General features: G+C 61.0%; 101 protein-coding genes, 2 tRNA genes, 2 pseudogenes and 1 riboswitch (2 of these 106 cut by a window edge). Of the genes and pseudogenes, 59 read left to right on the plus strand and 46 right to left on the minus strand.

All coding sequences use genetic code 11. The annotated features are described in order from the left end of the window. Positions 1-568, plus strand: the 3' end of a protein-coding gene (gene hldE, locus CKW25_RS05100; protein ID WP_095078107.1) for a bifunctional D-glycero-beta-D-manno-heptose-7-phosphate kinase/D-glycero-beta-D-manno-heptose 1-phosphate adenylyltransferase HldE. Its footprint begins 854 nt before the window's first position; 568 of the gene's 1,422 nt are visible here — the last part of the coding sequence; its start codon lies off the left edge, out of view; it ends in the stop codon at positions 566-568. A 156-nt stretch (positions 569-724) separates the two neighbouring features. Here hldE and CKW25_RS05105 read toward each other — a convergent pair whose 3' ends face one another. The 4 genes from CKW25_RS05105 to CKW25_RS05120 all read right to left on the minus strand — a co-directional run bounded on the left by CKW25_RS05105 (position 725) and on the right by CKW25_RS05120 (position 4,189). Continuing rightward, positions 725-1,690, minus strand: a complete 966-nt coding sequence (locus tag CKW25_RS05105; protein ID WP_095078108.1) for a metal ABC transporter ATPase — start codon at positions 1,688-1,690, stop codon at positions 725-727. Between the two features lie 43 nt (positions 1,691-1,733). Next, positions 1,734-2,546 (minus strand): aldo/keto reductase, encoded by an 813-nt coding sequence (locus tag CKW25_RS05110; protein WP_095078109.1) that lies wholly within the window; start codon positions 2,544-2,546, stop codon positions 1,734-1,736. Further along, entirely contained in the window at positions 2,543-3,718 is a 1,176-nt protein-coding gene (locus tag CKW25_RS05115; protein ID WP_095078110.1) for an FAD-binding oxidoreductase, read from the minus strand. The genes CKW25_RS05110 and CKW25_RS05115 overlap by 4 nt, the downstream gene beginning before the upstream one ends. A 138-nt stretch (positions 3,719-3,856) precedes the next feature. Further along, a complete protein-coding gene (locus CKW25_RS05120) occupies positions 3,857-4,189 on the minus strand; it encodes a multidrug efflux SMR transporter (RefSeq protein WP_095078111.1) in 333 nt (110 codons plus the stop codon). A gap of 103 nt (positions 4,190-4,292) precedes the next feature. On the opposite strand from CKW25_RS05120, the gene CKW25_RS05125 reads away from it, so the two are divergent. Together CKW25_RS05125 and waaA are read left to right on the plus strand one after the other, a co-directional pair. Then, positions 4,293-5,183, plus strand: a complete 891-nt coding sequence (locus CKW25_RS05125) for a LysR family transcriptional regulator (RefSeq protein WP_095078112.1) — start codon at positions 4,293-4,295, stop codon at positions 5,181-5,183. A 23-nt stretch (positions 5,184-5,206) separates the two neighbouring features. Further along, the gene (gene waaA, locus CKW25_RS05130; protein ID WP_095078113.1) at positions 5,207-6,487 is read left to right on the plus strand and encodes a lipid IV(A) 3-deoxy-D-manno-octulosonic acid transferase; all 1,281 of its coding nucleotides are present in this window, start codon (positions 5,207-5,209) and stop codon (positions 6,485-6,487) included. A gap of 121 nt (positions 6,488-6,608) precedes the next feature. Here the strand turns inward: waaA and CKW25_RS05135 are convergent, their stop codons facing one another. After that, a complete protein-coding gene (locus tag CKW25_RS05135; RefSeq protein ID WP_095078114.1) occupies positions 6,609-8,042 on the minus strand; it encodes a TolC family outer membrane protein in 1,434 nt (477 codons plus the stop codon). A 197-nt stretch (positions 8,043-8,239) separates the two neighbouring features. Then, positions 8,240-8,345, plus strand: a riboswitch (TPP riboswitch). A 151-nt stretch (positions 8,346-8,496) separates the two neighbouring features. Between CKW25_RS05135 and thiC the strand changes: the two genes are divergently transcribed. Both thiC and cytX read left to right on the plus strand, forming a co-directional pair. Then, on the plus strand, positions 8,497-10,386 hold the full coding sequence (gene thiC, locus CKW25_RS05140) for a phosphomethylpyrimidine synthase ThiC (protein WP_095078115.1): 1,890 nt from the start codon (positions 8,497-8,499) through the stop codon (positions 10,384-10,386). 217 nt (positions 10,387-10,603) lie between these two features. Continuing rightward, positions 10,604-11,896, plus strand: coding sequence for a putative hydroxymethylpyrimidine transporter CytX (cytX, locus tag CKW25_RS05145; protein ID WP_095078116.1), 1,293 nt, complete (start codon positions 10,604-10,606; stop codon positions 11,894-11,896). On the opposite strand, the gene CKW25_RS05150 is transcribed toward cytX, so the two are convergent. Next, complete coding sequence (locus CKW25_RS05150; RefSeq protein WP_095078117.1) at positions 11,865-12,611, minus strand: RsiV family protein; 747 nt, start codon at positions 12,609-12,611, stop codon at positions 11,865-11,867. The two genes, cytX and CKW25_RS05150, sit on opposite strands and share 32 nt — an antisense overlap. A gap of 224 nt (positions 12,612-12,835) precedes the next feature. Here CKW25_RS05150 and CKW25_RS05155 point away from each other — a divergent pair, with 224 nt between their 5' ends. From CKW25_RS05155 to CKW25_RS05200, 9 genes are all read left to right on the plus strand, one after another. Further along, positions 12,836-13,453, plus strand: coding sequence for an NUDIX domain-containing protein (locus CKW25_RS05155; RefSeq protein WP_095078118.1), 618 nt, complete (start codon positions 12,836-12,838; stop codon positions 13,451-13,453). Continuing rightward, the gene (locus CKW25_RS05160; RefSeq protein ID WP_095078119.1) at positions 13,444-13,896 is read left to right on the plus strand and encodes a DUF1249 domain-containing protein; all 453 of its coding nucleotides are present in this window, start codon (positions 13,444-13,446) and stop codon (positions 13,894-13,896) included. The genes CKW25_RS05155 and CKW25_RS05160 overlap by 10 nt, the downstream gene beginning before the upstream one ends. A gap of 104 nt (positions 13,897-14,000) precedes the next feature. Beyond that, positions 14,001-14,816, plus strand: coding sequence for a 3',5'-cyclic-AMP phosphodiesterase (cpdA, locus tag CKW25_RS05165; protein WP_095078120.1), 816 nt, complete (start codon positions 14,001-14,003; stop codon positions 14,814-14,816). Between the two features lie 755 nt (positions 14,817-15,571). Continuing rightward, positions 15,572-16,180, plus strand: coding sequence for a YqiA/YcfP family alpha/beta fold hydrolase (locus CKW25_RS05175; protein WP_095078121.1), 609 nt, complete (start codon positions 15,572-15,574; stop codon positions 16,178-16,180). A gap of 42 nt (positions 16,181-16,222) precedes the next feature. Beyond that, positions 16,223-18,127, plus strand: coding sequence for a DNA topoisomerase IV subunit B (gene parE, locus CKW25_RS05180; RefSeq protein ID WP_095078122.1), 1,905 nt, complete (start codon positions 16,223-16,225; stop codon positions 18,125-18,127). Continuing rightward, a complete protein-coding gene (locus tag CKW25_RS05185) occupies positions 18,127-19,110 on the plus strand; it encodes an esterase-like activity of phytase family protein (protein ID WP_095078123.1) in 984 nt (327 codons plus the stop codon). The genes parE and CKW25_RS05185 overlap by 1 nt, the downstream gene beginning before the upstream one ends. After that, entirely contained in the window at positions 19,107-19,628 is a 522-nt protein-coding gene (locus CKW25_RS05190) for a TIGR02281 family clan AA aspartic protease (protein ID WP_095078124.1), read from the plus strand. Before CKW25_RS05185 ends, CKW25_RS05190 begins: the two co-directional genes overlap by 4 nt. A gap of 10 nt (positions 19,629-19,638) precedes the next feature. Further along, positions 19,639-21,903: a DNA topoisomerase IV subunit A gene (gene parC, locus CKW25_RS05195; protein WP_095078125.1), complete on the plus strand. Its 2,265-nt coding sequence runs from the start codon at positions 19,639-19,641 to the stop codon at positions 21,901-21,903. A 177-nt stretch (positions 21,904-22,080) separates the two neighbouring features. After that, the gene (locus CKW25_RS05200) at positions 22,081-22,797 is read left to right on the plus strand and encodes a membrane integrity-associated transporter subunit PqiC (RefSeq protein ID WP_095078126.1); all 717 of its coding nucleotides are present in this window, start codon (positions 22,081-22,083) and stop codon (positions 22,795-22,797) included. 567 nt (positions 22,798-23,364) lie between these two features. Here CKW25_RS05200 and CKW25_RS05205 read toward each other — a convergent pair. Further along, positions 23,365-24,903: an AhpA/YtjB family protein gene (locus CKW25_RS05205; RefSeq protein ID WP_095078127.1), complete on the minus strand. Its 1,539-nt coding sequence runs from the start codon at positions 24,901-24,903 to the stop codon at positions 23,365-23,367. Between the two features lie 134 nt (positions 24,904-25,037). Here CKW25_RS05205 and serB point away from each other — a divergent pair, with 134 nt between their 5' ends. Then, positions 25,038-26,252 carry a phosphoserine phosphatase SerB gene (gene serB / locus CKW25_RS05210; RefSeq protein WP_095078128.1) on the plus strand — a complete coding sequence of 405 codons (1,215 nt, stop codon included), beginning with the start codon at positions 25,038-25,040 and terminating at the stop codon, positions 26,250-26,252. A gap of 224 nt (positions 26,253-26,476) precedes the next feature. Here the strand turns inward: serB and asd are convergent, their stop codons facing one another. Genes asd through CKW25_RS05225 form a run of 3 tightly spaced genes read right to left on the minus strand, consistent with a single transcriptional unit; the run spans position 26,477 to position 29,753 of the window. Then, complete coding sequence (gene asd, locus CKW25_RS05215) at positions 26,477-27,337, minus strand: archaetidylserine decarboxylase (protein WP_095078129.1); 861 nt, start codon at positions 27,335-27,337, stop codon at positions 26,477-26,479. Positions 27,338-27,346: 9 nt separating this feature from the next. After that, a complete protein-coding gene (locus CKW25_RS05220) occupies positions 27,347-28,171 on the minus strand; it encodes a rhodanese-like domain-containing protein (protein WP_095078130.1) in 825 nt (274 codons plus the stop codon). A gap of 43 nt (positions 28,172-28,214) precedes the next feature. Next, complete coding sequence (locus tag CKW25_RS05225) at positions 28,215-29,753, minus strand: HDOD domain-containing protein (protein WP_095078131.1); 1,539 nt, start codon at positions 29,751-29,753, stop codon at positions 28,215-28,217. 166 nt (positions 29,754-29,919) lie between these two features. Here CKW25_RS05225 and motA point away from each other — a divergent pair, with 166 nt between their 5' ends. Both motA and motB read left to right on the plus strand, forming a co-directional pair. Beyond that, on the plus strand, positions 29,920-30,771 hold the full coding sequence (gene motA, locus CKW25_RS05230) for a flagellar motor stator protein MotA (RefSeq protein ID WP_095078132.1): 852 nt from the start codon (positions 29,920-29,922) through the stop codon (positions 30,769-30,771). Between the two features lie 3 nt (positions 30,772-30,774). Beyond that, on the plus strand, positions 30,775-31,797 hold the full coding sequence (gene motB, locus CKW25_RS05235) for a flagellar motor protein MotB (protein WP_095078133.1): 1,023 nt from the start codon (positions 30,775-30,777) through the stop codon (positions 31,795-31,797). A gap of 51 nt (positions 31,798-31,848) precedes the next feature. On the opposite strand, the gene CKW25_RS05240 is transcribed toward motB, so the two are convergent. From CKW25_RS05240 to rsgA, 4 genes are all read right to left on the minus strand, one after another. Further along, positions 31,849-32,340, minus strand: a complete 492-nt coding sequence (locus tag CKW25_RS05240) for a toll/interleukin-1 receptor domain-containing protein (RefSeq protein WP_095078134.1) — start codon at positions 32,338-32,340, stop codon at positions 31,849-31,851. Continuing rightward, entirely contained in the window at positions 32,340-33,299 is a 960-nt protein-coding gene (locus CKW25_RS05245) for a caspase family protein (protein WP_095078285.1), read from the minus strand. The genes CKW25_RS05240 and CKW25_RS05245 overlap by 1 nt, the downstream gene beginning before the upstream one ends. 3 nt (positions 33,300-33,302) lie before the next feature. After that, on the minus strand, positions 33,303-33,710 hold the full coding sequence (locus CKW25_RS05250) for a TIR domain-containing protein (protein ID WP_095078135.1): 408 nt from the start codon (positions 33,708-33,710) through the stop codon (positions 33,303-33,305). A 244-nt stretch (positions 33,711-33,954) separates the two neighbouring features. Beyond that, on the minus strand, positions 33,955-34,986 hold the full coding sequence (gene rsgA, locus CKW25_RS05255; protein ID WP_095078136.1) for a small ribosomal subunit biogenesis GTPase RsgA: 1,032 nt from the start codon (positions 34,984-34,986) through the stop codon (positions 33,955-33,957). 107 nt (positions 34,987-35,093) lie between these two features. Between rsgA and orn the strand changes: the two genes are divergently transcribed. Both orn and CKW25_RS05265 read left to right on the plus strand, forming a co-directional pair. Next, a complete protein-coding gene (orn, locus tag CKW25_RS05260) occupies positions 35,094-35,636 on the plus strand; it encodes an oligoribonuclease (protein WP_095078137.1) in 543 nt (180 codons plus the stop codon). Positions 35,637-35,805: 169 nt separating this feature from the next. Continuing rightward, positions 35,806-36,417, plus strand: a complete 612-nt coding sequence (locus CKW25_RS05265) for a trimeric intracellular cation channel family protein (RefSeq protein ID WP_095078138.1) — start codon at positions 35,806-35,808, stop codon at positions 36,415-36,417. Here the strand turns inward: CKW25_RS05265 and queG are convergent. After that, a complete protein-coding gene (gene queG / locus CKW25_RS05270; protein ID WP_095078139.1) occupies positions 36,414-37,478 on the minus strand; it encodes a tRNA epoxyqueuosine(34) reductase QueG in 1,065 nt (354 codons plus the stop codon). The genes CKW25_RS05265 and queG overlap by 4 nt on opposite strands. A 63-nt stretch (positions 37,479-37,541) precedes the next feature. Here queG and CKW25_RS05275 point away from each other — a divergent pair, with 63 nt between their 5' ends. The 12 genes from CKW25_RS05275 to CKW25_RS05330 all read left to right on the plus strand — a co-directional run bounded on the left by CKW25_RS05275 (position 37,542) and on the right by CKW25_RS05330 (position 51,900). Next, positions 37,542-38,402: an NAD(P)H-hydrate dehydratase gene (locus CKW25_RS05275; protein WP_095078140.1), complete on the plus strand. Its 861-nt coding sequence runs from the start codon at positions 37,542-37,544 to the stop codon at positions 38,400-38,402. Then, a complete protein-coding gene (gene tsaE / locus CKW25_RS05280) occupies positions 38,390-38,860 on the plus strand; it encodes a tRNA (adenosine(37)-N6)-threonylcarbamoyltransferase complex ATPase subunit type 1 TsaE (RefSeq protein WP_095078141.1) in 471 nt (156 codons plus the stop codon). Before CKW25_RS05275 ends, tsaE begins: the two co-directional genes overlap by 13 nt. Positions 38,861-38,863: 3 nt before the next feature. Next, complete coding sequence (locus CKW25_RS05285; protein WP_218192547.1) at positions 38,864-40,297, plus strand: N-acetylmuramoyl-L-alanine amidase; 1,434 nt, start codon at positions 38,864-38,866, stop codon at positions 40,295-40,297. Continuing rightward, positions 40,294-42,207, plus strand: a complete 1,914-nt coding sequence (mutL, locus tag CKW25_RS05290; protein ID WP_095078143.1) for a DNA mismatch repair endonuclease MutL — start codon at positions 40,294-40,296, stop codon at positions 42,205-42,207. The genes CKW25_RS05285 and mutL overlap by 4 nt, the downstream gene beginning before the upstream one ends. Further along, on the plus strand, positions 42,207-43,178 hold the full coding sequence (gene miaA, locus CKW25_RS05295) for a tRNA (adenosine(37)-N6)-dimethylallyltransferase MiaA (RefSeq protein ID WP_095078144.1): 972 nt from the start codon (positions 42,207-42,209) through the stop codon (positions 43,176-43,178). Before mutL ends, miaA begins: the two co-directional genes overlap by 1 nt. 94 nt (positions 43,179-43,272) lie before the next feature. Beyond that, a complete protein-coding gene (gene hfq, locus CKW25_RS05300) occupies positions 43,273-43,533 on the plus strand; it encodes an RNA chaperone Hfq (RefSeq protein WP_010221594.1) in 261 nt (86 codons plus the stop codon). A gap of 12 nt (positions 43,534-43,545) precedes the next feature. Then, entirely contained in the window at positions 43,546-44,847 is a 1,302-nt protein-coding gene (gene hflX, locus CKW25_RS05305; RefSeq protein ID WP_095078145.1) for a ribosome rescue GTPase HflX, read from the plus strand. Positions 44,848-44,943: 96 nt separating this feature from the next. Further along, complete coding sequence (gene hflK / locus CKW25_RS05310; protein WP_095078146.1) at positions 44,944-46,110, plus strand: FtsH protease activity modulator HflK; 1,167 nt, start codon at positions 44,944-44,946, stop codon at positions 46,108-46,110. Next, positions 46,110-46,979, plus strand: a complete 870-nt coding sequence (gene hflC, locus CKW25_RS05315) for a protease modulator HflC (protein WP_095078147.1) — start codon at positions 46,110-46,112, stop codon at positions 46,977-46,979. The genes hflK and hflC overlap by 1 nt, the downstream gene beginning before the upstream one ends. Before the next feature lie 306 nt (positions 46,980-47,285). Beyond that, on the plus strand, positions 47,286-48,473 hold the full coding sequence (locus tag CKW25_RS05320; RefSeq protein WP_095078148.1) for an ATP phosphoribosyltransferase regulatory subunit: 1,188 nt from the start codon (positions 47,286-47,288) through the stop codon (positions 48,471-48,473). Between the two features lie 53 nt (positions 48,474-48,526). Next, positions 48,527-49,816 carry an adenylosuccinate synthase gene (locus CKW25_RS05325; RefSeq protein ID WP_095078149.1) on the plus strand — a complete coding sequence of 430 codons (1,290 nt, stop codon included), beginning with the start codon at positions 48,527-48,529 and terminating at the stop codon, positions 49,814-49,816. Positions 49,817-49,965: 149 nt separating this feature from the next. Then, positions 49,966-51,900: a methyl-accepting chemotaxis protein gene (locus CKW25_RS05330; protein ID WP_095078150.1), complete on the plus strand. Its 1,935-nt coding sequence runs from the start codon at positions 49,966-49,968 to the stop codon at positions 51,898-51,900. Positions 51,901-51,945: 45 nt separating this feature from the next. Here the strand turns inward: CKW25_RS05330 and CKW25_RS05335 are convergent, their stop codons facing one another. The 4 genes from CKW25_RS05335 to CKW25_RS05350 all read right to left on the minus strand — a co-directional run bounded on the left by CKW25_RS05335 (position 51,946) and on the right by CKW25_RS05350 (position 55,075). After that, on the minus strand, positions 51,946-53,511 hold the full coding sequence (locus tag CKW25_RS05335) for an iron ABC transporter permease (RefSeq protein WP_095078151.1): 1,566 nt from the start codon (positions 53,509-53,511) through the stop codon (positions 51,946-51,948). Next, the gene (locus tag CKW25_RS05340) at positions 53,511-54,521 is read right to left on the minus strand and encodes an extracellular solute-binding protein (protein ID WP_095078152.1); all 1,011 of its coding nucleotides are present in this window, start codon (positions 54,519-54,521) and stop codon (positions 53,511-53,513) included. The genes CKW25_RS05335 and CKW25_RS05340 overlap by 1 nt, the downstream gene beginning before the upstream one ends. 215 nt (positions 54,522-54,736) lie before the next feature. After that, a tRNA-Leu gene (locus CKW25_RS05345) sits at positions 54,737-54,823 on the minus strand. 165 nt (positions 54,824-54,988) lie between these two features. Then, a tRNA-Leu gene (locus CKW25_RS05350) sits at positions 54,989-55,075 on the minus strand. A 225-nt stretch (positions 55,076-55,300) separates the two neighbouring features. Between CKW25_RS05350 and rnr the strand changes: the two genes are divergently transcribed. The 8 genes from rnr (at position 55,301) to CKW25_RS05390 (ending at position 65,184) form a co-directional block, all read left to right on the plus strand. Further along, positions 55,301-57,928 carry a ribonuclease R gene (rnr, locus tag CKW25_RS05355; protein WP_095078153.1) on the plus strand — a complete coding sequence of 876 codons (2,628 nt, stop codon included), beginning with the start codon at positions 55,301-55,303 and terminating at the stop codon, positions 57,926-57,928. After that, positions 57,925-58,689 (plus strand): 23S rRNA (guanosine(2251)-2'-O)-methyltransferase RlmB, encoded by a 765-nt coding sequence (gene rlmB / locus CKW25_RS05360; protein WP_095078154.1) that lies wholly within the window; start codon positions 57,925-57,927, stop codon positions 58,687-58,689. The genes rnr and rlmB overlap by 4 nt, the downstream gene beginning before the upstream one ends. Before the next feature lie 317 nt (positions 58,690-59,006). Then, complete coding sequence (gene rpsF / locus CKW25_RS05365; RefSeq protein WP_095078155.1) at positions 59,007-59,429, plus strand: 30S ribosomal protein S6; 423 nt, start codon at positions 59,007-59,009, stop codon at positions 59,427-59,429. Between the two features lie 28 nt (positions 59,430-59,457). Continuing rightward, positions 59,458-59,688: a 30S ribosomal protein S18 gene (rpsR, locus tag CKW25_RS05370; protein ID WP_002551829.1), complete on the plus strand. Its 231-nt coding sequence runs from the start codon at positions 59,458-59,460 to the stop codon at positions 59,686-59,688. Positions 59,689-59,724: 36 nt separating this feature from the next. Then, complete coding sequence (locus CKW25_RS05375; protein ID WP_095078156.1) at positions 59,725-60,618, plus strand: hypothetical protein; 894 nt, start codon at positions 59,725-59,727, stop codon at positions 60,616-60,618. A gap of 19 nt (positions 60,619-60,637) precedes the next feature. After that, on the plus strand, positions 60,638-61,084 hold the full coding sequence (gene rplI / locus CKW25_RS05380) for a 50S ribosomal protein L9 (protein ID WP_095078157.1): 447 nt from the start codon (positions 60,638-60,640) through the stop codon (positions 61,082-61,084). Positions 61,085-61,206: 122 nt separating this feature from the next. Further along, positions 61,207-62,601: a replicative DNA helicase gene (gene dnaB, locus CKW25_RS05385; protein ID WP_095078158.1), complete on the plus strand. Its 1,395-nt coding sequence runs from the start codon at positions 61,207-61,209 to the stop codon at positions 62,599-62,601. Positions 62,602-62,880: 279 nt separating this feature from the next. Beyond that, positions 62,881-65,184, plus strand: coding sequence for a YgiQ family radical SAM protein (locus tag CKW25_RS05390; protein ID WP_095078159.1), 2,304 nt, complete (start codon positions 62,881-62,883; stop codon positions 65,182-65,184). Positions 65,185-65,532: 348 nt separating this feature from the next. Here the strand turns inward: CKW25_RS05390 and CKW25_RS05395 are convergent, their stop codons facing one another. Further along, on the minus strand, positions 65,533-65,712 hold the full coding sequence (locus CKW25_RS05395; RefSeq protein ID WP_095078160.1) for a hypothetical protein: 180 nt from the start codon (positions 65,710-65,712) through the stop codon (positions 65,533-65,535). 68 nt (positions 65,713-65,780) lie between these two features. Continuing rightward, a complete protein-coding gene (locus tag CKW25_RS05400; protein ID WP_095078161.1) occupies positions 65,781-66,368 on the minus strand; it encodes a TIGR00730 family Rossman fold protein in 588 nt (195 codons plus the stop codon). A gap of 343 nt (positions 66,369-66,711) precedes the next feature. Here CKW25_RS05400 and azu point away from each other — a divergent pair, with 343 nt between their 5' ends. After that, positions 66,712-67,161, plus strand: coding sequence for an azurin (gene azu / locus CKW25_RS05405; protein WP_095078162.1), 450 nt, complete (start codon positions 66,712-66,714; stop codon positions 67,159-67,161). A gap of 306 nt (positions 67,162-67,467) precedes the next feature. Here the strand turns inward: azu and nadE are convergent, their stop codons facing one another. The 3 genes from nadE to CKW25_RS05420 form a co-directional block, all read right to left on the minus strand. Next, positions 67,468-68,295, minus strand: a complete 828-nt coding sequence (gene nadE, locus CKW25_RS05410) for an ammonia-dependent NAD(+) synthetase (RefSeq protein WP_095078163.1) — start codon at positions 68,293-68,295, stop codon at positions 67,468-67,470. Positions 68,296-68,299: 4 nt separating this feature from the next. Then, entirely contained in the window at positions 68,300-69,526 is a 1,227-nt protein-coding gene (pncB, locus tag CKW25_RS05415) for a nicotinate phosphoribosyltransferase (protein WP_095078164.1), read from the minus strand. 301 nt (positions 69,527-69,827) lie between these two features. Further along, on the minus strand, positions 69,828-70,739 hold the full coding sequence (locus tag CKW25_RS05420) for a LysR family transcriptional regulator (RefSeq protein ID WP_095078165.1): 912 nt from the start codon (positions 70,737-70,739) through the stop codon (positions 69,828-69,830). Positions 70,740-70,903: 164 nt separating this feature from the next. On the opposite strand from CKW25_RS05420, the gene CKW25_RS05425 reads away from it, so the two are divergent. The 8 genes from CKW25_RS05425 to CKW25_RS05465 all read left to right on the plus strand — a co-directional run bounded on the left by CKW25_RS05425 (position 70,904) and on the right by CKW25_RS05465 (position 80,826). Then, entirely contained in the window at positions 70,904-72,394 is a 1,491-nt protein-coding gene (locus CKW25_RS05425; protein ID WP_095078166.1) for an aldehyde dehydrogenase family protein, read from the plus strand. 166 nt (positions 72,395-72,560) lie between these two features. Beyond that, positions 72,561-73,844 (plus strand): FAD-binding oxidoreductase, encoded by a 1,284-nt coding sequence (locus CKW25_RS05430; protein WP_095078167.1) that lies wholly within the window; start codon positions 72,561-72,563, stop codon positions 73,842-73,844. Positions 73,845-74,208: 364 nt separating this feature from the next. Next, positions 74,209-75,342 carry an ABC transporter substrate-binding protein gene (locus CKW25_RS05435; protein WP_095078168.1) on the plus strand — a complete coding sequence of 378 codons (1,134 nt, stop codon included), beginning with the start codon at positions 74,209-74,211 and terminating at the stop codon, positions 75,340-75,342. Between the two features lie 167 nt (positions 75,343-75,509). Beyond that, complete coding sequence (locus CKW25_RS05440; RefSeq protein WP_095078169.1) at positions 75,510-76,424, plus strand: branched-chain amino acid ABC transporter permease LivH; 915 nt, start codon at positions 75,510-75,512, stop codon at positions 76,422-76,424. A 3-nt stretch (positions 76,425-76,427) separates the two neighbouring features. Then, positions 76,428-77,729 carry a high-affinity branched-chain amino acid ABC transporter permease LivM gene (gene livM / locus CKW25_RS05445; protein WP_095078170.1) on the plus strand — a complete coding sequence of 434 codons (1,302 nt, stop codon included), beginning with the start codon at positions 76,428-76,430 and terminating at the stop codon, positions 77,727-77,729. Beyond that, on the plus strand, positions 77,726-78,598 hold the full coding sequence (locus CKW25_RS05450; RefSeq protein WP_095078171.1) for an ABC transporter ATP-binding protein: 873 nt from the start codon (positions 77,726-77,728) through the stop codon (positions 78,596-78,598). The genes livM and CKW25_RS05450 overlap by 4 nt, the downstream gene beginning before the upstream one ends. Then, a complete protein-coding gene (locus CKW25_RS05455) occupies positions 78,595-79,311 on the plus strand; it encodes an ABC transporter ATP-binding protein (protein ID WP_095078172.1) in 717 nt (238 codons plus the stop codon). The genes CKW25_RS05450 and CKW25_RS05455 overlap by 4 nt, the downstream gene beginning before the upstream one ends. A gap of 747 nt (positions 79,312-80,058) precedes the next feature. Next, a complete protein-coding gene (locus tag CKW25_RS05465; protein WP_095078174.1) occupies positions 80,059-80,826 on the plus strand; it encodes an SDR family oxidoreductase in 768 nt (255 codons plus the stop codon). A 37-nt stretch (positions 80,827-80,863) separates the two neighbouring features. Here the strand turns inward: CKW25_RS05465 and CKW25_RS05470 are convergent, their stop codons facing one another. From CKW25_RS05470 to CKW25_RS05500, 7 genes are all read right to left on the minus strand, one after another. Continuing rightward, positions 80,864-81,997 carry an AGE family epimerase/isomerase gene (locus CKW25_RS05470; RefSeq protein ID WP_095078175.1) on the minus strand — a complete coding sequence of 378 codons (1,134 nt, stop codon included), beginning with the start codon at positions 81,995-81,997 and terminating at the stop codon, positions 80,864-80,866. A gap of 128 nt (positions 81,998-82,125) precedes the next feature. Continuing rightward, entirely contained in the window at positions 82,126-82,698 is a 573-nt protein-coding gene (locus CKW25_RS05475) for a HupE/UreJ family protein (RefSeq protein WP_095078176.1), read from the minus strand. 37 nt (positions 82,699-82,735) lie between these two features. Then, positions 82,736-83,350 (minus strand): urease accessory protein UreG, encoded by a 615-nt coding sequence (ureG, locus tag CKW25_RS05480; RefSeq protein ID WP_095078177.1) that lies wholly within the window; start codon positions 83,348-83,350, stop codon positions 82,736-82,738. Between the two features lie 9 nt (positions 83,351-83,359). Then, positions 83,360-84,034, minus strand: a complete 675-nt coding sequence (locus CKW25_RS05485; protein WP_095078178.1) for an urease accessory protein UreF — start codon at positions 84,032-84,034, stop codon at positions 83,360-83,362. Further along, the gene (gene ureE / locus CKW25_RS05490; protein ID WP_095078179.1) at positions 84,031-84,531 is read right to left on the minus strand and encodes an urease accessory protein UreE; all 501 of its coding nucleotides are present in this window, start codon (positions 84,529-84,531) and stop codon (positions 84,031-84,033) included. Before ureE ends, CKW25_RS05485 begins: the two co-directional genes overlap by 4 nt. A gap of 196 nt (positions 84,532-84,727) precedes the next feature. Then, a complete protein-coding gene (locus tag CKW25_RS05495) occupies positions 84,728-85,360 on the minus strand; it encodes a TetR family transcriptional regulator (protein ID WP_095078180.1) in 633 nt (210 codons plus the stop codon). A gap of 167 nt (positions 85,361-85,527) precedes the next feature. After that, a complete protein-coding gene (locus tag CKW25_RS05500; protein WP_095078181.1) occupies positions 85,528-85,869 on the minus strand; it encodes a hypothetical protein in 342 nt (113 codons plus the stop codon). 390 nt (positions 85,870-86,259) lie between these two features. Here CKW25_RS05500 and CKW25_RS05505 point away from each other — a divergent pair, with 390 nt between their 5' ends. The 3 genes from CKW25_RS05505 to CKW25_RS05515 all read left to right on the plus strand — a co-directional run bounded on the left by CKW25_RS05505 (position 86,260) and on the right by CKW25_RS05515 (position 90,165). Continuing rightward, positions 86,260-88,329, plus strand: a complete 2,070-nt coding sequence (locus CKW25_RS05505) for an AsmA family protein (protein WP_095078182.1) — start codon at positions 86,260-86,262, stop codon at positions 88,327-88,329. A 278-nt stretch (positions 88,330-88,607) separates the two neighbouring features. Beyond that, positions 88,608-89,393: a hypothetical protein gene (locus CKW25_RS05510; protein WP_095078183.1), complete on the plus strand. Its 786-nt coding sequence runs from the start codon at positions 88,608-88,610 to the stop codon at positions 89,391-89,393. A gap of 73 nt (positions 89,394-89,466) precedes the next feature. After that, positions 89,467-90,165, plus strand: coding sequence for a hypothetical protein (locus CKW25_RS05515; RefSeq protein WP_095078184.1), 699 nt, complete (start codon positions 89,467-89,469; stop codon positions 90,163-90,165). A gap of 111 nt (positions 90,166-90,276) precedes the next feature. Here the strand turns inward: CKW25_RS05515 and CKW25_RS26935 are convergent. Continuing rightward, positions 90,277-90,437: pseudogene (locus CKW25_RS26935) on the minus strand (ferritin-like domain-containing protein); the annotation flags it as partial. 69 nt (positions 90,438-90,506) lie between these two features. Further along, on the minus strand, positions 90,507-91,424 hold the full coding sequence (locus CKW25_RS05525; protein ID WP_095078185.1) for a LysR substrate-binding domain-containing protein: 918 nt from the start codon (positions 91,422-91,424) through the stop codon (positions 90,507-90,509). Between the two features lie 115 nt (positions 91,425-91,539). On the opposite strand from CKW25_RS05525, the gene CKW25_RS05530 reads away from it, so the two are divergent. From CKW25_RS05530 to CKW25_RS05540, 3 genes are all read left to right on the plus strand, one after another. Then, a complete protein-coding gene (locus CKW25_RS05530) occupies positions 91,540-92,178 on the plus strand; it encodes an FMN-dependent NADH-azoreductase (protein WP_095078186.1) in 639 nt (212 codons plus the stop codon). A 1-nt stretch (position 92,179) separates the two neighbouring features. Beyond that, on the plus strand, positions 92,180-92,485 hold the full coding sequence (locus tag CKW25_RS05535; protein ID WP_095078187.1) for a multidrug efflux SMR transporter: 306 nt from the start codon (positions 92,180-92,182) through the stop codon (positions 92,483-92,485). A 112-nt stretch (positions 92,486-92,597) separates the two neighbouring features. Then, complete coding sequence (locus CKW25_RS05540; RefSeq protein ID WP_095078188.1) at positions 92,598-93,488, plus strand: triacylglycerol lipase; 891 nt, start codon at positions 92,598-92,600, stop codon at positions 93,486-93,488. A gap of 127 nt (positions 93,489-93,615) precedes the next feature. Here the strand turns inward: CKW25_RS05540 and CKW25_RS05545 are convergent, their stop codons facing one another. Beyond that, on the minus strand, positions 93,616-94,491 hold the full coding sequence (locus CKW25_RS05545) for a DMT family transporter (protein ID WP_095078189.1): 876 nt from the start codon (positions 94,489-94,491) through the stop codon (positions 93,616-93,618). 95 nt (positions 94,492-94,586) lie between these two features. On the opposite strand from CKW25_RS05545, the gene CKW25_RS05550 reads away from it, so the two are divergent. Beyond that, positions 94,587-95,372: a helix-turn-helix transcriptional regulator gene (locus CKW25_RS05550; RefSeq protein ID WP_095078190.1), complete on the plus strand. Its 786-nt coding sequence runs from the start codon at positions 94,587-94,589 to the stop codon at positions 95,370-95,372. A 120-nt stretch (positions 95,373-95,492) separates the two neighbouring features. Then, on the plus strand, positions 95,493-96,506 hold the full coding sequence (locus CKW25_RS05555; protein ID WP_095078191.1) for an AI-2E family transporter: 1,014 nt from the start codon (positions 95,493-95,495) through the stop codon (positions 96,504-96,506). A 49-nt stretch (positions 96,507-96,555) separates the two neighbouring features. On the opposite strand, the gene CKW25_RS05560 is transcribed toward CKW25_RS05555, so the two are convergent. Next, positions 96,556-97,830: an Hsp70 family protein gene (locus CKW25_RS05560; RefSeq protein ID WP_095078192.1), complete on the minus strand. Its 1,275-nt coding sequence runs from the start codon at positions 97,828-97,830 to the stop codon at positions 96,556-96,558. A 292-nt stretch (positions 97,831-98,122) separates the two neighbouring features. Here CKW25_RS05560 and CKW25_RS05565 point away from each other — a divergent pair, with 292 nt between their 5' ends. The 3 genes from CKW25_RS05565 (at position 98,123) to CKW25_RS05575 (ending at position 104,697) form a co-directional block, all read left to right on the plus strand. Next, the gene (locus tag CKW25_RS05565) at positions 98,123-99,064 is read left to right on the plus strand and encodes a DnaJ C-terminal domain-containing protein (protein ID WP_095078193.1); all 942 of its coding nucleotides are present in this window, start codon (positions 98,123-98,125) and stop codon (positions 99,062-99,064) included. Between the two features lie 41 nt (positions 99,065-99,105). Next, positions 99,106-99,411 carry a chaperone modulator CbpM gene (locus CKW25_RS05570; protein ID WP_095078194.1) on the plus strand — a complete coding sequence of 102 codons (306 nt, stop codon included), beginning with the start codon at positions 99,106-99,108 and terminating at the stop codon, positions 99,409-99,411. Between the two features lie 198 nt (positions 99,412-99,609). Then, entirely contained in the window at positions 99,610-104,697 is a 5,088-nt protein-coding gene (locus tag CKW25_RS05575; protein WP_095078195.1) for an NEL-type E3 ubiquitin ligase domain-containing protein, read from the plus strand. Between the two features lie 66 nt (positions 104,698-104,763). Here CKW25_RS05575 and ureC read toward each other — a convergent pair whose 3' ends face one another. From ureC to urtA, 11 genes and pseudogenes are all read right to left on the minus strand, one after another. Further along, entirely contained in the window at positions 104,764-106,464 is a 1,701-nt protein-coding gene (ureC, locus tag CKW25_RS05580) for an urease subunit alpha (protein ID WP_095078196.1), read from the minus strand. Between the two features lie 153 nt (positions 106,465-106,617). Continuing rightward, a complete protein-coding gene (locus CKW25_RS26805) occupies positions 106,618-106,926 on the minus strand; it encodes an urease subunit beta (protein WP_095078197.1) in 309 nt (102 codons plus the stop codon). Continuing rightward, complete coding sequence (locus CKW25_RS05590; RefSeq protein ID WP_095078198.1) at positions 106,923-107,456, minus strand: N-acetyltransferase; 534 nt, start codon at positions 107,454-107,456, stop codon at positions 106,923-106,925. Before CKW25_RS05590 ends, CKW25_RS26805 begins: the two co-directional genes overlap by 4 nt. A gap of 6 nt (positions 107,457-107,462) precedes the next feature. Then, positions 107,463-107,996 carry a GNAT family N-acetyltransferase gene (locus CKW25_RS05595; RefSeq protein WP_095078199.1) on the minus strand — a complete coding sequence of 178 codons (534 nt, stop codon included), beginning with the start codon at positions 107,994-107,996 and terminating at the stop codon, positions 107,463-107,465. Positions 107,997-108,005: 9 nt separating this feature from the next. Next, complete coding sequence (locus tag CKW25_RS05600; protein ID WP_095078200.1) at positions 108,006-108,308, minus strand: urease subunit gamma; 303 nt, start codon at positions 108,306-108,308, stop codon at positions 108,006-108,008. Positions 108,309-108,367: 59 nt separating this feature from the next. Next, positions 108,368-109,207 (minus strand): urease accessory protein UreD, encoded by an 840-nt coding sequence (locus tag CKW25_RS05605; RefSeq protein WP_095078201.1) that lies wholly within the window; start codon positions 109,205-109,207, stop codon positions 108,368-108,370. 30 nt (positions 109,208-109,237) lie between these two features. Continuing rightward, positions 109,238-109,936 carry an urea ABC transporter ATP-binding subunit UrtE gene (gene urtE, locus CKW25_RS05610; RefSeq protein ID WP_095078202.1) on the minus strand — a complete coding sequence of 233 codons (699 nt, stop codon included), beginning with the start codon at positions 109,934-109,936 and terminating at the stop codon, positions 109,238-109,240. Between the two features lie 131 nt (positions 109,937-110,067). Beyond that, positions 110,068-110,940, minus strand: a complete 873-nt coding sequence (urtD, locus tag CKW25_RS05615; protein WP_095078203.1) for an urea ABC transporter ATP-binding protein UrtD — start codon at positions 110,938-110,940, stop codon at positions 110,068-110,070. Further along, positions 110,937-111,994 (minus strand): annotated as a pseudogene (urtC, locus tag CKW25_RS05620) (urea ABC transporter permease subunit UrtC). Before urtC ends, urtD begins: the two are co-directional and overlap by 4 nt. Further along, positions 111,994-113,496 carry an urea ABC transporter permease subunit UrtB gene (gene urtB / locus CKW25_RS05625; RefSeq protein WP_095078204.1) on the minus strand — a complete coding sequence of 501 codons (1,503 nt, stop codon included), beginning with the start codon at positions 113,494-113,496 and terminating at the stop codon, positions 111,994-111,996. The pseudogene urtC and the gene urtB overlap by 1 nt, the downstream one beginning before the upstream one ends. Before the next feature lie 160 nt (positions 113,497-113,656). Further along, on the minus strand, positions 113,657-114,050 hold the 3' portion of the coding sequence (gene urtA / locus CKW25_RS05630; RefSeq protein ID WP_095078205.1) for an urea ABC transporter substrate-binding protein. The gene runs 872 nt beyond the window's last position; the window shows 394 of its 1,266 coding nt (coding positions 873-1,266); the start codon falls outside the window, past its right edge; its stop codon occupies positions 113,657-113,659.

Consider the following 114,050-nt stretch of genomic DNA (forward strand, 5'->3'; position numbering starts at 1 on the left):
GGCCAACCTGGCTGCGGGTATCGTGGTCGGTAAACTGGGTACGGCGGCCATCAGTGCCCCGGAACTGCGTCGTGCGATCCAGCGTGAAGAGGGTTCCGAGCGGGGTGTGCTGAGCCTCGACCAGTTGCTGCTGGCGATTGACGATGCGCGCGCGCATAACGAGTCGATCGTGTTCACCAACGGATGCTTCGACATCCTGCATGCCGGCCACGTGACCTACCTCGAGCAGGCGCGCGCGCAGGGCGACCGGTTGATCGTGGCGGTCAACGACGATGCCTCGGTCAGCCGCTTGAAAGGCCCGGGGCGGCCGATCAACAGTGTTGACCGACGCATGGCCGTGTTGGCGGGGCTGGGGGCGGTGGACTGGGTGATCAGCTTCCCTGAAGGGACACCGGAAAACCTGCTGTCGCAGGTCAAGCCGGACGTGCTGGTCAAGGGCGGCGATTACGGCATAGACCAAGTCGTCGGCGCCGATATCGTCAGCGCTTACGGCGGCACGGTGAAGGTGTTGGGGCTGGTGGAAAACAGCTCGACCACCGCCATTGTCGAGAAAATCCGCAAGAACTGACGCGATGGTGAGGGGTTTGTCGTGGCGAGGGCGCTTGCTCCCGCCAACCCCGAAGCCTCCACCGCATCGATCCAGGTACTCTCCCGGCACGGTCTACGACAGCTGCGTCCCGAACGTGGACTGGCCAAGGGGAGCAAGCTCCCTCGCCACTGGGGGTTAGCGTGCCGCCTTGTGCGGCACGATCTTCTTCAGCAGCTGTTTGGCCTTGCCGGTCAGGCGGCTCAAGCCCGAAGGCTTGTCCGGCTGACTCAAGCCCTGTTGCTTGAGCCAGTCCTTCCAGCGAATCCGCTCATCCCTGACCAGCCAGCCTTCCTGACGGGCAAAACTTTCCGCCAGGTACAGGCCGCGTGTGCTTGCGGGGTACAGCTGGTCTTTTTTCAGGGTGTAGAGCTCAGGCACCGGCTGGCCATCCTGAAGCGGCATCAGGTACAGGTCCGGGCGCTTGCGGTCCAGCCGTGCGACCAGTTGATCACCTTCCAGGCGCTCATCGACGTGGAACAGGCTCAAGGACTTGGCTTCCTTGGGGACCTCCAGGCGCAAATCGTAAATCAGTTGCAGCGATGCGGTAGGCAGGTGCACATAGGCGCGCGGGCGCTCGATCAATTGCAGGTTGGCGCAGCGTACGGGGCGGGCGGCACCGGATTCTGGCATCAGGCGAAACGGCATGGCTTCCCGGTAGTGCAGCGCAGTGGCATAGGGGGCCGGTAACCAAGTGTCATTGAAGCGTCCGCCGAGCCAGCCTTCCGGGGTTTCCAGCAGGCACTCCTCGGCAATCTCCTGAATGGCTGTGTGCAGCGGCAGATTGAGTTCGTGAGCGGGCACATAACCGGAAATCAGTTTCAGCACCACGTCGCCCCGATCCTGGCGGCGCTGGCGCACCAGCACCCAGTAATCGCGATTCTGCCAGCGCAGGGTCAGGCGTACCGACACGCCGAGGTTGGCCAGTTCCAGGGCAAAGTGCTCGGCATTGGCCACCGTCACCGGACGTCGGCGCTGCAGGGTCTGGGAGAAGTTGAGCGGCCTCCCGACACTCTGGTAGCTCAGGCCGTCGGGCGTCGCTTCGACATACAGTGGCAGTGTCTTGAAGTTACTAGGGTTCTTTCTGATCAGTGTGCGTGGCATGTCGGCTCCTTCTTGCGTCGGGGTCGGCCGCCTCGGTGGCTAGTCAACGGCGGGTCAGGACTTGAGCAACGGTCGCCACATTGTGGGCCAGGTGCAGCGGATTGATGGTCCCGACAATAGCACTGGCAACACCGGGTTGTGCAAACAACAACTCGAAGCTGGCACGCACCGGGTCTACGCCCGGGCTCAGGCAAACGTGACCGCTGGCCAGGGCCTTCTTGACCAGAATGGCTTTACCGTGGGCAGCAGCGTAGTCGATGACCGGCCGTTCGGCCTGTTCGTTGAGGTTGTAGGTGATCATGGCGCAATCACCCTGCTCCAGCGCCTTCAGGCCACCGTCGACGGTTTTGCCGGAAAAGCCGAAACCACGGATCTTGCCTTCGCGCTTGAGCTCGGCGAGGGTCTGGTAGACCTCGCTTTCATTGAGAATGGCCAGGTCATTGCCGTCCGAATGCACCAGCACCAGGTCGATAAAATCCGTTTCCAGGCGTTGCAGGCTGCGTTCGACTGAAAACCGCGTGTGGGCGGCACTGAAGTCATGGCGGGACTGACCGTCGACGAACTCTTCACCGACCTTGCTGACAATCACCCAGTCATGACGCTGGCCACGCAACAGCGGGCCGAGGCGCTCTTCACTGCGGCCATAGGCCGGGGCGGTGTCGATCAGGTTGATGCCCAGGTCGCGGGTCAGCTTGAGCAGGCCGCGCGCCTCGTCATCGTCCGGGATCTGGAAGCCGTTGGGGTATTTCACCCCCTGATCGCGGCCAAGTTTCACCGTCCCCAGGCCCAGCGGCGACACCATCAACCCTGTGCTACCCAGCGGGCGGTGCAGGTCGTGCAAAGTGGCATGGCTCATGGCAGCAGTTGCTCCCAGGCCGGTACACCCATGGGCGGTTTTGGCAGGTCAGGCAACGGCGCCGGGTGGCTCGGCTGGATGGCGTCGCGTTGCAGCGCGGTGATCACCCGGTCAGCGAAGTCGGGCGCCAGTGCGAGTTTGGTCGGCCAGCCTACCAGCAGGCGATCCTGCTCGGCGAGAAAGGCATTGTCCGGGCGGGTCAGGCCCGATTGCAACGGCTCGGCGCGATCGACCCGCAAGGTCGTCCACTGCGCCTGACTGAGGTCGACCCAGGGCAACAGGTTGCCGAGTTCCTTCTGTGCGGCGGCGATCTGCGCCGCCGGCTCCCGCGCCACACCCTCGGCTTCGGCGATATCGCCCCCCAGGTACCAGACCCATTGGCCGTCGGCTGCCGGATGAGTGGTGACAGTGATGCGCGGCTTCGGCCCGCCGCCCAGGCAGTGGGCGTACAGCGGTTTGAGGCTCGGGCCTTTGACCAGAACCATGTGCAGCGGTCGAATTTGCATGGCCGGCTGGCTCAGGCCGAGGGTCGCGAGCAATTCGGCATTACCAGCGCCGGCACTGAGGACAATGCGCTGCGCACGGATGTCCCGCTCGTCGACCCGCAGGCCGACCAGTTCGCCGTTTTCCAGCAAGGGTTCGATCTTTTGCCCGGCCAGCAGTCCGTCGCCGGCCAGTTCGGCCAGGCGTGCGATCAGGCTCGGTACATCGATGACCAGTTCGGCCAGGCGATAGACCTTGCCCTTGAAGCGCTTGTCTTGCAGGGCAGGGGGTAATTGTTCGCCCTTGACCTGGTCGACCCGGCCGCGCACGGCCTTGCTGGCGAAGAAGCTGGTGAGGTTGCCGGCCAGGGTGCCGGGCGACCAGAGGTAGTGGGCCTCGGAGAGCAGGCGCACTCCGGTCAGGTCCAGTTCGCCGTCGCCGGCCAGGGCGTCACGCCAGCGCCGTGGCATGTCGGCAATGGCTTCCGAGGCACCGGTCAGTGCGCCGTGCAGGGCGTACTTGGCACCACCGTGGATGATCCCCTGGGACTTGACGCTTTGCCCGCCGCCGAGGCTGGCGCTTTCCACCAGCACGGTCGAATAACCCTGGCGACGCAGGCGTGCATTCAGCCAGAGGCCGGCAACACCAGCGCCGACAATCAGCACGTCGGTGGAAATAACGGATGGCATGCGCAGACCTCAGTGTTCAAGACGAGAGGCGCAGTATACAGCCTCGATGAGGAGTGGATTTGTTGCTGATCAACTGGGGGGCAGGTAAACCTGTGGCCAAGGGGTGAGCACCCTCGCCACAAAGGCGGGTGGCGTCGGTTAGTGCCCAGCCGTTTTCGAGAACAGCTGGATCACCACCACGCCCAGCACGATCAGCGCCATGCCCAGTATCGCCGGTACATCCAGCTTCTGGTCGTAGATAAACAGTGCGGCGACGCTGACCATCACAATGCCCATGCCGGCCCAGACGGCATAAGCCACGCCCACGGGGACGCTGCGCACCACCAGTGTCAACATCCAGAAGGCGATGCCATAGCCGCAGATCACCAGCAGCAGGGGCAGGGGAGTGCTGAAACCTTTGACCGCTTTCATCGAAACAGTGGCGATCACTTCGGCGCAGATGGCGATGGCCAGGTAGTAGTAGGCGGTCATGGGTCAATCCTCGTGTGAAACGTTGCTTTCTGAGGTCGGCATTTTAGGGTTTCTTCAGATGGGGTAAAGTCATTACCTATCTGATTTGAAGATGGGTTGAGCCATGAGTATTCAATGGAATCTGGAGCAGATGCGCTTGTTCGTCAGCGTCGCCGAGCAACGTTCGTTTTCCGCCGTGGCCCGGGATCAGCGCAAGGCACAGTCGGCGGTCAGCAGTTCGATTGCCTTGCTTGAAGCCGACCTCGGCGTCAGCCTGTTTGATCGTAGCAGCGGGCGCCAGCCACGGCTGACCGAAGCCGGTAGCGCATTGCTGGAGGAGGCGCGGGAGGTGTTGCGCCAGTGCGAGCGCCTCAATGGTCGGGCACAGGCATTGATGCGCGGACAAGAGGCGCGCTTGCGCCTGGCTCAGGACGAGGCGATGCCCTATCAGCCAGTGCTCGACAGCCTCGAAGCCCTGGCCGAGCAATTTCCCAGCCTGGAAGTGCAACTGGCCAGCGCCGCGCAGGGTGATGTGGCGCGCAAACTGGAGCAGCGTCAGGCGGACCTGGGTCTGTTGTTCTATCACGAGCAGATCCCCGAAGCCTTGGAGCGTCGCGTACTGGGCAGTGTCGAGATGGTCACGGTGTGCGGCGTCGGCCACCCGCTGGCCGTAGGCGGGCAGGTCAATTGCCAGCAAATGGCCCAGCATCGGCAATTGCTGATGGCCACCCATTCGAGTGTCTACCCGGGCAGCGAGCAGGCCAGCCCGCAAGTCTGGCGCGCCGACAGCTTCTACGTGCTGGCCGAATGGGTGATGCGGGGGCTGGGCTGGGGCTGGCTGCCCCGGCATGTGGTGCAGTACCCCGCCTATCAAGGGCAGATGGTCGAACTGGTCAGCGAGTGGACCCCGCCGGCGTTGGTGGTGGAGTTGGTCTGGCGGCGTGATGAAACACTCGGGCCGGCGGCGCGCTGGCTGGCGGAACGATTTGCCGTGCACTTGCAGGCGATCGACTGAAAAAGCCGATAAACTCCGGCGCCATGAACAGAACCCTCTATACCGCGCTGTTTTACCTCGGGCTGCCACTGGTAGCGATTCGGCTGTGGCTGCGTTCGCGCAAGGCCCCGGCATACGCCAAGCGCATCGGTGAGCGCTTCTCCCTCGGCTTGCCGATGATGAAGCCGGGTGGCCTCTGGGTGCATGCGGTATCGGTGGGCGAGAGCATCGCCGCGGCGCCGATGATCCGTGCACTGCTGGAGCGTTATCCAGAGCTTCCGATCACCGTGACGTGCATGACCCCGACCGGTTCGGAACGGATTCACGCAATGTTCGCCAATGAACCGCGCATCCAGCACTGCTACCTGCCTTACGACTTGCCCTGTGCGGCCGCCAGGTTCCTCGACAGGGTCCAGCCCAGACTGGCGGTGATCATGGAAACCGAGTTATGGCCCAACCACATTCATCAGTGCGCCAAGCGCGGGATTCCCGTAGCGCTGGCCAATGCCCGGCTTTCAGAGCGCTCGGCCCGAGGCTACGGCCGCTTCAGTCGCCTGACTCAGCCGATGCTGGCTGAGATGAGCCTGTTTGCCGTGCAAACCGAGGCCGAAGCCGAGCGTTTCCGGCAGCTCGGCGCACGGCCAGAGACGGTGCAGGTCACCGGCTCGATCAAGTTTGACCTGAGTATCGACCCGCAATTGCTGCAGCGCGCCGCCCGGTTGCGCGAGCAATGGCAGGCGGTCGAGCGGCCGGTGTGGATCGCCGCGAGTACCCATGAAGGCGAAGACGAGGTGGTGCTGGCCGCCCACCGGCAATTGCTTGGCAGCCACCCGGATGCGCTGCTGATTCTGGTACCGCGCCACCCCGAGCGTTTCAATTCGGTGTTCGAGCTTTGCCAGCAACAGGGTTTCAGTACGGTCCGGCGCTCGACCGACATGGCGGTCAACGCTGATACGTCGGTGTTGCTCGGCGACACCATGGGTGAACTGCTGTTTCTCTATGCGCTGGCGGACAGTGCGTTTGTCGGCGGCAGCCTGGTGCCGAATGGCGGGCATAACCTGTTGGAGCCCGCGGCCCTGGCGAAACCGGTGCTCAGCGGCCCCCATCTGTTCAACTTCCTGGAGATCGCGGCGTTGATGCGCAGTGCCGATGCCTTGCAGGAAGTAGAGGATGCCCAAGGGTTGGCGGTCGCCGTGCAGCGGTTGTTCGAACTGCCAACGGATGCGCAGCGCATGGCGGAGGCAGGGTTGAACGTAATGCGCGCCAACCAGGGCGCCTTGCAGCGGTTGCTCGATGGGTTGGGGCGGTTGATCGACAAAGCCTGAGCGTTACAGCGGTGGCGAGGGAGCGGTTCCCGGTCGTCATCGGGGTGATTGCGGAGTACCTGCTACAGCGCGGTGCCAGGCTTCAGGGCTGCTTCGCAGCCCAGTGCGAGCAACAGGCGCTTCAAGGGCGGGCTTTCAGTTGTTCTGCCGCGGCTTTGGCCAGGTCCGGTGGCAGGAAGTCCTTGTCCGGGTTGTAGTCGGCCTTGAGGTAGCGCTTGAGGTCTTGCAGGTCGCCGGGGCTTAAGGTGCCAGCGGCCTGTTTCAGGCGCAGGTTGTCGAGGATATAGTCGTAGCGGCTGTTGTTATAGTTGCGCACCGAGGTGTACAGCTGACGCTGGGCGTCGAGCACGTCAACGATATTGCGCGTACCCACCTGATAACCGATTTCCGTGGCTTCCACCGCGCTCTGGTTGGAGATGATCGACTGGCGGCGCGCCTGCACCTGCTCGACGTCGCTATTGACGGCGCGGTGCAGGTCACGGGTGTTTTCCACCACTTGTCGACGCAGGGATTCGCGTTGCTGTTCGCTCTGTTCCAGCTGTGAATAGGATTGGCGCACCTGGGAACTGGTCAGCCCGCCGCTGTAGATCGGAATGTTCAACTGCAGGCCGACTGAGGTCTGCGAGACGTCGCCACTGTACGGCTGGCCAAAGGCGCTCGGGTTGCTGAAGCCCAGTGCGTCGTTGTCGCCTTTTTTGTACTGCGCCACCGCGTCGACTGTCGGCGCGTGACCGGCCTTGCGCTGCTTGAGGGTTTCTTCGGCTGCGTTCACCGCGTAGTTGCTGGCCAACAGGTTGAGGTTCTGTTGCGCGGCGGTGTCGACCCAGGCTTTGGCGTCGTTAGGCGCCGGCGGCAGGATCGGCAAGGTGTGGACGATGCCCTGAATCGAGTTGTACTCACGGTTGGTCAGGGTGACCAGCGCTTCGAACGCGTCATCCACCTGGAGCTGGGCCAGGATCCGGTTGGCGCGGGCGGTGTCATAACTGGCTTGCGATTGCAGCACGTCGGTCTTGTCCGACAGGCCCACATCGAAACGTTCGTTGGACTGGTCCAGTTGGCGTTTGAACGCGGCTTCTTCCGCTTTGGTCGACGCCAGGTTGTCCTGGGTGCGCAGTACGTTGAAGTAGTTCTCGGCGGTTTGCAGGATCAGGTTCTGCTCGGTGGCCGACAGTTGCAGTGCCGCCTGTTCATTGACGTCCTTGGCCGCCTGGAACTGGAACCAGCGGTCGGCGCGGAACAGTGGCTGGGCCAGTGTGGCCTGGTAGACGTGAGCATTACGGTTGGCGATGGCCGACGGTGCGTCGATGTCGGTGCGCACGTTGGCGATTTCTGCACCACCCGACAGGTTCGGCAGCAGGCCTGCGCGGGCCTGGGGCACGACTTCCTTTTGCGCGCCGTATTGAGCGCGGGCTGCGGCCAGGTCGGCGTTGTTGTTGACCGCCTCTTGATAGACGCTCACCAGGTCGGTGTTGGTCGCCAGGGATGCTTGCGCTGCCCAGACCATTCCATTGGACGCACATGACACGGCGAGCGCCAGTGAGAGTTTTCGCAGCATGAGGCGATCCCTAGCAGTGATATTACGACGAGAATTCAGGCGCCCAAACTTACGGCGCTAGCATTACAGCGTCAAGGTAACGTGCGGGGTTGTGAGTGCAGTAGTGCATGTTCTTGTTACAAATGCGGCAATTGCGCCATTCATCACGCTGTTTACACAGGGGTTGGCGTTCTTTGCCGGTTGTGTCTAGACTGGTCGGGTTCTTGTCGGGGTGCCTTGCTATGAGGCTGAGATCGAATAATTTCGGATCCCGTTGAACCTGATCAGGTTAGCGCCTGCGTAGGGAACAAGATTTCTCGTCACCCGGCGAGTCCTCTTGTGCTTCGTCCGGGATATTGTTCGACAATCGAACGTTCCTGTGCGTGACGAAGCACAGCACCAGTCCTGGTGCGTCCGTGCCTCTCAGGTTCTGCTCCGACAATCCACTGCCTGGATGCTGTCTGGAGAGCCCGTGATGACGACAAAACCAAAAAATGCGACCAACCTGAGTGACTCGGCCAAGGTCGATGAGCAGTCGGTTCAGCCCTTTACCCGCTCGCAAAAGATCTATGTCCAGGGTTCGCGCCCGGACATTCGCGTGCCCATGCGCGAAATTACCCTGGACGTGACCCCCACTGACTTCGGCGGCGAGATCAATGCGCCGGTTACCGTGTATGACACATCCGGCCCGTACACCGATCCCAATGTTGTGATCGACGTGCGCAAAGGTCTGGGCGATGTGCGTTCGGCGTGGATCGACGACCGTGGCGACACCGAGCGTCTGCCTGGCCTGAGCTCGAACTTCGGCCAGGAGCGTCTGGCGGATGCCGAGCTGACCAAGCTGCGCTTCGCCCATGTGAACAACCCGCGTCGGGCCAAGGCCGGTGCCAACGTCAGCCAGATGCACTATGCGCGTAAAGGCATCATCACCGCCGAGATGGAATACGTCGCCATCCGCGAGAACATGAAGCTGCAAGAGGCCCGTGCCGCGGGTCTGCTGAAGCAGCAACACGCCGGCCACAGCTTTGGCGCCAGCATCCCGAAAGAGATCACCGCCGAATTCGTGCGCGAGGAGATTGCTCGTGGTCGCGCGATCATCCCGGCCAACATCAACCACGTCGAACTGGAACCGATGATCATCGGCCGTAACTTCCTGGTGAAGATCAACGGCAACATCGGCAACAGCGCACTGGGTTCGTCCATCGAAGAAGAAGTGGCGAAACTGACCTGGGGCATTCGCTGGGGGTCGGATACGGTCATGGACCTGTCCACCGGCAAGCACATTCACGAAACCCGCGAGTGGATCATCCGCAACTCGCCGGTGCCGATCGGTACCGTGCCGATCTACCAGGCGCTGGAGAAGGTCAATGGCGTGGCCGAAGACCTGACCTGGGAGCTGTTCCGCGACACGCTGATCGAGCAGGCCGAGCAGGGCGTCGACTACTTCACCATCCACGCCGGTGTGTTGCTGCGTTACGTGCCGCTGACCGCCAAGCGCGTGACCGGCATCGTTTCCCGCGGCGGTTCGATCATGGCCAAGTGGTGCCTGGCGCACCACAAAGAAAACTTCCTCTACACCCACTTCGACGAAATCTGCGAAATCATGAAGGCCTACGACGTCAGCTTCTCGCTGGGCGATGGCCTGCGTCCGGGGTCGATTGCCGATGCCAACGACGAAGCGCAGTTCGGCGAGCTGGAAACCCTCGGCGAGCTGACCAAGATCGCCTGGAAGCACGACGTGCAGTGCATGATCGAAGGCCCTGGCCATGTGCCGATGCAGTTGATCAAGGAGAACATGGACAAGCAGCTGGAGTGCTGCGACGAGGCGCCGTTCTACACCCTCGGCCCGCTGACCACCGACATCGCTCCGGGTTACGACCACATCACCTCCGGTATCGGGGCGGCGATGATCGGCTGGTTCGGTTGCGCCATGCTCTGCTACGTCACGCCCAAGGAGCACTTGGGCCTGCCGAACAAGGATGACGTGAAGACCGGGATCATCACCTACAAGATTGCCGCGCACGCCGCCGACCTGGCCAAGGGGCATCCGGGGGCGCAGATTCGCGACAACGCCTTGAGCAAGGCGCGATTCGAATTCCGTTGGGAAGACCAGTTCAACCTGGGCCTGGACCCTGACACCGCGCGTTCGTATCACGACGAAACCCTGCCGAAGGACTCGGCCAAGGTCGCGCATTTCTGCTCCATGTGCGGGCCGAAATTCTGCTCGATGAAGATCACCCAGGAAGTTCGCGAGTACGCGGCCAACCAACGGATCGATGCCGTCGACGTGGACGTCGCCCGGGGCCTGGCGGAACAGGCCGAGCGCTTCAAGCAGGAAGGCAGTCAGCTGTACAAGAAGGTTTGATCTGACCTGATGGTTCCGGAACACCGGAGCCGTTGTGGCGAGGGAGCTTGCTCCCGTTCGGCTGCGCAGCAGTCGTAAATCCGTAAACCGCGAACTGACTGTCAGAATGCGGTGGCCGGGTTTGGGTCTGCTGCGCAGCCCAGCGGGAGCAAGCTCCCTCGCCACAGGAATGGTGCGTGATCGACACAACAACAAATGTCCCTCTGAGATAACACCCTTGAGCATTCAACCCAGCACGTACTCACCCGACATCGCGGTGCCCACTGACAAACGAGTCTTCGGCGGCCGCGATCTGTTCTCCCTGTGGTTTTCCCTTGGTATCGGCCTGATGGTGCTGCAGACCGGTGCCTTGCTCGCACCCGGCCTGGGCCTGTCCGGCTCATTGCTGGCGATTTTCCTTGGCACGCTGGTTGGCGTGTTGCTGCTGGCGGCGGTTGGCGTGATCGGCAGCGACACCGGCCTGTCGTCGATGGCCGCGCTCAAACTCAGCCTCGGTACTCGCGGTGCGAGCCTGCCGGCGCTGTTGAACCTGTTGCAACTGATCGGCTGGGGTTCGTTCGAGATCATCGTCATGCGCGACGCGGCCAGCCTGCTGGGCGCCCGGGCGTTCAGCGAAGGCAGCCTGTGGTCGAACCCGCTGCTGTGGACGCTGTTCTTCGGTGCTCTGGCCACGTTGCTGGCAGTCAGTGGCCCGTTGACCTTCGTGCGCAAAGTGCTGCGCAAGTGGGGGATCTGGCTGCTGCTGGCCGCGTGTATCTGGCTGACCTGGAACCTGTTCGCCAAAGCCGACCTGGCCGCGCTATGGGCACAGGCCGGTGACGGTTCGATGCCGTTCGCCGTGGGTTTTGACATCGCCATCGCCATGCCGCTGTCGTGGTTGCCGCTGATCGCCGACTACTCGCGCTTCGGCAAACGGGCCAAAAACGTCTTCGGCGGCACCGCGCTTGGTTTCTTTATCGGTAACTTCTGGCTGATGAGCCTGGGCGTGGCCTACACCCTGGCCTTCGCGCCGAGCGGCGAAGTCAACGCCTTGCTGCTGGCGCTGGCCGGTGCCGGCCTGGGGATTCCGCTGTTGTTGATCCTGCTCGACGAGTCCGAAAACGCCTTTGCCGACATTCACTCGGCGGCGGTTTCCAGCGGGATTCTGTTGCGCCTGAAGGTCGAACACCTGGCCCTGGCCATCGGGGTGATCTGCACCTTGATCGCCCTGCTGGCACCGCTGGCCCAGTACCAGAACTTCCTGCTGTTGATCGGTTCGGTGTTTGCGCCGCTGTTTGGCGTTGTGCTGGTGGATCACTTCATTCTGCGCAAGCGCAGGGCCCAGGCGGCGTTATCGGCTTTGCGCGGGACGAGCTTGCTGGCCTGGCTGGGGGGTGTAAGCACGTATCACCTGCTGGCCAATCTCTACCCTGAAATCGGCGCAACCCTGCCGGCGTTGATACTGGCAGGGCTGCTCCAGTTGCTGCTGGGGCGTGTCGTTACGGACGGGCGGGAACCAGCTCAGGCTTGAGGATGCCGCCCAGGCGCGAGTAAGGGATCTTCAGTTCGACGTGGCCCAGCGCGTAAGGCGCAATCGTGGTCACGTCGTACTTGAGCATCACCCCGGCAGTGGTCAAGGCCACATTCGGGGTTTTCTTGAACGGCCAGGCTTTCATGAATTCCGGCTCCTGATCGAGCCGGGTGCTGATCAGCCAGCTGTTATGCGCCACCTGGGCGGCTTTCCAGAATGCTTCTTCCTGCCCGGGCCGCAGCATGTCAGACAGATTCAGCACCTTGTGCTCCTGGCGCGAATAATTGATGAAGCCGCGACCCGGCGTGCCATGGGCGGTCCCGGTGTCCAGGTAGCTGGACAACTCAATGATCACCAAGCCGTCATGCTGCTCCCGTACCTTGGCTTGCAGGTAGCTGCTGTGGCGTGGGCCGGCGTCACGCAAAAACTGATCGCGATAGGCGTTGAGCGAGGCTGGCAACGGGGCGTCGGGTGAGGTGCGGGTCATTTGCAGCAAGCGTTTTTCGATGATGCCATCCAGTTGCGGCTCGCCCGGAAAGCGCACGGTATCGATGTTCACCAGCGGGCAGTCGGCGGCCGTGCAACCTGGCTTGATGGTTTCGGCGGTGTCGCGCAGGGTTTCCAGCGGCGCCTTGTAGCTTGGCTGGAACAGGCTTTGACAGGCGCCCAGGGTCAGGGCGATACAGGCCACGGAGGCGATTTTCAAAAGTGACATGGGCGTCCTTCATGAATCAGGGGTAGGCAAAAGTTACCGGCTTCGACTGTCAGCGGCGCAGTCAGTTCGCCACTAAGCTCAATAGTGCCAATTAGAGTTGGTTTGCCCCCCTGCCGTCTATCCCGGCGACCTCAAAGGGGCTGCATCAATCGTGACGGGCGCGTTAGGATGGCGCGAAGACTGGGGGCAGCCTCGGACGGATTTTGCAGTAGACGAGGATTGTTATGACTGATTTTGCCAAGGCCACCCCGACCACCGTAGACGTCGTGCGCACTGAAAGCTGCCATAAAGGCTTCTACCAGCTCGATCGTGTGCACCTGCGCCATGAGCTGTTCGCCGGCGGCATGAGCCGTGAAATCAATCGTGAATTGTTCGTTCGTCATGATGCCGTGTGCGTGCTGCCTTACGATCCGCAGCGGGATGAAGTGGTGCTGATCGAGCAGTTTCGCGTGGGGGCGCTGGGCAAGACTGACAATCCCTGGTTGATCGAACTGGTCGCCGGTCTGATCGACAAGGACGAACTGCCAGAAGAAGTTGCTCACCGCGAAGCGCAGGAGGAAGCTGGGCTTGAGTTCACTGCGCTGTGGCCGATGCTCAACTACTTTCCATCGCCGGGCGGCAGTACCGAATACGTGCATTTGTATCTGGGGCGTTGTGACAGCAGCGAGGCGGGCGGCCTGCACGGGCTGGTAGAGGAGGCAGAAGATATTCGCGTCACGGCCTGGGACTTTGAAGATGCCCTGCAGGCCGTACGTGATGGGCGGATTTCCAACGCGGCGAGCATTATTGCCTTGCAATGGCTGGCTTTGAACCGCGTTGAAGTGAGGGGGCTATGGTCGTAATCAAACAGCGCGACCGATATCGGGTCGACCTTGTGGGGCTGCAAAGCGCCTGCGAGGCCAACTATGCCCGGTTGTTGCGCCTGTTGCCGGATATGCGCAACCAGCCAGGGGCCCGGCGCATTGCCATGACCCAGGGCGACCAGATGCTGGGTGTGCTGACGCTGGAGGTGTTGCGGGCCTGTCCGTACACCACGACCTTGCGCGTGCGTCAGGAGCACAGCCTGCCGTGGTTGCCGGTGCCGCAGCTGGAAGTCCAGGTCTATCACGATGCGCGCATGGCCGAGGTCATCAGCGCCGAGCATGCGCGGCGCTTCCGGGGCATCTATCCTTACCCCAATGCGTTGATGCACCAGCCGGACGAAAAGGCCCAGCTCAACGTCTTCCTTGGCGAATGGCTGAGCCATTGCCTGGCGTGCGGGCACGAATACGAAGTGGTGCGTTAAACCGCAGATGTGAACTGTGTCCGGTTCACAGGTTTCCTCTTCACGATTGCCCCAGCATAATTGCCCCTCCATTCCAATCCCTGTCCACGCCCCGGGAGAACGCCTTGCCGAGCGTATCCACTCTGAATGCCAGCGACCCCGTGCTGTTGGTGCAGCTTTCTGACAGCCACCTGTTTGCCGAAGCTGACGGAACACTGTTGGGCATGAACACGCGCGACAGCCTGCAGCAGGTCATCGAACTGGCGTTGGCGCAGCAATCACGGATTGACCTGGTGATTGCCAGCGGTGACCTGTCCCAGGACGGCACCCTGGAGTCGTACCAGCAGTTTCGCCAGATGAGCGGGCAAATCGATGCCCCGGCGCGCTGGATTCCGGGTAATCACGACGAGCCACGCATCATGGCCCAGGCGGCGGTGCAGAGTGCTTTTCTGGAGCCGGTGGTGGACATTGGCAACTGGCGGATTACCTTGCTGGATTCCGCTGTACCGGGGTCGGTGCCCGGTTACTTGCAGGACGAGCAGTTGCAGTTGCTGGCCCGGGCCTTGAGCGAGGCGCCGCAGCGTCATCATCTGGTGTGTTTTCACCATCATCCGGTGTCCATTGGGTGTGCCTGGATGGAGCCGATCGGTTTGCGTAATCCGGAGGCGTTGTTTGCCGTGCTTGATCGTTTTACCCAGGTGCGTGCGGTGTTGTGGGGGCATGTGCATCAGGAAATCGATCAGTTACGCAACGGGGTGCGTTTGATTGCATCGCCTTCGACCTGCATTCAGTTCGAGCCTCGTAGTGAGGATTTCAAGGTCGATACGCTGGCGCCGGGTTATCGGTGGTTGCGGTTGTTGCCTGACGGGGGGCTTGAGACTGGGGTGGAGCGGGTGAGCGGGTTTGAGTTTCAGGTGGATTACGGGTCTAACGGTTACTGAGTGTTTCCTCGGGTCTGATAGTCGATTTGTCTCTTGCAGGTGTAGGCCTGTGGGAGCGGGCTTGCCCGAAGGCGGCCTGGAAGCCAACCCATCTCTTGCGTAGGTGCACCTGTGGGAGCGGGCTTGCCCGCGAAGGCGTCTTGGCAGCCAGCCATTCTCTTGCAGGTGCGGTGTACATATCCGTTGCTGCGGTCGTGGCGACTTATGGTTTCGCCCGACGGCGACTCACTTTTTTTACAAGCGCCTAAAAAAAGTAAGCAAAAAAACACTTCGCCCCGAGCGTCCGGCCCCTCGCCTAGGCTCGGGGTTCCTTCGCTCCGGCATCCATCCGGGGGCATTGCCCTCCGGTCTGCTGCGCGACGACCTCCATGCAATGAGTTCGACTGCGTCGAACGGCGCTGCGCGCCAATCCCCGGATGAATACCTGCGCTCAGCCTGCCGATGGGGCGGGTGGATCAAAAGCCAAAGCCAAAGCCAAAGCAAGATCAAGGGCGGCAGGCGAGCTAACGCTCGGCCTGTTGAGTGGTGGGAGGTGGCCGGTGGCGGGTGGCAGGTGGGAGAGAGCAGAGAGCAGAGAACGGGGTGGTTTTGTGGTGTGCTGGCTTGCCGGTGCTGACGCTCCGGCTGGCGGTCGTTTTCTCCTGGTGTTGGCGTGCTCGGCGGGAGCGGCTTTCATTTTGATCCATGCCAGCGCCCCAACCCCGCTCGACTCCCTGTAAACTGCGGCACTTCACCTCACTGTACAGGGTGCTTGCATGTCGGGTTCGATCCTTTATATCCACGGTTTCAATAGCGCTCCTTCGTCGAAAAAGGCCTGTCAGCTGGTGGGTGTGATGGAGCGGCTCGGGCTGGGGGATCGGTTGCGGGTTCCGGCTTTGCATCACCACCCGCGCGAGGCCATCGGTCAGCTGGAGCGGGCGATTGCCGAGCTGGGGCGGCCACTGCTGGTCGGCAGCTCACTCGGCGGCTACTATGCCACTCACCTGGCTGAGCGCCACGGCCTCAAGGCCTTGTTGATCAACCCGGCGGTCAGCCCGCACCGGATGTTCGACGGGTACCTGGGGACACAGAAAAACCTGTATACCGAAGAGACCTGGGAGTTGACCCACGATCATGTGACGGCCCTGGCCGAGCTTGAAGTGCCGGGCCTCCAGGATCCGCAGCGGTATCAGGTGTGGTTGCAGACCGGCGACGAAACGCTGGACTACCGCCTCGCCCAGCAGTATTACCGAGCCTGTGCCTTGCGCATCCAGGCCGGCGGCGACCATGGTTTCCAGGGGTTTGCCGGGCGATTGCCGGCGCTGTTGAGCTTTGCCGGCATTGGCGCAGATGTGTACCAGGCGATTGATTTCACGGCACTGTGAAGCCTTGCCCCTATTTTCATGAATGACTGACGACGAGACCCCATGGCCACTCCCAGCGCTAGCTCTTATAACGCAGACGCCATCGAAGTCCTCTCGGGCCTCGACCCGGTGCGTAAACGCCCCGGCATGTACACCGACACCAGTCGGCCGAACCACCTCGCCCAGGAAGTCATCGACAACAGTGTCGACGAAGCCTTGGCCGGGCACGCCAAATCGGTGCAGGTCATCCTCCACGCCGACCACTCCCTGGAAGTCAGCGATGACGGCCGTGGCATGCCGGTGGACATCCACCCGGAAGAAGGCGTTTCGGGCGTCGAGCTGATCCTCACCAAGCTCCATGCGGGCGGCAAGTTCTCCAACAAGAACTACCAGTTCTCCGGCGGTTTGCACGGGGTGGGTATTTCGGTGGTCAACGCCCTGTCGACCCAGGTGCGTGTGCGCGTCAAGCGTGACGGCAACGAATACCAGATGACCTTCGCCGATGGCTACAAAGCCACCGAGCTGGAAGTGATCGGCACCGTTGGCAAGCGCAACACTGGCACCAGCGTGTTTTTCGCGCCGGACCCGAAATACTTCGACTCGCCGAAGTTCTCCATCAGCCGCCTCAAGCATGTGCTCAAGGCCAAGGCCGTGTTGTGCCCGGGGTTGCTGGTCAGCTTTGAAGACAAAGGCACCGGCGAAAAGGTCGAGTGGCATTACGAAGACGGCCTGCGTTCCTACCTGGTCGATGCGGTCAGCGAGTTCGAGCGCCTGCCGGACGAGCCGTTCTGCGGCAGCCTGGCCGGTAACAAGGAAGCCGTCGACTGGGCGCTGTTGTGGTTGCCGGAAGGCGGCGACAGCGTGCAGGAAAGCTACGTCAACCTGATCCCGACAGCCCAGGGCGGCACCCATGTCAACGGCCTGCGCCAGGGCTTGCTCGATGCCATGCGCGAATTCTGTGAGTTCCGCAGCCTCCTGCCCCGTGGTGTGAAGCTGGCGCCGGAAGACGTCTGGGAACGCATTGCTTTCGTGCTGTCGATGAAGATGCAGGAACCGCAATTCTCCGGCCAGACCAAGGAGCGCCTGTCGTCCCGTGAAGCGGCAGCGTTTGTCTCGGGTGTGGTCAAGGACGCCTTCAGCCTGTGGCTCAATGCAAACCCTGAGACCGGCATGCTGCTGGCGGAACTGGCGATCAACAACGCCGGTCGTCGTCTGAAGGCGAGCAAGAAGGTCGAGCGCAAGCGCATTACCCAAGGGCCGGCGTTGCCGGGCAAGCTTGCCGATTGTGCCGGGCAGGACCCGATGCGCTCCGAGCTGTTCCTGGTGGAGGGTGACTCCGCCGGTGGATCGGCCAAACAGGCGCGGGACAAGGAGTTCCAGGCGATCCTGCCGTTGCGCGGCAAGATCCTCAACACCTGGGAAGTCGACGGCAGCGAAGTGCTGGCCAGCCAGGAAGTGCACAACATCGCCGTGGCCATCGGTGTCGATCCGGGCGCAGCGGACATGACCCAGCTGCGTTACGGCAAGATCTGCATCCTCGCCGACGCCGACTCCGACGGTCTGCACATTGCAACCCTGCTCTGCGCCTTGTTCCTCCAGCACTTCCGCCCGTTGGTGGATGCCGGTCACGTCTATGTGGCGATGCCGCCGCTGTACCGCATCGACCTGGGCAAAGAGATTTACTACGCCCTCGATGACGCCGAGCGTGACGGTATTCTCGACCGCCTGGTGGCCGAGAAGAAGCGCGGCAAGCCGCAGGTCACCCGATTCAAGGGCCTGGGCGAGATGAACCCGCCGCAGTTGCGTGAAACCACCATGGACCCGAATACGCGACGTCTGGTACAGCTGACACTGGATGATTTCGAGGCCACGTCGGAAATGATGGACATGCTGCTGGCGAAAAAACGTGCCGGCGATCGCAAGTCCTGGCTGGAATCCAAGGGCAACCTGGCCGAGGTTCTGGCTTGATGCGGAGCGGTTTCGCCCTTGCATTACTGTTCCTGGCCAGCGCGGTGTTCGCGCAGCCGGCGCCTGAACTGACACTGCTGTCCGAGCATGCCGTGCAAGGCATGCGCGGCGGCAACCTGTCGGGACTGGCGCAATGTGGTGGCAACCTGTGGACGGTGTCTGATCGCGACGACGAGCAGATCTATCGCCTCGATACCCGCCAGAACGTCTGGCAGGCTGAAGCCGTGTCCATCGATGTGCCGCCGGTACCTGAAAGCGGCTTGCCCTGGGGGCTGAGTTCGCGGGCCTGGGCGGCGTCGTTCATTCGTGGTGGTGATCTGGATTTTGAAGGGATCACCTGCGATCAGGCGGGCAATCGCTACATCGTCAGCGAGTCTCATGCGGCGGTGTTGCAAGTCCCTGTGACGGGGCCCGCCCAGTGGCTGAAAATCTCCCCGAGCATGATCCGCGAAGCGCGGGCCAGCGGGATGTTACTGCGATTCAATGGGTTGTTCGAAGGCATTGCCGTCGACCCGGAAGGCAGTCAGTTATGGCTGGCGGCCGAGCGGGAACGGCGCGGACTGTTACGGATCAAGCGCCAGCAATCGGTCTGGGATTGCGACGGAGGGTGCGTGCTGCTGAGTGAGGCGGGTATGCAAATGCAACCGGAGCAGTTCCCCAATGCAAAGCCGGTTCCCCGGGACTTTGCCGACCTGTCGTGGTTCGACGGTAAGCTATTCACGCTGGAGCGCAATGCGTTCGAAATTTGTCGTCGCGATGCAGTGAGTGCCAAGGTCGAGCAATGTTGGTCGTTTGCCGAGCAAGCCTTGCAGGCTCATCGCCGTTATCCACAGGCCTATGGCCTTACCGAGGCCCTGGTGGTCGACGCCGACGGTGCCTGGGTCGGCATTGACAACAACAACGGTGCTCGCGCCGATGGTGAATTCAGGCCGATTGTCTGGCGCTTTGCCGCGCCGCAAGGCGGCTGGAGCGCCCGGCCATGACCCAGCAGGCTCCCGGCAAACGCGCCGGTCGTGTGCTGCTGGTGCTGGCCTGGTGCGCCGGGCTGTTTCTGGCGACACGGTTCTTCGGGGCCTGGGAGCAGCGCCTGGAAAACCCCAACACCCAGGTCAGCTCGCAACAGGGTGACGGTTTTATTGAAGTGAAACTGGTCAGCAATGGCCAGGGGCATTTCGTTGCCGATGGCCAGATCAACGGTCAACCGGTGAATTTCATGCTCGATACCGGGGCGACCGATGTGTCGATCCCGTCCAGGCTGGCCGAGCGCCTGAATCTGGAAAAAGGGGCGCCGGTCACCCTGAGCACGGCCAACGGTCGCAGCCAGGGTTACCGGACCCGGCTTGAACAACTGAAACTGGGCGACATCGTCCTGCACGATGTACGTGCCCTGGTGGCGCCAGGCCTGGGCGGCGAGCAAGTGCTGCTGGGCATGAGCGCCCTGAAACAACTTGAATTTACCCAGCGCGGCGGCACCATGCTGCTGCGCCAGACAACGAATTGATGAGGCCCGCATGAGCGATATCCTTGCAGACAGCTTAGATGGCGTAGAACGCCGATCGCTGGCTGACTTCACCGAAAATGCCTACCTCAACTACTCCATGTACGTGATCATGGACCGGGCCTTGCCGCACATCGGCGACGGCCTGAAACCGGTACAGCGGCGCATCATCTATGCGATGAGCGAGTTGGGGCTGGACGCCGATTCCAAGCACAAGAAATCCGCGCGTACCGTCGGTGACGTGCTCGGCAAGTTTCACCCCCACGGCGACTCGGCCTGCTACGAAGCCATGGTGTTGATGGCCCAGCCATTCAGCTACCGCTACACCCTGGTGGACGGTCAGGGTAACTGGGGTGCGCCGGACGATCCGAAGTCCTTCGCCGCCATGCGTTACACCGAGGCGCGCCTGTCGCGTTATTCCGAAGTGCTGCTCAGCGAACTGGGCCAGGGCACCGCGGACTGGGGGCCGAACTTCGACGGTACGCTCGACGAGCCGCTGGTACTGCCGGCACGCTTGCCGAATATCCTGCTCAACGGCACCACCGGCATTGCCGTGGGCATGGCCACCGACGTTCCGCCGCACAACCTGCGGGAAGTCGCGACCGCCTGCGTGCGTTTGCTCGATGAGCCAAAAGCCACGGTCGAACAACTCTGTGAGCACATCCAGGGCCCGGACTATCCGACCGAAGCGGAAATCATCACGCCGCGCGCCGACCTGATGAAAATCTACGAAACCGGTCGTGGTTCGGTGCGCATGCGCGCCGTTTACCACGTCGAAGACGGCGACATCATCGTCACTGCGCTGCCTCATCAGGTCTCCGGCGCCAAGGTGCTCGAGCAGATTGCCGCCATGATGCAGGCCAAGCCGTCCAAGGCCCCGCAAATCGCCGACTTGCGCGACGAGTCCGATCATGAGAACCCATGCCGGATCGTGATCATCCCGGTCAACAGCCGGGTCGATCACGAAGCGTTGATGCAGCATCTGTTCGCCAGCACCGAGCTTGAGTCCACCTACCGGGTGAACATCAACATCATCGGCCTGGACGGCAAGCCGCAGCTGAAAAACCTGCGCGCGCTGTTGGTCGAGTGGCTGGAGTTCCGGGTTCAGACGGTCCGTCGTCGCCTGCAGTTCCGCCTGGACAAGGTCGAGCGTCGCCTGCACCTGTTGGACGGTTTGTTGATCGCCTACCTCAACCTGGATGAAGTGATCCACATCATCCGTACCGAGGAACACCCGAAAGCCAGGCTGATCGAGCGTTTTGCCCTGAGCGAAATCCAGGCCGACTACATCCTCGACACGCGCCTGCGTCAGTTGGCACGCCTGGAAGAGATGAAGCTGCGCGACGAGCAGGACGAGTTGCTCAAGGAGCAAGCCAAGCTGCAAGCGCTGCTGGGCAGTGAAGCCAAGCTCAAGAAGCTGGTGCGCAGTGAGCTGATCAAGGATGCCGAAACCTACGGCGACGACCGTCGTTCGCCGATTGTCGAGCGCGCCGAAGCCAAGGCGTTGACCGAGCACGATCTGCTGCCGAACGAAAAAGTGACAGTCGTTCTGTCGGAAAAAGGCTGGGTGCGTTCGGCCAAGGGGCACGACATCGACGCCACGGGCCTTTCCTACAAGGCTGGGGACGGTTTCAAGACGGCGGCTGCCGGTCGTTCCAACCAGTTCGCGGTGTTTATCGACTCCACCGGCCGTAGCTACTCGGTGCCGGCCCACACCTTGCCTTCGGCCCGTGGCCAGGGTGAACCGCTGACCGGTCGCCTGGCACCGCCGCCCGGGGCAACTTTCGAATGCGTGCTGATGCCTGAGGACGATGGCCTCTACGTCATTGCCTCCGACGCCGGTTACGGCTTCGTGGTCAAGGGTGAAGACCTGCAAGCCAAGAACAAGGCCGGCAAGGCGCTGGTGAGCCTGCCGAACAACGCCAAGGTGATCTTGCCGCGTCCGGTCGCTGATCGTGAGCAGAACTGGCTGGCCTCGGTGACCACCGAAGGCCGCCTGCTGATTTTCAAAATCAGCGACTTGCCACAGTTGGGCAAGGGCAAAGGCAATAAAATCATAGGTATCTCCGGCGAACGTGTAGCCAGTCGCGAGGAATACGTCACCGATATCGCGGTATTGCCGGACGGTGCGACGCTGGTGTTGCAGGCCGGTAAACGCACGCTGTCGCTGAAGGCCGATGACCTGGAGCACTACAAGGGTGAACGTGGACGTCGAGGCAATAAGCTGCCACGGGGCTTCCAGCGGGTGGATGCGTTGTTGGTAGAAGCTCTGGATTAAGTGCCTTAGGGCGCTCAATCTACGATTTAACGCGTAGATCGGTACTTTCGCGCTGGAGTCGAACGGCATATTCACGGATGATATGGCCTTTCAAGCGCCGGCGTGGTCGAGCGTTCGTTATATTGTTAGAGTATTTTTCACTGTGAGCGGCCGTGTGGCCGCCACCTGGATGGGATGATGACTGTTCTGCGCCTTCCTCTTTTTTTGTTGCTCGCAGGCTTTCTTGGCCTGGCGGGTTGCAGCGTTCACCAGCCGGTGTCGCTGTATCAACTGGACAGCGGCAGCCCTGCTCAGCCTGCGCAAAGCGCCGGCATGGCGGTGTTACTGGGTCCGGTTCTGATTGCTGATTACCTGCAACGTGAAACCCTGTTGCAGCGTCAACCCGACGGCAGCCTGCAAGCGTCCACCGATGGTCGTTGGGCGGGCAGCCTGTCTTCTGATATCAATCAGTTGCTGCTGCGGCAAGTGGCCGGTCGCCTGGACAGCCAGCGCGTAGTCCTGGCACCGGCAACGCAGGGCTTTGTCCCGGACGTGCAGGTGTTGCTGTCGATTACGCGCCTGGACTCGGGTGAGTCGCAACCGGCGATTCTCGACGCCCAGTGGCGCCTGATCGACCGTCGCGGCCAGGTGCGCGACAACCGTATCGTTCACCTGCAGGAACAGCACGCCGGTGGTACTGCGGCTCAGGTACAGGCTCAGGGCGTGTTGTTGCAGCGCCTGGCCGAGCAGTTGTCGGTGGCCCTCAAGCCGTTGGCCAACCAGCCGCCGATTGCCGATGCACCACGCAGCAAGCCATCGCGGGAAAAACCGACCGCACCGGCTGAGCCGGAGAAGCAACCGAAGATCCCGATGGCTTCGCCGATCCGCACCGACATGGAAGTGTTCCGCTTCTAAGCTCAATACTGCAGGCAAAGCCCGCCAAGTGCGCAATGCTGTTCAGTTAAGAAACGCTTGAAGCGAGTGAGAGACTCGTGGCGAGCGAGCTTGCTCGCGCTGGGGCGCGAAGCGCCCCCAACAAAGTGACTGCGGTCTTTCTGAACGAACTCGGCGATAGTTTTTGGGGCTGCTGCGCAGCCCAGCCCAGCGCGAGCAAGCTCGCTCGCCACGGGGGATGTATTGAGCAACCCTATCGTTAACTGAACAGCATTGCGCCAAGTGCGGGCTTTTTCGTGTCATCAAGCATGAGCGATCAGGTTCTGTGGCGACGGCGCTAGCAGCTGTTGCGGATCGAAGCGGTCCTGACAAGGCGATGGTGGTCTTTCAGAAAGTCCTTGGTGAGCTCGTTCGGGGGCTGCTGCGCCCGAACGCGGACCGACCAGCGGGAGTAAGCTCCCTCGCCACGGGATATGTACTCGCGACCCCCGGCAGGCGCGCCGCTTACCGGTGAGGGTATCGGGAGCAGGCAGCAAAAAGCCCGCGGATGATCACTCATCGGCGGGCTTTTGTTGTTACCGGTCAGGCTCAGCCTTTGGTGCTGGTCTCGTGCATGCGGGCCAGTTGGCGCTCAAGCATCGAGGGGTATGGCTCCATCAAGCGCTCGACGCAGCACGCACCTTCCGGGCTGGCGATCGGGCGGATCCGCGCGCGTTGGCGAATCAACACGTCGTCGCTGATCTTGCGCTCCACCAGCAGCAGGTTGCGGCTGTGCTGGGACAGGGCGAGGGCGTCCTGGGCGGTTTCGGTCAGCAGCAGGTCGATCTGGCTCAGGCCGAACAGCTCGTCACCCAGGGTCAGGCCCAGCTGCAATTGCAGGGTGATGCCGCTGTCAGCGACCTCGATCTGCAGTTGATGACCCAGGGCACGCAGCAGCTCACCGCAGCAGATGGCATTGGTCAGGTAGTCGTCGCCGCTGTCCTGAGTGTGGAACAGCATCAGCGTGCTGCCGTCGTTCAGGGTGTGCAGTTCGCTTTCATACAGCGAGGCAGCCTGATCCAGGCAGTCGCGGTAGCGATCCAGCAGTTCGGTCAGGCGAGTGCGCGGCAACCGGCGTAGCTGATCCTGAGCGCCCAGTTGCACGGCCAGTACGGCACTGTGCTGTGGAGCGGTTGGAACAGCAGGCTTGGGCTGCGGCTTGGCGGGTGCAGCGGTCGCATCGCTGTCGCGAAGGTCGGCGAACGGGTCTTCTTCGTCCGATTCGTCTTCTTCGGCGTTCACCCGATGCCGTGGTGCGGCCTTCACGCCTGTCACGGGTGCGCTCTCGTCGAAGCTCGGGTCGCGCAGGTTGCGTACTTCAAAACCGGATTCGGCTTCGTCGGTGTCGTCTTCATCGTCGACTTCAGGCTCGGGCACCGGTTCAGGCTCCGCCGGCTCTGGCGCGAAACTGCTGTGCAGCTGGCGGGCCAGGTCGCCGATTTCATCCTGGCGCTGAGTGGCCGGGGTGTGTTCGTCGATATCGCGCAGCCACACGCGCAGTTGCAGCAGTGGCGTGGAGATGTGCCGGCCCAGGCGCAGGCTCAGCGCCAGGGACAAGGCCAGCAGGATGGCGCTGAGAATGCCCATGCTTTGCAGGCTGATGGTCATCGGCTGTTCGAACTGATCCATGTCCAGGCTGATGCGCAATTGGCCGGCGGTCACGTCCTGGAAGGTGATCTTGCTCTCGTACATGCCTTGGGCTTCGCCCAGCAAGCCATGCTTGGGACGTTGCCCGGCCTCGGCGAGAATCCGGTTGTCCACGCTATAAATAGCGGCGTGGGCCACCAATGGGTTCTTGGTCAGGTTGTTCAGCAGCACATTGAGGCTGAGGATGTCGTTGGACACCAACAGCTCGGTGGCTGACGTCGCCGTCTGCGTGGTCAGGCTCTGGCCCAGGGCATCGGCCTGCTCGTGCATGGCCTGTTTGAACTGCAGACCCATCACGCAGGCGTAGATCACCAGGGCCAATGCGACCAGGATCACGTTATGGCTGGCAATGCGTAATGCAATCGGTACACGGCGATGGCGCAGTGCCCGGAAGATCAGCAGAAAGAAGTTGTCGGTTTTGACTGGCGTTGGCCGGTTCACTGAGCTCGGCTCTTTTGTCCGTGAAGTTGAGGCGCAGTATAGCGATAGCCCCCAGACCGGCAAAGCGCTGGCTGTGCCCGATGGTCACTGAATGTGGGTAGAATGCGGTTTTTTTCCACTTGCGGGGGTGCGCCTTGCGCGAAATCGTCCTGATAAACATCACGGGAGTCGACCGTCCGGGTCTGACTGCGGCCATTACCGGTGTACTGGCCCAGGGTGGTGTGAACATTCTCGACATCGGCCAGGCGGTGATCCACGACACCTTGTCGTTTGGCATCCTGGTCGAGATTCCCGATACCAAACAGGGTTCTTCGGTGCTCAAGGACATCCTGTTCAAGGCTTACGAGCTGGATCAGCAGGTGCGTTTCACGCCGGTTTCCGAAGAGGATTACCAGCAGTGGGTCGGCGCGCAGGGCAAAAAACGCCATATCGTGACCTTGCTGACACGCAAAGTGACCGCCGAGCAATTGCAGCGCGTGAGCTCGATCACGGCCAAGTATGGCTTGAACATCGACCATATCGATCGCTTGTCCGGGCGCATGCCTCTGGACACCCCGGCCGACAAGGGCAAGGGTTGCATCGAGTTCTCCGTTCGCGGTGAGGCCGCGGATCCGCAAGCCCTGCGTGCCGAATTCCTCAGCGTGGCTCAGGAGTTGAGCGTCGACATCGCCTTCCAGGAAGATTCGCTGTTTCGTCGCAACCGTCGTCTGGCGGTGTTCGACATGGACTCGACGCTGATCGAAGCCGAAGTCATCGACGAACTGGCCAAGGCGGCCGGTGTGGGCGACCAGGTGTCGGAAATCACCGAACGGGCCATGGCGGGCGAGCTGGATTTCCGTGCCAGCTTCAAGGAACGCCTGGCGTTGCTGCAAGGCCTGGATGTCAGCGTGCTGGACTCGATCGGTGCCTCCCTGCGCCTGACCGAGGGCGCAGAAACCCTGTTCGCCGAACTCAAGCGCCTGGGTTACAAAACCGCGATTCTGTCGGGTGGTTTCACCTACTTCGCCAAGCAACTGCAAGCCAAACTGGGCATCGACTACGTGTTCGCCAACGAACTGGAAGTGGTCGACGGTAAAGTGACGGGCGTGGCGGTCGAGCCGATTGTCGATGCCCAGCGCAAGGCCGATCTGCTGCGTGAACTGGCCCACAAGGAAGGTTTGCGCCTGGAGCAGACCATCGCGGTCGGTGACGGTGCCAACGACCTGCCGATGCTGGCGATCGCGGGCCTGGGCGTCGCCTTCCGCGCCAAACCGCTGGTCAAGCAGTCGGCCAAGCAGGCCATTTCAACCCTGGGGCTGGATGGGGTGCTGTATCTGCTGGGCTTGCGCGATCGCGACGGTCAACTGTAACAGCGCATGGCCTGAGTAAGTGCGGGTTCTGTGGGAGCAGGCCCGCATGCTAGAGGCCCCCCCCGTGGCGAGGGAGCTTGCTCCCGCTGGGGCGCGAAGCGGCCCAAGTAAGGCGATTACGGTCTTTCAGAAAGACCTCAATGACCTTTGTTGGGGCTGCTTCGCAGCCCAGCGGGAGCAAGCTCCCTCGCCACGGAGAACGCAATCATTACTTATGGGCAGGATCAGGCTTTCGGTGAGCCGAGACCCTGGCCCATTGTCACCGGCGAGCCAGCCGCCAGCTCTTCGGCCCACTGGATCTGGTCCGGACCAAACAAGACGACAGCTGTCGAACCCAGCTTGAAGCGACCCAGCTCGGCACCTTTTTCCAGGTGGATAGGCGCACGGGCGGCTTCGTCGTAGCGGAAGGTTTTCAGTTCGCGCTTGGGTGGCGTCACCAGGCCGGCCCAGACGGTCTCGATGGAGGCGACGATCATCGCACCCACCAATACCACGGCCATCGGGCCGCGTTCGGTGTCGAAAATGCAGGCAACACGCTCGTTGCGGGCGAACAGCTCTGGAACGTTTTCGGCGGTGGTCTGGTTGACCGAGAAGATCCGGCCCGGGATGTAGACCATTTCCCGCAGGGTGCCGGCCAGCGGCATGTGCACGCGGTGGTAGTCCTTGGGCGACAGGTAGATGGTCGCGAAATCGCCACCCATGAAGGGCGCGGCATTGGCGGCATCACCACCCAGCAGTTCCAGTACGCTGAAGCTGTGGCCCTTGGCCTGGAACACTCGACCGTGCTCGATCGGGCCAAGCTGGCTGACCGCGCCGTCGGCCGGGCTGAGGATCGCGCCCGGGGTCTGGTCCAGGGGGCGCGCACCGTCTTTCAAGGCGCGGGTGAAGAACGCGTTGAAGTGTTCGTAGGCGGTCAGGTCTTCGACCAGTGCCTGCGACATGTCCACCTGGTAGCGCTTGGCGAACCACGCGGTGAAGGCATTCTTGAACCAGCGCACGCGGCACTCGGCAATGCAGCCGGCCAGGCGCGACAGCAGGTGATGGGGCAGCAGGTACTGACTGAGGATAAACAAACGCTTTTTCATTGACTGTCCTTAAGAACCTTGAATCTCAACAGGCGTGTCGGGGTGGTTGCCCCATTCGCCCCATGAACCGGCGTAGCCCTTGACCCGCGGATAACCGAGCGCCTTGGCCACCAGATAGGTAAAGCCAGAGCGGTGGTGGGTCTGGCAGTGGGTGATCACTTCTTTGTCTTTGCTGATCCCGAGCTGTTCGAGGATTTGCGGCATGTCGGTACGGATGCGCAGGTTGCGCGCCTGATCCATGCCGGCAGTCCATTCGAAGTTGATCGCGCCGGGAATGTGCCCGCCCTTGGCCGCCAGCACTTTCTCGCCGGAGTACTCCAGGGGGCCACGGGCATCCCAGATGGCCAGGTCGGCGGCGCCGAGACGGCTTTGCAGGTATTCGCGGGTGGCGGTGGGTTCGTCGTGCAAGGTCAGTGGAACCGGGCCACCCACAGGTGGCGGGATCTGGATCGACATGGGCAGGCCTTCCGCCAGCCAGGCCGTCAGGCCGCCGTCGACATAGTGGTACTTGCCGTGGCCGATGACATCCAGCAGCCAGATGAAGCGTCCGGCCCAACCGCCGCCTTCATCGTCATACACCACGTAGACCGCATCGGGGTTGTGTCCCAGCTCACCAAACAGCGTTTCGAGTGCTGCCTGCGGGGGCATCAGCCCCGGGGCGGGGGCCTGGCCGAGTTGCGTGCGTTTCGGATCGACAAAGCGCGCGCCTGGAATGTGCCCTTCGGCGTAGCGGGCGGCACTGGTCAAGTCCACCAGTATCAGTTCGCGGGCATCGAGGCGGGTGAGCAGGTCGCCAGGTTCGATGACCAGCGCCAAGCCAGAGAAGTCAGACATGTGAGGTCTCCAGAGCACAAAGGGGAGGATTGTAGCGCAACGGCTATTGGCCGCGGTTGCTAAAGCTGTGCAGGGCCTTTTCGATGCACTGCACGGTTTTGCCGAACGCTTGTAGGCTGATGTCCGAAAAGGGCCCGCCGCCCTGATCCGCGACCACCAGCATGATGACCCGGCCATGGTTGGCCAGCGAGCGCAGCAGCAGGTGTTCGCCGCCGAACAGCGTGCGCAGGCTGCCCGGCAGCAGGGCCGAGAACTGGGTATGGTTGGCGGGTGTCAGGCGCAACTGTGCCGGCTGGGCCAGCAGTTTTTGCAGGACACTGCTCTGGCTGACTTGCAGGGTCAGCGTCGCGGTTTCCCCGGGCAGGCCAGCCATCTGGTGGACACGCAGGCTGGTCTGGCTGCGATCGACCATCAACAGCATCACCCGGCGCATGCCACAGGCCGCCAGTGCATCGCGGGCGCAAGTGGTCAGGTGCAAGGCGTTGGTGAAGCGGCTGGGTTCGTGGAGCAGCTCGGCACATTGCCGGCGCCATTTCACCAGGTCTTCGGCGGTCGGTGCGTCAGCCGCACGCAGCCCGCGGTGCACGCGGCGATCGCCCCAGGGCCAGAGCAGGGCCTCGGCAGGGTGCCAGAGATCCGGCATGGCGTGGTGGCGGGCACTTTGCGCGGCCTGTTGGTGCAGTTGCTGTTGCAACTGATCCATCGGCATCTGCAGGTAGAGGCTGGTCAGGAACTGCCAGCGCAAGCTATGGCGCCCGTCCCAGGCGTGTTGGGCCGACAGCGCCAGGCCGTTGGCCAGCAATACGGTATTGGCCGGTTGGTTGAGCCAGCGGCGCAGGGTCGGATCGTCGTCCAGGCGATTCTGTTGGCGCAACGGATGATCCGCGTCACGGGCGATGTGCAGCACCTTGGCCAGTTCCCGTTGTTCACTCAGCAACAGGCGATAGCCTTGTGCGACCCAGACAGGCAGGCGCCAGACATCGACCAGTGCCTGGCAGAGTTCGAGCAGGCGCACCCCGAACAGTTCTTTCTCGACGTCATGGGCCGGTTCGCCTTTGTGGATAACCCTCAGCTCCCAGTCTTCCAGCAGTTGTGGATAACTCAGTGCCAAAGGCCACAGGGGGGACAGGAACAATAAACTGCCCCAATGAATGTCCTGCCACAGTCGCGCCAGGCGACTGGCAAAAAAACCGTTGGCCTGCTGGGTGGCGTGCTGGCTGATCAGTTGCAATTGCCGCAGGGCCGGCGGGATGTCGTTCCCGGGCACTGCTGGCAGGCGGGCGAGCAGTGCTTCCGTGCGTTTGAGGCCCAGGCGAGTGATCGCCACCTCAAGGTTTTCGCAGGGTTCGGTCAGGCTGCCGTGGGTGTGGCGGTTGGCCTCGCGAATGACGCTCAAGGCCAGGGCCGGGCTGTCTTGCATCAGCTCGGCGATATCGCGCAATGAGCTGCGGTTGTTGCCGATGGCTGTGCAAACGCGGTCGTGACTGGCTTGCGGCACGGGCAAGGTCACGCTATCGAGCAGCTTGACCCAGCCTTGGAGTGTGGTCGGTTTCGCAGTTGGAACGTTCGTTTCGTTAGCCATGGTTGGGCGCGATCATCATTGACTTCAAACACGCCCGGAATGGGCCAAATTGGCTTTTCGCCATAACGGGCTACAGTCTGGCGCAGTTTTGCCGATAAGTAGAAGAAGAGATTTTTTGCCTTCCGAATATGACCTTGAACCCGACTTAAATAAGTACCTTCTATCTATGGCTAAAATTATCGGCATCATCGTCGTATTCGCGAGCGTGCTCGGCGGGTACGTGCTTTCCCACGGCAAGATTGCCGCCCTGATCCAGCCCTTCGAGGTGATGATCATCGGTGGTGCGGCCTTGGGGGCATTCCTTCAAGCCAACCCCGGCTACATGACCATGCACGTGTTCAAGAAGTCCTTGAGCATGTTCAGCACGCGCTTTACGCACGCCTTCTACCTGGAGGTGCTGGGCCTGATCTACGAGATCCTCAACAAGAGCCGCCGTGAAGGGATGATGGCGATCGAGGGCGATATCGAAGATGCCGCGGCCAGTCCGATTTTTGCCAAGTACCCGACGGTGCTCAAGGACGAGCGCATGACCGCGTTCATCTGCGATTACTTGCGCATCATGTCCTCCGGCAACATGGCTCCCCATGAGCTCGAAGGCCTGTTCGACATGGAGTTGTACAACCTCAAGGAAAGCCTGGAGCACCCTTCCCATGCGGTCAACGGCATCGCTGATGCCATGCCCGGCTTCGGTATTGTCGCGGCGGTCCTGGGGATTGTGGTGACCATGGCCTCCCTGGGCGAGGGCGACCAGAAGTCCATCGGTCTGCACGTGGGTGCGGCGCTGGTGGGGACCTTCTTCGGTATTCTCGCGGCCTACGGTTTCTTCGGCCCGCTGGCCCATTCCCTGGCCCATGATGCCAAGGAAGAACTGAATGTCTACGAAGCCATCAAGGCCTCGCTGGTGGCTTCGGCTTCCGGCATGCCGCCATCGCTGGCGGTGGAGTTCGGGCGCAAGGTGCTGTACCCGTCGCACCGTCCGAGCTTCGCCGAGCTGGAACAAGCGGTTCGCGGTCGCTAAGTCATGGAAAATAATCAGCCGATAATCATCAAGCGCGTCAAGCGCATTGCTGGCGGGCATCACGGGGGCGCCTGGAAAATCGCCTTCGCTGACTTCGCGACGGCGATGATGGCGTTCTTCCTGGTGCTGTGGCTGTTATCCACGGCCACGCCCGAGCAGAAGATCGCCATTGCCGGTTACTTCAAGGACCCGATCGGCTTCTCGGAAAGCGGCACGCCTTACATTATCGATCTGGGGGGCTCGCCGGAGCTGGCGCCGGACAAGACCCTCAGCCCGGAGGTCAAGTCCCAGCCGCAGCCGGACAAGGTGACCATCGATACCGAGCAGGTTGAAGGGATGGCCGAGCAGGTCGAGCACGAGCGGCTCGAGTTGTTGCTGCAAGAATTGCAGAACAAGGTCGAAGAGAACCCGCAACTGCAGAAGTTCAAGGACCAGATCCTGTTCGAAATCACCCCGGATGGCTTGCGGATCCAGATCATCGATTCGGAAAACCGGCCGATGTTCGACTCCGGCAGTGCGCGCTTGAAGCCGTACTTCGAAGACATTCTGCTGGCCATGGCCGACACCATCAAAGCGGTGCCGAACAAGATCAGCATCAGTGGCCACACCGATGCCAAGCCGTATGTGGGCACCGGTGATTTCGGCAACTGGGAACTGTCGGCCAACCGCGCCAACGCTGCACGCCGTGCCCTGGTGGCCGGCAGCTATCCCGAGCAGCAAGTGGCGCGAGTGGTGGGGTATGCCTCCTCGGCCCTGTTTGACCGCAAGAACCCGTTCAACCCGGTTAACCGGCGTATCGACATCGTGGTGCTGACCAAGAAGGCCCAGCGCGCCATCGAAGGCGAGCAAGGCGCCGAGCCTGCGCCGACTTCCGGGCAGGGCGCGCCGGGGGAAGTGCCAGCCACGCCGGTTGACCCCAACGCGTTGCCGGCGGACAAGCAACCGCTGCCGGCCCATGAGTTGCGCGAGCGTTTGAACCTGTTTGACGACCCGCCGCCGAAACCGACAGAAGCGCCCAAGCAGTGACCCATGAAAAAGCCGACAGCGATGTCGGCTTTTTCATGGCCGCCGTTTGCCTTAAAAACCGCGGCGGATCCTGGCCTTGAGTTCGGTATGGAAGCGATCTGCACTAGTCCGGTTGTTTGTGCGTATCGACTCGTTGCTGGAGATCGAGTCCAGCGTCATCACGCGTTTGAGTGTCTGCTCGTTGCGGTAGGCGTCGATAAAGAAGTCGAGGTCGGTGATCCTCGCCAGTTTTGGCCACTTGTCGAGGTACTCTGGCAGTTCGCCGACACCGGTCTTGAATGAGCAGATCCGCCGATCACTGATGGTCGCTTCGCCAATTTCGAAGGGCACCCACCAGGAATGCGCGGTTTTGTCCGACACCACCGCCAGCAAATGGCTGCACTCGGTAATGTTACGGGTGATCACCCCGGTGATGTCGTCGGTGGTTTGCGATTCGGGATCCAGTACATCCAGATAGGTTTTTATCCCGGCCTGGCTCAGGCGGTCGTTGATCTCCTTGGCTTTGGGGCGGTCGGTATGGCGGTAGCTGATAAAGACGGGCATCAGAAGTGTCCCTTGATCGCGAGCTCGCGGTAATAGGCGCCCAGGGCGGTGAGGCGACAGCCCGTGGATTCGATGGCGGCGTAATACATGTGTTCGGCATCGACCGGTTCGACCAGGCTGTGGCGATTGCACTTTTGCAATTGGGCGAAGATGTCGCCGTTCTCGGGGTTGTAGGTCGCCTCCGTGGGCTCAAAGCTGGGGTCCAGAGGGAAGACAAAACTTGCCTCGGGGAACCAGTCAGGCAGCTTGCGCAGTGTTTCCTCGGCGATCAGTGGCGCGACTTCGCGCAAGGCCACGAATTGCGACACGTTGGTCTTGAAGACTGGGCGCTGCTCCCAAGCGCCCAGCGCGTTGTCGACGAACGAGTACACGCTGCCGGGTGTGACTTTGCCCAGCACATTGGCTGCGCCGCCATGCAGCGCCTGCAAGAGCAGGCCGGTAAAAACGCCGTGGCCGGCCCTCTCCATGGCCGGCTGCTCTTTCTTGCACGCGGTGAGGATGGTCATACCCTCGCCGATCATGCTGCTGCCACCCCTTAAGCCGCGTACATCAGCGGCGGCGCCGGCTTCGCAGCAATCGAGAATGATGATTTTGTTTTTGATCTGGGGGGCATTGTTGGCCCAGACGAGAATGTCGCTGATGCGGATGCCGTCACCACCGCCTCCGAAGTCCTGGGGAATCAACAGCCCCTCATCAATGTGTGTGTCGAATTGCCCGTGGCCGGCGAAGTACAGCAGGGCGACATCGCAGTCGCCGGAGAACAGTTCCTGAATGCTCTGCTTCAACAGTCTGCATGTCAGCACTTCTTCGGCTGACGTCATGACCTTGTTGCTGAAATTGGGGCGGCCGCTGGCGTGGCGCTCCAATAGCGAGGCCATGGCCATGGCATCGTTGTTACAGCCGCTGAGATGGGCAACGTGGCTGTAGTGGTTAATGCCGATAAACAGTCCCTTGCGCATCATTCACCCCGCCGTCTGTTCGCGAATGGCGCTGACGATGCTCTGGGTGTTCCAGGCGCATTCGGCATGGGCGGCCTCGCGTACCACACTGGAAATGCGTTCGGCACCAAAGGGCTTGATCGCGATGATCACTTTGCCCATGCGCTTGGCGATTTCGATTTCCTTGTTGATCCACTGGCTGTAGGTCGCGTACATGCCGGCCATGATCAGCACGGCCGAGCAGGGGCGAATCTGGTTTTCGATGGCCGTTTCCAGTTCCTTGTCGGTTCGGGCGCCGATGATCGGGTCGTCCGACGGCACCGAGTAGTTCTTGAAGTCGAAGCGTGGCTGGGCTTTCAGCAGCCTGACCAGATTGTCGTGAGCGTCTGAGTAGGTCCACGAATGACTGATGAACAAATGATAGGTTTGCATGGGCTTTCCCTCGGTTCGCGTTCAGCGAACAACGGCTCGCGCAACCAGGCGGGTGGCACGAAGAGGGACTGAATGTAGGGGTATCAGACAGGGCGACAAGGCCTCCAAAGACAAAGAGACGAGTCCTTCGCCTGAAGGGAAAAAGTCTTACGGAAGGTTGTCGGGTTTAATGCGCGAGGTGTAGGTCGCAAGGCGAGCAGGGTAGTCCGCGCCCTTGCCGGGTGGCAGGGGCGGGACGGTCTGTTTAATAGCTGGTTTCGGGCAGGCTGGCGATGATCGAGCGGTAGCTGTTCATGCGCTGCTGCTGCACGCGGCCGTCTTCCAGTGCCTTGAGCAGGGCGCAGCCCGGTTCGCGGTCGTGCTTGCAGTCGCGGAAGCGGCAGGTACCGATCAGGTCGTTGAACTCGATGAAGCCGGCTTCGACGTCGGCGCGGCTAACGTGGCCCAGGCCAAACTCACGGATACCCGGGGAGTCGATCAGCTCGCCGCCACCGGGGAAGTGGAACAACCGCGCGGTGGTGGTGGTGTGGGTGCCCTGGCCGGACAGTTCGGACAGCGGGCCGACACGGGCTTCGACTTCCGGCAGCAGGCTGTTGACCAGCGACGACTTGCCGACGCCGGACTGGCCGACGAATACGCTGATGCGCCCGTCCAGCTGCTTTTGCAGGGTTTCCATGCCATTGCCATGGTGCGCCGAGACTTCCAGCACGGGGTAGCCCAGTGTGCGATAGACCGCCAGCAGTGCATTGAGCGCCGGGGCGTTCTGCTCGTCGATCAGGTCGAACTTGTTGAGCAGCAGCAACGGGCGAATGCCGGCGTGCTCGGCGGCCACCAGGTAACGGTCGATCAGGTTGGCGTGCGGCTCGGGCAGTGGCGCAAAGACGATCACGATCATGTCGACGTTGGCCGCTACCGGCTTCAGTTGGCCGCGGCTGTCCGGGCGACACAGCTCGGTGTTGCGCGGCAGTTGCGCGACGATCACCCCGATGCCCTGGTTGCCGGCACGCCAGACCACCTGGTCGCCGGTCACCAGCGCAGGCAGGTTGGCGCGCAAGTGGCAGCGGAACACCTGGCCGGCCAGTTCGCCCTCGCAGGCCTCGACCTCGACCTGGACGCCGAAGTGGGCGATGACCAGGCCCGTCTGCTCAGGGCCCAGGTCACCACCTTCCAGCGCTTGCACGGCGGAGGATTCGCGTTTGGCGGCGCGGGCAGCGCGCTCGCCTTGAATCTTTTCGATGCGCCAGTTTTGACGACGATTGAGTTGGCGTTTGGCCATGGGTGTTCCGTGTTGATAATGCAGCGATTAGGTAAAACGGCCGCGAGTTTAGCACGCCCGCGTACGTGCCTAGGCTAAACTGCGCAACACTGCTTAGGAGCCGACACATGCAAAACCCACAGAATCTGATCTGGATCGACCTGGAGATGACCGGCCTGAACCCGGACACCGACGTCATCATCGAAATGGCCACCATTGTCACTGACAGCAATCTCAATACCCTGGCCGAAGGCCCGGTGATTGCCATTCACCACAGCGACGAGATCCTCGCCGGCATGGACGAGTGGAACACCCGTCAACACGGGGGTTCCGGCCTGACCCAGCGGGTGCGCGACAGCCGTATCAGCATGGCCGAGGCCGAAGCCCAGACCCTGGTGTTCCTGGAACAATGGGTACCCAAGGGCAAGTCGCCGATCTGCGGCAACAGCATTTGCCAGGACCGTCGCTTCCTCTATACCCACATGAAGTCCCTGGAAAGCTACTTCCACTACCGCAACCTGGACGTCTCGACCCTCAAGGAGCTGGCCGCGCGCTGGGCGCCAGAGGTCCGTGACAGCTTCAAGAAGGGTAGCACCCACCTGGCGCTGGACGACATCCGCGAGTCGATCGCCGAGTTGCAACACTACCGCCAGCATTTCATCAAGGCCTGATGATCGGGCGCTCCCTCAGGCGCTGCAATCACCCTGTGGGAGCGGGCTTGCCCGCGAATGGCCCGGTCGGGCCATGAAGTTGTCTGGGTCTGAGAACATTCTTGAGTGCCCTCTTCTGGTGCCGACCCTAAATGGCTAGACTGCGCGCCTTCTTGCAAGGACCGCCGCCATGTTGCTGATGCTCTACCTGATTGCCATTACTGCTGAAGCCATGACCGGCGCGTTGTCTGCCGGTCGTCGTGGCATGGACTGGTTTGGTGTGGTGTTGATCGCCTGTGTCACGGCGCTGGGGGGCGGCTCGGTGCGTGATGTGCTGCTCGGGCATTACCCGCTGACGTGGGTCAAGCACCCGGAATACCTGGTGCTGACGACGGTCGCAGCGATGTTCACGGTGTTCGCGGCACGCTGGATGCGCCATCTGCGTTCAATGTTCCTGGTGCTCGATGCGGTGGGGCTGGTGGCCTTTACCCTGATCGGTTGCATGACAGCGCTGGAAATGGGCCACGGCATGTTGGTGGCCTCCGTCAGCGGCGTTATCACCGGGGTATTCGGCGGCATCCTGCGCGACATCTTCTGCAACGACATTCCGCTGATCTTCCGCCGCGAGCTCTACGCCAGCGTCTCGTTCGCGGCCGCCTGGTGCTACATGTTTTGCCTGTACCTGCAATTACCCGGGGAGCAGGCGATCCTGATCACCTTGTTCGGCGGTGTCCTGCTGCGACTGTTGGCGATCCGCTTTCATTGGGAAATGCCCAAGTTCGTCTACAACGACGAGCACTAACGACTGGCGTGTTGCCTGAGTGCCCAGGCCACGTGTTCGCGAACCAGTTCTGACGGATGCTCGGCCCGTGCTTTCAAGGCTTCCAGCACCACAATGCTCGATGGCGCGTTGCCCAGGCCCACCGCCAGGTTGCGCAGCCAGCGTTCATAACCGGCGCGACGCAGGGGGGAGCCTTCGGTGCTGCTCAGGAACTTGTCTTCGTCCCACATGAACAGTTCGGCCAGTTCGGCATTGTCCAGGTTGTGGCGGGGTTTGAAGTCGCTTTCGCCGGACGGGCGAGCGAAGCGGTTCCACGGGCAGACGATCTGGCAATCATCACAGCCGAACACCCGGTTGCCGATCAACGGTCGCAAGTCTTCGGGGATGGAGCCTTTGAATTCGATGGTCAGGTAGGAAATACAGCGCCGGGCATCCAGTACATAGGGGCCGACGAACGCGTTGGTCGGGCAGATGTCCAGGCACGCCGTGCAGCGCCCGCAATGCTCGGAGCTGTGGGGCGGGTCCACGGGCAAGGGCAGGTCGACGAACAGTTCGCTCAGGAAAAAGTAACTGCCGGCCTTGCGGTTCAGTACCAGGGTATTTTTGCCGATCCAGCCAAGGCCTGCCTGCTCGGCGATGGCTTTTTCCAGGACCGGGGCGCTGTCGACGAACGCCCGGTAGCCGAAGGGACCGATGACGTGCTGAATCTTCTCCGCCAGTTGCTGCACGCGCTTGCGGATCAGCTTGTGGTAGTCGCGGCCCAGGGCGTAGCGCGAGATGTAGGCTTTTTCCGGTTGGGCCAGCATCTGGGCCATCCGGGTGTCACCCGGCAGGTAGTCCATGCGCAGCGACACCACGCGTAGCGTGCCGGGTACCAGCTCGTCAGGGTGTGAGCGTTTGCTGCCGTGGGCGCCCATGTAGTCCATTTCACCGTGGTAGCCCGCTTCGAGCCAGCGCGCCAGGTGCTGTTCATGCTCGGTCAGGTCCAGACCGCTAATGCCGACTTGTTGAAAGCCCAGCTCGCGGCCCCAGTCCTTGATCGATTGGGCGAGAGCGGGCAGGTCTGTGGTAATTGCAGGCATGAGACAAGAGAAACCGGAGCTGAGGTGCGTATAATTCTGCCAGACATCGGAGCCCGAAGACGCATGCCGCAGACAAAACACGATTTACCCGACGTTCAGTCACTGGATCCAGCCCGTTTAACGACGCTTTCGGCACGTTCGCCGAGCGCCCATAAAGGCCGGTTCGGTCATGTGCTATTGATTGGCGGTGACCGGGGATTGGGCGGTGCGATCCTGCTCAGCGCCCAAAGCGCCTTGCGCTGCGGTGCCGGGCTGGTTTCGGTCGCCACCCGCAGCGAACATGTGCCGGCGGCGTTGGCTCGCTTGCCCGAGGTCATGGTTGTGGGGGCCTCATCGGCCAACCAGTTGATGGGGCTGTTGGGCCAGGCTTCGGTGTTGGTGGTCGGTCCGGGGCTGGGGCAGAACGCCTGGGGCCGCAGTTTGCTGTCGGCGGCGGCCAATTCGCCGTTGCCTCAAGTCTGGGATGCCGACGCACTGAACCTGTTGGCGCTGGGGGGCGTGAGCCTGCCCAAGGATTGCGTGATCACGCCGCATCCAGGGGAAGCTGCGCGTCTTTTGGGGATTTCGACAGCTGAGGTTCAGGCGGATCGCCTTACCGTGGCGCGCGCGCTGAGCACGCAGTTCAAGGCCGTCGTGGTTTTGAAAGGCGCGGGAAGCCTGATTGCCAGCCCCGATGGTCGGGTGTTTCGCTGCGATCGCGGGCATCCGGCCATGGCCAGTGCCGGCCTGGGTGATGTATTGGCTGGCGTGGTGGGTGCGTTGCTGGCCCAGGGAATGGACGCCTTCGAGGCTGCCGCGCTGGCCGTCTGGCTGCATGCCGTCGCGGGTGAGGGGCAAGGCAAAATGGGCCGGGGGCTGGCGGCCAGCGATTTGATTCCCGCCATTCGTCAGTTGCTGGAGGAGCAAGCACCGTGTCTGAAGTAACCCTGTACCTGGCCAATGAAGACGCGATGGTCGCGCTGGGCACCCGTCTCGCTGAAGTGACCCGAGGGCACGGCATCCTTTTTCTGGAGGGGGACCTTGGAGCAGGTAAAACCACCTTGTCGCGGGGCATTATCCGGGGGTTGGGGCATGCAGGCTCGGTGAAAAGCCCGACGTTCACCCTGGTCGAGCCTTACGAGATCGGTGATGTTCGCGCCTTCCACTTCGACCTGTATCGATTGGTCGACCCGGAAGAACTGGAGTACCTGGGGATCCGCGACTACCTCGAAGACGATGCGTTGTGCCTGATCGAATGGCCCTGCAAGGGTGCAGGCTTTTTGCCAAAGCCTGACCTGACCATTACCATTAGCCCGCATGGCAGCGGACGTTCGCTGAGATTATTGCCCCAAGGCGCGCGTGGCGAGTCGTGGTGTGCCGCTTTGGCATTGGAATTCAAATAAATGATGGGGTTAGGTATGCGCTTTCGCGCGTTGGTTGCTGTCGTAGGAATGCTGCTTACGGCACTGGCCGTCGACGCCGTAGCTGCGACAAAGGTGAACAGCGTTCGCCTGTGGCGGGCGCCGGACAACACGCGACTGGTGTTCGACCTGTCTGGCACGGTCCAGCACAGCGTCTTCACCCTGACGGCCCCTGATCGCCTGGTGATCGATATCAATGGCGCAACACTGGGTGCGCCGCTGAATGTCGCCACCGCCAATACGCCGATCACCGCCATGCGTTCGGCGCAGCGCACGCCGACCGACCTGCGGGTGGTCATCGACCTGAAAAAGGCCGTGACCCCGAAAAGTTTCGTGCTCCCGCCGAACGCGCAGTACGGCAACCGACTGGTGGTCGATCTCTTCGATAACCCGTCCGATGCCGCGCCTGCGCCCGTGTCGACGCCAGCTCCAAGCGTTGCCACAGCCCCTGCGGTGCCGGTGACGCCGACTGAGCCGGCGATCAAGCTGCCGCCGGCCCCGGCTGGCAAACGCGACATTATCGTGGTCATCGATGCCGGTCACGGCGGCGAAGACCCGGGGGCCTCCGGGTCCCGTGGCCAGCGTGAGAAGGACGTGGTGCTGGCGATCGCGCGCGAGTTGCAGCGCCAGGTCAACGGCATGAAAGGCTTCCGTGCCGAACTGACCCGGACCGGCGACTACTTCATCCCGCTGCGTGGCCGTACCGAGATCGCCCGCAAGAAGGGCGCCGACCTGTTCGTCTCCATTCACGCCGACGCCGCGCCTTCGAAGGCGGCCTTCGGTGCTTCGGTGTTTGCGCTGTCCGATCGGGGTGCTACCTCCGAGACTGCGCGGTGGCTGGCCGACAGCGAAAACCGTTCCGACCTGATCGGTGGTGCCGGCAACGTCAGCCTCGATGACAAGGACCGTATGCTCGCCGGGGTATTGCTCGACCTGTCGATGACCGCTTCGCTGACCTCCAGCCTGAACGTCGGGCAAAAGGTCCTGAGCAACATTGGCCGGGTCACGCCGTTGCACAAGCAGCGCGTCGAGCAAGCCGGGTTCATGGTGCTGAAATCGCCGGACATTCCATCGATCCTGGTGGAAACCGGGTTCATCTCCAACGCCAACGAAGCCTCGAAGCTGGCCGCGGCGAGCCATCAGCAAGCGCTCGCACGCTCCATCAGCAGCGGCGTGCGGCAGTTCTTCCAGCAAAACCCGCCACCGGGCACTTACATTGCCTGGCTGCGTGATTCCGGCAAAATCGCCCAAGGGCCTCGCGATCACACCGTGCGCCCGGGGGAAACCCTGGCCATGATTTCGGTGCGTTACCAGGTATCGGCAGCGTCGCTGCGCAGTGCTAACGGGCTGAAGTCCGATGAGCTTAAAATCGGCCAGCACCTGAATATTCCGGGTACCGACCTGGCGGCCAAGGAATGAACGACATCGTGAACAACTCGGCGCGTATCGAGCTGCTCAGCCCGCGCCTGGCGAACCAGATTGCCGCCGGTGAAGTGGTTGAGCGCCCGGCGTCGGTGATCAAGGAGTTGCTGGAAAACAGCCTCGACTCCGGCGCCCGGCGCATCGATGTCGATGTCGAGCAGGGCGGCGTCAAGTTGCTGCGGGTTCGCGACGATGGCAGTGGTATCCCGGCCGATGACCTGCCCTTGGCCCTGGCCCGTCACGCCACCAGCAAGATCCGCAACCTGGAAGACCTCGAGCAGGTCATGAGCCTGGGGTTTCGTGGTGAGGCCCTGGCCTCCATCAGCTCCGTGGCGCGCCTCACCCTGACCTCCCGTACCCGTGACGCCGATCAGGCCTGGCAGGTTGAAACCGAAGGCCGCGACATGGCGCCCCGGGTACAGCCGGCCGCGCACCCGGTGGGCACGTCGGTGGAAGTGCGCGACCTGTTTTTCAACACCCCGGCGCGCCGCAAGTTTCTCAAGACCGAAAAAACCGAATTCGATCACCTGCAAGAAGTGATCAAGCGCCTGGCGCTGGCGCGTTTTGATGTGGCCTTTCACCTGCGCCACAACGGCAAGACCATTCTCAGCTTGCACGAAGCCCATGATGACGCGGCGCGTGCACGGCGTGTGGCGGCGATCTGCGGCTCGGGATTCCTTGAGCAGGCGTTGCCGATCGAAATCGAACGCAATGGCCTGCATCTGTGGGGCTGGGTCGGGCTGCCGACGTTCAATCGCAGCCAGGCAGATCTCCAGTATTTCTTCGTTAACGGCCGTGCCGTGCGCGACAAGCTGGTGGCCCACGCGGTGCGCCAGGCTTATCGCGACGTACTGTTCAACGGTCGTCACCCGACCTTTGCGCTGTTTTTCGAGGTTGACCCGGCCGCGGTCGATGTCAACGTGCACCCGACCAAGCACGAAGTGCGCTTTCGCGACGGGCGCATGGTTCACGATTTCCTCTACGGCACCCTGCACCGCGCCTTGGGCGATGTGCGCCCGGAAGACCAGTTGGCCGGGCCGGCGGCAGTGGCCACCATGGTTCGTCCGACCGGTATCGAGGCGGGGGAGTTCGGCCCGCAAGGCGAAATGCGCCTGGCCGCCAATGCGCTGCTGGAGCAGCCGCAGGGGGCGCCGACGTTCAATGCGCCGGGTTCGGGCGCGGGTGCCGGTTATCAGTACCAGTACTCGCCACGTGCGCAATCATCGGGTGTGCCGGTGGCCGAAGCCCAGGCCGCCTATCGCGAATTCTTTGCGCCCTTGCCCGAAGCCAATGCGACGGCGCTGCCGGACGGTCAGGGTGATATCCCACCGTTGGGCTATGCGCTGGCGCAGCTCAAGGGTATCTACATTCTGTCGGAGAATGCCCAAGGGCTGGTGCTGGTGGACATGCATGCCGCCCATGAGCGGATCATGTACGAACGCCTGAAAGTGGCGATGGCCAGCGAAGGCCTGAGTGGCCAGCCGTTGCTGGTGCCGGAATCGCTTGCCGTCAGTCAGCGTGAGGCCGACTGCGCCGAAGAGCATGGCAGCTGGTTCCAGCGCCTGGGCTTCGAGTTGCAGCGCCTGGGCCCGGAAACCCTGGCTATCCGGCAGATTCCGGCCTTGCTCAAGCAGGCCGAGGCCAATCGCCTGGTTCAGGATGTACTGGCGGACCTGATGGAATACGGCACTAGCGACCGGATTCAGGCGCACCTGAACGAATTGTTGGGCACCATGGCCTGCCATGGCGCCATTCGCGCCAATCGGCGCCTGGCCTTGCCAGAAATGAACGGCCTGCTGCGGGACATGGAAAACACCGAACGCAGCGGTCAATGCAACCATGGCCGACCGACCTGGACCCAATTGGGCCTGGACGATCTGGACAAACTGTTCTTGCGCGGTCGTTGATGAACCAGCTTCCTCCAGCGATTTTCCTGATGGGCCCGACCGCTGCGGGCAAGACCGACCTGGCCATCGAGCTGACCAAGGTCCTGCCGTGCGAGCTGATCAGCGTCGATTCGGCGCTGGTGTATCGCGGCATGGACATCGGCACCGCCAAGCCTTCGAAAGCACTGTTGGCCGAGTTTCCCCATCGCCTGATCGATATCCTGGATCCGGTGGAGGCCTATTCGGCGGCTGATTTCCGTCGAGATGCCCTGGAGGCCATGGCGGATATCACCGCTCGCGGCAAGATCCCGCTGCTGGTCGGTGGCACCATGCTCTATTACAAGGCGCTGGTCGAAGGGTTGGCGGATATGCCGGCGGCTGATCCGCAGGTCCGCGCAGAGATCGAAGAAGAGGCTGCGCGTCTTGGCTGGCAAGCCCTGCACGATCAATTGGCGGTGATCGACCCGGTGTCGGCGGCGCGTATTCACCCCAATGATCCCCAGCGACTCAGCCGGGCGCTGGAAGTTTATCGGGTCAGCGGCCAGAGCATGACCGAGCTTCGTGCGCGACAATCTGCGCAAAGTACTGAAGCAGGCGCTTCGGGTCAGCCACAATTGCCCTATACTGTTGCAAATTTGGCGATTGCCCCGGCAAATCGTCAGGTACTGCACGCGCGTATTAAACAAAGATTCACACAAATGTTGGAACAGGGATTCATTGACGAGGTCGTAGCCCTGCGTAAAAGAAGTGACCTGCACTCGGGGTTGCCGTCTATACGCGCTGTGGGCTACCGACAAGTCTGGGATTACCTGGATGGCAAGCTGACGTCAGCCGAGATGCAGGAGCGTGGGATCATTGCCACGCGCCAATTGGCGAAGCGCCAGTTCACCTGGTTGCGCAGTTGGGCTGACCTGCACTGGCTGGACAGCCTGGATTGCGACAATCTGCCACGCGCCTTGAAATACCTGGGAACGGTCTCCATATTGAGCTGAGTCCTTGCAATTGCCGTCTATCCTTGGGGGTGTGACGGCTCAAGCCATCTGTTTACCTATTTTTTATTATTGAATCCTTAAAGGAGTGCGGCACATGTCAAAAGGGCATTCGCTACAAGACCCTTACTTGAATACTTTGCGTAAAGAGAAGGTGGGGGTTTCCATCTATCTGGTCAACGGTATCAAACTGCAAGGCACGATCGAGTCCTTCGACCAGTTCGTCATCCTGCTGAAAAACACCGTCAGCCAGATGGTTTACAAGCACGCTATCTCTACAGTGGTACCGGTTCGTCCAATTCGTCTGCCAAGCGCAACCGAATCCGAACAGGGTGACGCTGAGCCAGGTAACGCCTGATAGGAGTCTCCTTTGTTCTTTGAGCGCCACGGTGGTGGTGAACGGGCCATTCTCGTTCACTTGGATGGTCAGGACCCTGAGGCGCGCGAAGATCCGCAGGAGTTTCAGGAGTTGGCAATTTCGGCCGGCGCCGAGACCGTCGCGTTTGTTAACGTGCCGCGTCATCGGCCATCCGCCAAATACCTGATTGGCAGCGGCAAGGTCGAGGAGTTACGCGACCAGGTCAAAGCCGAGCAGGTCGATCTGGTGATTTTCAATCACACCCTCACGCCCAGTCAGGAACGTAACCTCGAACGTGTTTTCGAGTGTCGCGTGATTGACCGTACGGGGCTGATCCTCGATATCTTCGCCCAACGCGCCCGCACCCATGAGGGCAAGCTCCAGGTCGAACTGGCCCAGCTTGATCACTTGAGTACGCGGCTGGTTCGCGGCTGGACTCACCTTGAGCGGCAGAAGGGCGGTATCGGTCTGCGCGGTCCGGGTGAAACCCAGCTGGAAACCGACCGGCGTCTCCTGCGGGTTCGCGTGCGGCAGATCAAAGGCCGCCTGGAAAAGGTTCGCAGCCAGCGTGAGCAGGCTCGTCGCGGCCGCAAGCGTGCGGATATCCCGTCGGTGTCACTGGTTGGCTATACCAACGCCGGCAAATCGACGTTGTTCAACTCCGTGACCCAGTCCGACGTTTTCGCCGCCGACCAACTGTTCGCCACCCTCGACCCGACCTTGCGCCGGCTTGAGCTCAACGACCTTGGTCCAATCGTGCTGGCCGACACCGTGGGCTTCATTCGTCACTTGCCGCACAAGCTGGTTGAGGCATTTCGGGCTACGCTCGAAGAGTCGAGCAACTCGGACTTGCTGCTGCACGTGATCGACGCCCATGAACCTGAGCGCATGGCGCAGATTGAACAGGTGATGGTGGTGCTCGGTGAGATCGGTGCGCAAGACTTGCCGATCCTGGAGGTATACAACAAACTCGATCTGCTCGAGGGCGTAGAGCCGCAGATCCAGCGCGATGCCGATGGCAAACCGCAACGGGTCTGGTTGTCGGCGCGCGATGGCCAGGGCCTGGACCTGCTCAAGCAGGCAATCGCGGAACTGCTTGGCGATGATTTGTTCGTCGGCACCTTGCGCTTGCCACAGCGTTTTGCTCGACTGCGTGCACAGTTCTTCGAACTGGGCGCGGTACAGAAAGAAGAACACGACGAAGAAGGCATCAGTTTGCTGGCTGTTCGTTTACCACGGGTCGAGCTCAATCGACTGGTGAGTCGCGAAGGTTTGCAGCCGCTGGAATTCATCGAGCAACACACTTTGCAATAAAAGCCTGAAAAAGCGGTTGTGCCGCTGTGGCAGGCATTCTGTAGCATTGGTCGGCGCGCCGTGGGTGCGTCTTTGCTTTATCAGATGGAGAGCGCTATGGCTTGGAATGAGCCGGGTGGCAACTCGAATAATCAGGATCCTTGGGGTGGTAAGCGCCGCAATAATGGCGACCGCAAGGGGCCACCGGATCTCGACGAGGCCTTCCGAAAGCTGCAGGAAAGCCTGAACGGGTTGTTCGGTAGTGGTAAAAAACGCAGTGACGATGGCGGCGGTTCGAGCAAGGGCGGCGGTTACGGCCTGCTCGGCATCGGCCTCGTGGTGCTGGCGGCCGTCTGGCTGTACAGCGCGGTCTACGTCGTCGACGAGCAGGAGCAGGCCGTGGTGCTGCGCTTCGGCAAGTACTACGAGACTGTCGGCCCGGGCCTGAACATCTACTTCCCGCCGATCGATAAAAAGTACATGGAAAACGTCACGCGTGAGCGTGCGTACACCAAGCAGGGTCAAATGCTGACTGAAGACGAAAACATCGTCGAAGTGCCGCTGACCGTGCAGTACAAGATCAGCAACCTGCAGGATTTCGTGCTGAACGTCGATCAACCGGAAATCAGCCTGCAGCACGCGACCGAGAGTGCCTTGCGCCATGTGGTGGGTTCCACCGCGATGGACCAGGTGCTGACCGAAGGTCGTGAACTGATGGCCAGCGAGATCAAGGAGCGTCTGCAACGCTTCATGGATACCTATCGCACCGGTATCACCGTCACTCAGGTCAACGTTCAGAACGCAGCCGCACCGCGTGAAGTCCAGGAAGCCTTCGATGACGTGATCCGCGCTCGTGAAGATGAGCAGCGTTCGCGCAACCAGGCTGAAACCTACGCCAACGGCGTCGTGCCGGAAGCCCGTGGTCAGGCCCAGCGCCTCATTGAGGATGCCAACGGTTACCGTGACGAAACGGTCTCGCGCGCCAAGGGTGAGGCTGATCGCTTCACCAAGCTGGTCGCCGAGTACCGCAAGGCGCCGGAAGTCACGCGTCAGCGTCTGTACCTGGACACCATGCAGGAAGTCTTCAGCAACACCAGCAAGGTTCTCGTGACCGGCAACAAGGATGGCCAGAGCAATCTGCTGTACTTGCCGCTGGACAAGATGATCGACAGTGGTCGCGCCACCAGCACCGCGGTGCCTGGCATGCCGGCCACCAGCAATGAAGCGAATGCGCGTGCGGCAGCAGATCTGCAGCAACCGGCACGTACCAGGGAGAGTCGCTGATGAGCAATAAATCGCTGATCGCCCTTATTGTCGGCGTCGTCGTGGCGATCGCAGCCTGGAACTGCTTCTACATCGTGGCTCAGACCGAGCGTGCGGTGTTGCTGCAGTTTGGTCGCGTGGTTCAGACTGATGTTCAGCCGGGCCTGCATGTGAAAGTGCCTTACGTTAACCAGGTGCGTAAATTCGACGCACGTCTGATGACGCTGGATGCACCGACACAGCGCTTCCTGACGCTGGAAAAGAAAGCGGTCATGGTTGATGCCTACGCCAAATGGCGCGTGAAAGATGCCGAGCGCTTCTACACCGCGACCTCCGGCCTCAAGCAGATTGCTGACGAGCGCTTGTCGCGTCGTCTGGAATCGGGCCTGCGTGACCAGTTTGGCAAGCGCACCCTGCACGAGGTGGTTTCCGGTGAGCGTGACGCGCTGATGGCGGATATCACGGCTTCGCTGAACACGATGGCGGAAAAAGAGCTGGGCATCGAAGTCGTCGATGTTCGGGTCAAAACCATCGATCTACCGAAGGAAGTGAACCGCAGCGTGTTCGAGCGTATGAGCACCGAGCGTGAGCGTGAAGCTCGTGAGCACCGCGCCAAGGGTAATGAGCTGGCAGAAGGCATTCGTGCCGACGCCGATCGTCAGCGCCGCGTACTGCTGGCTGAAGCCTATCGTGAATCTGAAGAGGTTCGCGGTGACGGTGACGCCCAGGCCGCTGCGATCTACTCCAAGGCCTACGGCCAGGACCAGGAGTTCTACGGTTTCTATCGTAGCCTGCGTGCCTACCGTGAAAGCTTCGCGAACAAAACCGACGTCATGGTTCTGGACCCAAGCAGCGACTTCTTCCGTTACCTGGAAAAAGCCAAACCTTGATCCAACACTGATCCTGAAGGAACCCCGCCGGGCGGCTAAAGCCTCTCGCGGGGTGATCCTTTGGGAAAACGTGTGTATGATGCGGCAGCCGGGAAATTCCCGGCTTTTTTGCGTCTGCACGTTTGATTGCGTGCAATCGGGTTGAACAACTCGACAGGTTTTTCGAGGAAAGTGTTTGGCGAGGCCGGATTCAGGCCGATCGCCGCGTCGTTCATGGGCGCGACTTATGCGAATGGGCCAGACATTTTCTGCTTCACTCAAGGTCAGCCCGTGGGCTGGCCGCCCGGATCATAGGGGAATGGCGTAATGGCAACGGTAGACCGCTGGCTGCTGCCAGATGGCATCGAAGAAGTACTGCCACCAGAGGCCGCGCGCATTGAAGTGGCGCGTCGTCAGGTGTTGGATCTGTTCCAGAGCTGGGGTTACGAGTTTGTCGTGACTCCCCATATCGAGTACCTGGAATCCCTGCTGACCGGCGCAGGCCAGGACCTGGATCTGCGCACCTTCAAGGTCATCGACCCGCAGTCGGGCCGCCAGATGGGCTTTCGCGCAGACATCACGCCGCAAGTGGCGCGCATTGATGCGCACACCCTGCGTCATGAAGGCCCGAGCCGCCTGTGCTACGCCGGTAGCGTGCTGCATGCGCAGCCGCGTGCCTTGTCGTCCTCGCGCAGCCCTATCCAGCTGGGCGCCGAGTTGTACGGCGATGCGAGCCCGAGCAGTGATGTTGAAGTCATCAGCCTGATGCTGGCGATGCTGCAGTTGGCCGACGTCCCGGATGTGCACATGGACCTCGGTCATGTTGGCATCTACCGTGGTCTGGCGCGTGCGGCCGGTTTGTCCGGTGAAGTCGAGCAGCAGTTGTTCGATGCCTTGCAACGCAAGGCCGTCGATGAGGTCATTACCTTGACCGAAGGCCTGCCTGCCGAACTGTCGGGCATGCTGCGGGCGTTGGTCGACCTGTGTGGTGGCCGCGAAGTGCTGGCCGCTGCCCGCGAGCGCCTGGCCAATGCGCCGGCGCCAGTGCTGGCGGCGCTGGACGATTTGCTGGCGATTGCCGAGCGTCTGACCCTGCGTTTCCCGGAGCTGCCGCTGTACTTCGACCTGGGCGAGTTGCGCGGTTATCACTACCACACCGGTGTAGTGTTCGCGGTGTTCGTGCCGGGCATGGGGCAGTCTATCGCCCAGGGCGGTCGTTACGACGACATCGGCGCCGACTTCGGTCGTGCCCGTCCGGCAACCGGCTTCTCTACCGATTTGAAAACCCTGGTGACCCTGGGGCGTGCTGAAATCGAGCTACCGTCCGGCGGTATCTGGATGCCTGACAGTACGGATGCAGCACTCTGGCAGCAGGTTTGCCAGTTGCGCAGTGAGGGTCAGCGTGTCGTCCAGGCTTTGCCTGGGCAACCATTGGCCGCCGCCCGTGATGCGGACTGCGACCGGCAATTGATTCAGCAGAACGGGCTTTGGCAAGTATTGCCGCTGGCTTCTTGAGTTTTCCTGCCGGCGTTGCCGGCACCAAGTTTGCGCGAATGAGGACAAGTGTTATGGGTAAGAATGTCGTAGTCCTGGGCACCCAATGGGGTGATGAGGGCAAAGGCAAGATCGTTGATCTGCTGACCGAACATGCTGCCGCCGTAGTGCGCTACCAGGGTGGCCACAACGCTGGCCACACGCTGGTGATCGACGGTGAGAAAACCGTCTTGCACCTGATCCCGTCGGGCGTGCTGCGCGAAGGCGTGCAGTGCCTGATCGGCAACGGCGTGGTGGTTGCACCTGACGCCCTGCTGCGCGAGATCACCAAGCTGGAAGAGAAAGGCGTACCGGTGCGCGAGCGCCTGCGTATCAGCCCGTCCTGCCCGCTGATCCTGTCCTTCCACGTGGCGCTGGACCAGGCCCGTGAAAAGGCCCGTGGCGAGCTGAAGATCGGTACTACCGGTCGCGGCATCGGCCCAGCCTACGAAGACAAGGTTGCGCGTCGTGGCCTGCGTGTGGGCGACCTGCTCAACATGCCGCGCTTTGAAGACAAACTGCGTGAACTGGTGGATTACCACAACTTCATGCTGGTGGGTTACTACAAAGAGCCAGCCATCGAGTTCGACAAGACCCTGGCCGAGTGCAAGGAATACGCTGAGCTGCTCAAGCCGCTGATGCTGGACGTGACTGCCGAGCTGCACGAGCTGCGTCGCGCCGGCAAAGACATCATGTTCGAAGGCGCCCAGGGTTCGTTGCTGGACATCGACCATGGTACCTACCCGTACGTGACCAGCTCCAACACCACCGCTGGCGGCGTTGCTACCGGTTCGGGTGTTGGCCCGATGTTCCTGGACTACATCCTGGGCATCACCAAGGCTTACACCACACGTGTAGGTTCGGGTCCATTCCCGACTGAACTGTTCGACGAAGTCGGTGCGCACCTGGCCAAACAAGGTCACGAGTTCGGCGCGACTACCGGCCGTGCTCGTCGTTGTGGCTGGTTCGACGCGGTTATCCTGCGTCGCGCTATCGATGTGAACAGCATCTCGGGCATCTGCCTGACCAAGCTGGACGTACTCGACGGTCTGGAAACCATCAGCATCTGCGTCGGCTACAAAGATGCAGAAGGCAAGGACATTGCCCCGACTGACGCTGACAGCTACTTGGGCCTGCAGCCGGTGTACGAAGAAGTGCCGGGCTGGACCGAGTCGACCGTGGGTGCCAAAACCCTGGAAGAGCTGCCAGCTAACGCCCGTGCTTACATCAAGCGCGTTGAAGAGCTGATCGGCGCGCCGATCGACATTATTTCGACAGGTCCGGATCGCAACGAAACCATCGTTCTGCGTCACCCGTTCGCTTAATAAGCTGTTGATGTAAAACACAAAGGGCCCTTGATAGGGCCCTTTGTCGTTTCTGCCTGCCGGACGGCATGACCTTTGCTGTGAAGTCCATTAAGCGCATCGCTTTCAGCGTGCCATCATATTAATGGCGTCAAGCAGGGGGATTTTAAGTGTCGGCCGTTCTCTCACTGTTACAAAGCCGGTTGTTGCGGCCGGTGTTCGTTACCCTTGGTATCGCTCTTTTGGTGCAGGTCCTGGTGGCTGTTGCGCTGACCCGGAGCACCGTGACGGCATTGGAGGCGGATCTGGGGGCTCGCCTGGGTGCGGATAGTCAGAAGCTTTCTGGCGAACTCGAGCAGGCCGGACGCGAGGTCACCTCAAGTCTCGACAGCCTGTCCACCAGCACCCGCCAGCGCCTGACGAGTGGCTTGTCCTCGCGGCTCGAGGATGAGCAGGCGCAGTTGCGCACCACGCTGGAAAAGGACCTGAAGGATTCGGCCAATGACATGGCCCAACTCCTGGCTTCGGTTGCGCCTCGCGCCATGTGGGATAGCGACGTTCCAACCCTGTCGGAGTTCGCCCGGCGTGCCCAGCGCAATCCGAACGTGTTGTTCGTGGTCTACGACGATGCCACCGGCCAGCACCTGACGCGGTACCTGAACCGGGAAAACCCGATCAACAAGGCCCTTTTGGAAAAGGGCCAGGGTGAACGGGCGCTGGACAAAGTCCTGGACGCGGCGAAAAACGATCCTTCGGTTTACTACGTCGAAGCCTCGATCAATCCCAATGGCGTGGAAATCGGCAAGGTGCTGATGGGGGTCTCCACGGCTTCGGTGGAAAGTAACCTGGCCGCCCTCGACAAGCGCTTCTCGGCGTTGATCGCCAGCAGCGACCAGTTGGTCGGCGACAGCCTCAAGGGGGCGGCGGCCGACAGTGCCACGGCCATGCGTTCGCGCTTGCAGTCGGCGCAAGCCACCGCCGGCGAGATGAAGGCCAATACCACCAGTACCGTACAGGAAGCCGCTGCGACCTTGCGCTGGCGGATCGGCATGGCGCTGGCGCTGGTCGGTTGTGGTGTCTTGCTGCTGCTGGCAGTGGTGCTCGGGCGGCGCGTGGTCAATCGTTTGAAGCTGCTGATTGCCGCCATGGACGACCTGGCGGCGGGAGAGGGGGACCTGACCAAGCGAGTGAAGATCAGCAGCAAGGACGAAATCGGCGACATGGCGTCGGCGGTCAACCGCTTTGTGGATAAGTTGCAGCCCATCGTACGTGAGGCCGGTGATGTGGCTCAGCGCACGGGCATTGAAATCGGCGCCATGACACAGCGCAATGCCGGTGCGGACGCGGCGGCGGCCTCCCAGCGTGATGAGGTGGCGGAGAGCCTGCGGGCGTTGTCGCAAATGGCGGATGAGGCGCAGGCCGAAAGCCAGGCCATGCAGGCGGCCTTGCAGCAGGTGGTGGACATCCGCCAGGCGACGGACGAAAACACCCGGACCTCGGCGCAGGTCGGCAGCCTGATCGAGGCGTTGGCCGGGCAGGTCGACACCGGGGCCAAGGTCATCGAGCGGCTGGCGCAACAGAGCGAGCAGATTGAGGTGGTGCTGGAGGTGATCCACGGGATTGCCGAGCAGACCAACCTGTTGGCGCTGAACGCCGCCATCGAAGCGGCGCGTGCCGGTGAAACCGGGCGCGGATTCGCGGTGGTGGCGGACGAGGTGCGGGCCTTGGCCAGCAAGACGCAAAGCTCGACCGGCGACATCCAGGCGCACATTGGTGCCTTGCAGCAGGGCGCTCGTGAGGCCGTGGCGGCAATTGGGCAGGCCGGGCGTCAGGCCAGCGAGGGGCTGCTGGTATTGCGCGACAGTGCGCGTTTGCAGCAGTCGGTGCAGGTGTCCGTCGAGCAGGTCCATGCGGCCATTGGCCTGGCGACTCAGGCTGCGGCTCATCAGGCCCAGGGGGCGCAAGCGGTGCGGGGGCGGGTCGAGACCATTCATGCGCAGGCCGAGAAAGCGGCTCAGGCGGTGGTAGAGACCACGGTCAGCGGCAAGGTGCTGGACGGCCTGGCCGCCCAGTTGAAAGCGAGCCTGGGGCAGTTCAGGGCGTAATGGGTGCCATCGCGGGCGGCGCTCCGCTTGCCCGCGATGGCGGTCTCAGCGGCTCAAATACATCCGCGTCGTCAGTAGATATACGGGCAACCCCGACACCAGGATCAACAACGCCGCATAAGGTGCCGCAGCCGCAAACTCCACGTTAGCGGTATGCGCCCAGACCTCGGTCGCCAGTGTGTTGAGTCCGGTCGGGCTCAACAGCAAGGTCGCCGTCAGTTCCTTCATCGCATCCAGAAACACCAGGGCAAAGGCTGCGCCCAGCGCCGGAAAGATGATCGGCAGCGTCACCCGCACGAACGCGGTCAATGAGGAGGCGCCGAGGGTTCTTGCCGCTTCCTCCAGCTGAGGGGCTGCCTTGTTCAGTGCCGTGCGTATCGGCGCCTGGGCCAGGGGCAGGAACAGCAGCGCATAGGCAATCAGCAATAATCCCGAGGTCTGATACAGCGCCGGCACGTAGTGCAAGGCGAAGTACACCAGCGTCAGTGCGATCACCAGGCCTGGCAGTGCATGCAGCAGATACGGCAGGCGCTCGGCCCACAGCGCCAGGCGACCCTTGTAGCGAACCACCAGCAGGCCCACGGGCACCGCCAGCACCAGGCATAGCGCTGCGCCGCCCAGGGACAGTGCCAGCGACGACAGCAAGGCTTCGCCGATCGCGGCCACCGGGAACGCTGCGGATGAGCCGACGGCCAGCCAGTACGCCAGCATGCCCAAGGGGACCCCGCTGCCGATAACCGCCAGTAACAAGCAATAGAGCTGCCCGCCGACAGCCCAGCCGCCCAGCCGCACTTGCTCGGCATGCCGGGCCGCGCCCTGGCCGATGCGCACGTGCCGGCCTTTGCCGCGTACCCGCAACTCCAGCCACAACAACATCAGGCACAGCGCCAGTAGTACCGCCGACAGCATCGCCGCGTTGGCGTTACTGAACTCCAGTTCGAACTGTTGGTAGATCGCCGTGGTGAAGGTTTGCAGGCCGATGATCGACAAAGCGCCGAACTCCACCAGCATGTGCAGGGCAATCAGCAGCGAGCCGGCCAGCAGGGATGGCCAGAGCAGCGGCAGGGTGATCTTGACGAAGATGCTCCAGCGGTTCAGCCCCAAGGTGCGGGCCGACTCTTCCAGTGACGGGTCGAGATTGCGCAGTGTGGCCGCCACCGGCAGAAACACCAGCGGGTACTTGGACAGGGTCATCACCAGGATCGCCCCGCCCAGTCCCTCGAAGCTCGCGCTCAAGGAGACCCAGGTGAAGCTGCTGACAAATGCCGGAACCGCGAATGGCAGGCACAGGATCACCCCCCACACGCGCCGGCCGCGCAAGTTGCTGCGTTCCAGTAGCCAGGCCAGCGACAGGCCGATGAGGGCGCAGACCACCGTCACCCCGATCATCAACAGCAGCGTATTGCGCAGCAGGCCAAGCACGTAGGGGCGCCATAACAAATGCACCGCCTCTGCCCAGCCGGCCTGCCAGGCCTTGAGGCCGACATACAGCAAGGGCAGCAGGCTCAGGCAGACCAGCAGCAGAACCGGCAGCAGCAACCCGATCGATGGTCGTTTGCGTCGGGGTATGTAGCCTGCACGAGTCGCAGGGGCGGGCAGCGGCAGGCTCATCAGTTCAAGCCAACTTCGCGTTCCAGTTCCAGGGCTTCTTCGGCGTTACCCAGGTCGGCTGGCGTGACCTTTGGCGCTTGCAGTTCACTGAACGGCTTGAGCCCGCGATCCGATTGCATGCCAGTGTGCAGCGGGTACTCGGCGGTGGTCTGGGTGATCACGCGCTGGCCTTCTTCGCTGGCCATGAATGCCAGCAGTTGCTGGGCTTGTTCCGGATGTTTGCTGGACTTGAGTACCGCTGCGCTGGAGACGGTTATCAGGCCGCCGACATCGCCGTCAGTGAAGTAATACAGTTTTGAATCGAGCTGGCCTTTTTCCCGTTGCAGGGCAAACCAGTAGTAGTTGTTCACCAGTACGGTGGCGACTTCACCGTTTTCCACCGCCTTCAAGGCCACCATGTTGTTGCTGTAGGTCTTGCCGAACGCGCGCAGGCCGGTCAGCCATTCTTCGGCGGCGTCCATTCCGTGCATCTTGATGATCGCGACCGCTTGTTCCTGGAACGCACCGCTGGTGGGGACGAAGCCAACCTTACCTTGCCACTGCGGGTCGGAGAATTCCATGACCGATTTGGGCAGGTCTTTTTCGTCGATCAGTTTCGGGTTGTAGGCAACCACCCGGACCCGGGCCGTGACACCGATCCAGGTGCCATTGCTGGCAACGTATTCCTTGGGCAGAACGGCAAGGGTGGCGTCGTCGGCCTTGGCCAGCAGGCCTTGTTCGCCCAGTTTGTTCAGGGGTGGGGATTCTTCGGTGTAGATCACGTCGGCCGGCGAGCGATCGCCTTCTTCGACGATCTGGCTGGCGAGCTGGTTGCTGCTGCCTTTGCGTACGTTGACGTGAATGCCGGTCTTGGCTTCGAAGGCTTTGGCGACAGCGTCACCGACTTCCTTGTGCTGGCCGTTGTACAGCGTCAGGGAAACCGGGTCGGCGGCCTGGGTGAGCGGGGAGGTCAGGGTCAGCCCCAGCAGGGTGATGGTCAGGCCGCGGCGCAGGGTATTTCGAAACATCATTCGCAGGGTTCCTCACTGTCGCATTGCAAAGTCTTGCAACAATGATAAACGATATTGTTTCTCAAGTGCGTCTTGCGGCGAGGGTGAGGGTTTGCTATGGGGCTGGTGCTGAACGCTGTGGAGAGGAGGTGCCTGGAGTTTTCAGATGCCAGAAACGCAAAAACCCGCTTTCGCGGGTTTCTGTGAAATTCAAGATCGTGACCTTGAATTTGAATTGGTGCCCAGAAGAAGACTCGAACTTCCACGACCTTGCGGTCACCAGCACCTGAAGCTGGCGTGTCTACCAATTTCACCATCTGGGCAGTATCAGCAACGTTGCCGCTGTTGATGTGGCGCACTATACGGAGCGTCGTTTGATCTGTAAACCCCTGATTTAATAAAATTAAATAAAACGCCCAGAATGCAAAAACCCGCTTTCGCGGGTTTTTGTGTGAGCCTTGAAATTGAACTAATCTCAAGCTCTGAATTGGTGCCCAGAAGAAGACTCGAACTTCCACGACCTTGCGGTCACCAGCACCTGAAGCTGGCGTGTCTACCAATTTCACCATCTGGGCAGTATCGGCAACGTTGTGCGTCGTCGATGGCGCGCACTATACGGAGCGTCCATTTAACTGTAAACCCCTGGTTTTAAAAAAACCTGGAAAATTTCGCGAATGGTGCCCGGCGGTATTATTCCGGAGCCAGGAAGGGGCTTTTAGAGGCTTCTAGAGCCTGAAATTTCCCGTTTCAATACGCGTATGCCAAACTAACCCGCATATAGACAAGGTGAAAACTCTCTAATGGCCGATTGGCAGTCCCTCGATCCCGAGGCCGCTCGTGAAGCGGAAAAATATGAAAACCCTATTCCTAGCCGCGAACTGATCCTTCAGCACCTTGCTGATCGAGGTTCGCCTGCTAACCGCGAGCAACTGGTCGAAGAGTTTGGTCTGACCACAGAAGACCAGATCGAAGCCCTGCGTCGCCGCCTGCGCGCCATGGAGCGCGACGCTCAACTGATCTACACCCGTCGTGGCACTTACGCGCCGGTGGACAAGCTCGACCTGATCCTGGGCCGCATCAGCGGTCACCGTGACGGCTTCGGCTTCCTGGTCCCGGACGACGGCAGTGACGACCTGTTCATGAGCCCGGCGCAGATGCGCCTGGTGTTCGATGGCGACCGTGCCCTGGCGCGGGTTTCCGGCCTGGACCGTCGCGGTCGCCGCGAAGGCATGATCGTCGAAGTGGTGTCCCGTGCCCACGAGACGATCGTCGGCCGTTACTTCGAAGAGGGCGGTATCGGCTTCGTCGTTGCCGACAACCCGAAGATCCAGCAGGAAGTGCTGGTTACCCCGGGCCGTAACGCCAATGCCAAGATCGGCCAATTCGTTGAAGTGAAGATCACTCACTGGCCGACGCCACGCTTCCAGCCGCAGGGCGATGTGGTGGAAGTCGTCGGTAACTACATGGCGCCGGGCATGGAGATTGACGTCGCCCTGCGCACCTACGACATTCCTCACGTCTGGCCTGAAGCGGTGCTCAAGGAAGCGGCCAAGCTCAAGCCGGAAGTCGAAGAAAAAGACAAAGAGAAGCGCATCGACCTGCGCCATCTGCCGTTCGTCACCATCGACGGCGAAGATGCCCGCGACTTCGACGACGCGGTGTACTGCGAAGCCAAGCCGGGCAAGCTGCGCCTGTTCTCCGGTGGCTGGAAGCTGTACGTGGCGATCGCCGACGTCTCCAGCTACGTGAAGATCGGCTCGGCGCTGGATGCCGAGTCCCAGGTCCGTGGCAACTCGGTGTACTTCCCCGAGCGCGTGGTGCCGATGCTGCCTGAGCAGCTGTCCAACGGCCTGTGCTCGTTGAATCCGCATGTCGATCGTCTGGCCATGGTTTGCGAGATGACCATCTCCAAGTCTGGCGAAATGACCGACTACTGCTTCTACGAAGCGGTGATTCACTCTCACGCCCGCCTGACCTACAACAAGGTCAGCGCGATGCTGGAGCAGCCGAAATCCACCGAGGCCCGTCAGCTGCGTGGCGAATACACCGACGTCGTGCCGCACCTCAAGCAGCTCTACTCGCTGTACAAGGTATTGCTGGCCGCCCGTCACGTGCGCGGCGCGATCGATTTCGAGACCCAGGAAACCCGGATCATCTTCGGTACCGAGCGCAAGATCGCGGAAATCCGTCCGACGGTTCGCAACGATGCGCACAAGCTGATCGAGGAATGCATGCTGGCGGCCAACGTGGCCACCGCTGAGTTCCTGAAGAAGCACGAAATTCCTGCGCTGTATCGCGTTCACGATGGCCCGCCGCCGGAGCGCCTGGAAAAACTGCGCGCCTTCCTCGGTGAGCTCGGCCTGTCCCTGCACAAAGGCAAGGACGGCCCGTCGCCGAAGGACTATCAGGCATTGCTGGCCGGTATCAAGGATCGTCCGGATTTCCACCTGATCCAGACCGTCATGCTGCGCTCGTTGAGCCAGGCGGTGTACAGCGCGGATAACCAGGGCCACTTCGGCCTGAATTACGAAGCCTATACCCACTTCACCTCGCCGATTCGTCGTTACCCGGACCTGCTCACGCACCGGGCGATTCGCAGCGTTATCCATTCCAAAATGGATACCCCGCACGTCAAGCGTGCCGGTGCGATGAGCATCCCGAAAGCGCGTATCTATCCATACGATGAAGCGATTCTGGAGCAGTTGGGCGAGCAGTGCTCGATGAGCGAGCGCCGTGCCGATGAAGCCACTCGCGACGTGGTGAACTGGCTCAAGTGCGAGTTCATGAAGGATCGCGTGGGCGAGTCGTTCCCGGGTGTGATCACCGCCGTGACCGGTTTCGGCCTGTTCGTCGAGCTGACCGATATCTATGTCGAGGGCCTGGTCCACGTGACCGCCTTGCCGGGCGACTACTACCACTTCGACCCAGTCCATCACCGCCTGGCCGGTGAGCGTACCGGTCGCAGCTTCCGCCTCGGCGATACCGTCGAAGTGCGCGTGATGCGGGTTGACCTGGACGAGCGCAAGATCGACTTCGAGATGGCTGAAAAAACCATCAGCGCACCGATTGGTCGCAAGAAGCGTGGCGCAGAGACCGCGGCGCCGGCGGCCAAGACTGCTGCCGAGCCTGCTCCGGCAAAAACCGGCCGCCGTCCTGCGAAGGAAAAGGCGCCGGAAGCCTATCGCCCAAGCGATGCAGCGGCGAAAAACGCCGAAGTGCGCAAAAGTCGTGAAATGAAACAAGCATTGCTGGCCGAAGCGAAAAGCGGCGGTAAAGCGGCGTCTGGGGGAAAGACCGGACGGTCGGCGCCTGAAAAGGCCTCCGGCGGCAAGCCAGCCAAACCGAGTAAACACCGTAAAGGTCCGCCAAAAGCGGGCTCGGCCCCAGCCAAAAGTGGCGGGGCGCGTAAACCTAAGGCCAAGTCATGAGTCAGTTGGAAAAAATCTACGGCGTGCATGCTGTGGAAGCGTTGCTGCGTCATCACCCCAAGCGCGTCAAGCAGATCTGGCTGGCCGAAGGTCGCGGTGATCCGCGGGTGCAGACCCTGATCGAGCTGGCCAACGAAAACCGTGTCCAGGTCGGCCAGGCCGAGCGCCGCGAAATGGATGCCTGGGTCGAGGGCGTGCACCAGGGCGTGGTAGCGGAGGTGAGTCCGAGCCAGGTCTGGGGCGAAGCGATGCTCGATGAGCTGCTGGATCGCACTGAAGGCGCGCCACTGTTGCTGGTGCTCGATGGCGTGACTGACCCGCACAACCTTGGCGCCTGCCTGCGTTCGGCCGATGCGGCGGGTGCGCTGGCAGTGATCGTGCCAAAGGACAAGTCCGCCACCTTGACCCCGGTTGTACGAAAAGTCGCCTGCGGTGCCGCGGAAGTGATTCCGCTGGTCGCCGTGACCAACCTGGCGCGTACCCTGGAGAAGCTCCAGCAGCGTGGCCTGTGGGTTGTCGGTGCGGCGGGGGAGGCTGAGATCAGCCTGTATGACCAGGACCTGACTGGCCCGACCATCCTGATCATGGGTGCCGAGGGCAAGGGTATGCGCCGCCTGACGCGCGAACATTGCGACTACCTGGTGAATTTGCCGATGGCTGGCAGTGTCAGCAGTCTCAACGTGTCCGTGGCGACCGGTGTCTGCCTGTTCGAAGCGCAGCGTCAGCGTAGTGCCAAGGCCAAGGCTGCGGCCAAGAAGTAAGTCGAATACGATCGAGCGGTGGGGGCGGGCTTGCTCGCGAAAGCGGAGTGACATTCAGCAAAGATGTTGGATGTAGTGCCGCATTCGCGAGCAGGCCCGCTCCCACTGTGGTTTCTGCCATGGTAAATATGGGTGGTGTGAACGAACTGTTCAAATAATCGCCAATTGCCTTGCACCTCTCCTGTCCCTTCTCTACAATTGCGCCCCTTGCTGTGATGGCAGGCACCAACGTGTCTAGCGTCCGCAAGTCCATAAGTGTCATTCACTCCTTGTCTGACCGCTTTTGAGCGGCAGGCTACAACCCGTAAGGAGCATTCATGCGTCATTACGAAATCATCTTTCTGGTCCACCCTGACCAGAGCGAGCAAGTCGGCGGCATGGTTGAGCGTTACACCAAGCTGATCGAAGAAGACGGCGGCAAAATCCACCGTCTGGAAGATTGGGGCCGTCGTCAACTGGCCTACGCAATCAACAATGTTCACAAGGCTCACTACGTGATGCTGAACGTTGAGTGCACTGGCAAGGCCCTGGCCGAGCTGGAAGACAACTTCCGCTACAACGATGCAGTGATCCGTAACCTGGTCATCCGTCGCGAAGAAGCCGTTACCGGCCAATCCGAGATGCTCAAGGCTGAAGAAAACCGCAGTGAGCGCCGTGAGCGTCGCGACCGTCCTGAGCACTCCGACGCCGAAGGCGTTGAGGGTGATGACAGCGACGCCAGCGATAACGCTGACGAGTAATCCACGGACCTTTTGAGGAGCCAATTACATGGCACGTTTCTTCCGTCGTCGTAAATTCTGCCGCTTCACCGCTGAAGACGTGAAAGAGATCGATTACAAAGATCTCAACACTCTGAAAGCTTATGTATCCGAGACCGGCAAAATCGTTCCAAGCCGCATCACCGGTACCAAAGCTCGTTATCAGCGTCAGCTGGCCACCGCTATCAAGCGCGCCCGCTTCCTGGCCCTGCTGGCCTACACCGACAGCCACGGCCGCTGAGACCGGGCAGTCGACACGTAGCAAAGGATTGAATGCATGCGCGCCATAGCAGAGTTCATCATGCGCGGCCGTATGCAGGCCACTCTGGTAGTGGCTGGATGCGCGGCATTGCCGTTGTTGTACTGGTTGGGTGCTGCCGCCGGGAGCCTTGTGCTGCTGCGGCGCGGATTGAAGGACGCCCTGGGCGTTCTTGCTCTGGGGATACTGCCGGCCTTGATCTGGTGGCTGTATTCCGATGATCCACGCGCACTCATGGTGCTGCTGGGGTCTTCGGGCCTTGCGCTGGTTTTGCGCGCAAGTGGGTCCTGGAACCGCACGCTGCTGGTCAGCGTAGCGATAGGAGTGGTGTTTTCAGTGGTGCTGGGTGCGGTTTTCCGTCCTCACATCGAGTTGCTGTCGCAGGAACTGGTAAAGATCCTGCCGATGGCCCTTGGTGACCTCTACCAACAATTGTCGGAAGAGGAGCGAGCGCGTCTTGCCGCCCTGATTGCCCCGGTCCTGACCGGCCTGATAGCGGCCTTGCTGCAAATCGTCAGTGTGCTGAGCCTGATTGTCGGGCGCTACTGGCAGGCGTTGTTGTACAACCCCGGTGGTTTTGGTCGCGAGTTTCGCGCCATCCGGATCCCGCTGGGGCCGGCGATGTTGCTGCTGGCGTGCATGCTTCTGGGGCCGAACTTCGGTACCCAGATGGCCATGTTGACGCCGTTGTGCAGCGTACCGCTGGTGTTCGCCGGGCTGGCCCTGATTCATGGGCTGGTGGCTGAAAAGCGACTGGCCAAGTTTTGGCTGGTGGGGTTGTACGTAACGCTGTTGCTGTTTATGCAGCTGATCTATCCGTTGCTGGTGGTCCTGGCCATTGTCGACAGCCTGATTGATTTTCGCGGTCGTTCGGCGCCGAAAGACGCTGATAACGCGAACGGTGAAGGTTAAAAGTTAAGAGGATTTTCACATGCAACTGATCCTTCTGGAAAAAGTCGCCAACCTGGGCAACCTGGGCGACAAAGTGAACGTTAAGGCTGGTTACGGCCGTAACTACCTGCTGCCTTACGGCAAAGCTACCGCTGCGACCGCTGCCAACCTGGCTGCGTTCGAAGAGCGTCGCGCTGATCTGGAAAAAGCTGCAGCAGACAAGAAAGCTTCGGCTGAAAGCCGCGCTGCCCAACTGGCTGAGCTGGAAGTGACCATCACTGCCACTGCCGGTGACGAAGGCAAGCTGTTCGGTTCGATCGGTACTCACGACATCGCTGATGCACTGACCGCCTCTGGCGTTGAAGTTGCAAAAAGCGAAGTTCGTCTGCCGAACGGCACCATCCGCAACGTAGGTGAATTCGACGTAGCCGTGCACCTGCACGCTGAAGTTGAAGCCACCGTACGCGTTGTCGTGGTAGCAGCTTAAGCAGCACTTGTCGGCTGGCACCCTTGGGTGCTTGCCGGTAACATCGGGCACGATCCTGTTTACAGGTCGTGCCCTTTGTCATTCTGCGGTTCCTGATTTTCTACAACTAATTCCAAGTGGCCATGAACGATATCTCCGCTCCTGAGCAATACGATCTGCAAACCGCCGCGCTGAAAGTGCCGCCGCATTCCATCGAGGCCGAACAGGCCGTGCTCGGTGGTCTGATGCTGGACAACAACGCCTGGGAACGCGTGCTCGATCAGGTCTCGGATGGTGATTTCTATCGTCATGACCACCGTCTGATCTTCCGTGCGATTGCCAAGCTGGCCGATCAGAATTCGCCGATCGACGTCGTGACCCTGGCCGAGCAATTGGACAAGGAGGGTCAGACCTCGCAAGTCGGCGGCCTCGGTTACCTGGGCGAACTGGCGAAAAACACGCCGTCGGTCGCCAACATCAAGGCCTATGCGCAGATCGTTCGCGAGCGGGCGACCCTGCGTCAGTTGATCGGTATCAGTACCGAAATCGCCGACAGCGCGTTCAACCCGGAAGGTCGCTCCGCTGCCGAGATCCTCGACGAAGCCGAACGGCAGATCTTCCAGATTGCCGAGGCCCGTCCGAAAACCGGCGGCCCCGTGGGCGTGAATGAGCTGTTGACCAAGGCCATCGACCGCATCGACACCTTGTTCAACACCGACAACGCCATCACCGGCCTGTCCACCGGTTATACCGACCTCGACGCAATGACCAGTGGCCTGCAACCGTCGGACCTGATCATCGTCGCCGGTCGTCCGTCGATGGGTAAAACCACCTTCGCGATGAACCTGGTGGAAAACGCCGTACTGCGCAGCGACAAGTGCGTGCTGGTCTACTCGCTGGAGATGCCAGGCGAATCGCTGATCATGCGTATGCTCTCGTCCCTGGGCCGGATCGACCAGACCAAGGTCCGCGCCGGTCGCCTGGAAGATGACGATTGGCCACGCCTGACTTCGGCGGTCAACCTGCTCAATGATCGCAAGCTGTTCATCGATGACACCGCCGGCATCAGCCCGTCGGAGATGCGTGCGCGGACCCGACGCCTGGTGCGTGAGCATGGCGAGGTCGGCCTGATCATGATCGACTATCTGCAACTGATGCAGATTCCAGGCTCCGGTGGCGATAACCGGACCAACGAGATTTCCGAAATTTCCCGTTCCTTGAAAGCCCTGGCCAAGGAATTCAACTGCCCGGTCGTGGCGCTGTCGCAGCTCAATCGCTCCCTGGAGCAACGACCGAACAAGCGCCCGATCAACTCTGACCTGCGGGAATCCGGAGCGATCGAGCAGGACGCCGACGTCATCATGTTCGTGTACCGGGACGAGGTGTACCACCCGGAAACCGAGCACAAAGGCATCGCCGAAATCATCATCGGCAAGCAGCGGAACGGCCCGATCGGTACGTCACGACTGGCATTCATCGGTAAGTACACCCGCTTCGAAAACCTGGCGCCGGGCAGCTATAACTTCGACGACGAGTAACTGTGGCGAGGGCTTCTGTGGCGAGGGAGCTTGCTCCCGCTGGGCTGCGCAGCAGCCCCAAAACCTGTAACCACGCTGTCCAGATAGCTCGCGTTCGCTGACTCTACGACTGCTTCGCACTCGAGCGGGAGCAAGCTCCCTCGCCACAGGGGGTATGTGTCTGGATGCAGTTTGTCCTGGCAGTGGCCGCAACAATTTCCGACCATAGCCGTCGGAATTGGTCAAAATTTGTGCTATATTCCGCGCCCGCGATTTTTCATCTCAACACCGGTCACCGTCATGCAAACAGCCAAGCCGTTATTTGACTATCCCAAGTACTGGGCCGAATGCTTCGGTCCAGCGCCATTCCTGCCGATGAGCAGGGAGGAGATGGATCAGCTTGGCTGGGATTCCTGCGACATCATCATCGTCACCGGTGATGCGTACGTCGACCACCCGTCGTTCGGCATGGCAATCATTGGCCGGCTGCTGGAGTCCCAGGGCTTCCGCGTCGGGATCATTGCCCAGCCGAACTGGCAGTCCAAAGACGACTTCATGAAGCTCGGCGAGCCGAACCTGTTCTTCGGTGTCGCGGCCGGCAACATGGACTCGATGATCAACCGCTACACCGCTGACAAGAAAATCCGTTCCGATGACGCCTACACCCCTGGTGGCATGGCTGGCAAACGTCCGGATCGCGCGAGCCTGGTGTACAGCCAGCGCTGCAAGGAAGCCTACAAGCATGTGCCGATCGTCCTCGGCGGCATCGAAGCGTCCCTGCGCCGCATTGCCCACTACGATTACTGGCAGGACCGGGTACGCAACTCGATCCTGATCGACGCCAGCGCCGACATCCTGCTGTACGGCAACGCCGAGCGGGCCATTGTCGAAGTGGCCCAGCGCTTGTCCTACGGGCACAAGATCGAAGACATCACCGATGTGCGCGGCACCGCGTTCATTCGTCGCGACACGCCGCAAGGCTGGTACGAAGTGGACTCCACCCGTATCGACCGTCCGGGCAAGGTCGACAAGATCATCAACCCGTACGTCAACACCCAGGATACCCAGGCCTGCGCCATCGAGCAGGAGAAGGGGCCGGTTGAAGATCCGCAGGAAGCCAAGGTCGTGCAGATCCTGGCCAGCCCGCGCATGACCCGCGACAAGACCGTGATCCGCCTGCCTTCGGTGGAAAAAGTCCGTGGCGACTCGGTGCTTTATGCCCACGCCAACCGCGTGCTGCACCTGGAAACCAACCCGGGCAACGCTCGCGCATTGGTACAGAAGCACGGCGAAGTCGACGTCTGGTTCAACCCGCCACCGATTCCGATGACCACCGAAGAGATGGACTACGTATTCGGCATGCCTTACGCCCGTGTTCCGCACCCGGCGTATGGCAAGGAGAAGATCCCGGCCTACGACATGATCCGCTTCTCGGTGAACATCATGCGTGGCTGCTTCGGCGGCTGCACGTTCTGCTCGATTACCGAACACGAAGGCCGGATCATCCAGAACCGCTCCGAAGAGTCGATCATTCGCGAAATCGAAGAGATCCGCGACAAGGTGCCAGGTTTTACCGGGGTGATTTCCGACCTGGGTGGCCCGACCGCGAACATGTACCGCATTGCCTGCAAGAGCCCGGAAATCGAATCCGCGTGCCGCAAGCCGTCGTGCGTGTTCCCCGGCATCTGCCCGAACCTGAACACCGACCACTCGTCGCTGATTCAGCTGTACCGCAGCGCCCGTGCCTTGCCGGGGGTGAAGAAGATCCTGATTGCTTCCGGCCTGCGCTATGACCTGGCGGTCGAGTCGCCGGAGTACGTCAAGGAGCTGGTGACCCACCACGTCGGTGGTTACCTGAAGATCGCCCCGGAACACACCGAGGAAGGTCCGCTCAACCAGATGATGAAACCGGGCATCGGCAGCTATGACAAGTTCAAGCGCATGTTCGAGAAGTACACCAAGGAAGCGGGCAAGGAGCAGTACCTGATTCCGTACTTCATCGCCGCCCACCCGGGCACCACCGACGAAGACATGATGAACCTGGCCCTGTGGCTCAAGGGCAACGGTTTCCGCGCGGACCAGGTGCAGGCGTTCTACCCGTCGCCGATGGCCACCGCCACCGCGATGTACCACTCGGGCAAGAACCCGTTGCGCAAGGTCACCTACAAGAGCGACGGCGTGACCATCGTCAAGAGCGAAGAGCAGCGTCGTCTGCACAAGGCGTTCTTGCGTTATCACGATCCGAAAGGCTGGCCGATGCTGCGTGAGGCGCTGATCCGCATGGGTCGCGCCGACCTGATCGGGCCGGGCAAGAACCAGTTGATCCCGCTGCACCAGCCGGCCACCGACAGCTACCAGAGCGCCCGTCGCAAGAACTCGACGCCAGCCGGTAGCCATAAAGTGGCGAAAGAGCAAACCACCAAGATCCTCACCCAGCACACCGGCCTGCCGCCGCGTGCCAGCGATGGTGGCAATCCGTGGGACAAGCGTGAACAGGCCAAGGCCGCGGCATTTTCCCGCAACCAGCAGGCCGCCAAGGAGCGCAAGGACGCAGCCAAAGGCAAGGGCCCCAAGCCCGCCCGTAAGCCGGTCGTGCCGCGCTAAGCCGCGCGTGCTCCAAGCAAGACGCCAACCTTCGGGTTGGCGTTTTGCGTTCTGATCGTGCTTTTGTCGTGGCGAGGGGGCTTGCTCCCATCGGCCGGCCGGCGTTCGGATGCAGCGGGCGCAAAATCGATGAGCGCGCCGGGTCTGATGAAGTGCGGAAGCCGGTGTCAGGAGTGCGTCGTGCTACAGCGCGAGTCACCGCCCTTGTCACAGGTCCGTGATCGGCCATTGCCGAGTGCTTTACAGGTGGGTAGGCAGTGGGAGGGGGCTGCGAGGGTCGGCAATGTCACTGCCGACCCCGGACGCAGATCCTGGTGGGCCTGATCAGATCATCAGGCCCTGAGGGGCTCAGGCGTCGGGCGCCTGGTCTTTCGGTGCATCAACATCGTCTGTTGCTGTCACTTCACCCTCAGGGTTCAGTGCAGCGTCTTCAGAGGTTGCTTTCTTGCGCTGAAGCTTTTCCTCTTTCTTCTGCTCCTTGGCCAAGTCTCTCTGACGTTTGGCGAAGGAATAATTAGGTTTGGCCATGGGCGATCCTCTGGGGTCGAAGGTGAGGTTGAGCGGCGCGTATTCTGCCTTTAAACCGGGGCCATGGGTTAGCCGGGTTTTTGCCCGGCCCATTTTGGCGCGACTACCGGTTGCCAGGCATCCAGCGCGTCCAGCAGATTCGCCGGCGATTCGCTCGTTTGCAGCATGTCACGGTGCTGCTCGCGAACGAAGCCTTCGCCGACGACATGATCAAGAAAAGCGGTCAGTTTGCTGTAGAAACCGTTCACTTCCAGCAAACCCAGCGGTTTGCCGTGATAGCCGAGCTGGCCCCAGGTCCAGACTTCGAACAGCTCCTCGAACGTCCCCAGGCCACCTGGCAGGGCGATGAAGGCATCGCTCAGCTCGGCCATGCGCGCCTTGCGGGCGTGCATGCCGTCGACCACTTCCAGGCGTGTCAGGCCGTTGTGCCCGATTTCCTTGCTCTTCAGGCTTTCGGGAATGATCCCGATCACGTCGCCACCCGCCGCCAACGCCGCATCGGCAACGATGCCCATCAGGCCGACCGCGCCGCCACCGTACACCAGGGTCAGCTTGCGTCGGGCAAGCTCCTGGCCGAGCGCGATGGCCGCCTCCCGATAGGCGGGGTTGGTGCCAGTGCTGGCACCACAGAACACACAAACAGACGCTAAAGACATGCCTTACTCCATGATCAGTGACGAGCGCAGAGTAATGGCTGGGGCGTGTCGCTCCAAGGGCTAATCCTCGCGACGAGGTGCTTCACAGGTGCCACTGGCACCACAGGCGTAGGCGGCCAGCAGGCTGTACAACAGGCTATCGATGGACATGGCAGGTACTCCGCAGGAGGAACAATGAGGCGATCTTAGGCCCGGGCGCAGTGTCTGGCTGGTAGATTGTTTCGATGAGTGTCATAGCCTGAAACATGTATACAATTATTGACTCAAGACATATGAACTTTCAGTAAATTCAGGCAGTCTTTACGCCATACGGATTTTGATAACCCTGCCTTGGAGATTCACCATGTTTGCCAAACTTGTTGCGGTATCCCTGTTGACGCTGGCCAGCAGCCAATTGATGGCGGCTGAAAAGTGCTCGATCGACGTCGATTCTACTGATCAGATGTCCTTCAACACCAAGGACATCACCATCGACAAGAGCTGCAAGGAATTCACCATCAACCTGGGCCACTCCGGCAGCCTGCCGAAGAACGTCATGGGCCATAACATTGTGGTGAGCAAAGATGCGGACATGCAACCGATCGCCACTGATGGCCTGAGCGCCGGCATCGACAAGAACTACCTGAAAGAAGGTGATGCACGCATCATCGCCCACACCAAAATCATTGGTGCTGGCGAGAAGGACTCCGTGACCTTCGACGTGTCGAAACTCAACGCTGCCGAAAAATACGGTTTCTTCTGTTCGTTCCCGGGCCACATCTCGATGATGAAAGGCACGATTACCCTGAAGTAATCGATTCAGGCTCATGAAAAAGCGTCCACTCGGGATAATGCCGATCAGTTAAGCCAAAGACCAGCCGAACATAGTACCCGTGGCGAGGGAGCTTGCTCCCGCTGGGCTGCGTAGCAGCCCAAAAACAGGGCCGCTTTGCGCCCCAGCGGGAGCAAGCTCCCTCGCCACGGGTTTCGTGTTCGGCTTTATTTCTCTTAACTGACTGGCATTATCCACTCGGGACGCTTTTTTTGTGCCTGGCGTTTGACCTCCTGATCGTTTATCGCGAGCAAGCTCGCGATGGCGTCGGTTCAGGCACCCCACCGATCAAGGCGCGAACGGCATCACACGCTTGTGATGGGTCTTTCTGTACGTGTCACAAATGATCTTGAACGCTTCCTCGCGTACCGGTTCGCCATGCAGGAAGGCGTCGATCTCGGCGTAGGTCACACCGTGGGACGCTTCATCCGGCTTGCCGGGCGCCAGGTCTTCGAGGTCGGCAGTGGGGATTTTTTCCACCAGCGACTCCGGTGCGCCGAAGCTGCGGGCAATCGCCCGGACCTGGTTTTTCACCAGGCCGCTCAAGGGGGCCAGGTCGCAGGCGCCATCCCCGAACTTGGTGAAGAACCCCATGACCGCTTCGGCGGCGTGGTCGGTGCCAATCACCAGGCCATGGGCGGCACCGGCAATGGTGTACTGGGCAACCATGCGCATCCGCGCCTTGGTATTGCCCAGCACGAAATCCACGGACACCGCCTGCTTGCCTTCGAAGGCCGCGACTTCATTGGCCAGGGACTTGACCGCCGGGCCGATGTTGACCGTGTGGCGCTCATCCGGGGCGATGCAGTCCAGCGAGGCCTGGGCTTCGTGCTCGTCGAACTGGGTCTCGTACGGCAAGCGCACGGCGATGAATGTGTAGCTCGCATCACCGGTGCGATCACGCAACTCACGCATGGCACGCTGCGCCAGCAGGCCCGCGGTCAGCGAATCGACGCCGCCGCTGATACCGAGCACCAGGGTCTTGAGCCCGGAATTGAGCAGGCAGTCCTGGATGAAGCGGATCCGCCGCGCGATTTCAGCTTCCAGGGCGGCCTGGTCGGCGAATGGCGGTTGGACCTTGAGCTGTTCAGCAATCTCACGCTGTACGGCTTGCATGAATTCACTCCTTGCTTGAAATGCCAGATAGGGCGGCAGGTACTTGAAACACATGTCGCAAATAGGCGACGAAATTCGGGTCTTTGCACTGTGTCTTCCCAGGTTCGTCGGAGATCTTGGCGACGGGCTGGTCATTGCAGGCTGCCATTTTAAGCACGATGCTCATCGGGTCGACACCCGGAATGTCGCACGTCAGGTTGGTGCCAATGCCGAAGCTGACATTGATCCGACCGCGCAGCGCCCGGAATATCTCCAGCGACTTGGGCAGTGTCAGGCTGTCGGAGAATACCAGTGTCTTGCTCATCGGCTCGATACCCAGCTTATGGTAGTGGGCGATGGCTTTTTCGGCCCAGATGATCGGGTCGCCGGAGTCGTGGCGTAGGCCGTCGAACAGCTTGGCGAAGTACAGGTCGAAATCGTTGAGGAAGGCATCGGTGGTGATGCAGTCGGTCAGGGCGATGCCCAGTAACCCACGGTACTCGCGCACCCAGCAATCCAGCGCGGCGATCTGGCTATCGATCAGGCGCGGGCCCAGTTGCTGGTGGGCCATGATCCATTCGTGGGCCATGGTGCCCAGCGGCTTCATGTCGAGCTCGCGGGACAGATGCACATTGCTGGTGCCGACAAAGCGCCCGGGGAAATCGTGCTTGAGCACGTTCACCACTTCTTCCTGCACGCGGTAGGAGAAGCGTCGACGGGTGCCGAAATCGGCTACCTGCAGGTGCGCGAGTTCATCGGCGCTGGCGTTGGCGCTTAACCAGTCGAATTTGCGATACAGCTGTTCACGCACCTGCTCCATGACAACTTCACGGTAGCGATAGCGGTTGCGCACTTCGCTGACAATCGCCAGCAGTGGCACCTCGAACAGAATCACATGCAGCCATGGTCCGCGCAGGCGGATAAACAGTTCGCCGTTCTCGATACCGGTGTGGAGGTAGCGCAGGTTGAAGCGAAAGAGCCCGAGAAAACGCAGGAAGTCCGGCTTGAGGAAGCTGATACGCTCCAGGAAACCCAGCTGATCGGCACTCAGGCTCAACTCGGCCAGGCGTTCGACCTGAAAACGGATCTCCGCCAGATAAGGGCGCAGGTCCTCGCTATTGCGGCAGCGAAATTCCCATTCGACTTCCACGTTGGGGTAGTTGTGCAGCACCGCCTGCATCATGGTCAACTTGTAGAAGTCGGTGTCGAGCAGGTTCTGCACGATGCGATCGGCAAACACACTCTCGCTCATAACGGGTCTCTCCAGGCGGGTCGCGGCCTGTGGCAGCGACGTTGCAGCGGTATCAATGAAAGGGGCTAGTGGCGCATATCCGTGGCGGGTAGTGCCAGCGATTTTTTGGACGATAGCGATCTCTGTGGCGAGGGAGCTTGCTCCCGTTGGGGTGAAAAGCGGCCCCGACTACAGCCACTGCGTTCTATCGGGAAGAAGGCATTTACCGTTTTGCGGCGGCTTCGCCCGAACGCGGACTGGCCGACGGGAGCAAGCTCCCTCGCCACAAAGGTTGTGCTTGGCCGCAGGTTTTTGTGAATCCTCAAATCTGCGGCGCATCCGGGCTATCGATCTGCTCCAGCATCCACTTCACGAAGTCACGCACCTTGGGCACTTCCGCCGAGTGTTCGGGGTAGGCCAGGTAATAGGCATCGCTGCTGGGCATTGCATGCTGCCAGGGAATGACCAGTTTGCCGTCAGCCAGTTCCTCTTCCACCAGGAACCGGGGCAGCAGGGCGACACCGCAGCCGACTTGCGCTGCACGGATGCACATGTAGAAGGTTTCGAAGCGCGGGCCGTGGTAGCTGTGCTCGGTCTGGTAACCCTGGCTGTCGAACCAGTCGTGCCAGGCTTGTGGCCGCGAGGCATTTTGCAACAGCACCAGGTCGGTGAGCTGGGTCGGGTCGGTGAACGGCCGATCCGGCAGGCTGCCGGGTGCGCACACCGGCACCAGTTCTTCGCCAAACAGCTTCAGGCACTCGGTGCCGGGCCGTGAGCCCTGTCCGAAGTAGAACGCCAGGTCGCTGCGCCCTTGCAGCAGGTCGTCAGCCTCCTGCTCGTTGCACAGGTCCAGGTGAATCTGTGGATGACGCAGGCGCCAGCCTTTGAGGCGTGGCACCAGCCAGCGCGCGCCAAAGGTAGAAGGCGTGGATACCCGCAGGACTTCCGTCTCGCCGCCGTAGGAGCGCAGGTAATGCGTCGACATCTCGACTTGCGTGAGGATTTTTCGGACTTCAACCAGATACAAATCCCCCGCCGGGGTCATTTGCAGGCGCCGGCGCACCCGACGGAACAGCAGGTGCTGCAGCAGCTCTTCGAGTTGGGCGACCTGTTTGCTGACGGCGCTCTGGGTCAGGTTCAGCTCTTCGGCGGCGCGGGTGAAGCTCAGGTGACGGGTGACCGCCTCGAAGCACTGCAGGGCGGTGATCGAGGGCAGGTGGCGTTTATTCAGCATGGGAGGTCCCTTGTTCTTGTTGCAACGCTTTGCATGAATAAACGGAATGATATCTCGCCTAATCGTCGTTTGTTGGCAAGTCTCGGGCCGGCTACAACTAAAGGCCTGTAGCCGCGTGTCAGCGGGCTGTGAATTTTCTGCTTTTCACTTTGAAGGAGTGACCCATGGTTGCCGCATTGCTTGATCGTTTGGGGGTGAACCCGGCCCTGTACCAGAACGGCAAACAGCCCGTGCATTCACCGATCGACGGCAGCCAGATTGCCTCGGTGAACTGGGAAGGTGCCGCCGAAGTCGAGCAGCAGGTCAGTCGCGCCGAGCATGCGTTCGACCTGTGGCGCAAGGTCCCGGCCCCGCGTCGCGGTGAACTGGTGCGCCAGTTCGGCGAAGTACTGCGTGAGTACAAGGCCGACCTGGGCGAACTGGTGTCCTGGGAAGCCGGCAAGATCACTCAGGAAGGCCTGGGTGAAGTACAGGAAATGATCGACATCTGTGATTTCGCCGTCGGCCTGTCGCGCCAGTTGTACGGCTTGACCATCGCCTCCGAACGTCCGGGCCACCACATGCGCGAGTCCTGGCATCCACTGGGGGTGGTGGGGGTGATCAGCGCCTTCAACTTCCCGGTCGCGGTCTGGGCCTGGAATACCACCCTGGCGCTGGTCTGCGGTAACTCGGTGATCTGGAAACCGTCGGAGAAGACCCCGCTCACCGCCCTGGCCTGCCAGGCGCTGTTCGAGCGCGTAGTGAAAAACTTCAGTGATGCCCCGCCGTACCTGAGCCAGGTGATTATCGGCGGCCGCGATGCCGGCGAAGCGTTGGTGGACGACCCGCGTGTGGCCCTGGTCAGCGCCACCGGCAGTACCCGCATGGGACGTGAAGTGGCGCCGAAGATCGCTGCGCGATTCGCCCGCAGCATTCTGGAACTGGGGGGCAACAACGCGATGATCCTCGGCCCAAGCGCTGACCTGGACATGGCGGTGCGAGCCATCCTGTTCAGTGCGGTCGGCACCGCCGGCCAGCGTTGCACCACCCTGCGTCGCTTGATCGCCCACGAGTCGGTCAAGGAAGAGATTGTCACCCGCCTCAAGGCGGCTTACTCCAAAGTGCGTATCGGCCACCCGCTGGAAGGCAACCTGGTGGGGCCGCTGATCGACAAGCAGAGTTTCGAGAGCATGCAGGACGCGCTGGAACAGGCCTTGAGTGAAGGCGGCCGGGTGTTTGGCGGCAAGCGTCAGCTCGAGGGCCAGTTCCCGAATGCGTACTACGTCTCGCCGGCCATCGTGGAAATGCCGGAGCAGAGCGACGTGGTGTGCAGCGAGACCTTTGCTCCGATTCTGTATGTGGTCGGCTACAGCGACTTCGCCGAAGCGCTGCGCCTGAACAACGCGGTACCGCAAGGCTTGTCGTCGTGCATCTTCACCACGGACGTGCGTGAAGCCGAACAATTCATGTCGGCGGTGGGCAGTGACTGCGGCATTGCCAACGTCAACATTGGTCCGAGCGGGGCAGAAATCGGCGGCGCGTTTGGCGGTGAAAAAGAAACCGGCGGCGGTCGCGAATCGGGCTCCGATGCCTGGCGTGGCTACATGCGCCGGCAGACCAATACGGTCAACTACTCGCTGGAGCTGCCGTTGGCACAGGGCATCACGTTCGACTAGTTCTCGAGTCGAACCGTGACCCCCTTGTAGGAGCGAGCGTGCTCGCGATGAACTCAAAGGTAGCGCGTTTAATCAGAAAGCACGCGTTATCGTTAACGTCCATCGCGAGCAAGCTCGCTCCTACAGGTGAACTGTGTGTTGGTTAGGTTTCTGTTGGAGTCTGGCAATGCCGTTACGCGAAGAGTGCTTATGGGAAAAACTGACGCCGCAACGGCCTGACCGTGCGGCGCTCAAGGGCGAAGTGACGGCGGATGTCTGCGTCATTGGCGCCGGCTTCACCGGTTTGTCGGCGGCGGTGCATTTGCTGGAACAGGGCAAAAGCGTCTGCGTACTGGAGGCCCAACGTTGCGGCCAGGGTGGTTCCGGGCGCAATGTCGGCCTGGTGAACGCGGGCATGTGGATCCCCCCGGACGAGATCGAGGCCGGGTTCGGCGAGGCGGTGGGCAGCCAGCTCAACCGGATGCTCGGTGCGGCACCTGCCTTGGTGTTCAGCCTGATCGACAAGTACAACATCGATTGCCAGCTACGCCGCGAAGGCACCCTGCACATGGCGCATAACGCCCGTGGCGAAGCCGATCTGCGCAGTCGCGAGGAGCAATGGAAACGCCGTGGCGCCCCCGTCGAGCTGCTCACTGGCACTGCCTGCGAACAGGCCGCCGGGACTAAAAAGATCGCGGCCGCGTTGCTCGATCGCCGTGCAGGCACCCTCAACCCGATGGCCTACACCAGTGGTCTGGCCAAGGCGGCGGCGGACCTCGGCGGCCAGTTGTTCGACCACTCGGCGGTCACCCGGCTGGAGCGCCAGGGCCAGCGCTGGTCGGTGCAAACCGCCCAGGGTTCGGTCATGGCCGAGCAGGTGGTGATTGCCTCCAACGCCTACACCGAAGGCGACTGGACCGAGCTGCGCCGTAACTTTTTCCCGGGTTATTACTACCAGGTGGCTTCCGCGCCGCTGACCGAGGAGGCGGCACGGCAGATTTTGCCGGGGGGGCAGGGGTCCTGGGACACCCGTCAGGTGCTCAGCAGCATTCGTCGTGACCAAGACGGCCGGCTGTTGCTCGGCAGCCTGGGCAACGGCAGCCAGAAACCGGCGTGGTTTCTCAAGGCCTGGGCCGACCGGGTTCAGCAGCACTATTTTCCGTACCTTGAACCGGTGGATTGGGAGTGCACCTGGACCGGCTGCATTGCCTTCACGCCCGATCACTTGATGCGATTGTTCGAGCCGGCGCCCGGCTTGGTGGCTGTCACCGGTTACAACGGTCGCGGCGTCACCACGGGCACGGTGGTCGGCAAAGCCTTCGCCGATTACCTGTGTAACGGAAATCCTCAAGCCTTGCCGATTCCTTTCGCCCCCATGCAGCCATTGGCCGGGGTGGGCTTGCGCAGTTGTTTGTACGAGGCGGGTTTTTCCCTCTATCACGCGGGCCAGTGCCTGCGGATTGTCATTTGATCCGGTGAATTTGCTCTTTGGAAGCGGCGCTTTTTGGCGCAGCGACTAGCCTGTAGTGGTGCGCGTTGTAGCAGTGGCGCACCCGCAGTGTGCAGTTCGGTGACGCAGGCTGTTACAAGCTGGTTGCACGTCGTTTCTGCTGATGGTTGCAATGGTGGCACGCTGAGGTTGCGCCTTTAAAAAATATTGGTTTCACCTTCTGCGGTTTAGACGGTTGCACGCCCAATGAAAAAGGGCCCGATTCAGTCGAAATAACAATCAGGCAACGACTTTTCTAAGAATAAAAAACCGATGGCACGCCCCTTGCTCTGAGCATTCAGGAAGTCGCAGTGCCAACTATAAAAAAACCTTGGAGCACCACCTCATGTCCCAGACGTTTTACAAGAAAGGTTTTCTGACCCTTGCAGTGGCAGCTGCGTTGGGTGTTTCTGCGTTTGCCCAGGCCGATGTAAAAATTGGCGTGGCGGGTCCGATGACAGGCGCTAACGCGGCATTTGGCGAGCAGTACATGAAGGGTGCACAGGCAGCGGCTGACGCCGTGAATGCGGCAGGTGGCGTCAACGGGGAGAAAGTCGTCCTGGTCAAAGGCGATGACGCCTGCGAGCCAAAACAGGCCGTGACGGTCGCCAAGGACCTCACCAACCAGAAAGTCGCAGGCGTGGTCGGGCACTTCTGCTCTTCTTCGACCATTCCAGCATCCGAGATCTACGACGAGGCCGGGATCATTACGATTACTCCGGGCTCCACCAACCCGAAGGTGACCGAGCGCGGTCTGAGCGCCATGTTCCGTATGTGCGGTCGTGACGACCAGCAGGGCATCGTTGCCGGCGACTACATCGTCGATGTGCTCAAGGGCAAGAAAGTCGTCGTATTGCATGACAAGGATACCTACGGTCAGGGCCTGGCGGACGCCACCAAGGCTCAACTGGTCAAGCGCGGTGTGGAACCTGTCCTATATGAAGGCCTGACCCGCGGCGAGAAAGACTTCAGCGCTGTGGTGACCAAGATCCGTGGCGCGGGTGCCGATGTGGTGTATTTCGGTGGCCTGCATCCGGAAGCCGGCCCGCTGGTTCGCCAGATTCGTGAACAAGGCCTCAAGGACGTCAAGTTCATGTCCGATGACGGCATCGTCACCGACGAGCTGGTCACCACTGCCGGCGGTGCGCAATACGTCGATGGCGTGCTGATGACCTTCGGCGCCGACCCCCGCATGCTGCCAGAGAGCAAGGCCGTGGTGGATGCGTTCCGCAAGGCCGGCACCGAGCCTGAGGGCTACACCCTGTACGCCTACGCTTCGGTCCAGACACTGGCCGCCGGTTTTAACGGTGCCAAGTCCAACAAGGGCGAAGACGCTGCCAAATGGCTGAAAGCCAACCCGGTCAAAACCGTGATGGGCGAGAAGACCTGGGATGGCAAGGGCGACCTGAAAATCTCCGACTATGTGGTTTACCAGTGGGACAAGGACGGCAAATACCACCAGCTCGAAAAACAGAAGTGACCTGAGCGTTTGAGCCGGTCGCCCCGATGGAGCGGCCGGCTGCAACGTGTCCGTGCAGTACCTGTCTTTTCTCGGAGAGCTGCACACGCCTCTGTATTTCGGTTGGCTGAACCCCAGGCCGTGGCAGCGGGTGCTTGTGCAGTCTCTCAAATGCGTGAGATTGCGTTATGGATGGTATTTTCCTGCAGCAACTGGTCAATGGCCTGACCCTCGGGTCGGTCTATGGCCTGATCGCCATCGGCTACACAATGGTCTATGGCATCATTGGCATGATCAACTTCGCCCACGGCGAGGTTTACATGATTTCCGCTTACCTCGCGGCAATCAGTCTGGCACTGCTGGCTTACTTCGGTATTGAATCCTTCCCGCTGTTGATGCTCGGTACACTGGTCTTCACCATCATCGTTACGGCGGTGTATGGCTGGGTCATCGAGCGTGTCGCCTACAAACCGCTGCGCAACTCCACACGACTGGCACCGCTGATCAGCGCCATCGGTATTTCCCTGATCCTGCAAAACTATGCACAGATCAGCCAGGGCGCCCGCCAGCAAGGGGTCCCGACGCTGCTCAGCGGTGCATGGCGGGTTGATATCGGCACTGGCTTCGTCCAGCTCACCTACACCAAGATCTTCATTCTGGTCGCGGCATTCGCCGGCATGGCGCTGCTGACCTACGTCATCAAGTACACCAAGCTCGGCCGCATGTGCCGTGCCACCCAGCAAGACCGCAAGATGGCCTCGATCCTGGGGATCAACACCGACCGGGTGATTTCCTACGTGTTCATCATCGGCGCCGCCATGGCGGCGCTGGCCGGTGTACTGATCACCATGAACTACGGCACCTTCGACTTCTACGCAGGCTTCGTTATCGGCATCAAGGCGTTCACCGCAGCGGTACTCGGCGGCATCGGTTCGCTGCCGGGTGCGATGCTCGGCGGGATCATTCTGGGGATCTCCGAGTCGCTGTTTTCCGGTCTTGTCAACTCGGACTACAAAGACGTTTTCAGCTTCTCGCTGCTCGTTCTGGTTCTGGTCTTTCGGCCTCAAGGCCTGCTCGGCCGCCCTCTTGTGTCGAAGGTGTAAGCGATGTCTTCAACCCATAAAAAATCGATCGATATCAAACAAAGCCTGGTCGACGCGATTCTTGCCGGCCTCATTGCCCTGATTGTGTTCGGCCCGATTGTCGGGGTCGTGCTGGATGGTTACAGCTTTATTCTGGAGCCCACGCGTGTTGCCTGGATCGTTGCCGTGGTAATGGCCGGTCGCTTCGCTCTGAGCCTGTTTCTGCAAACCACCAAGGGCCTGCAGATTCTCGAAGGCTTCGAGAGCACCGGCTCTGGCGTGCATGTGCTGGCGCCGGACTACAAATCGCAGCTGCGCTGGATCATCCCGCTGCTGATTGTGATCGCCGTGGTCTTCCCGTTCTTCTCCAACTCGTACCTGCTGGGGGTGGTGATCCTTGGGTTGATCTACGTGTTGCTCGGCCTGGGTCTGAACATCGTGGTCGGTCTGGCAGGGCTGCTGGACCTGGGTTACGTAGCGTTCTACGCCATCGGCGCCTACGGCCTGGCGCTGGGTTATCAATACCTCGGGCTGGGGTTCTGGACGGTGTTGCCGCTGGCGGCCATCACTGCCGGGCTGGCCGGTTGCATCCTCGGTTTCCCGGTGCTGCGTCTGCATGGCGACTACCTGGCCATCGTGACACTGGGCTTTGGTGAAATCATTCGCCTGATCCTCAACAACTGGCTGTCGCTGACGGGCGGCCCGAACGGTATGGCGGCGCCTTTGCCAACGTTCTTCGGTCTTGAGTTTGGTAAAAGGGCGAAGGAGGGAGGCGTGCCGTTCCATGAGTTCTTCGGTATCGCCTACAACCCGGACGTGAAGTATTACTTCATCTACGCCGTGCTGTTCCTCGTCGTGCTGGCGGTGTTGTACATCAAGGACCGCCTGACCCGCATGCCGGTCGGCCGTGCCTGGGAAGCCTTGCGCGAAGACGAAATCGCCTGCCGTTCGATGGGCCTGAACCACGTACTGGTGAAACTCTCCGCGTTCACCATCGGTGCCTCGACTGCCGGTCTGGCCGGGGTGTTCTTTGCCACCTATCAAGGCTTCGTCAACCCGACCTCGTTCACCTTCTTCGAGTCGGCGCTGATCCTCGCCATCGTGGTGCTCGGCGGCATGGGCTCGACCATTGGCGTGGTGATCGCGGCGTTCGTGCTGACTGTCGCCCCGGAACTGCTGCGCGGCTTTGCTGAGTATCGCGTGCTGCTGTTCGGCATGCTGATGGTGTTGATGATGATCTGGCGACCGCGCGGCCTGATTCGGATCAGCCGTACCGGTGTGACGCCGCGTAAAGGTGCCATCGCGTATGAGAGGAAAACCTCATGAGTGAAGTCGTACTCTCGGTAGAGAAACTGATGATGCACTTCGGCGGCATCAAGGCCCTGAGTGACGTCAGCCTGAAGGTCGAACGCAACTCGATCTTCGCCCTGATCGGCCCCAACGGCGCGGGCAAGACCACGGTGTTCAACTGCCTGACCGGGTTCTACAAAGCCTCCGGTGGCAAGATCGAACTCAATACCCGTGGCGAGAAAACCAACGTCATCAAAATGCTTGGGGAATCGTTCAAGGCGACCGATTTCGTTTCGCCGAAAAGCTTCGCCAGTCGGCTCTACTACAAGATGTTCGGTGGTACGCACCTGATCAACCGCGCCGGATTGGCACGGACTTTCCAGAATATTCGCCTGTTCCGGGAAATGTCGGTGCTGGAGAACCTGCTGGTGGCCCAGCACATGTGGGTCAACCGCAACATGCTGGCCGGCATCCTCAACACCAAGGGCTATCGCAAGGCCGAAAGCGACGCACTGGACTGCGCGTTCTACTGGCTGGAGGTGGTCGACCTGGTGGACTGCGCCAACCGCCTGGCCGGTGAACTGTCCTACGGCCAGCAACGCCGTCTGGAAATCGCCCGGGCCATGTGCACGCGGCCGCAGATCATCTGCCTCGACGAACCGGCCGCTGGCCTCAACCCTCAGGAAACCGAAGCGCTGAGCGCGATGATCCGGCTGCTGCGTGACGAGCACGATCTGACCGTGGTGCTGATCGAACACGACATGGGCATGGTAATGAGCATTTCCGACCACATCGTGGTGCTGGACCACGGCAACGTGATCGCCGAGGGCAGACCCGAAGCGATCCGCAACGATCCGAAAGTGATCGCCGCCTACCTGGGTGCTGACGAAGAGGAGGTGGTATGAGTCAACCGATCCTCGAACTCAAGGCGCTGGACGTGTTCTACGGGCCGATCCAGGCCCTGAAAAAAGTCTCGCTGCACATCAACGAAGGGGAAACCGTCAGCCTGATCGGCTCCAACGGCGCCGGCAAGTCGACGCTGCTGATGTCGATCTTCGGCCAGCCCCGGGCGGCTGACGGGCAGATCATTTACCAGGGCGTGGACATCACCCACAAGTCGTCTCATTACATCGCCTCCAACGGCATCGCGCAGTCGCCGGAAGGGCGACGGGTGTTTCCCGACATGACGGTCGAGGAGAACCTGCAGATGGGCACCATCCCGATCGGTGACAAGTACGCCGATGAGGATATGCAGCGCATGTTCGAGCTGTTTCCACGGCTCAAGGAGCGTCGCAACCAGCGGGCGATGACCATGTCCGGTGGTGAGCAGCAGATGCTGGCCATCGCCCGTGCCTTGATGAGCCGGCCCAAGCTGCTGTTGCTCGATGAACCGAGCCTGGGGCTGGCGCCGATCGTGGTGAAGCAGATCTTCGCCACCCTGCGCGAACTGGCCAAGACCGGCATGACCATCTTCCTGGTCGAGCAGAACGCCAACCATGCGTTGCGCTTGTCGGACCGGGCCTATGTGATGGTCAATGGCGAGATCCGCCTCAGCGGCACCGGCAAGGAGCTGTTGGTGAACGAGGACGTGCGCAACGCCTATCTCGGCGGGCACTGAGTCAACGCGGTCATGCACAAGCCCCGACGAGCAATCGTCGGGGCTTTTTCCGTTTCCGCTCCCGCGTAGGGGCGATACATGGCCTCAATCATGAAAATGTGGAAAACAATCTTCGAGAGCTGTTAAAGCGCGACATAAAGCCGCTGCAAACAGCTGTTTTTCCACAGTTTTGACTTGTCCCCGTTTGCTGTGGAACGGGCTGTGGGTAACGTGGGTGCAACTCGTTGCAGGCCTTTATCTACGTGGCTTGCAGGTTGTTGGTTGTTTTTTGATCAGGTGCTTTTACGCGACCCTGAGCCTGTCTTGTCAACCTTTTTATTGGCAGGCAGTTGCCACCCGAAAGCCTTCGAGCAGCCTGTGGATAAGTCTGTGGTTAAACTCTGGAAAGACTGCGCAAAGCAGCGCAATTGCTGGCTTGGCGCTATCGCCTGTCTGACTGGTCGGTCGCGTTAAGCGGGGGAGGGCGACACGTGGGGCCCGCCGGGTCAAGCAAAAAACTTTTAAATCTGCCCGCAAACCCTTGTGGATAGCGGTGTCCAGGGTTTTGCACTTGCCCCCAAAGACTGTGGAAGGGGCTGTGGATAAGGTGCGCGCAACCGGCTGTGAGCCGCGGCGGGCGTGGCCCTGCAAGAGTTGGATGTTTTTTGTACAGCAAACCCGAGGTTGCCGCTAGGAACATGGCCGGGCATGCTGCCGGCTGATTTCCCATTCCAATGGCTGTGTATCAGCCCAAGTCAGGAGAGCACGATGTCCAACACCCTGTTTATTACCGGCGCGACCTCCGGTTTTGGTGAAGCCTGCGCCCGCCGTTTTGCCGCGGCTGGCTGGAAGCTGGTGCTGACGGGGCGCCGTGAAGAGCGCTTGAATGCCCTGTGTGCCGAGCTGTCGAAGCAGACCGAGGTCCATGGCCTGGTGCTCGACGTGCGTGACCGCAAGGCGATGGAAGCGGCGATTGCCAACCTGCCGCCTTCGTTTGCCACCTTGCGCGGACTGATCAACAACGCCGGCCTGGCCCTGGGTGTGGACCCGGCACCCAAGTGTGACCTGGACGACTGGGACACCATGGTCGATACCAACATCAAGGGGCTGATGTACAGCACTCGTCTGCTGTTGCCACGGCTGATCGCCCATGGCCGCGGCGCGGGGATCATCAACCTCGGCTCCATCGCCGGTAACTACCCGTACCCGGGCAGCCACGTGTATGGCGCGAGCAAGGCGTTCGTCCAACAGTTCTCGTTGAACCTGCGTTGCGACCTGCAAGGTACCGGTGTGCGCGTGAGCAATATCGAGCCGGGCCTGTGCGAGAGCGAGTTTTCGCTGGTGCGGTTTGCCGGTGACCAGGCGCGTTATGACGCAACGTATGCGGGCGCCGAGCCGATTCAACCGCAGGACATTGCCGAGACCATCTTCTGGGTGCTCAACGCTCCGGCGCACATCAACATCAACCGTCTGGAGCTGATGCCGGTCAGCCAGACCTGGGGCGGGTTCGCGATCGACCGCAGCAGCAAGGCGTAAGTGTGGCGAGGAGGCTTGGCCTCCTCATCACGAAGGCTCAGCCAAAATACTCGGCTAGCCCGCTGTAGCAGGTGGCCAGGTGGTAAGGCGTGGTCGAGGGCATGTCCCGGCGACTGACCGCGCCGCTGGCATCCAGGCATTCGTACCAGCCTCCGGCATGCAGGAAGCGGTCGGCCAAGGCGTTCAGTTGGCGCAGCCGCGCGGCTTCGCTGCCTGGGCGCAGGGTCAGGGCGCGCAGGTATTCCGCTTGTGCCCAGATGCGCTGGGTAGCATCGCGAGGCCTGCCACCCTGTTCAAGGTCGAGCATGGCACCCACGGCCCCAGTCTGCGGATCGACTCCCCACTGTTCGGTGAAGGCGAAGGCGCGGTTCAGGGAGGCATGCAGGGTGGAGCCACGCAGGACTGGCGATGAGTCGAGCAGGAAAAACCATTCGAACTGGTGCCCCGGCTCAAACCAGTTATCCACAGCCTTGAGCGGCTTCTCCATCATCACCCCGTGCCGCGGGTCGATGAACTGCTGCTGCATGGCCGCGCACAGCGCCGTGAGTGCCGCCTGGACCGGGGCATCATCGCGTACTGACAGGGTCGCCAGAAACGCTTCGGCCAAGTGCATCAGCGGGTTCTGCAAGGGGCCGGAACCGAGCGAAGACCAGTCACGGTCGAGGCTGGCTTCGTACAGGCCGTCGTCTGTGGCAAAGCGTTGAGCGAGCACTTCCAGGGCGGCATTGAGCACCGACTCCACCAAGGGCTCGCGGACCTTGCTCCAGTAGTGGGCGCAGGCAAAGAGGATGAAGGCGTGGGTGTAGAGGTCCTTGCGTTGATCCAGTGGCGCGCCGTGGGGGTCAATGCTGTAGAACCAACCGCCATGCTCGGCATCGTGGAAGTGCCGTTGCAACGAGCGAAACAAGGCCGCTGCGCGCGCTTCGGCCGCCGGCACCTCACCGATCAGGCTGGCGAACAGGTACAGCTGCCGTGCACAGGCCATGGCCCGGTAGCGCTGCGGCGGTAATGGCCGGTGCTCGGCATCCAGGGCCTCATAGGGCAGTGCCATGTCGCTGTTCCAGCCGGGGCCTTGCCAGAGCGGCACGATCACGTCCCGGAAATGCTGTCGCACGGTGGCAAACAGAGCGGTCAGTTCGGGCTGGGAGGCAGAGCGGGGAGCATGGGGCATTGGCTGGCGTCGTCACGGCAGGAGTGTTTGCGCGACATGGTAGCAGAGGGGCAGGGGGCCGGGGGCAAGCTGCAAGCTTCAAGCGGCAAGCTGCCAGCAAGAGCCGGTCAGCTTGCCGCGTGCGGCGCTTAGCCGGCGAGCAACCAGGCCCCGGTCGCCGCCGATGCCGCCCCGGCCATACGAACCAGCGGCGCGGCGGCTTGCGGCAACACCCGCACCACCGCGTAACCTGCGATATGCAAGGCGGCAGTCGCAATGACGAAGCCGATGGCGTAGGTCCAGGGGCTGGACATGGCCGGCAGCTCCAGGCCATGGGCCACGCCGTGGAACAGGGCAAACAAGGCGGTCGCGCCGACCGCCAGGCTCAGTGGCGGGCGCACTGCCAAGGCCACGGCCAAACCCAGGGCCAGTACCGAGGCGGCAATCCCGCTTTCCAGTGCCGGCAGGCTCAGGCCTTCAAACCCCAGTAGCCCGCCCATCAGCAGGGTGCCGACGAAGGTCCCCGGCAGCGCCCAGCGCGCGGCGCCTCGCTGTTGCGCGGCCCACAACCCCACGGCGAGCATTGCCAGCAAATGGTCCAGGCCACCGATCGGATGGCTGATGCCGGCCAGCAAACCGTTGTCGCCATGACCGGGGTGGGCGAGCGCCAGGGTCGGTGTGAGCAGCAGCGCGGCGGTGGCAAAAAGACGATGGAGTGTCATGACTGAGCTTCCTTGTGGAAAAGACGTGTGGATAACTTCAGGCTGCGCTCAGCAGTCCCTGGCGCTCGATGAAGGCGATGATTTCCTCAAGCCCCTGGCCGGTTTTCTGATTGCTGAAGACAAACGGCTTGCCGTTGCGCATGCGCTGGGTGTCGCTGTCCATCATCGACAGCGAGGCACCGACCAACGGCGCCAGGTCGATCTTGTTGATCACCAGCAGGTCTGATTTGCAGATGCCCGGCCCGCCTTTGCGCGGCAGCTTGTCGCCCGCGGAAACATCAATCACGTAGAGGGTCAGGTCCGACAGCTCCGGGCTGAAGGTGGCCGACAGGTTGTCGCCGCCAGACTCCACCAGAATCAGGTCCAGGCCGGGAAAGCGTCGGTTCAGTTGATCCACCGCCTCAAGGTTGATCGAGGCATCTTCGCGAATCGCCGTGTGCGGGCAGCCGCCGGTTTCCACGCCGATGATCCGCTCGGGCGCCAGGGCTTGATTGCGCACCAGAAAGTCGGCGTCTTCGCGGGTATAGATATCGTTGGTGACCACCGCCAGGTTGTAGCGCTCGCGCAGCGCCAGGCACAGGGCCAGGGTCAGCGCGGTTTTCCCGGAACCGACCGGGCCGCCAATGCCGACGCGCAGAGGTTGTGCGTTCATGTGTTTCTCCTAGGATCGGAACAGACGGCTGTACTGGCGCTCATGGGCCATGCACGCCAGGGACAGGCCGAAGGCGGCGCTGCCATAGTGTTTGGGTTCAATGCTTGAAGCGCTCTGCTGAGCCTGTTGCAGCAGCGGTAGCAGTTCGCTGGTCAGCCGTTGCGCCGCTTGTTGGCCCAACGGCAGGGTTTTCATCAGTACTGCCAGTTGATTCTCCAGCCAGCTCCAGAGCCAGGCGGCCAGGGCATCTTGCGGGCTGATCTGCCAGGCGCGGGCGGCCAGTGCCCAGCCCAGGGCCAGGTGCGGTTCGGGGTGATGTTCGAGGAAGTGGCGCGCGGCCTGATCCAGTTCCGGCAAACCGTTGAGCAGTTGCTGCAGGGAATACCCCATCTGCCGGCTTTCCTGATGCAGCTCGCGGGTTTCCCGGCTGGCGCGATGTTCCTCGCAGCGTTGCGACAACTGCGCCCAGTCCTGCTCGGCCGCGGCGAGGCAATGGGCGAGCAACAGCGGCGCTTCGAAGCGCGCGAGGTTGAGCAGCAACTGGTCGCTGATCCAGCGCTTGGCCGATAGTGGGTCGCTGACGCGGCCGTTTTCCACCGCCATTTCCAGGCCCTGGGAATAGCTGTAGCCACCGATCGGCAGCTGCGGGCTGGCCAGGCGCAGCAACGCCCAGGCCGGATTCACGGGCGCACGCCAAACTGATGGAGCCTGGGCGCATAGTTGAACGCCTCGTCGCCATGGCGCGAATGATGATGGCCGCCGCCATAGGCACCGTGCTCCGGCTGGAACGGCGCTTCGATGGGGTCTGCCCTGGCGCCCAGTTGTTCGAGCATGGCCTTGAGAACGTAGTCATCGAGCAGGCGCAGCCAGCCGTCACCCACTTGCAGGGCCACATGGCGATTACCCAGGTGGTAGGCGGCGCGGGTCAGTTCGAAGGCGTTGGCGCAGGTGACATGCAGCAGTTGTTCGGGGCGGGCGCAGACGCGCACGATGCGGCCGTCTTCGGCTTCCAGGCATTCGCCGTCGTGCAGCGGCGGTTGTCCGCGTTCTAAAAACAACCCGACGTCTTCGCCCTCGGCACTGAAGCAGCGCAGACGGCTTTTACTGCGCGCCTCGAAGTTCAAGTGCAGTTCTGCGGCCCAGGCGGGTTGAGGGTCGATTCTGCGATGAATCACCAGCATTGGAAGGCTTCCAGCAAAGGACTATGCAATGGCTAGAGCAAGGGGCTTGCCAATAGCGCGAGCTGTAGGAAAATTCAGCTGTTGCCTAGTGAACGCTAGAAAGTGCTGCGGGGATGGGAGAAGGAGATGGTGTGATTTGGTGCAAAAAACTTCCGTGGCGCACCAAATCACGGCGCGGATGAACAAGCACCGAGGGTTACTCCGTACTGCCCAACCCCTGCCAATGCTTGAGACCAATAAAGATAAAGCGCAGCTGCTGGGTGATCTTTGCCTGGGGTGTCAGGTGAGCGGGGAGCGCCTCGGCGGGTGGATCGATAATGTCCGGGAGGGTGGCGAACACGCTCTTGACGATGAGGTCCGCCATTACCGACAAACCGGCAAAGTCCAGGTGTTGCAGCTTGGGCATCAATGACAGGTCGGCCGCCAGGTCTGAGCTGATGTTCTCGCGCAGTTTGCCGATGGCCAGGCGTACGGGCAGTGAGCCACCGTATTGCTCGCGAGCCAGGAACAGAAACTGCGAGCGGTTGGCGGCCACGACGTCGAGAAAGATCCGCACCGAGGCATCGATGATCCCGCCCATGACGAACTCGTTGTGACGTACCAGGCGGATGGTTTCCCGGAAGGTCTGGCCGACTTCGCTGACCAGCTCCAGCCCCAGTTGATCCATATCGGCAAAATGCCGGTAGAAACCGGTCGGGACAATACCTGCGGTTTTCGCCACTTCGCGCAGGCTCAGGCTGCCGAATCCTCGGCCGCACTGCATCAGGTGGCGGGCAGCGTCCATCAGGGCGTTGCGGGTCTGTTGTTTCTGTTCGGCGCGGGGCAGCATCAGGCGGCTGACTTCTAATCAAGGACAGCGGCGCACTCTAGCAAATCAGCTTTGCCGGCGTCGATCTTGAGTGGGGTGTAATCAGGCGGGGAGTGGCAGGCGCTGCAACTTACGCAATGTCAAAGCCCGATCCTGGGACCGGGCTTCTTTCCAGGGCCGCCATGGGCTTAGCTCACAGCGCTGTTGCGTTCGATGACGCGATCACCACCGCCTTCGGCAACGGTCTGGCCTTGTGGGGTGCGGTTGTAGCCATCTTCAACCAGGCCTTTTTCTTCCAGGCGATCACGGCCACCTTCGGCCACGGTCTGGCCTTGTGGGGTACGGTCGTAGCCATCGGCGGCGATTTTGTTGCGTTCCAGCAAGCGCTCAGAACCACCTTCGGCCAGAGTCTGGCTGAACACCGAGTGGTTGCCTTTGACTTGCGGACTGGCTTGCTCGGCCGCTGGCAGGGCAAACGCATTAGCGGCAAGGATCGACAGGGTAAGGCTAAGCAGCAATTGGCGTTTCATGATCGGGTGCTCCGTGGGTGGGCGGTAAAGTGGGTACGGGGCCAATGCTACGCTCGATAAGTCGATACAAAAGTTCATAAGGGCAATGGTAATAATCAACAGAATTGATTGTTCTGCTGAGCACCTCTAGACCGGGCGTTTGCGCAGAGCGTTCTGGCATTCGAGGGGTTATTGCAGACTCTCGGGTGGGTCGAGAACAGGCGGGTAAGGCACCGCTGCAAGGGAGGGAGGCGGGAAGGAAAACGAACCTTTTTGCGCGCCGCCCGGCTTTTTTGTTAAACCATTGGGCCATTTGCCAGTCGTAGTGTTTATGCCAGGTCGATTCATGGCCTGGCGTTTCTTGCGTGCGCCGCAACTCGGGCACGCAGTGATCATCAGGAGTCCTGTGCAATGACGCGCCCCCGAAAAATACTCACCTGGACCTTCGCCAGCCTGGTGCTGCTGATGGCCTCGCTGGTCGTGATCATCCTGTTCTTTGACTGGAACCGGATCAAACCCGACCTCAATGCCAAGGTGTCCGAAGAGTTGCACCGTGCCTTCGCGATCAATGGCAACCTGTCGGTGGTCTGGCAGCGTGAAGTCGACGAGGGAGGCTGGCGCGCCTGGGTGCCTTGGCCCCATGTGGTGGCCGAGGACCTGAGCCTGGGCAATCCGGACTGGTCGAAACCGCCGCAAATGGTCAGCCTCAAGCGGGTCGAGTTGCGCATCTCGCCGTTGGCCCTGTTGGCGCAGCAGGTGGTGATTCCGCGCATCGATCTCACCGAACCCGTTGCACACCTGCAACGTCTGGAGGACGGTCGCGCCAACTGGACGTTCACCTTCGATCCCAAGGATCCGAATGCCGAACCGTCCCGCTGGGGGGTGGATATCGGTGCAATCGGCTTCGACAAGGGGCATGTCACCCTCGACGATCAGCACTTGAAAACCCGGCTCGACCTGCTGATCGATCCGTTGGGCAAGCCGATCCCGTTCAGCGATATCGTCGGGGACAAGACCGCCAAAAAAGCCCGGGAGCAGGGGGGCGCACCGCAGGACTATGCATTTGCGCTCAAGGTCAAAGGCCTGTACCACGGCCAGGCGCTTTCGGGCCAGGGCAAGATCGGTGGGCTATTGGCGTTGCAGGACGCGGCCAGGCCGTTCCCGTTGCAGGCCCAGGTCAAGATTGCCGATACCCGGGTCGAGCTGGCGGGGACCCTCACCGACCCTCTGAATCTCGGCGCGCTGGACCTGCGATTGAAACTGGCCGGTACCAGCCTGGGCAATCTCTATCCGTTGACCGGCGTCACCCTGCCGGACTCTTCACCCTATGCCACGGACGGTCACCTGATCGCCAACCTGCGCGCGCGCGAGGGTGCGACGTTCCGCTATGAGGACTTCAATGGCACCATCGGCGGCAGCGACATTCATGGCAACCTGGTTTACGTGGCCCGTCAGCCACGCCCCAAACTCAGTGGTGCGCTGGTCTCCAATCAACTGCTGTTCGCGGACCTTGCGCCGTTGATCGGCGCCGACTCCAATGCCAAGCAAAAGGCCCGTGGCGGTGACAGCAAGCAGCCAGCAGACAAGGTACTGCCGGTCGAGGCGTTTCGTACCGAGCGTTGGCGTGACATGGATGCCGATGTCGAGTTCACCGGCAAACGCATCGTGCACAGCGCGAAACTGCCGTTCAATGACCTGTATGCGCACGCGATACTCAACGATGGCCAGCTCAATCTGGAACCCCTGCGCTTTGGCGTGGCGGGTGGCGCGCTGGATGCGCAGATCCGCCTCGACGGTCGAACCACGCCACTGGAAGGTCGGGCAAAACTGAGCGCCCGTGGTTTCAAACTCAAGCAGTTGTTCCCGACCTTCGAGCTGATGAAGACCAGCTTGGGCGAGCTCAACGGTGACGCCGACATCACGGGGCATGGCAACTCGGTGGCAGCGTTGCTGGGCAGCGCCAATGGAGACCTGAAGCTTCTGATCAACGATGGCGCAATCAGTCGTGAACTGATGGAACTGGCGGGGCTGAACGTCGGCAACTATGTGGTCGGCAAGATCTTTGGCGACAAGGACGTGAAGATCAACTGCGCGGCCGCCGACTTCGGTATCAAGAGTGGCTTGGCGACGTCGCGTCTGTTTGTGTTCGACACCGAGAACGCGATCGTCTACATCGATGGCACGGCCAACATGGCCACGGAACAGCTGGACCTGACCATATCCCCCGAGTCCAAGGGCTGGCGCCTGATTTCCCTGCGTTCGCCGCTGTATGTGCGCGGCACGTTCATCAAGCCGGAAGCCGGGGTCAAGGGTGTGCCGTTGATGTTGCGCGGCGCGGGGATGGTGGCGCTGGGGGTGCTTGCGGGCCCTGCGGCGGGGTTGCTGGCACTGGTGGCGCCGAGCGAGGATGCGCCGAACCAGTGCGCGCCGTTGCTGCAGCAGATGAAACAGGGCAAGGCGCCGAAGACAGTGAAGGGGTAGGCGAGTGTTTTGAACGTTATATTCAATAACATTGTTTATTGTCTGGGGGGGCGTTGAACTGTTCGTGGTGCGCTCTCATTTGCCAAATGGGAGCGAAGTGGATGAGTGAGGGGTGGGATTTATATGGCGTGAGTTTAATGGTGTTGGTGGTGTTGAGGGTGTCTTGTAATGATGTGTCATCTATGAGGTGTGGAAGATATTAGGTGGGGCAGCTAAATTGAAAGTGTCAGCCAGGAGGCTGGCGTAAAGCATTGTTAAGTTTAAATAAGGAAGTTTAGATGAGTATTTTATTGCCTGGTATCGATGAAAGTAGGGTTTTTTTTGAAGGCGCAGTGCTCGCGCCGAACATTTATAGTGTCGGCAATGTAAGGTCATTTGCGGGGGAGGAAGGTACTGATGAGCCGGACCTGCTCATGGGTAAGGACGCTCCGACTACGCTAGCATTTGCAGATAATCTATCTGATGAAGTGGCGCAAGCGGCGCAGGATAGTATTTGTTACGCTGAACGTTATGCTACTGCCAATTCCAACTTGAAGGAATCCCCCATTGATTGGCATGCCAAGTACGCTCAGGCAATGAGGTACTGTGGTTGGACGATGACCAGTAACAAGTATGTAGATCATGTGGAAAAAAAGCGAAATGTTACAATGGATGCCATTGTGCTTGACATTATCAAGGCGGTCGCTGGAAAGAATGCGCAGGCCATGGTGGGGCTGATGGGGGACGTTTACGAAAAAATAAAATCCGATGAGGAGCTTGTTACGCTGTTCGATAGTAATAGCAAAAAGGGTAAAACCACGGATTTTAGAATTGTTCCTTGTCTGGAGTCTGCAAAGGGAACAGCCATAACTGCTTTTCTGGCGATGGATTGTGAGCTCAAAACAGAGGAGGGGGGAGCCTGGTTCTGGAAGTGGAATATGTCTGAGTTAAAAATGAAAAAAGTCGCCACCATGGTGGAGCTGAATATGCGTGCTCATGATCGTGTCAGGGACTATTTGTACGAGGCCCTTGATATGGATAGTGCGGACTTTTTCAAGGGTGCCAATCTTGGCAATAAGCCTTGATTAAGTAAAAGGATTTGGCCGGGTTGTTTAATGAGCAACCCGCTTTTTTGGTATTGTCACTCGGGGTTTTATCATGAGCAAGGATGGTGTTTTCCTGTTAGCTGGAAGCCTGGTTTTTGTACCGGTTGATTTTTCAGAGTTATGGAGGAAGGATGTACTGAACTCCTTGCTTTTTTCTCAGCTACATGCAAATTCGAAAGGGAGTAGATTTGCCAGAGTAGAACAGTGGTGTGCGGACTATACCGAGGCGATGGGGATGATGAAATGGAATCGTCAAGTATTTAGAGGGTATGATTTTGAGCCGGATAAGGATGAGGTCGTTGTACTAAATGACTTGGTCCAGAAAAAAATATTTGAAGTTCTGGGTACTAATCAGTTTGAGCAGATGATGGGGTGTGTTGAGCAGTCTCCCGATCCACAGGTGACTTGGGCGGTGATTAAAGAACACGCCGTGGCCATTGGGCAGTCAGAGAATGCTTCTGAGGTTTCCAGTATCGTGCTGCAAGTGCGTTTGTTGGGAGAGGGGCCTATTATCTATTCGGCGGTTGTCTGCATTAACACCTCTGAAAAGGTGGAGGTGGATTTTTTCAATCAGCGCTTCTTGGGCTGTCATGTTGTGGGTAAGGTCACTGTCGACGTTGCGCGACACGTGCTGGATAAAGCAGGGTATGAGAGAAGTGGAATACGCGAGAAAGTACTAGGGCAGCTCCTTGATACAAAGGATACGCTGGTTCTTGACCTCTCTTCGAAATACACTTGTTTGTTAGAGTGATGTACACACAAGTCCAGCAGTATATGTTGGCGTGTCGCGCGGGCGTAATCAGTGGTTGAGTTATTGCTTAAGCTCGCCTGTGAGACCGCACGACAAGGATGTTGCTGACGGTTACAGGTCTTTTAGCAACTCAGCCATATCATCGGCAAACTCTTCTTCTTTGGCCAGAACATCTTCAAGAATCTCCCGGATAGTTGGATCTCTTTCACCAATGTACTAATGATCTCACGGTAACTGTCGACAGCAATGCGCTCGGCCAGTCTGTCGGCATGCTTGTTTCTTAAGGTGTGAGTGATGGGAGCGACGAAAAGCTTAATGGATAGTTGCTCTACCCAAGAGGGTTAACCCGGGCTCTGCGATCCGGGTAGAAGGCCTGACAAACAAGCCTCTTCATCCAGCCACTGAAAAAACGCCCGAACCGACGGATGCCGTTCCCGTCCCGGCACACAGAGAGCGCTGTAACCAGCACCGTCGACCTGAACTTCCGGGCGATAACCCACCAGCAAGCCACTGGCGACACTTTCCGATACCAGAATATTGCTCGCCAGTACCAAGCCTTGCCCGGCAATCGCTGCTTGCAGGGCGTAATGCTCTTCGTCGTATTCACGCACGGCGGACTGGCCCGCCAGCCAGGTCTCGCCGGACTGTGCGCACCAAGCCTCCCAGCCATGGGCGTAGAGTTTGGAGTTGTGCCAATTCACGCTGATCAATGTCGGTGGTCGACGACTGGCCAGCGCCATTTGCCCGGGGGAGCCGTAGACGCCGAACTGTTCGTCGAACAGGCATTGGCCATAGAGGTTCGGGTAGTCCTCCAGGCTATAGCGGATGACCAGGTCGACGCTGGCGTCCTGGTGCAGGTCGATCACTTCGCAATGGGTGTCCAGGCGCAGCTTGATGTTCGGATGGCAGGCATAGAACCGCCCCAGGCGCGGCACCAGCCACAGTGTGGCAAAGGCCGCGGTGGTGGAAATCATCAGCGTGGTGCCGCTGCGTTGGGGGCGTAGGGTGTCGACGCTCTGCGCCACTTCCAGCAAGGCCCCGTGCAGGCTGCGAAACAAGCGCTCACCACCGTCGGTCAACTGCACGCGGCGCGGCAAGCGTTCGAACAGGGGTACGCCGAGCCAGGTTTCCAATGCGCGAATCTGGTGGGAAATCGCGGTGGGCGTCACTGACAGCTCCTCGGCGGCCGCCTTGAAACTCAGCAGGCGCGAGGCTGACTCGAATGCACGCAGGGCGGTCAAGGGGAGCGAAGCGAACATCGCGGGACTCCATGGATGAATTCAATTCATCCAGACTGATTTTTACTCATTTGAAGAAGGCCCGCTGGGAGCTTCAAGCTGCAAGCTATTCCAGTTTAGTCTTCAGGAGATTGAGATGAGTAGAATTCTTGCGATTCACGCCAGCCCCCGTGGCGACCGCTCCCATTCCCGGCGTTTGGCCGAAGTGTTTTTAGCGGCCTGGCAGGCACAACATCCTCACGCGCAGTTGACCCGTCGAGAAGTGGGGCGGGCGTTGATTCCGCCGGTAAACGAAGCGTTTATCGCGGCGGCCTTTCATCCTGAACCCGAGGCTCGGTCGCTGTCGATGCAGGCCGATCTGGCACTCAGCGATCAGTTGGTCGCCGAATTGCTCGAGCACGATGGGCTGGTGATCTCCACCCCCATGCACAACTTCAGCGTGCCCAGCGGCCTCAAGGCCTGGATCGACCAGATCGTGCGCCTGGGCCTGACCTTCAACCACTCGCTGGACAACGGTGTCGCCCAGTACGAACCGCTGGTGAAGGGCAAGAAAGCCCTGATTGTCACCAGCCGTGGTGGTTTCGGTTTCGGCCCCGGTGGCGAGAACGAGGCCATGAACCACGCCGATCCCTTGCTGCGCACGGCGCTGGGGTTTATCGGCATCGACGAGGTCACGGTGGTTGCGGCCGAAGGTGAGGAGTCCACCGAACGCACCTTTGCCGTGTCAGCCGCGGAGGCCGAGCAACGCCTACGGGCGCTGGCCTGGGTGTTTTGAAGTGGCCTGGCTGTTCCTGCTGGTCGCCGCCGGGTTCGAAGTGACGTTCGCCATGGGCATGAAATACGCCGAAGGCTTCACCCGCTTGTGGCCGTCGCTGATCACCGTGGTCGCGGCCGTGGGCGGGATCTACTTCCTGACCCTGGCCATGCGCGAATTGCCGGTGAGCATTGCCTACCCGATCTGGACGGCCATCGGTTCGCTGGGCACGGTGTTCCTGGGCTTCGCCTTGTTGGGCGAAAGCCTGACGCCGGTCAAGCTGGTGTCGGTTGCCTTGATCGTGGCGGGGGTGGCGGGCTTGAAATAGGCGTCGAGGAATGTCATAGACGCAGGGTAAAGGTCTCATCTTCGATGGCGAGGCGGGTGGCCGACTTGCACCCCAGCCTGGACCTTCCCAACGATCACAAGGATGTTTGCCCATGCCGCAGGAAACCGCCACGCGCTACCCCTTGGTATTGGTCCCGGGCATGCTCGGCTTTGTTCGTCTGCTGGTGTACCCCTACTGGTACGGGATCATCCCGGCGTTGCGCCGGGGTGGCGCCCTGGTGTTCGCCGTGCAGGTTTCGCCAGTGAACTCCAATGAAGTCCGCGGCGAAGAACTGCTGATGCAAATCGAGGACATCGTGCGTGAAACCGGAGCCGGCAAGGTCAATCTGATTGGCCACAGCCAGGGTGCGCTGACCGCCCGATACGCGGCGGCCAAGCGTCCGGACCTGGTGGCCTCGGTGACGTCGGTCGCCGGCCCCAACCATGGCTCGGAACTGGCGGATTACCTGCACCGGCACTACCCGCCCGACAGTGCGAAAGGCCGTGTCCTGAGTGCGGTACTGCGCATGGTCGCGTGGGTGATGGGCGTGCTGGAAACCGGTCATCACGTGCGCAGATGGTCGGTGGACTTGGACGCTTCGCACAACTCCCTGACGGGCGAAGGCGTGGCCCTGTTCAACCAGCGTTATCCACAGGGCTTGCCCGAGACGTGGGGTGGACAGGGGCCTGAGTGGGTCAACGGTGTGCGCTACTACTCCTGGTCCGGCACCTTGCAACCCGGCAAGACCGACCGGGCTGGCAACCTGTTGGACGGCACCAACCGTAGCTGCCGCTTGTTCGCTCACACCTTTGTCCGCGAGGCCGGGCAGTGCGACGGCATGGTCGGGCGATACAGCTCGCACCTGGGGACGGTGATTGGCGATGACTACCCGCTGGATCATTTCGACATTGTTAACCAGTCGCTGGGGCTGGTGGGCAAAGGTGCCGATCCGGTACGCCTGTTTGTCGAGCATGCCCGGCGGTTGAAAGCGGCGGGTGTATAGCCGCTTTTGTGGCGAGGCAGCTTGCTCCCGCTCGAGCGCGAAACAGTCGCAAAACCAGTCGAGCCGAGACGCAGTCTTCAGGGCGACTGCGCACCCCAGCGGGAGCAAACTCCCTCGCCACAGAAGATCAAGCGCGACCGAGCACCGTGGTCCAGCGTTCGGACAACAGCACCCCGCCCAATGTCATCAGCCCGCCCACGAGGTGGTACAGCGCCAACTGCTCATGCAGGACGACGGCAGCAATCAGGGCGGTGATCAATGGCAGCAGGTTGAAAAACAGGGTGGTCCGGCTCGGCCCCAGGCGCACCACTGCCTGCATCCACGCCAGGGGCGCGACCATCGAGGCGAGCAGGCAGGCGTAGAGCACCAGTGGGATGTTCTGCAAGGTCGGGCCGACCTTGGGCGAGGCCACGAACAGCGGAAACAGCACCACCACCGCCACCAGCACCTGTAGGTAGAGCAGCACCAGGGGCGGCAGGCGCAGCTGCCATTTCTTCAGCAGGGTGCTGTAGATCGCGTAGGCCAGGGTCGCGATCAGCATCATCGCATCACCGAGATTGACCCCGTGCTCCAGCAGCGCGCCGAGGCTGCCGGACGAGATCACCACCAGCACCCCGGCCAAGGACAGTACCGCCCCCGCCAGCGCACCGGCCGTCAGCCGTTGGCCAAGACTGACGATCGCCATGGCCAATGACATCAACGGCATCAGTGACAGGATGATGCCCATGTTGGTGGCCGTGGTCAGGGCGGCGGCGAAGTACGCCAGGCTTTGATACACCGCCATGCCCAGTACGCCGAGGATGAAGATCCTGGTCAGGTTCGGACGAATCACTGGCCAATGGTTGATCACCGGTTTGAGCATGAATGGCGTGAACAGTATCCCGGCGAGCAGCCAGCGATAGAAACCGATCTCGGCGGGGAAAATCGCACCGGCCGACATTTTGGTGATCACGGTGTTGCCGGCCCAGATGAAAATGGCCAGCAGGGGATAAGCGTATTGCATGGGAAAAACCAGAACGTTGATGAAGCGCGATTATCCCCTGTCTGGATCAATGCCTATACTTCGATCCAGACAACCCGCCCTTGAATCCGGACAGCATGAACAGAAAGCCTATCGATCTGCTGGATTTCAGCGGTTTACCGGCGCCGGTGTACTTCCGCTACGCCGACTTCGACGCCCACAGCCACGCATTGGCCCATCGCCACCCCTGGGGCACCCTCGAGTATTCGGCGCACGGCGTGATGCACATGGACATCGCCGGCAGTCGCTTCATGTCGCCCCCGCAGTACGCGGTGTGGGTGCCGCCGCACACCGAGCACAGCTTTTACAGCGCTCAACCGATCACCTACCGCGCGGTGTGCCTGGCACCGGAGATCTGCCGTGATCTGCCGCAGCAGGCCTGCACCCTGGCGATCAGCGACATCCTCAAGGCGATCCTCAAGGACTTTGCCGCCCGTGACGTGAAGATCGCGCAGCACCCAGCCGACGTTCGCCTGGTCCAGGTGCTGGTGGACCAGTTGCACCTGGCGCCGGTGCATGAGTGTTACTTGCCTTACGCCAGCAGCGCCGGACTGCTGGGCATACTGGAAGCCTTGCAGGCCGACCCGGGGGACAATCGGCCATTGGCGCAATGGGCTGAGCAGATCCACGTCAGTGAGCGAACCCTGGCGCGTCAGTGTGTGCGTGAGCTGGGCATGAGCTTCGGCGAATGGCGTCAGCGCCTGCGGTTCCTGGCCTCGATCGAGGCGCTGGACAGTCCTCGCAGCATTCAGGAAATCGCCTTCGACATGGGCTACAGCACGGCCTCGGCGTTTATTGCGATGTTTCAGCGCCAGGCCGGTTGCACCCCCGAGCACTATCGCCGCACCAGCCTGGATAGTTGATGAACCTGTTGCAGGCTTTATCTACACTCAGACCCCACGGTCTGTCGACACAATACCTAGTGCTGACATCCGAACGCTGGCAGACTGCCGGTCCTTTCACGCCGTTTGTTTTGAGGCTGTATGCCAACGTTTTCTCAGCGTCACGTGTTGCTGTCAGTCAGTTGGGTAATCATTTTTGGTGGTTTGTTGCTGGTATTGCCGCTGCGACTTCTGCCGAGCCTGCTGGCCGGATTACTGGTGTTCGAGCTGGTCAACATGCTCACGCCACAGCTGCAACGGCTGATAGAGGGGCGGCGAGCACGCTGGCTCGCCGTGGCGTTGCTCGGCACCCTGGTGGTCAGTGTGCTGGCGTTGATCTTTGCCGGCGCGTTCAGCTTTTTGTTGCATGAGGCGGAAAACCCCGGGGCCTCCCTGGACAAATTCATGGGCGTGGTCGACAAGGCGCGCGGGCAACTGCCACCGTTCGTCGACGCCTACCTGCCCGCCAGTGCCGCGGAGTTTCGCGTGGCCATCGGTGAATGGCTGAGCAAACACCTGAGTGATCTGCAACTGGTGGGCAAGGACGCGGCGCACATGTTCGTCACGCTGCTGATCGGCATGGTGCTGGGGGCGATCATTGCCTTGCAGAGCATGCCGGATGTCACCAAGCGCAAACCCTTGGCCGCCGCCCTGTTCGATCGCCTGCACCTGCTGGTGCAAGCCTTTCGCAATATCGTCTTCGCCCAGATCAAGATCTCCCTGCTCAATACCGTGTTCACCGGGATCTTCCTGGCGGTGGTGCTGCCGATGTTCGGGATCCAGCTGCCGTTGACCAAGACCCTGATCGTGCTGACGTTCCTGTTGGGCCTGCTGCCGGTGATCGGCAACCTGATCTCCAACACACTGATCACCATCGTCGGTTTGTCATTGTCGATCTGGGTGGCCGTCGCGGCGCTGGGTTACCTGATTGTTATCCACAAGCTGGAGTACTTCCTCAACGCGCGGATCGTCGGCGGGCAGATCAGTGCCAAGTCGTGGGAGTTACTGCTGGCGATGCTGGTGTTCGAGGCCGCGTTCGGCCTGCCGGGGGTGGTGGCAGGGCCGATTTACTACGCGTACCTGAAGAGTGAGTTGAAGCAGGCGGGGTTGGTTTAACTGCTCCATGATTGTTCCCACGAGCGTGGGAACAATCATGGAGGGGGCATTAGGCCAATGTGCCGTAACGCTTCATGGCGTCGATCGCCAGACCGCTGCCAATGCTGCCAAAGATGTTCCCTTCCACATGGCGCGCGTTCGGCAGCATGGCCGAGACGCTGTTGCGCAAGGCCGGGATCCCGCTCGAACCGCCGGTGAAGAACACCGTGTCGACGTGCTCGACACCCACGTTGGCGTCGCTCAGCAGTTGGGTCACGCTGTTGCGCACACGCTCGAGCAAGCCATCGATGGCCGATTCGAACAGTGCCCGGCTCAGCTCCACACTCAAACCCGACTCGATGCGATCCAGCGGCACATGCCGGTTGTCCGCGTGGGTCAGCTGGATCTTGGTTTCCTCGACTTCCATCGCCAGCCAGTGCCCGGCGCGTTGCTCAATCAACTTGAACAGACGGTCGATGCCACCGGTGTCCTCGATGTCGTAGCGCATGCTGCCCAGGGCAATCTGGGATTTTTGCGAGTAGACCGAGTTGATGGTGTGCCAGGTCGCCAGGTTCATGTGGTGACTGGTGGGCATGTAGGCGCCGCTCTTCATCCGGCTGCCGTAGCCGAACATCGGCATCACGCCTTGCAGGCTCAGCTGCTTGTCGAAGTCGGTCCCGCCGACGTGTACGCCACCGGTGGCGAGGATGTCGTCCTGGCGCTGGTCCAGGCCACGGCGCTCGGGTGACAGGCGCACCAGCGAGAAGTCGGAGGTACCACCGCCGATGTCGACAATCAGTACCAGCTCTTCTTTCTCGATGGTCGACTCGTAGTCGAAGGCGGCGGCAATCGGTTCGTACTGGAACGACACTTCCTTGAAGCCGATCTTGCGCGCCACGTCCACCAGCGTGTCTTCGGCTTCCTTGTCGGCGACCGGGTCATCGTCGACGAAGAACACCGGACGCCCCAGCACCACTTCTTCGAACTCCCGACCGGCTTCGGCTTCGGCGCGCTGCTTCAGTTGGCCGATGAACAGCCCCAGCAGGTCCTTGAACGGCATGGCCGTGCCCAGCACGCTGGTGTCGTGCTTGATCAGCCTGGAACCCAGCAGGCTCTTGAGCGAGCGCATCAGGCGGCCTTCATAGCCCTCCAGGTACTCGTGCAGCGCCAGGCGGCCGTACACCGGACGGCGTTCTTCGATGTTGAAGAAGACCACCGAAGGCAGGGTGATCTTGTCGTCCTCCAGCGCGATCAGCGTTTCCATGCCGGGGCGTAGCCAGCCGACAGTGGAGTTGGACGTGCCGAAGTCGATACCGCAGGCACGGGCCGCAGATGCGTTTTTCATGTCTTTCGAGTTCCGGTTAAAAAACGGCCGCGCAGTGTATGCCAGTGCGGCACAGAACCGAAGGCCGACTATCCGCTAAATCTCAGCTTTCCGCGCCTTGAAAGACTATCCTTGCTCCCCAAACTTACAGGCATGGCTTGGCAGCCACTGCGCGATCAACGGATTCGCCCGGCTGCCGATAAATTTCTGACGCGCTGTCCGGTCACAACCCTGAGATCGGTCAAGCCTGCTGCGACCCATCGGTGCAAGCTGGCAGGCGGCGCGATATCGATAACGGATGGTGATTCGAGCGATGGACTTCAAAGACTATTACAAGATACTCGGTGTGGAGCCGACCGCTGACGACAAGGCGATCAAGGCCGCCTATCGCAAGCTGGCGCGCAAGTACCACCCCGATGTCAGCAAGGAAAAGGACGCTGAAGCCAAGTTCAAGGACGCCTCGGAGGCGTATGAAGCGCTGAAAAGCGCCGACAAACGCGCCGAATACGATGACTTGCGCCGTTACGGCCAGCATGGCCAGCCGTTCCAGGGACCGCCGGGCTGGCAGAGCCGTGGCGGTTATGGTGGTGGTCAGGACGCCGGTGACTTCTCGGACTTCTTCAGTTCGATCTTTGGTAATCGTGGCCCCGGCTTCGGTGGTGGACAGTCCGGCCGTAGCGCCGGTCGTCGAGGGCAGGACGTGGAAATGGAACTGGCGGTTTTTCTCGAAGAAACCCTGTCGAGCGAGTCGAAGAAGATCAGTTTCCAGGTGCCGCAGTACAACGCTGCCGGTCAGCACGTCAGCAACACCAGCAAGAGCCTGAACGTGAAGATCCCGGCCGGTGTCACCGATGGCGAGCGCATCCGGCTCAAGGGCCAGGGCGCACCGGGTATCGGTGGTGGCGCCAATGGCGACCTGTACCTGACCATTCGCTTTGCACCGCACCGGAAATTTGATGTGGAAGGCGAAAACCTGATCATCACCTTACCGATGGCACCGTGGGAACTGGCGCTGGGTACCGAGGTGGCAGTACCGACCCTGACCGGCAAGATCAACCTGAAAGTCCCGGCCGGGAGCCAGAACGGCCAGCGCATGCGCGCCAAGGGCCATGGCCTGCTGAACAAGGCGGGCGAACGCGGCTACCTGTTCGTGCAACTGAAGGCGGTGATGCCCAAGCACAGCGACGACGAGGTCAAGGCCTTGTGGCAGGAACTGGCGAAGAAGGCGGCGTTCAATCCGCGAGAACACTTTTGATCGGCGCGCATTCCAGCGCTTGAGCAATGGAGTCATTGACTATGAGCAGTCCCCTGATCGTTCAACTGGACATGGCAGAATTCTGTGAGGCGACCGGTTTACCCGACGTCTACGTGATCGAAATCGTCGAACACGGCATTCTCGAACCTCAGGGCGCACAGCCCGGGGAGTGGCGTTTCAACGACGTCGAACTGGCCTTGGCCAAACGCGCCGCGAAATTGCGGCGCGACCTGGAGCTGGAATGGGAAGGCGTCGCCCTGGCGCTGGACCTGCTTGAAGAAGTGCAGCAGTTGCGTGCCGAGAACCGGATGCTCAAGCAGCGGTTGGGGCGGCTGGTGGTGGAGTAGGCCGGATCGGGCGGCGCCGTTTGCCGCCCGTCTTTGCAGGGGCCATCGTTGCGGGTGGTACATACATATTTTCAGTATTCGAATAGTCGGCAGTTAACACTTGTCTTAGGTGTTTTATGCGTGGCTATTTGGTTTATTTATAGGGGTGGATTTTTAGTAAGTTTGGCACTCTTTAACGTGTGTTGAGAGATCCAGACAATGATTAAGTTAAATAAGTTATCTGCAAGTAGCGGTGTTGCCGCGCGCCCTGGATATATGGGTTCGCACTATGAATTCATCAGGAATAAACTGCCTGCCTGGCTGCTGGAGACTGCATCGCATCGGCGAAAGGTCTTGCGCGATATTGGGCTATTGAGCCCAGGACGGCATAAACATGCCGCGCAGAATCTTCTGGATGCCTTTAAATACAGCAGTCAGCAGAGTTGGACTTCGCAGAACTCAGTCGATCGGCTGCTGCTTGACCTCAAGGACGCCAAGGCCTTTGCCCGTCCACTCCTGCAGGCTGCGATCCTGGAGAAGTTCAAGGTTTCGGTTGATGTAGACAAGACGTTATTGAGGCACTCGGTAGCGAGCCCTGAACCTTTTGCCGATGCCATAGTGTTAAAAAGCAGCCTGCTGGACGCGGCCTTGCACAACTTTACCGAAGACGACGAAACGGATGCCTTTATCGCCACAAGGACCCGGAGCGGTAAAGCATTATTCCTTTCGCCGCACGGTGCACTGCCTTTTACCGTTGAACAGTTTGCCGGGTTGTGTCGAGAGTTGGACCTGGGGGGTAAATATCAGGCGCATATCAATACGGTATTGGGGGTGGGCGACGTGGTGGCGGAGGGCGTCTTGAACGCTCGGGTCCGCCTTAGCCAACAGCATGCGTTTAGTGCGGCAATCGATCTTGCACGACTCCAGGGGAACATCGATGGGGGCCATCGGGACGGCAGTGTTTATCGCCTACTGGCGAAGGTCACGGAACAGCCGAATAACCTGATGCTGGATGGGAAACCTGTTCAGTTCAATGGTTTGAAGTTGCTCGGCGACACCGAGCTGCTCGGGGTCCTGCTGATCGGGCCTGATCGGATCAGCAGTGATCACGTGCAGCGCCTGGTTGTTTACATCCCCCATGACCCCATCAGTCCGATCAGGGAGTACGCATCCGCACAGCAATTTCATTACCATCTGCGTGAGCAACTGCGGGACCCTGCTTATCAGACGTTTTTCAGTCGGTTTGTGAAGCAGGAGGATAAGGCGCGTTTTTTCAAACGGTTGAATGAGCGCCTGACACCGCTCAAGCGGCAACCGAACAGCAATGTGTATGTAAACACCCCTGATCCGGATGCCAGGATCCATATGGAGGAAACGCCGGTCCGAGGAGAGCTGTGGGGATTTCTCTTCGACCAGCAACTGAACAAACTCCTCAACGATGCAAAGTGTGTTGCGGTGTCCACGGCCGATGTCGATGCACAGGCCCGTCACGACAAATTGTTTGGCTATCTAGGGATTGCGCTGTCCGTTTTCAACGTTGTTGCGTTGTTCGTTCCGCCCTTGGGTGTCGCGATGATGGCGGTCATGGCCGCTCAATTGACCGATGAGTTGGTAGAGGGCATCGAGTCACTGGCGCAGGGCGACAGGGACGAGGGCTTTACGTATCTGATGGATGTTGCGCAAAACATTGCTCAGCTTGCCCTCATGTCGGCGGTGGGGGCGGAGAACGCTGAACCCGTGACGGGCCTCAAGCGCTCTCCTTTTTTTGATTCGTTGAAAGAGGTCACCTTGCCGAACGGAGAGACGCGTTTGTGGAAGCCCGATCTCGCCGCCTACGAGCAGAAGGGAAGCCTGCCGCAGGACCTCAAGCCCGATGAATCTGGCCTGCTGCGACACGATGGCCAAGTGTTTTTGACGCTGGGCGGCAAACGCTACGGAGTGAAAAAGGATCCGGTCAGCGGTCAATACAGAATTGCACATCCTGACCGGGCAAATGCCTATGCACCCAAGCTGAACCATAATGGCCACGGCGCCTGGAGCCATGAAGTGGAGCAGCCGCGGACCTGGACGGAGCCCGAGCTCATGAGGCGCCTGGGGCCGCGCGTCAGCGAGTTCAGCGATACGGAGCTTGTGCAGATTCGCCGTGTCAGCGGCGTCGATGAAAGCGTCCTGCGCAAGATGTACGTCGAAAACGAGCCACCCGCGCCGATCCTGGTGGATACGATCAGCCGATTCGATGCCTACAGGCAGGTCGAGAACTTTATCGCCGACATGAAGAGCGACTTACCCGTCGGGCCGGCAACGGATCATTCGATCAATCAACTGCATGTCATGACGCGTTATGGCAAGTGGCCGGACACGGTGTCGATACGGATCATTGATGGGCAGGCACAGACGCTCTGGGAATACGTCAATCCACGGGGCGCACCGGACAAGACACGGATCGTGCAGATACATGATGTGCAGATACGTGGCGGGCGTCTGCTGAGAACGCTCCTGGAGTGCCTCGATGAAAATGAAACCAATGTTGTGCTTGGTCACAGGTCTGGAACCCCCCGCGATACTCTGGATATCCGCATCAAGACACTGCGCGAGAACCTCGCCAAGGTTGCCGAGCGCCATGAAGCCGAGTTCTTCAATGATGTCTACAACGCCAGGAGCGGGAGCAGCGATCCACGACTCAATTTGATCAAATCGCGCTTTTCCAACGTGCCCACGAGCGTGATTGAACAGTTGCTGGTCGAAGCCAACAGTACTGAACGACAGCAAATGGCCAAATGGGATTTCACCAACAAGTTGCAAACCAAGCCCATCCCCCTGCGCCTGGCCGAGGAGTTGCGCTGGATCCAGCGCGAAGTGCGTGTGTCGCGAGCGTATGAAGGGCTATATCTGGACGCGTTGATGAATCGGGACGCAGAGGCGCTTGCGCTCAACTCGCTCAGTAAGCTGCCAGGCTGGACCCATGACTTGCGGGTAGAAGTTCGAGACGGCTCGTTCAGCGGGGAGTTGCGAGCCAGTGTCGGCCCGCAAGCGGCCGGCAGCCGGAAGGTTCTGCTGCGCAATGAGGAGGGACGGTATGAGGTCCGTGACCAGGAGGATGGTCATTTACATGGCGCCGATGATTTCTATGCAGCGCTTCAGCATGCCTTGCCGGATACGCAGCGCCAGGCGATAGGCTTGCCTCATGTGGGGCAAGGGCCAGAGTTGAAAGCGTTGATCAGACAGCATGTGCTGGCTCGCGGTGAATTGCGCTCGCTGTTGGGCATGCAGCCAATCAGGCCTGGGTTCAGGGCGCCTCAGCGCTGGGCCGATGGTCGCCTGGGGTATCCGCTGAGTGGGCGGGGGGCGGGCATGAATCCGCGCCAGGCAGTGGATAAGGCGCGAGTACTCAAGCTTTTTCCCGGCTTCACCGATGGGCAGGTCGAGCGTTTTCTGACGATGTTGGGAGCCGAGCGTGAGCTGTATCTGGTTAATTTTGAGGCCGAGTATCAAGGCCTCCTGGCTTGGTCGGAGCAATGGCTGTCGACACCTTCCACGCGTGTTTTGTTCGATGGCAGTGTCGTGGCGGTCGAGCAGTATGAAAAACAAGTGGTGGTTGAGTTACTCAAGCGCAGTTGGCAAAAGCAGACCGCCAGGTACAGTGCTTTTGGTTACCCTCGGGGGTACGAACTGGTTCTGCGAGGACGGACAGTCGGGGCACTGCCGGCTCTGGAGGCATACTTTACCGGTGTGGAATTTGTCGACTTGAGCGGCATGGATCTCGTGGCGACGCCGAATGAGTTTCTCGATTCATTTCCCGATGTTCGATGGTTGTATCTCAGGGGTAATCGACTGGCCGATATTCCCGCGCAACTGGGCAGTATGCGCAATCTGGTCGGCCTGGATCTTTCAAGTAACAACATCAGGTTAACCCCCGATGCCGCCGCTTTGATTTCCGGTCTGAGTGATCTCAAAAAACTGCAGCTCAGCCATAATCCGTTGGAGCGTACTCCGGATTTCAGTCAAATGGTTGAGCTGACCGAAGTCCGGTTGCAGGCCACCGGGATCAGGCAATGGCCTAGCGGGCTCGAACATCTACGGCGACTGGAACTACTCGATCTGCGTGATAACCAGCTCACTTCGTTTCCCGATTGGGCGGTGAATCCCCCTCCTGAACAGGCCGCGGCGATCAATCGGCTATTGAGTGTCACAGAACTGAACGGCAACCCGCTTTCCGAACAGGGTGTACAACAGTATGCGGACATTCTGCAGCGCATTTACCTGGAGAATAGCGACGCCGGCGTGATGCCGGTCCCCGTCGATCTGCCAGCTGCTCGTGGCGCCGAAGGAGGCGTGCTGGCACCGTCGGTGCAACGGGTCGATCGATGGCTACGGGATATTCCTGTCAGTCAATACACGGCAAGGAAGGAGTTGTGGACGCTCCTCGACAGTGAGGCCATCGAACGAGAGGCGGCCGGAGGTGAGGCCGGCCGTGCGGTCAGTGAAAGCGAAGAGTTTTTCCGGTTACTGGAAAAATTGAGCCAGACGGCGGAGTACAAAAAGGCTTATCCCGACCTGCAAGCTCGAGTCTGGACCGTACTGGAAGCGGCTGGCGACACTGCGCAGTTGCGAGAGGAGCTATTCAGGACGGCCGGAGAGCCAGAAACCTGCAGTGATCGAGCGGCCCTGATGTTTAGCGACCTGGAAGTTAAGGTGCAGATTCACAAAGCCTTGGCACATGCAGGAGACAAGGGTGCAGGCCCTGAACTGCTCAAATTGGCCAAAGGGTTGTTCCGCCTGGATGAGGTTGAGGCTTTTGCGCTCAAGGATGTAAAAGAGCGCGTTGTCGCGATCATGCGTTCCGGTTTAACCAAACGCGAAACTGGCAGGCAACTGATATTGATGGATCAAATTGAAGTTCGGCTGTCCTACCGGGTGAGCCTCAGGGAAAAACTGGATTTACCGGGTCAGCCTACCCAGGCGCAATACACCGGCTTGCAATACGTGTCTGGCGATAAGCTGGCGGCAGCAGAGCAACATGTGAACAGCCTGAAAGCCTCAAAGGCAGAAACGGATTCAATTGCGCGCCGTGATTTCTGGACTGAGTACCTGAAAGAGAAATACAGCTCCAGGTTCAACCTGGCCTATGAGTCAATCAATGAGCGCCTGGAGCAGCTTGAGTTCGCCAAGGGAACGATGACCAGTGGTCACTACAATACGCAGTCCAGTGCGCTGGCTGCCGAGGCCGAAGTGGTGGAGCGAAAGCTGATCAATTTGTTGACGCCTCAAGAAATACTCGACCTTGAAGAGGAGGTTAACGAGGGGTGAGGCGGCGTGCTGGCTAAATCGGGCCCCGAAGGCTGGCAGTCGAGCATTCGGGGCTTTTTTGCCGGGCTAGAACAAGAAGTAGCGCTGCGCCATAGGCAACACATCCGCCGGTTCGCACCACAGCAACTCCCCGTCAGCCTTGACCTGATAAGTCTGCGGATCGACCTCGATGCTCGGCAGATAGTCGTTGTGGATCAGGTCGGTTTTCTGCACATCGCGACAACCTTTGACCACGGCGATTTTCTTCTTCAAGCCCAACGCCTCAGGAAGACCTGCGTCGTGGGCGGCCTGGCTGATGAAGGTCAGGCAGGTCGCGTGCAGCGAGCCACCAAAGCTTGCAAACATCGGGCGGTAGTGCACCGGTTGCGGCGTCGGGATCGAGGCGTTGGCGTCGCCCATCAGGCTGGCGGCGATGGCGCCGCCCTTGAGGATCAGCGTCGGCTTCACCCCGAAAAACGCCGGTCGCCACAGCACCAGGTCGGCCCACTTGCCCACTTCGATCGAGCCGACTTCATGGCTGATGCCGTGGGTGATCGCCGGGTTGATGGTGTACTTGGCGATGTAGCGTTTGGCGCGGAAGTTGTCGTTGCCCTCGCCATCTCCCGGTAGCGGGCCGCGCTGCTTTTTCATCTTGTCGGCGGTCTGCCAGGTGCGGGTGATGACTTCGCCGACCCGGCCCATGGCCTGGCTGTCGGAGCTGATCATCGAGAACGCGCCGAGGTCGTGGAGGATGTCTTCGGCGGCGATGGTTTCACGGCGGATGCGGCTTTCGGCGAAGGCCACGTCTTCGGCAATGCTCGGGTCCAGATGGTGACAGACCATCAGCATGTCGAGGTGTTCGTCGATGGTGTTGCGGGTGAACGGTCGGGTCGGGTTGGTCGAGCTTGGCAACACGTTGGTGAGACCGCAGGCCTTGATGATGTCCGGCGCGTGGCCGCCACCGGCACCTTCAGTGTGGTAGGTGTGGATGGTCCGGCCCTTGAACGCGGCGAGGGTGGTCTCGACGAAGCCCGACTCGTTGAGGGTGTCGGTGTGAATCGCCACTTGCACGTCGTACTGGTCGGCAACGTTCAGGCAGTTGTCGATGCTGGCCGGGGTGGTGCCCCAATCTTCGTGCAACTTGAGACCGATGGCGCCGGCCTTGACCTGCTCGATCAGCGGCTCCGGCAGGCTGGCGTTGCCCTTGCCGGTGAGGCCGATGTTCATCGGGAAGGCATCGGCCGCCTGAAGCATCCGCGCCAGGTGCCAGGGGCCCGGGGTGCAGGTGGTGGCGTTGGTGCCGGTCGCCGGCCCCGTGCCGCCACCGATCATGGTGGTGACGCCGCTCATCAGCGCTTCTTCGATCTGTTGCGGGCAGATGAAGTGGATGTGGGTGTCGATGCCGCCCGCCGTGAGGATCATGCCTTCGCCGGCGATCACTTCGGTGCTGGCGCCAATGGCGATGTCGACGTTGGGCTGGATGTCCGGGTTGCCCGCCTTGCCAATTGCTGCGATGCGTCCGTCCTTGAGGCCGACGTCAGCCTTGACGATGCCCCAGTGGTCGATGATCAAAGCGTTGGTGATCAGGGTGTCGACAACATCGGCAGCCAGTAACTGGCTCTGCCCTTGACCGTCGCGGATCACCTTGCCGCCGCCGAACTTCACTTCTTCGCCGTAGGTGGTGAAGTCCTTTTCGACCTCGATCCACAGCTCGGTATCGGCCAGGCGGACCTTGTCACCTACGGTGGGGCCGAACATGTCGGCATAGGCTTGTCTTGAGATTTTCATGTGCTTGCCTTGAAAGTGAGGTGCGGCAGTCCGCGTTCGGGCGCAGCAGTCGTGGAATCGGCCATCCCGGTTAATCAGATAGATCGCGTCTACGGTTTTTTGCGAGCGCTTCGCACTCGAGCGGGAGCAAGCTCCCTCGCCACGGGAAGCCTGTCAGTCGAGGTCACCCATGATCCGCCCGGCAAAACCGAACACCCGCCGATGACCGGCCAGGTCCACCAGTTCGACTTCCCGACGTTGGCCCGGCTCAAAGCGCACGGCAGTGCCGGCGGGGATGTTCAGGCGCATGCCGCGGCTGGTGGCGCGGTCGAAGGCCAAGGCGTCGTTGGTTTCGAAAAAGTGGAAGTGCGATCCCACCTGGATCGGCCGGTCGCCGCTGTTGGCGACAGTCAGGCTCAGGGTGCGACGACCGACGTTGAGCTCGATGTCGCCGGGCGCGATCTGGTATTGGCCAGGAATCATTCAGGTTGCCCCAGGGTCTTGAAGTAGATGGCGGTCGGGGTGTAGCGACCGTCCGGGCTTTGGCAGTAGTTGGGCAGTTCGCCGACACGGGTGTAGCCCAGAGACTGATAAAACGCCTCGGCCGGCGAACCGGCTTCGGTGTCGAGGTACAACAGGCCGCGTTGATGCTGGCGCGCGGCGAGCTCCAGGGTGCTCATCAGCTGTTGGCCAAGCCCACGGCGCCGCGCCTCGTAGAGCACTTGCAGCTTTTGCACCTCGGCGCGGTTGCGACCATTGGCTTTCTGGCACAGGCTCAGTTGCACACTGGCCAGGATCCTCTCCTCATCCACCACCACCCACAGCAACAGGCTGCCGCTCTCAAGGTCAGCCTGCAGCGCCTTGATGTAGGCGCGGGCCTGGTTGTCGTCGAGGTCGGCCATGAAGCCAATCGAGGCGCCGTGATTGACGGCATCGAACAGCAGCTCGGTCAGGCCCTGACGGTAGTGGGCAAAACTCTCGGCATTGACGTGTCGCAGTTGGGCGGCGTTCATGGTGTTTCACTCCTTGTGAAAGACCGGTGGCTGGGCACCGGGGTCGAGGGTCAATTGCATGAAAGTCAGGTCCAGCCAACGGCCAAACTTGGTGCCCACTTGTGGCATCTGCCCGGTGATGACGAAGCCCGCACGCTCATGCAGGCGAATCGAAGCGGCGTTGCCACTTTCGATGGCGGCGACCATCACGTGTTTGCCGCAGTCCCTGGCCCGCTCGATCAGCACGTCCATCAGGCGAGGACCAAGACCATGGCCGCGTTGGTCGCTGCGTACGTACACCGAGTGCTCGACGGTGTGGCGGAAACCGTCGAAGGGTCGCCAGTCGCCGAATGAGGCATAGCCGAGTACGTTGTGGTCGGCGTCGACGATCACCAGGATCGGATAGCCCTGGGATTGGCGGGCGACGAACCAGGCCTGGCGATTGTCCAGGTCCACGGCCTGTTCGTTCCAGATGGCCGTGGTGTTCAGGACCGCATCGTTGTAGATGTCACGGATCGCCGGCAGGTCGTCATGCAGGGCGTCGCGGATGTGAAAAGTCATGGCGCGGTCTCAGGCGATGGGTTGGTGGACGGTGACCAGTTTGGTGCCGTCGGGAAAGGTGGCTTCGACCTGGATCTCCGGGATCATTTCCGGGATGCCTTGCATCACCTGTTCGCGGGTCAGCAGGGTGGTGGCGTAATGCATCAACTCGGCGACTGTCTGGCCGTCACGCGCGCCTTCGAGCAGCGCCGCACTGATGTAGGCCATGGCTTCCGGGTAGTTGAGTTTCACACCACGGGCCAATCGTCGTTCGGCGACCAGGCCGGCCGTGAAGATCAGCAGTTTGTCTTTTTCGCGCGGGGTCAGGTCCATGGGCAATCCATCAAGGCAGATAAAAAATGGGGATCTGCAAATGCAGGCAATAGCATGAGTCAGGTGTTCCATATTCTTGGCGGCACCGCTGCGCGGCCGAGCAGGGCAGGGCGAAGCAACGTCCATAATGCAATTAGCCAGTTTCGTGCCAGCAGTGCTTCACTGGCCAGGCAGCGGGCGACCAACAGTCCGGGCAGTTGGGTCAGGTCGCCGCGCACGTCGCCGGCCAGCGAGCGGCACTGCTCGAGCAGTTCAGTGTCAATCTCTCCGGTCACCAGCAAGGTCGCCCAAACCGGCGAGCCGTCCAGCCCGATCGGCGAATCGAGCAGCCCATCCCCACCGACAATGCGCTGACGTTCATGCCAGAGCAACTGGCCGTCGCGGCGGATGTCGAGTCGTGATTGAAAGTGCCCGCACGCGAAGCGCTCGCCACTGGCCGGGCGCCCCAGGGCGACCACGTCCCAAAAGAACAACCGCGCATTGCCTTGCAGATCGATCCGGGTGGCGAGCTCGGCCTGGGCGGCGCTGAAGACGATGGTTTCCTGCGGCAGCCATTCCAGCGTGGCGCCAGCGGCCACCGTCACGTCGAGTTGCTGATAGGCGGGGGTAGCGGCGCGATACCACTTGGCGGCGCCGGGGCTGGTCAGTTGCGCCCAGGCGTCGGTGGCGACGTTGACGCTGACATCCAGTCGATCACCGCCGGCAATTCCGCCCGGCGGGTGCACGATGATGTGCTGGCACACTTGCGGGCCTTCAGCGTACAGGTGCTTTTGCACTCGCAGCGGGCCCTTGTGGCGGCGCTGGACCGGGCGCGTGCTGTCGCCGAATCGGGCGTAGCCGAGTTCCAGCTCGGCGTGCCAGCTGGGGGTGAACACGGTGTCAGGGGCAGCGGCAGTCATCTTTTCTCATTATCGTCAGGAGGTTTCAGGTTAGATCGTTACCAGCCCGCGTACACCCTCGGTTTCCATGTTTGCTCCGCGACCTTGCTGGAGGATTTCACCCCGGGACATCACCAGGTACTGATCGGCCAGTTCGGCGGCGAAATCGTAGAACTGCTCCACCAGCAAGATCGCCATGTCACCGCGAGCCGCGAGCTGCTTGATCACCGCGCCGATCTCCTTGATCACCGACGGCTGAATGCCTTCGGTGGGCTCATCGAGGATCAACAGGCGCGGCCGACTGGCCAGTGCCCTGCCGATAGCCAGTTGTTGTTGCTGGCCACCCGAGAGATCACCACCCCGGCGTTGCTTCATTTGCAGCAGCACCGGGAACAACTCATAGATGAACGCCGGTACTTCCCGGGCTTCTTTGGCGCCGAAGCGAGAAAGCCCCATCAGCAGGTTTTCTTCCACGGTCAGCCGGCCAAAGATCTCCCGGCCTTGCGGCACGTAGGCGATGCCAGCGTGCACCCGCTGGTGTGGCTTGAGCCCGGTGATGGTCTTGCCTTCCCAGTTCACCGCGCCGTCCGAGGCCGGCAGCAGGCCCATCAGGCATTTGAGCAAGGTGGTCTTGCCCACGCCGTTGCGTCCGAGCAGGCAGGTGACTTCACCGACCTTCGCCTCAAACGTCAGGCCCCGCAGGATGTGGCTACCGCCGTAGTACTGGTGCAGTTTTTCGACGTGGAGCATGTTCGAATTCTCCTCAATTCCCTGTAGGAGCGAGCGTGCTCGCGAAGAACGTCAGGGCGACACATTCATGCAGAAAAAAACGCGTCATCGTTGATGTCCATCGCAAGCACGCTCGCGCCTACCATTAGCCATCAGCGGCCCAGATACACCTCGATCACCCGCTCGTTGTCCTGCACCTGCGCCAGCGACCCTTCGGCCAGCACGCTGCCCTGGTGCAACACGGTGACGTGGTCGGCAATCGAGCCGACGAAGCCCATGTCGTGTTCCACCACCATCAGCGAGTGCTTGCCGGCCAGGCGTTTGAACAGTTCGGCGGTGAATTCGGTTTCGGCGTCGGTCATGCCGGCCACCGGCTCATCGAGCAGCAGCAATTGCGGGTCTTGCATCAGCAGCATGCCGATTTCCAGAAACTGCTTCTGACCGTGGGACAGCAAGCCGGCCGGGCGATTGACTGAAGCCGTCAGGCGAATGGTGTCCAGCACTTCGCTGATGCGGTCTTTCTGCTCGCCCGTGAGTCTGGCCCGCAGACTGGCCCACACCGACTTGTCGGTGTTCTGCGCCAGTTCCAGGTTCTCGAACACGCTCAAGGCCTCGAACACCGTCGGCTTCTGGAACTTGCGGCCGATCCCGGCCTGGGCGATCTGCACTTCGTTCATGCGTGTCAGGTCCAGGGTTTCCCCGAACCAGGCCTTGCCGTGGCTGGGGCGGGTCTTGCCGGTAATCACGTCCATCAGTGTGGTTTTGCCGGCGCCGTTGGGGCCGATGATGCAGCGCAGTTCACCGACGCCGATGTACAGGTTCAGTGCGTTGAGTGCCTTGAAACCGTCGAAGCTGACGCTGATGTCTTCCAGGGTCAGGATCGTGCCGTGGCGTGTGTCGAGGCCGGGGCCGACACGCTGGCCGAGACCGATGGCGTCACGGCTGCTGCCGGCGTCCTTGTTCGGCTCCAGGGGCGGGAAGAAGGCCGGTTCCAGCATGAATTCAACGCTCGCCGTCACGCTCATTGCTCACCTCTTTTCTTCAGCAGGCCGATCACGCCTTTGGGCAGGTACAGGGTCACGACGATGAACAACGCACCGAGGAAGAACAGCCAGTACTCGGGGAACGCCACGGTGAACCAGCTCTTCATGCCGTTGACCACACCGGCACCGAGCAACGGCCCGATCAGCGTCAGACCGCCGCTTCGATGGAGTTGGTGGGCGACATCTCGCTGGGGTTGATGATCCCGACTTGCGGTACATACAGCGCCCCGGCCAAACCGCACAACACGGCGCTCAACACCCACACGAACAGCTTGAAACCGCGCGGGTCGTAGCCGCAGAACATCAGGCGGTTCTCCGCATCGCGCAGGGCGGTCAGCACCCGGCCGAATTTGCTCCGCGCCAGGCGCCAGCCGATGTACAGGCTGGCCACCAGCAACAGCACCGTGGCCAGAAACAACACGGCGCGCGTCCCGGGTTCGGTGATGCCGAACCCCAGGATCGTGCGGAAGTTGGTGAAGCCGTTGTTGCCGCCAAAGCCGGTCTCGTTACGGAAAAACAGCAGCATCCCGGCGAAGGTCAGGGCCTGGGTCATGATCGAGAAGTACACGCCCTTGATCCGCGAGCGGAAGGCGAAGAAGCCGAACACCAACGCCAGCAGACCCGGTGCCAGCACCACCAGGCACAGGGCCCAGATAAAGCTGCTGGTACCGGTCCAGTACCAGGGCAGTTCGGTCCACGACAGGAAGGTCATGAACGCCGGCAGGCCATCGCCCGACGCCTGGCGCATCAGGTACATGCCCATGGCGTATCCGCCGAGGGCGAAGAACAGGCCGTGCCCGAGCGACAGCAGGCCAGCGTAGCCCCAGACCAGGTCCAGCGCGAGGGCGACGATAGCGTAGCAAAGGATTTTGCCCATCAGGGTCAGGGTGTAGGCCGAGACGTGCAGCGTGTTGTCGGGGGGCAACAGCGAGAGCAATGGCAGCGCGAGCAACAGTCCGAAAATCACTGCGCCGACGGCAATCGTCACGCCGGGACCGGCTTTTTGTGTGGCGGTAACGAGCAGGGGCTGGTTCATCAGTCGATCACCCGTCCTTTGAGTGCGAAGAGGCCTTGCGGACGTTTCTGGATGAACAGAATGATCAGCGCGAGGATCAGGATCTTGCCGAGTACGGCACCGATCTGTGGCTCGAGAATCTTGTTGGCGATGCCAAGGCCGAAGGCGGCGAATACGCTGCCGGCCAACTGTCCGACACCGCCCAGCACCACCACCAGGAACGAGTCGATGATGTAGCTCTGGCCGAGGTCAGGGCCGACGTTGCCGATCTGGCTCAGCGCCACGCCACCCAGGCCGGCGATGCCCGAACCGAGACCGAAGGCGAGCATGTCGACGCGTCCGGTGGGCACGCCGCAGCAAGCGGCCATGTTGCGGTTCTGCGTGACCGCACGCACGTTCAGACCCAGGCGCGTCCTGTTCAGCAGCAGCCAGGTCAGCACCACCACAAACAGGGCAAAGGCAACGATCACGAGGCGGTTGTACGGCAGCACCAGGTTGGGCAAAATCTGAACGCCCCCCGAGAGCCATGCCGGGTTGGCGACTTCGACGTTCTGCGCACCGAACAGCAAACGGACCAACTGAATCAACATCAGGCTGATGCCCCAGGTGGCGAGCAGGGTTTCCAGCGGGCGGCCGTAGAGATGGCGAATCACCGTACGCTCCAGCGCCATGCCGATCCCGGCGGTGACGAAAAACGCCACGGGCAGAGCGATCAGCGGGTAGAACTCGATGGCATTCGGGGTGAAGCGCTGGAGCAGTATCTGCACCATGTACGTGGAGTAGGCGCCCAGCATCAGCATCTCGCCGTGGGCCATGTTGATCACGCCCAGCAGGCCGAACGTGATGGCCAGCCCCAAGGCCGCCAACAGCAGGATCGAGCCGAGTGACAGGCCGCTGAAGGCTTGGCCAAGCAGTTCACCCATCAACAGCTTGCGCTTGACCTGGCCCAGGCTTGTTTGCGCGGCGGTGAGCACGGCGGTATCGGTTTCAACGCCGGGCTCGAGCAAGCCTTCAAGGCGGGTGCGAGCCAGTGGATCACCCGTTTCACCGAGCAGCCGGACGGCGGCCAGGCGCACGGCCGGGTCGGGGTCCACCAGTTGCAGGTTGGCCAGGGCCAGGCTCAAGGCGGCGTGAACCGGTTTATCGTGTTCGCTCGCCAGGCGCTGGTCGAGGAATTTCAGCTGCGCCGGCTTGGCGCTTTTTTGCAGGTGTTGCGCTGCCGCCAGCCGGACTCCGCCATCGGCGGCGAACAGTTGATGGCTAGCCAGCGCGGTGTCGATCAGACCCCGCAGGCGGTTGTTCAGGCGCAGGATCTTGGCTTGGCCATCGACCATCAACTGCCCTTGTTGCAGGGCGTTGATCAATTCGATACGTGCCGGATCGGGTTGTGCGGCCCAGCCTTCCAGCAGCCTGGCCTGCTGTGCGGGATTGGCCGCGGTGAAATCTTCAGCGTCGCCAGCCTGTACCGTCAGAGGCAGCAACAGCAGGCAAGCGACGATCAATCGGTAAAGAGGGGTGGGCATATCAGTGGCCTTGCGCGGACTTTGTGGGCGCGGGCTTGCTCGCGAATGCGGTGTGTCAGTCACATCGTTGCTGGATGTGCCGCCGACTTCGCGAGCAAGCTCGCTCCCACAGGGGTTGTGTCGGGTCCTGGCGTGGTGTTCAGGCCCGACATCCAGTGGCTTAGTTGCTCTTGACCGCGTAATCCGGCTTCTTGTCGTTACCGGTAATGAACGGGCTCCACGGTTCGGCACGGATCGGCCCTTCGGTCTGCCACACCACATTGAACTGGCCGTCGGCCTGGATCTCGCCAATCATCACCGGCTTGTGCAGGTGATGATTGGTCTTGTCCATGGTCAGGGTGTAGCCGGACGGCGCGGCGAAGGTCTGGCCCGCCAGGGCTTCGCGGACTTTGTCGACGTCGGTGGACTTGGCTTTCTGCGCCGCTTGCGCCCACATGTGGATGCCGACGTATGTGGCTTCCATCGGGTCGTTGGTCACCGCTTTGTCGGCGCCCGGCAGGTTGTGTTTCTGGGCGTAGGCTTTCCAGTCGGCGACGAACTTCTGGTTCACCGGA

It is taken from the genome of Pseudomonas sp. Irchel s3h17 (genome assembly GCF_900187505.1).
Lineage (GTDB): Bacteria > Pseudomonadota > Gammaproteobacteria > Pseudomonadales > Pseudomonadaceae > Aquipseudomonas.

Excerpts from the sequence above, each read along its gene's own strand:
- CKW25_RS05105 (WP_095078108.1), bottom strand. The coding sequence starts at position 1,690 with ATGCCACGCACACTGATCAGAAAGAACCCTAGTAACTTCAAGACACTG.
- CKW25_RS05110 (WP_095078109.1), bottom strand. The coding sequence starts at position 2,546 with ATGAGCCATGCCACTTTGCACGACCTGCACCGCCCGCTGGGTAGCACA.
- CKW25_RS05115 (WP_095078110.1), bottom strand. The coding sequence starts at position 3,718 with ATGCCATCCGTTATTTCCACCGACGTGCTGATTGTCGGCGCTGGTGTT.
- CKW25_RS05120 (WP_095078111.1), bottom strand. The coding sequence starts at position 4,189 with ATGACCGCCTACTACTACCTGGCCATCGCCATCTGCGCCGAAGTGATC.
- CKW25_RS05125 (WP_095078112.1), top strand. The coding sequence starts at position 4,293 with ATGAGTATTCAATGGAATCTGGAGCAGATGCGCTTGTTCGTCAGCGTC.
- waaA (WP_095078113.1), top strand. The coding sequence starts at position 5,207 with ATGAACAGAACCCTCTATACCGCGCTGTTTTACCTCGGGCTGCCACTG.
- CKW25_RS05135 (WP_095078114.1), bottom strand. The coding sequence starts at position 8,042 with ATGCTGCGAAAACTCTCACTGGCGCTCGCCGTGTCATGTGCGTCCAAT.
- thiC (WP_095078115.1), top strand. The coding sequence starts at position 8,497 with ATGACGACAAAACCAAAAAATGCGACCAACCTGAGTGACTCGGCCAAG.
- CKW25_RS05150 (WP_095078117.1), bottom strand. The coding sequence starts at position 12,611 with ATGTCACTTTTGAAAATCGCCTCCGTGGCCTGTATCGCCCTGACCCTG.
- CKW25_RS05155 (WP_095078118.1), top strand. The coding sequence starts at position 12,836 with ATGACTGATTTTGCCAAGGCCACCCCGACCACCGTAGACGTCGTGCGC.
- CKW25_RS05160 (WP_095078119.1), top strand. The coding sequence starts at position 13,444 with ATGGTCGTAATCAAACAGCGCGACCGATATCGGGTCGACCTTGTGGGG.
- CKW25_RS05175 (WP_095078121.1), top strand. The coding sequence starts at position 15,572 with ATGTCGGGTTCGATCCTTTATATCCACGGTTTCAATAGCGCTCCTTCG.
- parE (WP_095078122.1), top strand. The coding sequence starts at position 16,223 with ATGGCCACTCCCAGCGCTAGCTCTTATAACGCAGACGCCATCGAAGTC.
- CKW25_RS05185 (WP_095078123.1), top strand. The coding sequence starts at position 18,127 with ATGCGGAGCGGTTTCGCCCTTGCATTACTGTTCCTGGCCAGCGCGGTG.
- CKW25_RS05190 (WP_095078124.1), top strand. The coding sequence starts at position 19,107 with ATGACCCAGCAGGCTCCCGGCAAACGCGCCGGTCGTGTGCTGCTGGTG.
- parC (WP_095078125.1), top strand. The coding sequence starts at position 19,639 with ATGAGCGATATCCTTGCAGACAGCTTAGATGGCGTAGAACGCCGATCG.
- CKW25_RS05200 (WP_095078126.1), top strand. The coding sequence starts at position 22,081 with ATGACTGTTCTGCGCCTTCCTCTTTTTTTGTTGCTCGCAGGCTTTCTT.
- asd (WP_095078129.1), bottom strand. The coding sequence starts at position 27,337 with ATGAAAAAGCGTTTGTTTATCCTCAGTCAGTACCTGCTGCCCCATCAC.
- CKW25_RS05220 (WP_095078130.1), bottom strand. The coding sequence starts at position 28,171 with ATGTCTGACTTCTCTGGCTTGGCGCTGGTCATCGAACCTGGCGACCTG.
- CKW25_RS05225 (WP_095078131.1), bottom strand. The coding sequence starts at position 29,753 with ATGGCTAACGAAACGAACGTTCCAACTGCGAAACCGACCACACTCCAA.
- motA (WP_095078132.1), top strand. The coding sequence starts at position 29,920 with ATGGCTAAAATTATCGGCATCATCGTCGTATTCGCGAGCGTGCTCGGC.
- motB (WP_095078133.1), top strand. The coding sequence starts at position 30,775 with ATGGAAAATAATCAGCCGATAATCATCAAGCGCGTCAAGCGCATTGCT.
- CKW25_RS05240 (WP_095078134.1), bottom strand. The coding sequence starts at position 32,340 with ATGCCCGTCTTTATCAGCTACCGCCATACCGACCGCCCCAAAGCCAAG.
- CKW25_RS05245 (WP_095078285.1), bottom strand. The coding sequence starts at position 33,299 with ATGCGCAAGGGACTGTTTATCGGCATTAACCACTACAGCCACGTTGCC.
- CKW25_RS05250 (WP_095078135.1), bottom strand. The coding sequence starts at position 33,710 with ATGCAAACCTATCATTTGTTCATCAGTCATTCGTGGACCTACTCAGAC.
- rsgA (WP_095078136.1), bottom strand. The coding sequence starts at position 34,986 with ATGGCCAAACGCCAACTCAATCGTCGTCAAAACTGGCGCATCGAAAAG.
- orn (WP_095078137.1), top strand. The coding sequence starts at position 35,094 with ATGCAAAACCCACAGAATCTGATCTGGATCGACCTGGAGATGACCGGC.
- CKW25_RS05265 (WP_095078138.1), top strand. The coding sequence starts at position 35,806 with ATGTTGCTGATGCTCTACCTGATTGCCATTACTGCTGAAGCCATGACC.
- queG (WP_095078139.1), bottom strand. The coding sequence starts at position 37,478 with ATGCCTGCAATTACCACAGACCTGCCCGCTCTCGCCCAATCGATCAAG.
- CKW25_RS05275 (WP_095078140.1), top strand. The coding sequence starts at position 37,542 with ATGCCGCAGACAAAACACGATTTACCCGACGTTCAGTCACTGGATCCA.
- CKW25_RS05285 (WP_218192547.1), top strand. The coding sequence starts at position 38,864 with ATGGGGTTAGGTATGCGCTTTCGCGCGTTGGTTGCTGTCGTAGGAATG.
- mutL (WP_095078143.1), top strand. The coding sequence starts at position 40,294 with ATGAACGACATCGTGAACAACTCGGCGCGTATCGAGCTGCTCAGCCCG.
- miaA (WP_095078144.1), top strand. The coding sequence starts at position 42,207 with ATGAACCAGCTTCCTCCAGCGATTTTCCTGATGGGCCCGACCGCTGCG.
- hfq (WP_010221594.1), top strand. The coding sequence starts at position 43,273 with ATGTCAAAAGGGCATTCGCTACAAGACCCTTACTTGAATACTTTGCGT.
- hflK (WP_095078146.1), top strand. The coding sequence starts at position 44,944 with ATGGCTTGGAATGAGCCGGGTGGCAACTCGAATAATCAGGATCCTTGG.
- hflC (WP_095078147.1), top strand. The coding sequence starts at position 46,110 with ATGAGCAATAAATCGCTGATCGCCCTTATTGTCGGCGTCGTCGTGGCG.
- CKW25_RS05320 (WP_095078148.1), top strand. The coding sequence starts at position 47,286 with ATGGCAACGGTAGACCGCTGGCTGCTGCCAGATGGCATCGAAGAAGTA.
- CKW25_RS05325 (WP_095078149.1), top strand. The coding sequence starts at position 48,527 with ATGGGTAAGAATGTCGTAGTCCTGGGCACCCAATGGGGTGATGAGGGC.
- CKW25_RS05335 (WP_095078151.1), bottom strand. The coding sequence starts at position 53,511 with ATGAGCCTGCCGCTGCCCGCCCCTGCGACTCGTGCAGGCTACATACCC.
- CKW25_RS05340 (WP_095078152.1), bottom strand. The coding sequence starts at position 54,521 with ATGATGTTTCGAAATACCCTGCGCCGCGGCCTGACCATCACCCTGCTG.
- rnr (WP_095078153.1), top strand. The coding sequence starts at position 55,301 with ATGGCCGATTGGCAGTCCCTCGATCCCGAGGCCGCTCGTGAAGCGGAA.
- rlmB (WP_095078154.1), top strand. The coding sequence starts at position 57,925 with ATGAGTCAGTTGGAAAAAATCTACGGCGTGCATGCTGTGGAAGCGTTG.
- rpsF (WP_095078155.1), top strand. The coding sequence starts at position 59,007 with ATGCGTCATTACGAAATCATCTTTCTGGTCCACCCTGACCAGAGCGAG.
- rpsR (WP_002551829.1), top strand. The coding sequence starts at position 59,458 with ATGGCACGTTTCTTCCGTCGTCGTAAATTCTGCCGCTTCACCGCTGAA.
- CKW25_RS05375 (WP_095078156.1), top strand. The coding sequence starts at position 59,725 with ATGCGCGCCATAGCAGAGTTCATCATGCGCGGCCGTATGCAGGCCACT.
- rplI (WP_095078157.1), top strand. The coding sequence starts at position 60,638 with ATGCAACTGATCCTTCTGGAAAAAGTCGCCAACCTGGGCAACCTGGGC.
- dnaB (WP_095078158.1), top strand. The coding sequence starts at position 61,207 with ATGAACGATATCTCCGCTCCTGAGCAATACGATCTGCAAACCGCCGCG.
- CKW25_RS05390 (WP_095078159.1), top strand. The coding sequence starts at position 62,881 with ATGCAAACAGCCAAGCCGTTATTTGACTATCCCAAGTACTGGGCCGAA.
- CKW25_RS05395 (WP_095078160.1), bottom strand. The coding sequence starts at position 65,712 with ATGGCCAAACCTAATTATTCCTTCGCCAAACGTCAGAGAGACTTGGCC.
- CKW25_RS05400 (WP_095078161.1), bottom strand. The coding sequence starts at position 66,368 with ATGTCTTTAGCGTCTGTTTGTGTGTTCTGTGGTGCCAGCACTGGCACC.
- azu (WP_095078162.1), top strand. The coding sequence starts at position 66,712 with ATGTTTGCCAAACTTGTTGCGGTATCCCTGTTGACGCTGGCCAGCAGC.
- nadE (WP_095078163.1), bottom strand. The coding sequence starts at position 68,295 with ATGCAAGCCGTACAGCGTGAGATTGCTGAACAGCTCAAGGTCCAACCG.
- pncB (WP_095078164.1), bottom strand. The coding sequence starts at position 69,526 with ATGAGCGAGAGTGTGTTTGCCGATCGCATCGTGCAGAACCTGCTCGAC.
- CKW25_RS05420 (WP_095078165.1), bottom strand. The coding sequence starts at position 70,739 with ATGCTGAATAAACGCCACCTGCCCTCGATCACCGCCCTGCAGTGCTTC.
- CKW25_RS05425 (WP_095078166.1), top strand. The coding sequence starts at position 70,904 with ATGGTTGCCGCATTGCTTGATCGTTTGGGGGTGAACCCGGCCCTGTAC.
- CKW25_RS05430 (WP_095078167.1), top strand. The coding sequence starts at position 72,561 with ATGCCGTTACGCGAAGAGTGCTTATGGGAAAAACTGACGCCGCAACGG.
- CKW25_RS05435 (WP_095078168.1), top strand. The coding sequence starts at position 74,209 with ATGTCCCAGACGTTTTACAAGAAAGGTTTTCTGACCCTTGCAGTGGCA.
- CKW25_RS05440 (WP_095078169.1), top strand. The coding sequence starts at position 75,510 with ATGGATGGTATTTTCCTGCAGCAACTGGTCAATGGCCTGACCCTCGGG.
- livM (WP_095078170.1), top strand. The coding sequence starts at position 76,428 with ATGTCTTCAACCCATAAAAAATCGATCGATATCAAACAAAGCCTGGTC.
- CKW25_RS05450 (WP_095078171.1), top strand. The coding sequence starts at position 77,726 with ATGAGTGAAGTCGTACTCTCGGTAGAGAAACTGATGATGCACTTCGGC.
- CKW25_RS05455 (WP_095078172.1), top strand. The coding sequence starts at position 78,595 with ATGAGTCAACCGATCCTCGAACTCAAGGCGCTGGACGTGTTCTACGGG.
- CKW25_RS05465 (WP_095078174.1), top strand. The coding sequence starts at position 80,059 with ATGTCCAACACCCTGTTTATTACCGGCGCGACCTCCGGTTTTGGTGAA.
- CKW25_RS05470 (WP_095078175.1), bottom strand. The coding sequence starts at position 81,997 with ATGCCCCATGCTCCCCGCTCTGCCTCCCAGCCCGAACTGACCGCTCTG.
- CKW25_RS05475 (WP_095078176.1), bottom strand. The coding sequence starts at position 82,698 with ATGACACTCCATCGTCTTTTTGCCACCGCCGCGCTGCTGCTCACACCG.
- ureG (WP_095078177.1), bottom strand. The coding sequence starts at position 83,350 with ATGAACGCACAACCTCTGCGCGTCGGCATTGGCGGCCCGGTCGGTTCC.
- ureE (WP_095078179.1), bottom strand. The coding sequence starts at position 84,531 with ATGCTGGTGATTCATCGCAGAATCGACCCTCAACCCGCCTGGGCCGCA.
- CKW25_RS05495 (WP_095078180.1), bottom strand. The coding sequence starts at position 85,360 with ATGCTGCCCCGCGCCGAACAGAAACAACAGACCCGCAACGCCCTGATG.
- CKW25_RS05500 (WP_095078181.1), bottom strand. The coding sequence starts at position 85,869 with ATGAAACGCCAATTGCTGCTTAGCCTTACCCTGTCGATCCTTGCCGCT.
- CKW25_RS05505 (WP_095078182.1), top strand. The coding sequence starts at position 86,260 with ATGACGCGCCCCCGAAAAATACTCACCTGGACCTTCGCCAGCCTGGTG.
- CKW25_RS05510 (WP_095078183.1), top strand. The coding sequence starts at position 88,608 with ATGAGTATTTTATTGCCTGGTATCGATGAAAGTAGGGTTTTTTTTGAA.
- CKW25_RS05515 (WP_095078184.1), top strand. The coding sequence starts at position 89,467 with ATGAGCAAGGATGGTGTTTTCCTGTTAGCTGGAAGCCTGGTTTTTGTA.
- CKW25_RS05525 (WP_095078185.1), bottom strand. The coding sequence starts at position 91,424 with ATGTTCGCTTCGCTCCCCTTGACCGCCCTGCGTGCATTCGAGTCAGCC.
- CKW25_RS05530 (WP_095078186.1), top strand. The coding sequence starts at position 91,540 with ATGAGTAGAATTCTTGCGATTCACGCCAGCCCCCGTGGCGACCGCTCC.
- CKW25_RS05540 (WP_095078188.1), top strand. The coding sequence starts at position 92,598 with ATGCCGCAGGAAACCGCCACGCGCTACCCCTTGGTATTGGTCCCGGGC.
- CKW25_RS05545 (WP_095078189.1), bottom strand. The coding sequence starts at position 94,491 with ATGCAATACGCTTATCCCCTGCTGGCCATTTTCATCTGGGCCGGCAAC.
- CKW25_RS05550 (WP_095078190.1), top strand. The coding sequence starts at position 94,587 with ATGAACAGAAAGCCTATCGATCTGCTGGATTTCAGCGGTTTACCGGCG.
- CKW25_RS05555 (WP_095078191.1), top strand. The coding sequence starts at position 95,493 with ATGCCAACGTTTTCTCAGCGTCACGTGTTGCTGTCAGTCAGTTGGGTA.
- CKW25_RS05560 (WP_095078192.1), bottom strand. The coding sequence starts at position 97,830 with ATGAAAAACGCATCTGCGGCCCGTGCCTGCGGTATCGACTTCGGCACG.
- CKW25_RS05565 (WP_095078193.1), top strand. The coding sequence starts at position 98,123 with ATGGACTTCAAAGACTATTACAAGATACTCGGTGTGGAGCCGACCGCT.
- CKW25_RS05570 (WP_095078194.1), top strand. The coding sequence starts at position 99,106 with ATGAGCAGTCCCCTGATCGTTCAACTGGACATGGCAGAATTCTGTGAG.
- CKW25_RS05575 (WP_095078195.1), top strand. The coding sequence starts at position 99,610 with ATGATTAAGTTAAATAAGTTATCTGCAAGTAGCGGTGTTGCCGCGCGC.
- ureC (WP_095078196.1), bottom strand. The coding sequence starts at position 106,464 with ATGAAAATCTCAAGACAAGCCTATGCCGACATGTTCGGCCCCACCGTA.
- CKW25_RS26805 (WP_095078197.1), bottom strand. The coding sequence starts at position 106,926 with ATGATTCCTGGCCAATACCAGATCGCGCCCGGCGACATCGAGCTCAAC.
- CKW25_RS05590 (WP_095078198.1), bottom strand. The coding sequence starts at position 107,456 with ATGAACGCCGCCCAACTGCGACACGTCAATGCCGAGAGTTTTGCCCAC.
- CKW25_RS05595 (WP_095078199.1), bottom strand. The coding sequence starts at position 107,996 with ATGACTTTTCACATCCGCGACGCCCTGCATGACGACCTGCCGGCGATC.
- CKW25_RS05600 (WP_095078200.1), bottom strand. The coding sequence starts at position 108,308 with ATGGACCTGACCCCGCGCGAAAAAGACAAACTGCTGATCTTCACGGCC.
- CKW25_RS05605 (WP_095078201.1), bottom strand. The coding sequence starts at position 109,207 with ATGACTGCCGCTGCCCCTGACACCGTGTTCACCCCCAGCTGGCACGCC.
- urtE (WP_095078202.1), bottom strand. The coding sequence starts at position 109,936 with ATGCTCCACGTCGAAAAACTGCACCAGTACTACGGCGGTAGCCACATC.
- urtD (WP_095078203.1), bottom strand. The coding sequence starts at position 110,940 with ATGAGCGTGACGGCGAGCGTTGAATTCATGCTGGAACCGGCCTTCTTC.
- urtB (WP_095078204.1), bottom strand. The coding sequence starts at position 113,496 with ATGCCCACCCCTCTTTACCGATTGATCGTCGCTTGCCTGCTGTTGCTG.